General features: G+C 56.6%; 96 protein-coding genes and 3 tRNA genes (1 of these 99 only partly in view). 53 read left to right on the top strand and 46 right to left on the bottom strand.

Features of this window, described 5'->3' with window-relative positions; all coding sequences use genetic code 11:
- The 9 genes from M2Q46_RS07455 to M2Q46_RS07495 form a co-directional block, all read right to left on the bottom strand.
- A protein-coding gene (locus tag M2Q46_RS07455) for a type II secretion system F family protein (protein WP_060186403.1) crosses the window boundary here: on the bottom strand, window positions 1-715 show its 5' portion. 209 nt of this gene lie to the left of the window's left edge; 715 of the gene's 924 nt are visible here — the first part of the coding sequence; the start codon lies at window positions 713-715; its stop codon lies beyond the left edge, outside the window.
- Window positions 716-2,050: a CpaF family protein gene (locus tag M2Q46_RS07460; RefSeq protein ID WP_051316243.1), complete on the bottom strand. Its 1,335-nt coding sequence runs from the start codon at window positions 2,048-2,050 to the stop codon at window positions 716-718.
- A gap of 27 nt (window positions 2,051-2,077) precedes the next feature.
- Complete coding sequence (locus M2Q46_RS07465; protein WP_254498953.1) at window positions 2,078-3,355, bottom strand: pilus assembly protein CpaF; 1,278 nt, start codon at window positions 3,353-3,355, stop codon at window positions 2,078-2,080.
- A 17-nt stretch (window positions 3,356-3,372) separates the two neighbouring features.
- A complete protein-coding gene (locus M2Q46_RS07470) occupies window positions 3,373-4,707 on the bottom strand; it encodes a type II and III secretion system protein family protein (protein ID WP_009459514.1) in 1,335 nt (444 codons plus the stop codon).
- Window positions 4,708-4,791: 84 nt separating this feature from the next.
- Complete coding sequence (gene cpaB, locus M2Q46_RS07475; protein WP_239054522.1) at window positions 4,792-5,745, bottom strand: Flp pilus assembly protein CpaB; 954 nt, start codon at window positions 5,743-5,745, stop codon at window positions 4,792-4,794.
- Entirely contained in the window at window positions 5,745-6,233 is a 489-nt protein-coding gene (locus tag M2Q46_RS07480; RefSeq protein WP_035272108.1) for a TadE/TadG family type IV pilus assembly protein, read from the bottom strand. The genes cpaB and M2Q46_RS07480 overlap by 1 nt, the downstream gene beginning before the upstream one ends.
- Complete coding sequence (locus M2Q46_RS07485) at window positions 6,230-6,769, bottom strand: TadE family protein (protein WP_266107999.1); 540 nt, start codon at window positions 6,767-6,769, stop codon at window positions 6,230-6,232. The genes M2Q46_RS07480 and M2Q46_RS07485 overlap by 4 nt, the downstream gene beginning before the upstream one ends.
- Window positions 6,751-7,260, bottom strand: coding sequence for a prepilin peptidase (locus M2Q46_RS07490; protein ID WP_367997713.1), 510 nt, complete (start codon window positions 7,258-7,260; stop codon window positions 6,751-6,753). The genes M2Q46_RS07485 and M2Q46_RS07490 overlap by 19 nt, the downstream gene beginning before the upstream one ends.
- Before the next feature lie 94 nt (window positions 7,261-7,354).
- Entirely contained in the window at window positions 7,355-7,537 is a 183-nt protein-coding gene (locus M2Q46_RS07495) for a Flp family type IVb pilin (protein ID WP_021446907.1), read from the bottom strand.
- 683 nt (window positions 7,538-8,220) lie between these two features.
- Here M2Q46_RS07495 and M2Q46_RS07500 point away from each other — a divergent pair.
- The 8 genes from M2Q46_RS07500 to M2Q46_RS07535 all read left to right on the top strand — a co-directional run bounded on the left by M2Q46_RS07500 (window position 8,221) and on the right by M2Q46_RS07535 (window position 20,442).
- Complete coding sequence (locus tag M2Q46_RS07500) at window positions 8,221-9,972, top strand: ShlB/FhaC/HecB family hemolysin secretion/activation protein (protein ID WP_239054525.1); 1,752 nt, start codon at window positions 8,221-8,223, stop codon at window positions 9,970-9,972.
- A gap of 338 nt (window positions 9,973-10,310) precedes the next feature.
- Window positions 10,311-12,035: a collagen-like triple helix repeat-containing protein gene (locus tag M2Q46_RS07505; RefSeq protein WP_302356968.1), complete on the top strand. Its 1,725-nt coding sequence runs from the start codon at window positions 10,311-10,313 to the stop codon at window positions 12,033-12,035.
- The gene (locus M2Q46_RS07510; protein ID WP_226348979.1) at window positions 12,032-12,622 is read left to right on the top strand and encodes a MarR family winged helix-turn-helix transcriptional regulator; all 591 of its coding nucleotides are present in this window, start codon (window positions 12,032-12,034) and stop codon (window positions 12,620-12,622) included. Before M2Q46_RS07505 ends, M2Q46_RS07510 begins: the two co-directional genes overlap by 4 nt.
- 232 nt (window positions 12,623-12,854) lie before the next feature.
- Complete coding sequence (locus M2Q46_RS07515; protein ID WP_302356969.1) at window positions 12,855-14,909, top strand: collagen-like triple helix repeat-containing protein; 2,055 nt, start codon at window positions 12,855-12,857, stop codon at window positions 14,907-14,909.
- A 103-nt stretch (window positions 14,910-15,012) separates the two neighbouring features.
- Complete coding sequence (locus M2Q46_RS07520; RefSeq protein ID WP_302356970.1) at window positions 15,013-15,729, top strand: hypothetical protein; 717 nt, start codon at window positions 15,013-15,015, stop codon at window positions 15,727-15,729.
- Window positions 15,730-15,836: 107 nt separating this feature from the next.
- The gene (locus M2Q46_RS07525; protein WP_035272103.1) at window positions 15,837-16,889 is read left to right on the top strand and encodes a hypothetical protein; all 1,053 of its coding nucleotides are present in this window, start codon (window positions 15,837-15,839) and stop codon (window positions 16,887-16,889) included.
- A gap of 84 nt (window positions 16,890-16,973) precedes the next feature.
- A complete protein-coding gene (locus tag M2Q46_RS07530) occupies window positions 16,974-17,426 on the top strand; it encodes a MarR family winged helix-turn-helix transcriptional regulator (RefSeq protein ID WP_302356972.1) in 453 nt (150 codons plus the stop codon).
- A gap of 175 nt (window positions 17,427-17,601) precedes the next feature.
- Complete coding sequence (locus M2Q46_RS07535; RefSeq protein ID WP_251196855.1) at window positions 17,602-20,442, top strand: pitrilysin family protein; 2,841 nt, start codon at window positions 17,602-17,604, stop codon at window positions 20,440-20,442.
- A gap of 115 nt (window positions 20,443-20,557) precedes the next feature.
- Here the strand turns inward: M2Q46_RS07535 and dnaJ are convergent, their stop codons facing one another.
- The 5 genes from dnaJ to hrcA all read right to left on the bottom strand — a co-directional run bounded on the left by dnaJ (window position 20,558) and on the right by hrcA (window position 26,774).
- On the bottom strand, window positions 20,558-21,691 hold the full coding sequence (gene dnaJ / locus M2Q46_RS07540) for a molecular chaperone DnaJ (protein WP_009459542.1): 1,134 nt from the start codon (window positions 21,689-21,691) through the stop codon (window positions 20,558-20,560).
- Between the two features lie 102 nt (window positions 21,692-21,793).
- On the bottom strand, window positions 21,794-23,719 hold the full coding sequence (gene dnaK, locus M2Q46_RS07545) for a molecular chaperone DnaK (protein ID WP_009459544.1): 1,926 nt from the start codon (window positions 23,717-23,719) through the stop codon (window positions 21,794-21,796).
- Between the two features lie 185 nt (window positions 23,720-23,904).
- The gene (gene grpE / locus M2Q46_RS07550) at window positions 23,905-24,495 is read right to left on the bottom strand and encodes a nucleotide exchange factor GrpE (protein WP_009459546.1); all 591 of its coding nucleotides are present in this window, start codon (window positions 24,493-24,495) and stop codon (window positions 23,905-23,907) included.
- A 116-nt stretch (window positions 24,496-24,611) separates the two neighbouring features.
- A complete protein-coding gene (gene hemH / locus M2Q46_RS07555; RefSeq protein WP_035272097.1) occupies window positions 24,612-25,697 on the bottom strand; it encodes a ferrochelatase in 1,086 nt (361 codons plus the stop codon).
- A 63-nt stretch (window positions 25,698-25,760) separates the two neighbouring features.
- Complete coding sequence (gene hrcA / locus M2Q46_RS07560; protein WP_009459549.1) at window positions 25,761-26,774, bottom strand: heat-inducible transcriptional repressor HrcA; 1,014 nt, start codon at window positions 26,772-26,774, stop codon at window positions 25,761-25,763.
- Window positions 26,775-26,901: 127 nt separating this feature from the next.
- Between hrcA and M2Q46_RS07565 the strand changes: the two genes are divergently transcribed.
- On the top strand, window positions 26,902-27,801 hold the full coding sequence (locus M2Q46_RS07565) for an NAD kinase (RefSeq protein ID WP_009459550.1): 900 nt from the start codon (window positions 26,902-26,904) through the stop codon (window positions 27,799-27,801).
- A 6-nt stretch (window positions 27,802-27,807) separates the two neighbouring features.
- The gene (gene recN / locus M2Q46_RS07570; protein ID WP_247966569.1) at window positions 27,808-29,457 is read left to right on the top strand and encodes a DNA repair protein RecN; all 1,650 of its coding nucleotides are present in this window, start codon (window positions 27,808-27,810) and stop codon (window positions 29,455-29,457) included.
- A gap of 175 nt (window positions 29,458-29,632) precedes the next feature.
- Here recN and fur read toward each other — a convergent pair whose 3' ends face one another.
- Window positions 29,633-30,088 (bottom strand): ferric iron uptake transcriptional regulator, encoded by a 456-nt coding sequence (gene fur, locus M2Q46_RS07575; RefSeq protein WP_035272094.1) that lies wholly within the window; start codon window positions 30,086-30,088, stop codon window positions 29,633-29,635.
- Between the two features lie 146 nt (window positions 30,089-30,234).
- On the opposite strand from fur, the gene M2Q46_RS07580 reads away from it, so the two are divergent.
- The 3 genes from M2Q46_RS07580 (at window position 30,235) to M2Q46_RS07590 (ending at window position 32,814) form a co-directional block, all read left to right on the top strand.
- Window positions 30,235-30,702: an outer membrane protein assembly factor BamE gene (locus M2Q46_RS07580; protein ID WP_257112179.1), complete on the top strand. Its 468-nt coding sequence runs from the start codon at window positions 30,235-30,237 to the stop codon at window positions 30,700-30,702.
- A gap of 25 nt (window positions 30,703-30,727) precedes the next feature.
- Window positions 30,728-31,519, top strand: a complete 792-nt coding sequence (gene dapB / locus M2Q46_RS07585; RefSeq protein ID WP_026483245.1) for a 4-hydroxy-tetrahydrodipicolinate reductase — start codon at window positions 30,728-30,730, stop codon at window positions 31,517-31,519.
- 476 nt (window positions 31,520-31,995) lie between these two features.
- Window positions 31,996-32,814, top strand: coding sequence for a sterol desaturase family protein (locus M2Q46_RS07590; protein ID WP_009459555.1), 819 nt, complete (start codon window positions 31,996-31,998; stop codon window positions 32,812-32,814).
- Window positions 32,815-32,828: 14 nt separating this feature from the next.
- Here M2Q46_RS07590 and M2Q46_RS07595 read toward each other — a convergent pair whose 3' ends face one another.
- Window positions 32,829-33,551, bottom strand: a complete 723-nt coding sequence (locus M2Q46_RS07595; RefSeq protein WP_009459556.1) for a GntR family transcriptional regulator — start codon at window positions 33,549-33,551, stop codon at window positions 32,829-32,831.
- A gap of 136 nt (window positions 33,552-33,687) precedes the next feature.
- On the opposite strand from M2Q46_RS07595, the gene M2Q46_RS07600 reads away from it, so the two are divergent.
- The 3 genes from M2Q46_RS07600 to M2Q46_RS07610 all read left to right on the top strand — a co-directional run bounded on the left by M2Q46_RS07600 (window position 33,688) and on the right by M2Q46_RS07610 (window position 37,173).
- A complete protein-coding gene (locus M2Q46_RS07600) occupies window positions 33,688-34,413 on the top strand; it encodes an alpha/beta fold hydrolase (protein ID WP_302356974.1) in 726 nt (241 codons plus the stop codon).
- Window positions 34,410-35,657, top strand: coding sequence for an iron-containing alcohol dehydrogenase (locus M2Q46_RS07605; protein ID WP_302356975.1), 1,248 nt, complete (start codon window positions 34,410-34,412; stop codon window positions 35,655-35,657). The genes M2Q46_RS07600 and M2Q46_RS07605 overlap by 4 nt, the downstream gene beginning before the upstream one ends.
- A 154-nt stretch (window positions 35,658-35,811) precedes the next feature.
- Entirely contained in the window at window positions 35,812-37,173 is a 1,362-nt protein-coding gene (locus M2Q46_RS07610; RefSeq protein ID WP_021446915.1) for an MFS transporter, read from the top strand.
- Between the two features lie 100 nt (window positions 37,174-37,273).
- Here M2Q46_RS07610 and M2Q46_RS07615 read toward each other — a convergent pair whose 3' ends face one another.
- Window positions 37,274-38,563: a C4-dicarboxylate transporter DctA gene (locus M2Q46_RS07615; protein WP_088450611.1), complete on the bottom strand. Its 1,290-nt coding sequence runs from the start codon at window positions 38,561-38,563 to the stop codon at window positions 37,274-37,276.
- A 172-nt stretch (window positions 38,564-38,735) separates the two neighbouring features.
- Between M2Q46_RS07615 and M2Q46_RS07620 the strand changes: the two genes are divergently transcribed.
- On the top strand, window positions 38,736-39,407 hold the full coding sequence (locus M2Q46_RS07620) for a GntR family transcriptional regulator (RefSeq protein WP_251196863.1): 672 nt from the start codon (window positions 38,736-38,738) through the stop codon (window positions 39,405-39,407).
- Here M2Q46_RS07620 and murB read toward each other — a convergent pair.
- Entirely contained in the window at window positions 39,404-40,414 is a 1,011-nt protein-coding gene (gene murB, locus M2Q46_RS07625; RefSeq protein ID WP_302356976.1) for a UDP-N-acetylmuramate dehydrogenase, read from the bottom strand. The genes M2Q46_RS07620 and murB overlap by 4 nt on opposite strands.
- A gap of 315 nt (window positions 40,415-40,729) precedes the next feature.
- On the opposite strand from murB, the gene M2Q46_RS07630 reads away from it, so the two are divergent.
- From M2Q46_RS07630 to M2Q46_RS07645, 4 genes are all read left to right on the top strand, one after another.
- Window positions 40,730-40,805: transfer RNA gene (locus M2Q46_RS07630), tRNA-Gly, on the top strand.
- Between the two features lie 42 nt (window positions 40,806-40,847).
- Window positions 40,848-40,921: transfer RNA gene (locus M2Q46_RS07635), tRNA-Cys, on the top strand.
- A gap of 37 nt (window positions 40,922-40,958) precedes the next feature.
- Window positions 40,959-41,034: transfer RNA gene (locus tag M2Q46_RS07640), tRNA-Gly, on the top strand.
- A 438-nt stretch (window positions 41,035-41,472) separates the two neighbouring features.
- Window positions 41,473-43,440: a triacylglycerol lipase gene (locus M2Q46_RS07645; RefSeq protein WP_302356977.1), complete on the top strand. Its 1,968-nt coding sequence runs from the start codon at window positions 41,473-41,475 to the stop codon at window positions 43,438-43,440.
- Between the two features lie 51 nt (window positions 43,441-43,491).
- Here the strand turns inward: M2Q46_RS07645 and M2Q46_RS07650 are convergent, their stop codons facing one another.
- From M2Q46_RS07650 to M2Q46_RS07695, 10 genes are all read right to left on the bottom strand, one after another.
- A complete protein-coding gene (locus M2Q46_RS07650) occupies window positions 43,492-44,898 on the bottom strand; it encodes an efflux transporter outer membrane subunit (RefSeq protein ID WP_302356979.1) in 1,407 nt (468 codons plus the stop codon).
- Window positions 44,895-46,079: an HlyD family secretion protein gene (locus M2Q46_RS07655; protein WP_302356980.1), complete on the bottom strand. Its 1,185-nt coding sequence runs from the start codon at window positions 46,077-46,079 to the stop codon at window positions 44,895-44,897. Before M2Q46_RS07655 ends, M2Q46_RS07650 begins: the two co-directional genes overlap by 4 nt.
- Window positions 46,080-46,094: 15 nt before the next feature.
- Window positions 46,095-47,747 carry an MFS transporter gene (locus M2Q46_RS07660; RefSeq protein WP_302356981.1) on the bottom strand — a complete coding sequence of 551 codons (1,653 nt, stop codon included), beginning with the start codon at window positions 47,745-47,747 and terminating at the stop codon, window positions 46,095-46,097.
- Complete coding sequence (locus tag M2Q46_RS07665; RefSeq protein WP_080748065.1) at window positions 47,744-48,343, bottom strand: TetR/AcrR family transcriptional regulator; 600 nt, start codon at window positions 48,341-48,343, stop codon at window positions 47,744-47,746. Before M2Q46_RS07665 ends, M2Q46_RS07660 begins: the two co-directional genes overlap by 4 nt.
- A 220-nt stretch (window positions 48,344-48,563) precedes the next feature.
- Window positions 48,564-49,259, bottom strand: a complete 696-nt coding sequence (locus M2Q46_RS07670) for a hypothetical protein (protein WP_302356982.1) — start codon at window positions 49,257-49,259, stop codon at window positions 48,564-48,566.
- A 141-nt stretch (window positions 49,260-49,400) separates the two neighbouring features.
- A complete protein-coding gene (locus M2Q46_RS07675) occupies window positions 49,401-49,916 on the bottom strand; it encodes a DUF2165 family protein (RefSeq protein ID WP_083053211.1) in 516 nt (171 codons plus the stop codon).
- 13 nt (window positions 49,917-49,929) lie between these two features.
- The gene (locus tag M2Q46_RS07680; RefSeq protein ID WP_083053210.1) at window positions 49,930-50,610 is read right to left on the bottom strand and encodes an HAD family phosphatase; all 681 of its coding nucleotides are present in this window, start codon (window positions 50,608-50,610) and stop codon (window positions 49,930-49,932) included.
- Between the two features lie 70 nt (window positions 50,611-50,680).
- Window positions 50,681-51,592 (bottom strand): AfsA-related hotdog domain-containing protein, encoded by a 912-nt coding sequence (locus M2Q46_RS07685; protein ID WP_302356983.1) that lies wholly within the window; start codon window positions 51,590-51,592, stop codon window positions 50,681-50,683.
- A 25-nt stretch (window positions 51,593-51,617) separates the two neighbouring features.
- The gene (locus tag M2Q46_RS07690; RefSeq protein ID WP_302356984.1) at window positions 51,618-52,814 is read right to left on the bottom strand and encodes an MFS transporter; all 1,197 of its coding nucleotides are present in this window, start codon (window positions 52,812-52,814) and stop codon (window positions 51,618-51,620) included.
- A 62-nt stretch (window positions 52,815-52,876) separates the two neighbouring features.
- Entirely contained in the window at window positions 52,877-53,392 is a 516-nt protein-coding gene (locus M2Q46_RS07695; protein WP_083053207.1) for a MarR family winged helix-turn-helix transcriptional regulator, read from the bottom strand.
- Between the two features lie 168 nt (window positions 53,393-53,560).
- Here M2Q46_RS07695 and M2Q46_RS07700 point away from each other — a divergent pair, with 168 nt between their 5' ends.
- The gene (locus tag M2Q46_RS07700; protein ID WP_302356985.1) at window positions 53,561-54,085 is read left to right on the top strand and encodes a DinB family protein; all 525 of its coding nucleotides are present in this window, start codon (window positions 53,561-53,563) and stop codon (window positions 54,083-54,085) included.
- A 175-nt stretch (window positions 54,086-54,260) separates the two neighbouring features.
- Here M2Q46_RS07700 and M2Q46_RS07705 read toward each other — a convergent pair whose 3' ends face one another.
- From M2Q46_RS07705 to M2Q46_RS07715, 3 genes are all read right to left on the bottom strand, one after another.
- Window positions 54,261-56,459, bottom strand: a complete 2,199-nt coding sequence (locus M2Q46_RS07705; protein WP_302356986.1) for a TonB-dependent siderophore receptor — start codon at window positions 56,457-56,459, stop codon at window positions 54,261-54,263.
- Between the two features lie 106 nt (window positions 56,460-56,565).
- Window positions 56,566-57,741, bottom strand: a complete 1,176-nt coding sequence (locus M2Q46_RS07710) for a Bcr/CflA family efflux MFS transporter (RefSeq protein ID WP_203145856.1) — start codon at window positions 57,739-57,741, stop codon at window positions 56,566-56,568.
- Between the two features lie 147 nt (window positions 57,742-57,888).
- Window positions 57,889-58,833 carry a helix-turn-helix transcriptional regulator gene (locus M2Q46_RS07715; protein WP_302356988.1) on the bottom strand — a complete coding sequence of 315 codons (945 nt, stop codon included), beginning with the start codon at window positions 58,831-58,833 and terminating at the stop codon, window positions 57,889-57,891.
- A 266-nt stretch (window positions 58,834-59,099) separates the two neighbouring features.
- Between M2Q46_RS07715 and fdnG the strand changes: the two genes are divergently transcribed.
- From fdnG to M2Q46_RS07740, 5 genes are all read left to right on the top strand, one after another.
- Window positions 59,100-62,192 (top strand): formate dehydrogenase-N subunit alpha, encoded by a 3,093-nt coding sequence (fdnG, locus tag M2Q46_RS07720; RefSeq protein ID WP_302356989.1) that lies wholly within the window; start codon window positions 59,100-59,102, stop codon window positions 62,190-62,192.
- Complete coding sequence (fdxH, locus tag M2Q46_RS07725; protein ID WP_115633962.1) at window positions 62,189-63,103, top strand: formate dehydrogenase subunit beta; 915 nt, start codon at window positions 62,189-62,191, stop codon at window positions 63,101-63,103. Before fdnG ends, fdxH begins: the two co-directional genes overlap by 4 nt.
- Entirely contained in the window at window positions 63,087-63,740 is a 654-nt protein-coding gene (locus M2Q46_RS07730; RefSeq protein WP_203145569.1) for a formate dehydrogenase subunit gamma, read from the top strand. The genes fdxH and M2Q46_RS07730 overlap by 17 nt, the downstream gene beginning before the upstream one ends.
- Window positions 63,737-64,609 (top strand): formate dehydrogenase accessory protein FdhE, encoded by an 873-nt coding sequence (fdhE, locus tag M2Q46_RS07735; RefSeq protein ID WP_302356990.1) that lies wholly within the window; start codon window positions 63,737-63,739, stop codon window positions 64,607-64,609. The genes M2Q46_RS07730 and fdhE overlap by 4 nt, the downstream gene beginning before the upstream one ends.
- A gap of 305 nt (window positions 64,610-64,914) precedes the next feature.
- Entirely contained in the window at window positions 64,915-65,820 is a 906-nt protein-coding gene (locus M2Q46_RS07740) for an alpha/beta hydrolase (protein WP_257112197.1), read from the top strand.
- 51 nt (window positions 65,821-65,871) lie between these two features.
- Here the strand turns inward: M2Q46_RS07740 and M2Q46_RS07745 are convergent, their stop codons facing one another.
- The 10 genes from M2Q46_RS07745 to M2Q46_RS07790 form a co-directional block, all read right to left on the bottom strand.
- Window positions 65,872-67,623 carry a DUF4153 domain-containing protein gene (locus tag M2Q46_RS07745; protein ID WP_302356991.1) on the bottom strand — a complete coding sequence of 584 codons (1,752 nt, stop codon included), beginning with the start codon at window positions 67,621-67,623 and terminating at the stop codon, window positions 65,872-65,874.
- Between the two features lie 193 nt (window positions 67,624-67,816).
- A complete protein-coding gene (locus M2Q46_RS07750; protein ID WP_302356993.1) occupies window positions 67,817-68,512 on the bottom strand; it encodes an RES family NAD+ phosphorylase in 696 nt (231 codons plus the stop codon).
- Window positions 68,505-69,179 (bottom strand): hypothetical protein, encoded by a 675-nt coding sequence (locus M2Q46_RS07755; protein WP_250755964.1) that lies wholly within the window; start codon window positions 69,177-69,179, stop codon window positions 68,505-68,507. Before M2Q46_RS07755 ends, M2Q46_RS07750 begins: the two co-directional genes overlap by 8 nt.
- Before the next feature lie 319 nt (window positions 69,180-69,498).
- The gene (locus M2Q46_RS07760; protein WP_021446920.1) at window positions 69,499-70,653 is read right to left on the bottom strand and encodes an iron-containing alcohol dehydrogenase; all 1,155 of its coding nucleotides are present in this window, start codon (window positions 70,651-70,653) and stop codon (window positions 69,499-69,501) included.
- Between the two features lie 11 nt (window positions 70,654-70,664).
- Window positions 70,665-71,327, bottom strand: coding sequence for an ABC transporter ATP-binding protein (locus M2Q46_RS07765; RefSeq protein ID WP_009459228.1), 663 nt, complete (start codon window positions 71,325-71,327; stop codon window positions 70,665-70,667).
- On the bottom strand, window positions 71,317-72,066 hold the full coding sequence (locus tag M2Q46_RS07770) for an ABC transporter ATP-binding protein (RefSeq protein ID WP_009459230.1): 750 nt from the start codon (window positions 72,064-72,066) through the stop codon (window positions 71,317-71,319). Before M2Q46_RS07770 ends, M2Q46_RS07765 begins: the two co-directional genes overlap by 11 nt.
- Window positions 72,063-73,049, bottom strand: a complete 987-nt coding sequence (locus M2Q46_RS07775) for a branched-chain amino acid ABC transporter permease (protein ID WP_021446921.1) — start codon at window positions 73,047-73,049, stop codon at window positions 72,063-72,065. The genes M2Q46_RS07770 and M2Q46_RS07775 overlap by 4 nt, the downstream gene beginning before the upstream one ends.
- Window positions 73,046-73,942: a branched-chain amino acid ABC transporter permease gene (locus tag M2Q46_RS07780; RefSeq protein ID WP_035272061.1), complete on the bottom strand. Its 897-nt coding sequence runs from the start codon at window positions 73,940-73,942 to the stop codon at window positions 73,046-73,048. The genes M2Q46_RS07775 and M2Q46_RS07780 overlap by 4 nt, the downstream gene beginning before the upstream one ends.
- Before the next feature lie 173 nt (window positions 73,943-74,115).
- Complete coding sequence (locus tag M2Q46_RS07785) at window positions 74,116-75,414, bottom strand: ABC transporter substrate-binding protein (protein WP_302356994.1); 1,299 nt, start codon at window positions 75,412-75,414, stop codon at window positions 74,116-74,118.
- Between the two features lie 100 nt (window positions 75,415-75,514).
- Window positions 75,515-76,990: an NAD-dependent succinate-semialdehyde dehydrogenase gene (locus tag M2Q46_RS07790; protein WP_009459235.1), complete on the bottom strand. Its 1,476-nt coding sequence runs from the start codon at window positions 76,988-76,990 to the stop codon at window positions 75,515-75,517.
- A gap of 310 nt (window positions 76,991-77,300) precedes the next feature.
- Between M2Q46_RS07790 and M2Q46_RS07795 the strand changes: the two genes are divergently transcribed.
- The 3 genes from M2Q46_RS07795 (at window position 77,301) to M2Q46_RS07805 (ending at window position 80,584) form a co-directional block, all read left to right on the top strand.
- Window positions 77,301-78,089 carry an IclR family transcriptional regulator gene (locus M2Q46_RS07795; RefSeq protein ID WP_031232690.1) on the top strand — a complete coding sequence of 263 codons (789 nt, stop codon included), beginning with the start codon at window positions 77,301-77,303 and terminating at the stop codon, window positions 78,087-78,089.
- A gap of 349 nt (window positions 78,090-78,438) precedes the next feature.
- Window positions 78,439-79,827 (top strand): ATP-dependent RNA helicase DbpA, encoded by a 1,389-nt coding sequence (gene dbpA, locus M2Q46_RS07800; protein WP_302357052.1) that lies wholly within the window; start codon window positions 78,439-78,441, stop codon window positions 79,825-79,827.
- A gap of 310 nt (window positions 79,828-80,137) precedes the next feature.
- Window positions 80,138-80,584, top strand: a complete 447-nt coding sequence (locus M2Q46_RS07805) for an OsmC family protein (protein WP_203145565.1) — start codon at window positions 80,138-80,140, stop codon at window positions 80,582-80,584.
- 45 nt (window positions 80,585-80,629) lie between these two features.
- Here M2Q46_RS07805 and M2Q46_RS07810 read toward each other — a convergent pair whose 3' ends face one another.
- On the bottom strand, window positions 80,630-81,583 hold the full coding sequence (locus M2Q46_RS07810) for a LysR substrate-binding domain-containing protein (protein ID WP_009459251.1): 954 nt from the start codon (window positions 81,581-81,583) through the stop codon (window positions 80,630-80,632).
- 385 nt (window positions 81,584-81,968) lie between these two features.
- Between M2Q46_RS07810 and hcaE the strand changes: the two genes are divergently transcribed.
- The 12 genes from hcaE (at window position 81,969) to M2Q46_RS07870 (ending at window position 93,358) form a co-directional block, all read left to right on the top strand.
- Window positions 81,969-83,327, top strand: coding sequence for a 3-phenylpropionate/cinnamic acid dioxygenase subunit alpha (hcaE, locus tag M2Q46_RS07815; protein WP_009459253.1), 1,359 nt, complete (start codon window positions 81,969-81,971; stop codon window positions 83,325-83,327).
- The gene (gene hcaF, locus M2Q46_RS07820; RefSeq protein ID WP_009459254.1) at window positions 83,324-83,872 is read left to right on the top strand and encodes a 3-phenylpropionate/cinnamic acid dioxygenase subunit beta; all 549 of its coding nucleotides are present in this window, start codon (window positions 83,324-83,326) and stop codon (window positions 83,870-83,872) included. Before hcaE ends, hcaF begins: the two co-directional genes overlap by 4 nt.
- Window positions 83,873-83,900: 28 nt before the next feature.
- Window positions 83,901-84,221 (top strand): 3-phenylpropionate/cinnamic acid dioxygenase ferredoxin subunit, encoded by a 321-nt coding sequence (gene hcaC, locus M2Q46_RS07825; RefSeq protein WP_060186504.1) that lies wholly within the window; start codon window positions 83,901-83,903, stop codon window positions 84,219-84,221.
- Entirely contained in the window at window positions 84,218-85,033 is an 816-nt protein-coding gene (gene hcaB, locus M2Q46_RS07830) for a 3-phenylpropionate-dihydrodiol/cinnamic acid-dihydrodiol dehydrogenase (protein WP_060186371.1), read from the top strand. The genes hcaC and hcaB overlap by 4 nt, the downstream gene beginning before the upstream one ends.
- On the top strand, window positions 85,033-86,319 hold the full coding sequence (gene hcaD / locus M2Q46_RS07835; RefSeq protein ID WP_302356996.1) for a 3-phenylpropionate/cinnamic acid dioxygenase ferredoxin--NAD(+) reductase subunit: 1,287 nt from the start codon (window positions 85,033-85,035) through the stop codon (window positions 86,317-86,319). Before hcaB ends, hcaD begins: the two co-directional genes overlap by 1 nt.
- A 14-nt stretch (window positions 86,320-86,333) precedes the next feature.
- On the top strand, window positions 86,334-87,281 hold the full coding sequence (locus M2Q46_RS07840; protein WP_083053195.1) for a 3-carboxyethylcatechol 2,3-dioxygenase: 948 nt from the start codon (window positions 86,334-86,336) through the stop codon (window positions 87,279-87,281).
- 32 nt (window positions 87,282-87,313) lie between these two features.
- A complete protein-coding gene (locus M2Q46_RS07845) occupies window positions 87,314-88,168 on the top strand; it encodes an alpha/beta fold hydrolase (RefSeq protein WP_088450650.1) in 855 nt (284 codons plus the stop codon).
- A gap of 1 nt (window position 88,169) precedes the next feature.
- Entirely contained in the window at window positions 88,170-88,967 is a 798-nt protein-coding gene (gene mhpD / locus M2Q46_RS07850) for a 2-keto-4-pentenoate hydratase (protein ID WP_115633973.1), read from the top strand.
- Window positions 88,968-88,992: 25 nt separating this feature from the next.
- On the top strand, window positions 88,993-89,937 hold the full coding sequence (locus tag M2Q46_RS07855; protein ID WP_203145562.1) for an acetaldehyde dehydrogenase (acetylating): 945 nt from the start codon (window positions 88,993-88,995) through the stop codon (window positions 89,935-89,937).
- 17 nt (window positions 89,938-89,954) lie between these two features.
- On the top strand, window positions 89,955-90,989 hold the full coding sequence (gene dmpG, locus M2Q46_RS07860) for a 4-hydroxy-2-oxovalerate aldolase (RefSeq protein WP_031232697.1): 1,035 nt from the start codon (window positions 89,955-89,957) through the stop codon (window positions 90,987-90,989).
- 141 nt (window positions 90,990-91,130) lie between these two features.
- Window positions 91,131-92,375 (top strand): 3-(3-hydroxy-phenyl)propionate transporter MhpT, encoded by a 1,245-nt coding sequence (gene mhpT, locus M2Q46_RS07865; RefSeq protein ID WP_302356998.1) that lies wholly within the window; start codon window positions 91,131-91,133, stop codon window positions 92,373-92,375.
- A 362-nt stretch (window positions 92,376-92,737) separates the two neighbouring features.
- Entirely contained in the window at window positions 92,738-93,358 is a 621-nt protein-coding gene (locus M2Q46_RS07870) for a hypothetical protein (protein WP_302356999.1), read from the top strand.
- A 42-nt stretch (window positions 93,359-93,400) separates the two neighbouring features.
- On the opposite strand, the gene M2Q46_RS07875 is transcribed toward M2Q46_RS07870, so the two are convergent.
- Window positions 93,401-94,573 carry a fimbrial protein gene (locus M2Q46_RS07875; RefSeq protein WP_302357000.1) on the bottom strand — a complete coding sequence of 391 codons (1,173 nt, stop codon included), beginning with the start codon at window positions 94,571-94,573 and terminating at the stop codon, window positions 93,401-93,403.
- A 367-nt stretch (window positions 94,574-94,940) separates the two neighbouring features.
- Between M2Q46_RS07875 and M2Q46_RS07880 the strand changes: the two genes are divergently transcribed.
- The 6 genes from M2Q46_RS07880 to M2Q46_RS07905 all read left to right on the top strand — a co-directional run bounded on the left by M2Q46_RS07880 (window position 94,941) and on the right by M2Q46_RS07905 (window position 105,843).
- Window positions 94,941-95,504 (top strand): fimbrial protein, encoded by a 564-nt coding sequence (locus M2Q46_RS07880; protein ID WP_009459276.1) that lies wholly within the window; start codon window positions 94,941-94,943, stop codon window positions 95,502-95,504.
- A 67-nt stretch (window positions 95,505-95,571) separates the two neighbouring features.
- Window positions 95,572-96,327: a molecular chaperone gene (locus M2Q46_RS07885; RefSeq protein ID WP_302357001.1), complete on the top strand. Its 756-nt coding sequence runs from the start codon at window positions 95,572-95,574 to the stop codon at window positions 96,325-96,327.
- A gap of 129 nt (window positions 96,328-96,456) precedes the next feature.
- Window positions 96,457-99,132, top strand: coding sequence for a fimbria/pilus outer membrane usher protein (locus tag M2Q46_RS07890; protein WP_302357002.1), 2,676 nt, complete (start codon window positions 96,457-96,459; stop codon window positions 99,130-99,132).
- 26 nt (window positions 99,133-99,158) lie between these two features.
- On the top strand, window positions 99,159-101,921 hold the full coding sequence (locus tag M2Q46_RS07895; protein WP_302357003.1) for an ATP-binding protein: 2,763 nt from the start codon (window positions 99,159-99,161) through the stop codon (window positions 101,919-101,921).
- A 96-nt stretch (window positions 101,922-102,017) separates the two neighbouring features.
- Entirely contained in the window at window positions 102,018-105,161 is a 3,144-nt protein-coding gene (locus M2Q46_RS07900) for a hybrid sensor histidine kinase/response regulator (protein ID WP_302357004.1), read from the top strand.
- A gap of 22 nt (window positions 105,162-105,183) precedes the next feature.
- Complete coding sequence (locus M2Q46_RS07905) at window positions 105,184-105,843, top strand: response regulator (protein WP_035272032.1); 660 nt, start codon at window positions 105,184-105,186, stop codon at window positions 105,841-105,843.
- Between the two features lie 32 nt (window positions 105,844-105,875).
- Here the strand turns inward: M2Q46_RS07905 and M2Q46_RS07910 are convergent, their stop codons facing one another.
- On the bottom strand, window positions 105,876-106,874 hold the full coding sequence (locus M2Q46_RS07910) for an EAL domain-containing protein (protein ID WP_302357005.1): 999 nt from the start codon (window positions 106,872-106,874) through the stop codon (window positions 105,876-105,878).
- 159 nt (window positions 106,875-107,033) lie between these two features.
- On the bottom strand, window positions 107,034-108,152 hold the full coding sequence (locus M2Q46_RS07915; RefSeq protein WP_302357006.1) for a fimbrial protein: 1,119 nt from the start codon (window positions 108,150-108,152) through the stop codon (window positions 107,034-107,036).
- A gap of 402 nt (window positions 108,153-108,554) precedes the next feature.
- On the opposite strand from M2Q46_RS07915, the gene M2Q46_RS07920 reads away from it, so the two are divergent.
- Entirely contained in the window at window positions 108,555-108,737 is a 183-nt protein-coding gene (locus tag M2Q46_RS07920; protein ID WP_302357007.1) for a hypothetical protein, read from the top strand.
- Window positions 108,730-110,142 (top strand): Asp-tRNA(Asn)/Glu-tRNA(Gln) amidotransferase GatCAB subunit A, encoded by a 1,413-nt coding sequence (locus tag M2Q46_RS07925; RefSeq protein ID WP_060186357.1) that lies wholly within the window; start codon window positions 108,730-108,732, stop codon window positions 110,140-110,142. Before M2Q46_RS07920 ends, M2Q46_RS07925 begins: the two co-directional genes overlap by 8 nt.
- A 372-nt stretch (window positions 110,143-110,514) precedes the next feature.
- Here the strand turns inward: M2Q46_RS07925 and M2Q46_RS07930 are convergent, their stop codons facing one another.
- Window positions 110,515-111,861: a PLP-dependent aminotransferase family protein gene (locus tag M2Q46_RS07930; RefSeq protein WP_302357008.1), complete on the bottom strand. Its 1,347-nt coding sequence runs from the start codon at window positions 111,859-111,861 to the stop codon at window positions 110,515-110,517.
- A gap of 219 nt (window positions 111,862-112,080) precedes the next feature.
- Here M2Q46_RS07930 and M2Q46_RS07935 point away from each other — a divergent pair, with 219 nt between their 5' ends.
- From M2Q46_RS07935 to M2Q46_RS07945, 3 genes are all read left to right on the top strand, one after another.
- On the top strand, window positions 112,081-113,277 hold the full coding sequence (locus tag M2Q46_RS07935) for an MFS transporter (protein ID WP_302357009.1): 1,197 nt from the start codon (window positions 112,081-112,083) through the stop codon (window positions 113,275-113,277).
- Between the two features lie 327 nt (window positions 113,278-113,604).
- On the top strand, window positions 113,605-113,967 hold the full coding sequence (locus M2Q46_RS07940) for a hypothetical protein (protein ID WP_060186354.1): 363 nt from the start codon (window positions 113,605-113,607) through the stop codon (window positions 113,965-113,967).
- A complete protein-coding gene (locus M2Q46_RS07945; RefSeq protein ID WP_302357010.1) occupies window positions 113,964-115,223 on the top strand; it encodes an FKBP-type peptidyl-prolyl cis-trans isomerase N-terminal domain-containing protein in 1,260 nt (419 codons plus the stop codon). The genes M2Q46_RS07940 and M2Q46_RS07945 overlap by 4 nt, the downstream gene beginning before the upstream one ends.
- Window positions 115,224-115,343: the final 120 nt, after the last annotated feature.

Here is a 115,343-nt window from a genome sequence, read left to right on the forward strand (position 1 = left end):
CGCTGCGGGCGTTTTCCCGGTCTCGCATGAAGCCGGCCATACGTTCCATGGTCTGATCACTGCGACCGCCAAAACGCATTGCCACACTGATTACAGCGGCAACCAGAAAGAGCTCGTGCAAGCCGTGCTGACGCGAAACAGCACGCAAGGCTACGTCCAGATCCTGCCCGGAACGGTGCAGGGAATTTGCATCCTGCAATACCTGGCCCAGGGGTTGTGGCGTGTTGTCAGCCGCATTCAAAAAGGCCGCTCCCATGCTGTTGCCAATGGTGATCAAGCGCACCATCAGATCCAGAAAGTCCGGAATTTGAGAGACGATTTTGCGGTGTCGCTTATCGCTGCGAAACCACAAAAAGGTATAGGCGCCCAGTACGGTGGCAAGCAGCATGGCCCCACCTGCAACCGGCCCGACAAAAGCCAGCAACAAAGCAGGCGGCACCAGCGTGCCCAACAGAAGAATCAGATAAAAACGGCGTGAAGGCTGAATGCCGGTGCGCAGCATGAACTCCCGCCAGCCTTTGGGTGCTCCCAACCAGGCATCCTGCGTACTAGGCTGGGCTCGTACGCTACTTTGCACCGCCGGGCGCAAAGCCAGCTGCTGCTCGAGCACCTGTGCCGAACGCTGGGCCTGCTGACGCTGAGCACCCTTGGCCCAGAGCAGCACCGCGCCCAGCATCAGAATCACAGCCGCCAAAGCGATATACAAAGCCATCATTTAGCGTCTCCAATCCCAGAAACCACCGCCTTCTTTAGGCGTGTTGTCCTGAGCCTGAACCTGCTCATTAGCCAGTTGATCGCGGTACTGCATCAGCTTGCGGGTATGAGGATGAATGCCCAGGCTGACCCAGCGATCCTGCTCGGTGCCATCATCCAGCACATAGGATTCGTGGCGATACAGCTCTTGCATGGCAATCACACCATCGCCCATGCCGGTAATTTCCGTAATGGACAGCACCCGGCGCTTGCCATTGGGCAGGCGGCCAATCTGAATAATGAAGTCCAGCGCGCTGGCGATCTGTCTGCGCAAGCTGTCCTCGCTGCCCTGAAAGCCCGCAAACCCGGCCAGCATTTCTACGCGATATACACATTCGCGCGGCGAGTTGGCGTGGATCGTGGCCATGGAGCCTTCGTGACCAGTATTCATGGCTTGCAGCATGTCGATGACCTCGGCACCCCGCACTTCCCCCACGACCACCCGGTCCGGACGCATACGCAAGCTGTTGCGCAGGAGTTCGCGAATCGAGATTTCGCCGCTGCCGTCATACCCGGCCTGACGTGCTTCCAGGCGCACCACATGCGGGTGATTCAAGGCCAGTTCGGCGGTATCTTCCACCGTTACGACACGCTCGGTTTTGGGAATGTAAAAAGCCAGGGCATTGAGCAAGGACGTCTTGCCGGAGCTGGTCCCGCCAGAAATCAGAATATTGCAACGCGATTTCACTGCGGCTTGCAGCAGCCGGTCCACCGGCTCGTCAAACGCGCCCAAACGCATCAGATCTTCAGGCTTTAGCGGGTCCTTGCGGAACTTACGGATAGAGACCATGGGGCCATCCACCGCCAGGGGATGAATGACCACGTTCAGGCGGCCACCATCGGGCAAGCGGGCATCCACCATCGGAACCGACTCGTCCAGTCTGCGTCCCAACGGAGCCAGAATACGGCGCACGATACGCAGCACGTGCTGATCATCCGTAAACCCACTGGGCTCCTGGCCCAACACGCCACCGCGCGACACAAACAGCTTGTCGTAACCGTTGATCAGAATATCTTCAACCGCCGGGTCCTCCAGCAGGTCTTCCAAAGGCCCCAGGCCCGCCAGTTCGCGGGTCAGCGCCTGCACGATCTCGCGCACTTCCTGTTCGTTGACGGGCACCCGTTTCAACCGAACAAAGCTGGCCAATTCGATGCCAACAAAATCCTGTATGGCCTGCCGTGTCCAGCGACCAAACTCGGCTCCCAACTCTTCGATGCGAGCCAGCAAATGTTCATGGGCCTGTTCCCGGACCTGAATCAGGTCGGGACGCCCACCGAGCAATGAAGTATTGTTCATGCCTTACTTTTCCATGCTTGGGCCTGTTCAGCCCCCGAACCTGAATTTCAACCGTCCCAAAACCGTACTGACCTTGTTTTGTGACAGCCCCTGCCTGCGCCCCATCAAACCCGATGCCAAACTTTGCAAGGCACGGGTATAGGGGTCCTTCTCATCTACTTGCACCAGAATCTTGCCCAGACCGGCGCTGCGCATATGCCCAAGACGCCGATCCGGCAGCACGGCGGCCAACTCCAGATCAAAGCGCTCGGCAATGGCCTGCCCAGAAAAACCGTAAGCCGGATCAAACTGATTCACCACCAGACGCACATTGGCCAGCGCATCGAACTGCGCACGCAAGGCCATGAACTCGGCCAGAGACACCAGCGCCCCCATGCTTTGGTCTGTGACCACCAGCACCTCGTCCACCAGCGATTCCAGTTCCACCAGAAAACGCGGATTGGGAAAACCGCCAGCATCAATCACCAGGCAGCCCATGCGTTCACGCAAATAACTGCACAAACCCAGCGAATCTTCCAGACTGATTTGATTCAAGGTATTCACATCGGCGGGCAAAGACAGCAGGTTCAAGCCGCTGCTGTGTTGTGCCAGTGCCGAATGCAACATGGTGTCGTCCATTCGATGACGCTGTGATGCCGCCTGAATGAAGTCAAATTCCGAACCCAGGCCCATGTACAAGGCACAGTCCCCGGTAGGTGCTCCCAGATCCAGCAAACCGACTCGCTCGGACAGCGGCACCAGTTCAACCGGCAAGGGCTTGGCCGACGTCAAACCTCGTACTTCCTTGCCCATGCGGTTCATTTCTTGTTGCAAGAGCCAGGCCAGACTGCTGGCAGCGGTACTGCAACCGACACCAATACGCGCGCCCATCAACAGCACACTGCGAAAAGGCTTGTCCAGCAAAGGGCTGTGCTGGGTCTGACCCAGCTTTTCAATCAATACCTGCAACTGATGATGCAGATCTTCGTTCGTGTCCAGGTTCAGGAACTCGTTGGCACCCGCCCGCAAGGCATTGACGGGGCCTTGGGGCACGGATGCCCGCCCTACCGCCACACGCTGCACACTGGCATCGAGCCGCGCCAGACTGCGAACCAAACCTACTACCTGTCCGTTCTCTTCCCCATGCTGTCCATGAACAAAGTCAAAAAACACCAAAGGTTCCGCTTGCTTGGCCAGCTCCCGGCGCAAACTCTCGGTCGTGGGCTCAATCGCCCTTACCGTCAGGAGCCCGGCAGCTGCCGTGTTGATCATCACAGCCAGCTCGGGGTGCTCTGTACACAAGAGGTATTCCCGATATCGTTGCACGTCACCACTCCACGCGCTTAGCGCGAAAACCCTGGCATCTGCTCGTAACCATGGCGGCCCAGCAAGAAGTAGCCCCAGGCATTGGGTGCGTCATCCAGTTTTTCCTGACGACCACCCGGCAAGGCAATCGTGGCGCCTTTCTGGATAGGTTTGATCAGACGGGGAGTGACGACAATGACCAGTTCCAGCTCTTTCTGGCTGTACTGCACGTTGCGGAAAAAACTACCCAGAATCGGCAAATCCCCCAGGAAGGGAATCTTTTTGACGGCAGCGGCGGTTTGGCGCGACACCAGCCCGCTGATGATGTAGCTTTGGCCATCACCCAGCTCAATAGTTGTATCGGCTCGACGGGTACGCAAAGAAGGCATCACACCGCCACCGGGCATTTGCACCACATTCGAGTAATCCAGATCACTGGCTTCAGGGGCAACCTTCAGGGCAATACGTTCGGGAGACAGCACCGTTGGCGTTACCGTCAGACCGATCCCGAAAGGTTTGTACTCCACCGTCGTTGTTCCCAAACCGCCCGAACTGGGGATGGGAATTTCGCCACCGGACAAAAAGCTGGCGCTATGACCTGACATGGCCACCAAAGTCGGCTCGGCCAGCACACGGGCCAGGCCATTTTGCTCCAGCAGATTCAAGGTCGCACTGAAGTTGCTCGAGTTGTACCCCAGGCTCAAGCCACCCGTTAAAGCCTTGGGCAACAAGTTCACCCCGCCCGACCAGGGCTTGCCGCCAATGGCATTGGCACTCAGGCCAATGTCTTTCATGACTTCGCGGGAAACTTCCACCACTTTGACTTCCACCTGCACCATGCCACTGGTGCTGACCTCGGACAGGTCCAGCACCGGCGCATCCGGACCAGCGCCGGAGCGTGCGGCGGCCATGGCATCCTGGTGATCCAGCAAAGAGGGGCTGCTACCCGTAATCAAGGACTGCTGCCCGGCGCTGGACACCTGCGCCGACATGGGGCGACCCGCCTGTGCCAGTTGCTGTTGCACTTGACTGGTCACCTCAATCGTCCAGCGATCCGGATTCGTGCGACCAGGCATCCAGACACGCAAATCAGCCGTACCCGCGCGTTTGCCGATCAGGAGCACCTCGCCGCGCTGCCCGGCCGATGCAGACAGAATTTGCACATCCGCCACGCTTTCATCGCTGATCGCCACACGCTGCGGAACTTGCGACAAACGCAAAATATCCTGATCGTTGGCCACCAGACGTATCACCTTCTGACTGGCGCTGGTTTGGGCCGTTTGCGCCATCACCGGCACCGGTGCCAAACCCGACAAGCAGAGCGCATACCAGCACCCCAAACCCAGACCTGCTTTTTTGATTTTCTGTCTCATGTGTTTAATCCATGCTGCCTTGCGTCGCGTCCCGTCAGCCCTCACAGGCAGGCTGACCCGTCCCCACAACAAGCTCTGTATTGCTTAATACTGAATGACCTCTAAACGGCCCCCGCGAATAACTTCCGTGCGGCGTGGCGGCGCAGCATGCGGCTCTCCGCTGGCCCGGGCTCGTGCCTGCACCTGTTCTTTTTCGGTCTGGCTGATTGCAAATTCACGCAAGCCCAAACCGGCCATGGCACGGTTGTCCGGCAGTTTCAAGGCATCACGCTGATCCGCATCCAGACCAGCACGCGCGGGAATCAGACCCGCAAATTCAGGGAACAAGGAGGCGTCCGGCAAGCTCTCGTCCTTGGGAGCACGCAAGACCAGTTGCAGGCTGCCGCTACGGCTGGCCAGCAGGAGTTCGTTCACCGACTCCAGGGGGACGGCCAGCATGGCGTGGCGCGCCTGAGTCTCGGCACGATTCGTCGCATTGGCCTCTGCCGGATCTGGCCCGGACAGCGAAGCACCGCCATAGGCCAGCACGCGCACACGCGACATCAACAGGCGGGCCTGGGTGTCATTGACTTCGTTGCCGCTGTTAAAGGTAATGAAGATATCGACCAAATCGCCCGGCTCTACCCTGTGGCTGGCGCCAGTAATCACATCAATGGGAATGCTGACGGCGCGCTCACCCTCTTCCAGATAGCTGGCCAGACTTTTGGCGATGAAGCTGCTTAACACCGGCTGCCCTTGGCCCAAGTCAAAACGCAGGGTTTTCCCGCTCAAGGCTTCCAGCGTGTTGAAAGACTGGGCAGGGGCCGCAGGCCACTGCGCCAATTCCAGGGCATCAGCCTGCAAGGTTTCCCCCGCTTTCACATCCCGTTTGAGCACGACCACCGCCTGCAAGTTGGCTGCTGGCTCTACGCTTTGCGTGCTGAGCACAGGCTGGACCACCTCGGGTTTGGGCTTCATGCCCAGGTACAAGGCAAACGCAACCAATACGGCTGCGATCAGCAATAAAAGGACTGCCGCCCCCTTCATAATGCCGCTCATTAATGTGGTCTCCTGAGTACGAGTAGTGTCTTGGCGCTTAAGCTGCGCAATTGATCTGCCTGACCCTCTTCAGGCCTGAACAGATCCAGGGTTTGAGAAAGAATTCCGGGTTCAAGCTCCAGCTTCAGGGAAAGCTGGGCGCAGTCATACTGAGGCTCCGAGGCACAAGCCTGGGATTGAACATCCGCACTCAGGTCGCCAAACCAATGCAAGAACGCGTCGCTCTTGGCTTGGCCCCTGCCATAGTTCCTGGCCAGTTCCTGATTTATAAAAGGCGCGATCTCATCGGCGTTCTTGACCTGCATCGTCGCTTGGCGAGAAAGATCGCCGACCAGATGGTCCATTTTTTGCTTGGCCAGAAACAAGGAACTGAAGGTGATGATGCCGCTGAAGATCAACAACAGAATCCCCACCATCAAGGCAAACTCGATGGCAGCAACACCTTGCTGACGTTGTGCAGCAGAAAGGAAACAGGCGGCACGTGTCATGGCGTGTCTCCCGCTGTGCCCACTTCACCGGCAACCAGCAGATTGATCTGCGCATTGCCCTTTAACTGTTCGGGCACAACCAGCGCAAACAAGGTATCGGGAGCAAAACGAGGAATCAGGGGGGCTTGGAGGTAGTCGTACACAATCCCCACACGCAGCTCATCACTGAGCAAATCTGTGGTGATGCGCACATGCTCACTACCTACCCAAGTGCTTAGCCACTGCACCTGATCGGCGGCCACTTCCTTGGCCCGATTTACTCGTGCTTGCAGGCGATCCGGACTGAGCATGGGGCCACCCGGCCCTGCGCCTGGCTCAATCAAAGCAGCGCGGGCACCGGATTCGGCCGCAAAATTAAGAGACTGCTGCGCGGTCATGATCAGACCGAACGTCAGCAAGCCATACATGAAGAGAAACAACAATGGGAAAACGAATGCAAATTCCAGTGCGTAGGCTCCATATTGGTATTTTTTATCTACGCCACGCCGTTTTGCTAATTGGCCCTCTCGTGGGGGCTTTATTGATTTTGAATCCATACCCACCCCATTGTTGCAAGGGATAACCAGGCCCCTAAAGGCACACTACGCGCCTTGACGCGGGTTCCCGGCAAAGCAAATCCGTACTTACGTTCCAAGGATGGAATCAGCACCAATACCAAGGCATGCAAACCCGCCAGTACCGTGCCAAACAACACCACCATACCTGCTTCCTTCCACCCCAGGGCCAGGCCCAGCACGGCCATCAGCTTCACATCGGCCGCACCCATCAAACGCAATAACCAGATTGGATAAAACACGATCAAGGCGGCTGCAAAACCGATCAGGGAGTCCCCCCAGCCCGCCACCCATCCCCAGGGAAGGCCATAGGACACACTGACAAAAACCTTGTGCAACAGAACCGCCAAACCATAAAAAACTAATAAGGCATTAGGGATTTTCCGGAGCTTCAGATCGCTATAGATAATCTGAGCGGAAAAGAAAAGCAGAATAAAAATAAAGAAAAGCTTAATTAAAACGGGCATAAGCATCAGCCATTCAAGCTAAAAGATACAGCCAGACCTGAAGTGGCTGATGCACCATCAAAACGTCTTACTTAATCAAAACAAGAGTCCGTAAAAACTATTACGTGACGGACTTTGCACCACTGATCTTGTCAGATATCGTTGTAAAAAGAGCATCCAAATTCGTACCCAGCGCGGTCAAGACACCGATGATCGCCACAGCGATCAGCCCTGCGATCAGGCCGTACTCAATAGCCGTTGCACCGTCTTCATCGTTCCAGAATTGCTGAAGTTGAGTCTTCATGACTGTCCCCATTCAAAAAGAAAAAATTACCCTCAACAGCGAGGATTCAAGGCCCCTTGGGGCACAACACTTTGCCAACTTTGGCAACTTCCACTGCTAACTGTTATCAATTTTTGTATTTTTCAGTTGAAATCATCTTAAACCCATGTATGTATCTGTTTTTACTAGGGTTTACGTGTAACAAACATCAAATACACAAACGAATTCTAGCCCAAAGATACGAAAAACGCATGATTGTGTATTTACAACAGCCAATTTCCCATAGAAAAAGGCCAAAAAACAGCTAATTTGAAACCTTTACTTACCTGTATTGTGTCGAAGTTTGTTAATGTTACTGTTTTTATCATTTCAGAATGCAACAGAAAAACTGACCGGCTACTGCTGCAAGGCGTCTGCAAGCCAGCTTTAATTACTTGAAAGAAAGTAGCTTTTTTTCAATTTATTGCTGTTAGCAAGGGAAAACCCGCGCAGCCCCAACTAAGCATGAATACAGACATACAAGACTGTTTGCTAACGAGCTAAATCAGGGCTATTTTTTTTACGTTTCAAAATGTAATAGTTAAAGTTTTTTAAAGCACTAAGAGGAAATACCCTGCTTTCAAACAGCAAAAAGTGACAGCGAAGTTAAACTACGGCACAGTAGAAAAAAGCGCCCGATTTACAGCGAATAATGATTAATGAATATGAATCCCAAGCATCACTTGTCACTGGCCTTCCTTAGAAAAAAAAATCCCAGCCTGATTGTGAGCTTGGGATTATTTATGGGGCTGGCCGCTACTGGTTCAGTAAGTTGGGCGGACGCCCCCTTGCGGGGGAACCCGGTCGACTCTTTGCCGCCCATTAATGCACCGGCCCCCAGCACGCGTGCGCCATCTCTAAACATTCCGCCCGCTGCCGCCCAGACTCAATTGCAGCAGCAACTACAGCTGCAAGTGGTGGTGCGCAGCTTTGATGTCAGCGGCAGTCGCAGCATTCCTTTTGAACAGATCACCGCGATTCTGGAACCGCTGGCCGGTAAAACGCTTAGCATTGCCCAGCTGATCAACGAGGTGAACAAGATCACCGCCCTGTATCAGCAGCAGGGCTACCCCCTGTCTTTTGCCATCTTGCAACAACAGGACTTTGCACAAGGACACATCAAGGTCACGGTGGTGGAAGGCCATGTAGGCAGTGTTCGTATTGAAGGCGATCCAGGACGCAGCCAGGCTCGCATCGATCGTATCGCCAAAGCCATGGTGGATGAAAAGCCGCTTACCCAGCGCACGCTGGAGCGCACCATGAATCTGCTGCGCACCGTTCCGGGCCTGAAAATAGATCCCAAGCTGGACATGCCCGTACGTACTGATGGCGCCTCCGAGCTGGTCATCAATGCACAGCACAAATCTTTCAGCGCAAATGCCAGCGTGGCGGAAATGGGCTCCAGCAAACAGGCTCTGGTGCAGTTAAGCGCCAATAGCCTGACGCCTTTGGGCGAAGAGCTGAAGCTGACTGCCGCCATCCCCACCAGCTCTGAGGACGTGAAGTACGTCAGCGGCAACCTGACCATTCCCCTGACCGGTAATGGCTTGAATCTGGAGATTGATGGCTATCACTACCGTTCCAAGCCGCGTGATGAAGTTCTGGAAAGCCAGGGCTGGAACCGCAAGGTCATCAACGAACGTATCGGGGCGGCAATCAGCTATCCCTTTATTTTGAACAATCAACGCAGTCTGAAAGGCACGGCAGGTTTTTATGCCAGTCGCTCCCTGGACGACTACACCCACAAGACGCTGGACAATGTCTGGATCGAGAACACCACCGACGTACGCGCCCTGAAGGCTGAGTTGCGCTATACCGATGCCTCGCAGCGTCAATCTCGCGAGGTCAATCTGGGGGTGTACAAGGGTCTGGATGCCATGGGTGCCCGCAAGTCTCTGAACACCTACTTGCAACGTGATGCCGAGTCCGATCTGGACTTGGACTTCACCCGCTGGACCGCCTCTTTCAAGCAGAATCTGGCCTTGCCAGGGCAATTTGGCATGAGCTTTTCGGCCAGCGGCCAGTACAGCTCGAACGTCCTGCCAAACTCCGAACAGGTTTCTTTTGGTGCCTGGCGACATGGCTATGGCTATCCGCAAGGCGAGCTGGCTGGCGATAAAGGCATAGGCGCCACGCTGGAAATCAATCGACGCTTTACGAACTCCTCCACCTGGCTCAACAACATTCAACCCTATATTGCCTATGACTGGGCACGCGCCTGGTACAACCTGGAGCGACTGAACAGCTATAACAATCGACGCCTGCGTTCCGCTGCCATTGGTGTACGGCTGTCCAATAACAAACACTATCTGTTTGACATCAACGTCGCCAAACCGCTGGGCGATTTGCCGGTTAACTCCGACAAACGCAAAGTACGCTTGAACACCAACTTTCTGTTCTTCTACGACGGTTTTTAGCAGGCATCCTGCCGGTACCCTTACTGCCGATTTTTCCCCAAGGCCATCGCAAGATGGCCTTTTTTGTTTTCCATTTCGGCAGATTCCGGCCTCAGGTGTTACGAAAAACGTTACGTAACAGGAACGGAACACCCCACAAAAACAGCTCTAAACACGCTCACACCGACCCTGTTTTTTGATGAAATCCTGATCCACAAAAACCAGAAAAACTCACAACACATTGATTAACAACAATAAAAATAAAACACAACAACAAAAACAGAACTTGGCACGCTACTTGCTTCATGTCTATCAACAGCCCTTGAAGGGCGTGCTTACACTTCAAATCGGAGTCAGACATGAAAGCAAGGAATTCAGCAAGAAACGCCTCGGTACACCGCAACTTGCAACGTGCCGTTGTCGCTACATTGGTCATCAGCGCCGCCGTTCTGGCCGGTTGCTCCTCGCGCGGCGGTGTTCGCGACGGCCTGGATGTGTCGGTTCGCCCCCCTGTTGTTGACCCTAACCTGCCCAAGCCCGGTGACGGCGGTACCGGCGGTGGCGACAACGGCGGCGGCAATAACGGCGGAAACAACGGCGGTGGCAAGGACACTAGCCTGACCCAAAATGCACTGGGCAATCTGGGCCAGGCTGTCGACAACGTAGTGCCTTTGAACCTGAGCAAAACAGGCAATCAACTGGGCAAAACGCTGGATGGCGCGCTCAAACCCGTTACCAATATCGTGACGGATGCCACACGCACCGTCGGTGGTGTGACCGGACTGGGGCAGCCCGTCAACGGCTTGACTACTCAAGTCGGCGGTGTAGTGACCAATCTGGGCGATCAACTGGGCAAAACCGGCCTGCCCCTGAACCTGGGTGAGGGTGCGGGCGGTCTGCTGTCCCACTTGGGTCAAGCCGTGGGTTCGGTCGGCGGCTTGCTGGTCAACGATCCCAAGAACCCCAATCCACTGGGCAACACCTTGCACCACGCCACCAAAGGCATAGAAGTGCTGACCGGCTCCTTGCTGGGAGAAGGCAGCCTGCTGCATCCATTGACAGCGCAGCTAGGCCTGGGGGGTATCTTGCTGGCAGAGGGGGGAGAACCTGTCCTGCAGCCTGCACTGGGCAATATCGGACAAACCGTAGATAACATTCTGCCACTGGGGCTGAACCCGATTCTGGGTGATGTGGGCGGTGCCTTGGACAACACGGTAGCGCCTGTGGTTGCCACCGTCACCAATGTGACCCAACAAGTGGGAGATGGCCTGGGTGTTGGCCGACCCATCAACGCCTTGCTGGGTGGTGTTGGCAGCGCTTTAGGTAATGTGGGCAGCCAACTGGACAATGCAGCACCTCTGGGGCTGGGCGGTGTGGTAGGCCATTTGGGTCAGGCCGTCGCCTCGGTGGGTGGTGTACTGCACAAGACTGATACAAACACCAACCCCCTGGGTAATACCTTGAATCACGCCACCCAGGCCGTTGCCTCCCTGACGGGCGGACTGGGCGGTATCACAGGTGGAGAAGGTGGTGGCTTGCTGGCACCCGTTACCGGACTGTTAGGTGGTGTGGGTGGCGGCGATGGTGCTAGCGGTGGATTGCTGGCCCCTGTCACCAGCTTGGTCGGTGGACTAACTGGTGGCTTGGCTGGCGGCGACGGCGCGAGCGGCGGCTTGCTCTCCCCTGTCACCAATCTGGTCGGTGGATTAACTGGTGGCTTGAGTGGCGGTGACGGCGCGGCCGGCGGCCTGCTCTCTCCCGTCACCAATCTGGTGGGCGGTTTGACTGGTGGCCTGACGGGTGGTGATGCCTCCAACGGTGGCTTGCTGGCTCCTGTCACGGGTCTTTTGGGTGGCATCACAGGCAGTGTTTCGATCGGTGGTGGCGCAGCAGCAGAAGGTCAGGCTGGTGGTGGATTGCTGGCACCCGTTACCGGTTTGGTCGGTGGTCTCGTCGGTGGCCTGACAGGTGGCGTCAACGTACAGGCAAACGCTGGCGCAGCCGGCGGCGAACAAGCCAATGGTGGTTTGCTGTCCCCGGTAACTGGTCTGCTCGGTGGCTTGCTGGGAGGTGGCCTGAAATGATGAATAAAGTCATGAACCCGGTCAGTTTGCCAGTGAGCTTTCATCCTGGCGCCCAAGGCGCCGGGGCTCGCTCCAACTGGTCCTCACACAGCGATGAGCAAAGCATGTTGTCAGAAAAGATGTTGATGGATCTGGGCAAAATGCTGGGCCGTCAGTTCACCATCTACGCAGAAGCCCTGAAAGCCAGCTTGGCCGAAGAAGCGAATATCCCCTTGAATGATTTCAAAGCACTGGAATACATCATGGAATTCGATGCATTGCCTACAGGTCAGTTGGCTCATTTGATGGACTTGAGTGCCAGCGGTGTCAGCGCCCTGATCAACCGTCTGGAACACAGGGGCTACATTACCCGCGGCCGCCACCCCCTGGACAAGCGTGTGATTGCCTTGCATCCGGTAATGGACAAATGCCGTGAAGTCTTGGCTGTGAAGGAACGTGCTATCAACCAGGCGATCAACACGGCAGCGAATCAGAACCCTGCCCAGCTGATTGCCATGTACGACTTTCTGGTCGACAGCATGAGCACCTTCAGGCAAAACACCAAAGCCTGGCTGGATGCCAAGGCCCTGGTGCCACGAGCCTCCTGAGCACCCTGCTAAGCCCCTACGGAACCGCTGCTTGTCAGCGGTTCTTTTTTTGTTACGTAACACGTTCCGCCCAGCCCCTAAAACCCGTAACAAATAGCCCTCTTTTTTTCCTCTACTTCTCACCAAACCCAGCTTACATGCGGCTTGCAGGCAATCCAATAAATTGGCACGTGAATTGCTTAACTAGACTCAGGAAGCAAGCAAGTCCCCCGATCATTTATTGGAGCAAGCAATGCATAAAAATACAGACAGCAAGAAACCAGGCCTGCGCCTGACACTCCTGGCCACCCTGATGGCCAGCACTTTAGCGCTGACTGCCTGCGGCAGTTTATCCGGTGGTGGCAGTAGTGGCAGCGGTGGCGGCGGATCGGAAACCCCCACCAATCCAGGCCCAGGCACTGGTGGCGGCGACAACGGTGGTGGTGACAACGGCGGCGGTGACAACGGCGGCGGCGACAACGGCGGTGGTGACAACGGCGGTGGCGATAACGGCGGTGGCGATAACGGCGGCGGCGACAACGGTGGTGGTGACAACGGTGGTGGTGACAACGGCGGTGGCGACAACGGCGGCGGTGATAACGGCGGTGGCGATAACGGCGGCGGTGATAACGGCGGTGGCGACAACGGCGGCGGTGACAACGGCGGCGGTGACAACGGCGGCGGTGACAACGGCGGTGGCGATAACGGCGGTGGTGACAACGGCGGTGGCGATAACGGCGGTAATCCCCCCACGCGTACGCCGGGCCCACTGGAAACCACTCTGAATAATGTAGGTGAAGCCGTCGACAACGTCCTGCCAGTCGGCTTGCAAGATACCGGCGGCAAACTGGGCAAAACACTGGATACCGTAGTCGCTCCTGTCGTGGACACGGCAACAGGCCTGACTCAACAAATTGGTGGCGCAACCGGCTTGGGCCAACCCATCAATGGTCTGACACAGCAAGTTGGCGGCGTCGTCACCAACTTGGGCGAGCAATTGGGTAACAGCGGCCTGCCCCTGAATCTGGGCCAGGGTGTTGGAGGCTTGCTGAGCGGTCTGGGCAATGCCGTGGGTAGCGCAGGCGGCCTGCTTCACGCTGATGCAAACAATCCTAAGCCGCTGACAGCCGTACTGGGCCATGCAACCAGCGGTGTTGCTGCACTGACAGGCTCCCTGCTGGGTGAAGGCAGTCTGCTGTATCCCCTGACAGGACAATTGGGGCTGGGCGACTTGCTCAATGGTGCTGATGCTGCCCCTATCCTGGAACCTGCCTTGGCAAATGTAGGCCAGACAGTCGACAACATTTTGCCCATTGGCTTGAACCCCATCCTGGGCAATGTCGGCGAGACCCTGGACACCGTAGTCGCTCCTGTTGGTGCAACGGTCACTCATGTCACCCAACAAGTGGGTGACGGTCTGGGTGTTGGTCAGCCTATCAATGCTTTGCTGGGTGGCGTAGGCAGCGCCCTGAGCAATGTGGGCACGCAGATTGATGGCGCAACCCCTCTGGGTCTGGGCGGCACCGTTAACCACTTGGGTCAGGCTGTTGCCTCGGTCGGTGGCCTCTTGCATAAAACAGATACCAACACGAACCCGCTGGGCAACACCCTGAATCACGCCACACAAGCTGTCGCCTCCTTGACTGGCGGGCTGACAGGTAATGGGGAAGGCGGGCTGCTCTCGCCAGTAACCGGCTTGCTCGGCGGACTGACTGGCGGTTTGGGCGGTGGTGATGCTGGCAACGGTGGCTTGCTGGCCCCTGTGACCGGCCTGCTCGGTGGTTTGACGGGTGGTCTGGGTGGCGGCGACACAGCCAACGGTGGCTTGCTGTCTCCCGTGACGGGCCTGGTCGGTGGTTTGGTAGGCGGCCTGGGCGGCGGTGATGCAGCCAATGGCGGTTTGCTGGCGCCCGTGACGGGCCTGGTCGGTGGTTTGACTGGCGGCCTGGCAGGCGGTGATTCAGCCAATGGCGGTTTGCTGGCACCCGTGACAGGCCTGGTCGGTGGTTTGGTGGGCGGCCTGGGCGGCGGTGATGCGGCCAACGGCGGCCTGCTGGCTCCTGTCACGGGTCTGGTAGGTGGTTTGACTGGCGGCCTGGCAGGCGGTGACGCTGCCAATGGCGGCCTGCTAGCACCTGTGACCGGCCTGGTCGGCGGGCTCCTGGGCGGCGGTGCAACTGTTTCCGTAGATACCAGCGCCTCGGGCAGCGTCAACGCTGGTGGTGGAGCCGCTGCAGGCACCAACAATGGCGGCTTGCTGGCACCGGTAACCGGACTGCTCGGTGGACTGCTGGGCGGCCCTCGCTAAGCACGGGGGATGGGGCGTACACCGCCCTATTCCTTAACCCCAGGATCTCCCTCAGTTCTGCTTGAAATGGCTGAGCAATCCTGATCACTAGATGGAGTAAGTCATGACTAGAAAGACACGTTTTGCATCCAGCGGGATCATGTTGCTCAGCCTGACAGCCAGCCTGTTTTCGCTGACCGCGCAGGCCCAAGTTCTAGAAAGCAGTCTGGGCAACTTGGGAAGGGCGGTTGACAATCTTCTTCCCCTTGAACTGGAACCGACAACAACACTACTGGGTCAGGGCCTGGACAACTCCGTTCTAGACTACGTCCAATTCGAGGTGACGTTTGAAGTTTTGCACAATCAACTTCATTCCTGGCTCAAGCCGGGGCAGGTGTTAAGCCCCGCGCTCCAGTTGGCACATGAATCACTCGACTCTCTGGGTGACACAGTGGCTGCTACCGATTTTCCCTTGCAAGCAGGACAGGCTGCATCGGGACTGCTTCATGGCGTAGGCGATGCCGTTCTCAGTACAGGCGGCCTGCTCTACGACGTCCCTAATGAACCTAATCCCCTGACGTCCATATTGGGACATGCAACCAACGGAATTGCTGCGGCTACAGACGCTTTACTTCAAGGGAATACTCTTTTGTCTCCCTTGCCAACCTTATCACCCGACTCGGCCCCACGAACAAGCCTGAATACGGGAACCACCGATGGTCTGCTTGCCCCCGTCACGAATGTCCTTGTCGGTCTTAATGGAAATGGAGACACCAGCAATGGCGGCCTTCTGGCCCCCGTAACAGGGCTGCTCGGTGGTTTGCTGGCCCCCCCTCGCTGAACAAGACGGGCGAATGGGGCCTGCACCGCCCTCTTCCTGAATCCCAGGACTTCTCGCATCGCTACCTGAAATGGCTAAGCAATCCTGAACACTAGATGGAGTAAGTCATGATTACAAAGATACGCTTTGCATCCAGCAGGATTATTTTGCTCGCTATTACGACCAGCCTGCTTTCGCTGTCAGCCCAGGCCGACATACTTAGCCCCCAAGCCCCTGAGTCTCCCGCACAATTGGAGATTAAGGAAAGTCTTATCACATTCAAAAGCTCAGCTAGTCAGCCCGGAGCATTCCAAAAAACTCTAGGCGATCTTGCACTGACAGCCGACCAGCTCACGTCTTTTAAAACATACTATTTGGCAACCCATGCCGGTGAGGTATTGGATGAAGGAAGCATATTTCTTAATATGACTGTCGACGACTTAAGGAGACTTCGTGTCCTTGACGCTTCCACCCGCATGCGCGACGCCCTAGATCTCGGCTATCTCATATTAGAAGGCGGCAATAAAATTGCTATCACTCTTGAGGAAGGGCTAGCAATTTTCTTGGACACAGTGGAAAGTGCTGACCTGACGCCCATTGTCCGTGAAGGCTTAATCGCCAACTTGCGCCGTATTGCTCACAGTGCGGGCATCCAATTCAATGGTCCCCTCGTTACCGCTCCCGCTCCTATGCCGAATCAAGCGACAGACGGAACCCATGGGAAAGCAATTTCCCCCATCCAGAATACGGATATTTTGATGCCTCTTCTTGGCTCATTGAGCCCCGGAAACAATGGCAACAGCGGATTATTACCCCCTCTCGCTAATGCAGTCGATGGCTTAGGTCATGGAGCCGAGAGCCACGATGCTTTATTGGCTCCCATTACAAACTTAGTAAGCGAGGTGAGCACTGGGTTGAACGGCGATGCTATAGCCAATAATGGCTTATTAAGCCCTGTCACTAGTAGCCTAGTCAGCAGTTTAAGTGGTGGCCTAGCTGGAGGCGAGACAGCAAACCGTGGACTCTTGACTCCGGTGACTAACTTGGCCGCCGGTTTGGTCGGCGGTTTGCAAGGTGGAGTAAGCCCGGAACAAGGGGCAAAAGGAGGCACCACCAATAACGGCCTGCTGACCCCTGTCACGGGCCTGGTCAGCGGACTGCTGGGCGGCCCACCCCGCTAAGGACTTGTATATATGTCCGATAAGCGGCCCCTTACCAAGAACTGGATTGCCCCCTATCCTCAAGAGGAGGTTTTGTCAGGGCATATGCGAGGCGACATTGTTCGCATGATGGTGCGTCAGTTCGATGTCTATATGGAAGCCAACAAGCACGAACTGGCACAAGAAGCGGGCCTGAGCCTGAACGAATACAAGGCACTGGAATTTGTACTGGAGCTTAAACACTTGTCGCCGGGCAGGCTGGCTCAGCTCCTGCACCTTAGCCCTAGTGGCAACCACGCCCTGATTACCCGGCTGGAGCACGCTGGTTATCTGACTCGCAAGCCACACCCTCGCGATGGACGCATGACTTGCCTCTACCCCAATCAGGAACGATGTAAACGCCTGATCGCCAATATGGAACACGCTGCGCAGCACATTATCAAGGCCACTGCTCAGCACAATCCGGGCCAACTGGCCGCCTTGCACGAGTTTTTGACCGGCAGCATCGGCCATCTCCGTCATGATGCGCTGCACAGACTCAAGCGCAAACCTGACTGAAGATCAGGGACCGGTTTCTTGCTGTTTTGCCCACCAGTACCCCTGGTGGGCTTTTTTTCGATGGTGCAGGACATTTGCAAGAGAAGTCGCCTACCCAGCCAAACGGCCCCATGCTACAAAAGACACTGGTCGGCTTGGCTGGCTTTTTCATCGCTAAAACCGTAAGGATGTGTTCATGAAACTCTCTGTACTGATTGCCGCCCTGCGCCTGCGCCATCTTGCAGGGGCTGCGCTGCTGTCCACTTCGCTGGCAGCCTATGCCCTACCCGCAGGTCTGGCCCAAGGCCCCTCTGTCGAAGGCGTCACTCAATACACGCTGGACAATGGCTTGCGCCTTGTTCTGGCCCCAGACGATTCCAAACCTACGACCACCGTCAACATGACCTACCTGGTCGGCTCGCGGCACGAGAACTATGGGCAAACCGGCATGGCTCACCTTCTGGAGCATATGCTGTTTCGCGGCACCCCCACCCTGCGCAATGCGCTGGGAGAATTTTCCAAACGTGGCCTGGAAGCCAACGGCACCACCTCCAGCGACCGTACCAATTACTTTGCCAGCTTCGCCGCTGATCCCGAGACCCTGAAATGGTATCTGGACTGGCAAGCCGACGTGATGGTCAACGCTTTGATCGACAAGCAGGATCTGGAAGCGGAAATGCCCGTGGTGCGCAATGAAATGGAAAGCGGTGAAAACAGCCCTTTCCGTGTTCTGATGCAAAAGCTGACAGCCGCTGCGTACCAATGGCATAGCTACGGCAAGACCACGATTGGCGCCCGCTCCGACGTCGAAAACGTGGATATTGAACAACTGCGCAAGTTCTACCACGACTACTATCAGCCCGATAATGCGGTGCTGTTTGTGACCGGGCAGTTCGACACCGATCAGACTCTGGAGCACATTGCCAAGGCCTTTGGCTCCATACCAAAACCGACTCGCACGCTGCGCCCCGAATACACGGTTGAACCCGTGCAAGACGGTACCCGCACAGTCACCTTGCGCCGTCACGGTGGTGCGCCCCTGATCATGTCGCTGTACCACCTGCCCAGCGCTGCCAGCCCGGAATACATGGACTTGAGCCTGGGCATCAGCGCCTTGGGCGACACCCCCAGCGGACAGTTGTACAAGAATCTGGTCAACAAGAACCTGGCCACCAGCGTATTCAGCTTTGATTCCGAAAGCCACGATCCAGGCTACGCCCTGTTTGGTGCGGAGCTGAAACCTGATATGGATCAGCAAAAGGCCTTGAAGGTCATGAATGACACGCTGGAAGGCCTGGCCAAATCCCCGTTGAAAGATACGGACCTGGAGCGCATCCGCAGCCAGTGGATGACGGGCTGGACACAAACTTATGCCAACCCCTCCAGTCTGGCCAGCGCGTTATCCGAAGCCGCGGCCAGCGGCGACTGGCGTTTGTTTTTCCTGCAGCGCGACCGGGTCGAAGCTGCCAAGCTGCCCCAAGTTCAAAAGGCGCTGGAAACCTGGCTGGTCGCCAGCAACCGCAGCAATGGCTTGTACATCCCCACAGAAAAACCGCTGCGAGCTCCTGAAGCCAGCACCGTTGATGTGGCCAAGCTGGTCCAGGACTACACCGGCAAGGATGGCGGCAAAACGGTAGAAGCCTTTGATCCTAGCCCTGCCAACATCATGGCTCGCACCGATCTGCAGCCCTTGTCCTTGGATAAGGATCTGGGCGAAGTGAAAATGGCCCTGCTGCCCAAGGGAACTCGTGCGGAACGCGTGGAGGCTCGCTTGTCCTTCAAGTTTGGTTCACCTGATCAGCTCAAGAACCAGACCGCTACCGCTGCAGCCGTCGCCAGCCTGCTGAGCACCGGCACCAAGAAACTGAACCGCGAACAGATTTCTGATCAGTTCACCGCCATGCAAACCCAGTTCAGCACCAGCGGCTCCAATGGTCGCTTGTACCTGAGCTTGTCCTCCAACCGCGAGAACCTGCCCAAAGCCATTGCTCTGGCGCTGGACGTGCTGCGCAATGCAAACTTCCCCGAGGACGAGCTGAAGAAATATCAGCAAGCCGTGGTCACCGATCTGAAATCGGCCAGCACTGAACCTGCTGCTTTGGCCAGCCAAGCGATTGAACGCTACACCAACCCATGGCCCAAAGACGATATCCGCTACACGCCCAGCTTTGAAGAAGGCATAGAGCGAGTCCAGGCGATTAACATCAAACAGGTGCGGGATTTCCATCAAAAATTCTACGGTACGGGTGATGTCGCCTTTAGTGCCGTGGGTGACTTTGACAAGGACGAGGTTCGCAAGGCGTTGGCCGATGGTTTGAAAGGCTGGCGCAAAGCCCCGACCTACCAGCGTCCGGACGATCCACTGCAGACCGTGGCTCCCAAGGTCTTTGACATCAACACGCCGGACAAGGCAAATGCTTTCTATCTGGCGGACCTGGGCCTGAAACTGCAAGACAGCGATGCGGACTTCCCGGCTGTCTATCTGGCCAACTATTTGCTGGGCCTGTCTGAAACCTCGCGCTTGTGGAACCGTGTGCGCGTAGAGGATGGCTTGTCCTACAACGTACGCAGCCAGGTGGATGCGTCCAGCTATGAACCCAAGGGTTCGTGGACGGTCTATGCCATTCACGCTCCCAGCAATAGCGATAAGTTGAGCAAGACTATCGACGAGGTCCTGGCCCAAACACTGAAAGATGGCTTTAGCGAGCAAGAGGTCAAGGAAGGTGTGAATGCCTTGCTGAACTACCGCCGCTTGTCGCGCAGCCAGGACACCGTGGTCAGCAGTGCGTGGTTGAATTACCTGGATCTGGGCCGCAGCTTTGAATGGTCCGAGAAAATGGACCAGGATCTGCAAAAGCTCAATGCGGAGCAAGTCAATGCGGTTTTGCGCAAATACCTGAAACCCAAGGAAATGGTCGTAGCGATTGCCGCTGACCATGAGCGTCAAAAGCAAGGTGCCGCCACGCCAGCACCTGAAACCGCAGAACAGGCTCCGGTGACAGCGCCGGCTCCAGAGCCACTGGATGCCCAACCTTGATCAAGCCAGCAACCCCGCTTGCCTGAACGTTGAGCAGGCGTAAAAAAGCCCGGTACAAAAGTACCGGGCTTTTTACTTTCTACTTGGCGACTCCTTGCTGGAGCCCTGCCAGGATTCAGGAGAAGAAACCCTTCACCTTGTCCGTCCAGGATTCGCTTTTTGGCGAGTGCTTGACGCCACCATCGCTCAAGGCCTGTTCAAACTGACGCAGCAATTTCTTTTGCTCTTCGTTCAGACGTACAGGTGTCTCGATTTGAATGTGGCAGTACAAGTCACCGGGGTAGCTGGAACGCAAACCCTTGATACCCTTGCCACGCAAGCGGAAGGTCTTGCCCACTTGGGTGCCTTCAGGGATGGTGATTTCGCCACGCCCTGTCAAGGTAGGCACTTCCACCGTTCCGCCCAAGGCCGCCGTGGTAAAGGGGATGGTCAGTTCGCAATGCAGGTCCTCGCCATCACGCTGGAAAATACCGTGCGGCTTGATGCGGATTTCCACATACAAGTCACCGGCAGGACCACCGTTAACGCCAGGCTCACCATTGCCACTGGAGCGGATGCGCATGCCATCATCAATACCGGCTGGAATCTTGACCTGCAAAGTCTTGGTCTTCTTGACCTTGCCTTCGCCGTGACACACCACGCAGGGATCAGGAATTTCCTTGCCGCTACCGTGACAGGTCGGGCAGGTTTGCTGCATGCTGAAAATGCCCTGCTGCATACGGACCGCGCCACTACCTTGGCAAGTGCGACAAGTCTGTGCAGAGGTACCGGGCTTGGCACCCGAACCCGAGCAGGTTTCGCAGTTTTCCCAGCTTGGTACACGAATTTCAGTATCAAAACCGGCTGCTGCCTGCTCCAGGCTGATATCCAGCGAATAGCGCAAGTCCGCGCCACGGTAAACCTGAGGGCCACCGCCACGACGTCCGCCGCCACCACCAAAGATTTCGCCAAATATATCGCCAAAGGCGTCTGCAAATCCGGCCCCGCCCATGCCGCCACCCATACCGCCCATGCCGGCATTGGGATCGACTCCGGCATGACCATAGCGGTCATAGGCTTCGCGTTTCTGTTCGTCGGACAGGATCTCGTACGCTTCCTTGGCTTCCTTGAACTTTTCCTCGGCGTCCTTGCTATCCGGATTACGGTCAGGGTGGAACTTCATGGCCAGCTTGCGATACGCCTTGCGGATTTCATCCTGCGTCGCATTTTTGGCCACACCGAGAATTTCGTATAAATCGCGTTTTGCCATGTTTGATTAACGACGTCCAAACGCCGCTGTTTGAATAATAATGCCCGATCTCCAGCGTATGCCGCCAAAGATCGGGCCAGGGAACCTTATTCAGGCTCGCAATTACTGATCGCGTTTGACTTCTTTAAAGTCAGCGTCGACCACGTTCTCGTCGGCGGGCTGCTGGGCTGTGCCTTCAGCACCTTCTTGTGCTGCGGCTTGAGCCTGCATGTCGGCGTACATCTTCTCGCCCAGTTTCTGCGAGGCCACACCCAGTGCTTCCACCTTGGCGTCGATGGCTTCCTTATCGCCTTCTTTCAGAGTTTCCTCCAGATCAGCGATGGCCTTTTCGATGGCTTCTTTCTCTGCCGCTTCCAGCTTGTCGCCGTAGTCCGTCATGGACTTGCGGGTGGAGTGAATCAAAGCCTCGGCCTGGTTGCGTGCAACAGCCAGCTCAGCGATGCGGTGGTCTTCTGCTGCGTTGACCTCGGCATCTTTCACCATGCGCTCGATCTCCTCGTCGGACAAACCGGAGTTTGCCTTGATGGTGATCTTGTTCTCTTTGCCTGTGCCCTTGTCTTTGGCGGACACGTGCAAGATACCGTTGGCGTCGATGTCGAAGGTCACTTCAATCTGTGGCAGGCCACGTGCTGCTGGTGGAATGCCTTCCAGATTGAACTCGCCCAGAGCCTTGTTACCGGCAGCGATTTCACGCTCGCCCTGGAACACCTTGATGGTCACAGCAGGCTGGTTATCGTCAGCCGTGGAGAACACTTGCGAGTGACGCGTAGGAATCGTGGTGTTCTTCTGGATCATCTTGGTCATGACGCCACCCAGGGTTTCAATACCCAGGGACAGAGGAGTCACGTCCAGCAGCAAGACGTCGGTACGATCGCCGGACAACACGGAACCTTGAATGGCTGCACCAGCGGCAACAGCTTCGTCAGGGTTGATGTCTTTACGTGGGTCACGGCCAAAGAACTCTTTAACGCGCTCTTGCACCTTGGGCATACGGCTCATGCCGCCGACCAGGATCACGTCGTCGATTTCCGAAACCTTCACGCCCGCATCCTTGATGGCAACACGGCAAGGCTCGATCGTGCGTTCGATCAGGTCCTCGACCAGCGCTTCCAGCTTGGAGCGAGTGATCTTCAGGTTCAAGTGCTTGGGACCGGAAGCATCTGCCGTGATGTAAGGCAGGTTGATTTCGGTCTGCTGCGTGGACGACAGCTCGATCTTGGCTTTTTCAGCGGACTCTTTCAGGCGCTGCAAGGCCAGCACATCCTTGGACAGATCAACGCCGCTTTCTTTCTTGAACTCGTCGATGATGTAGTCGATGATGCGCTTGTCAAAGTCTTCACCGCCCAGGAAGGTGTCACCGTTGGTGGAGAGCACTTCAAATTGCTTCTCACCGTCGATGTCGGCGATTTCGATGATGGACACGTCAAACGTACCGCCACCCAAGTCGTACACAGCGATCTTGCGATCACCCTTGTCAGCCTTGTCCAGACCGAAAGCCAAAGCTGCGGCGGTAGGCTCGTTAATGATGCGCTTGACTTCCAGACCGGCAATGCGGCCTGCGTCCTTGGTTGCCTGACGCTGGCTGTCGTTAAAGTAAGCAGGCACGGTAATCACGGCCTCGGTTACTTCTTCGCCCAGGTAGTCTTCGGCGGTTTTCTTCATTTTGCGCAAGATGTCGGCGGACACTTGCTGAGGTGCCATCTTCTTGCCTTGAGCTTCCACCCACGCGTCGCCGTTGTCGGCGGCAGTGATGGTGTAAGGCACGTGCTCGATGTCTGTCTGAACTGCCTTTTCAGTGAACTTACGACCGATCAAGCGCTTGACAGCGAAGATAGTGTTGGTGGGGTTGGTGACCGCCTGGCGTTTGGCAGGAGCGCCAACCAGGATTTCGCCATCCTGCATGTAAGCCACGATGGAAGGGGTCGTACGACCGCCTTCGGCATTTTCGATAATACGAACCTGGTCGCCATCCAACACCGATACACAGCTATTGGTGGTTCCAAGGTCAATACCAATGATTTTGCCCATGATTTTTTACCTGACTAAAAGATTGATTGCGAAAGCAAATTATTTGATGAAATGCATATGGGGAACTCTGCGTGCATTTCAAGAGCAATGGCCTTATTTTTTTACTGTGCAAGCGGCTGATCCGAAAAAGCAGTCAAAAACGCCTTGATTCCGGACAGCCTGCGCGCACAGACAGGCTGGCTCTATTACTTGGGGGCCGACACCATCACCAAGGCGGGACGCAGCACGCGATCCGAAATGGTGTAGCCCTTTTGCAGCAACTGAGCCACTGCGCCTTCTTCAAACTCCGAAGGCACGGCCGAAATGGCTTGGTGCAGGTGCGGATCAAACTTGTCACCGGCTTGTGGAGCCACTTCTTTCAGGTTGTTGCGCTCAAAAGCCTTGTTCAGTTGACGCAAGGTAGTTTCCACGCCTTCTTTCCAGGCGTCCGTGCTTTGCTCGGTCTGGGCCAGAGCCGCTTCCAGGCTGTCACGCACGGGAATCAGGCTTTCAGCAAAGGACTCGGTGCCGAACTTGCGGGCTTTAGAGACATCATCCTCCGCACGGCGGCGAATGTTTTCCACTTCGGCCTTGGCACGCAGCAGCTGGTCGTAGTACTGCGACACTTTTTCCTGGGCCTGAGCCAACTCGGTGGCCAGATCAGCCGAACTTTCTTCGGGCTGCTGAGCCAAAATCTCTGGCTGCTCGTGCTCGGGGGTGCCCTGTTGTGCCTGTTCAGGCGTGTTTTCCGTCACTTCCCCGTCCAGAGGCTTATTGGGATCGGCATGTGTAGCCATTCGATGTATCTCCACTACAGAATTCGTTGATCGCATAAAAATGGGGGCATCTGCCCCCAGTTCAAGACCCGCCCGCATATTTTGCTGGCCAGCCCCTTGGAAAACGTCCAATACCGCTATCCGGCTGGCACCAGACGGCTGGGCAACCAGCCTCCCAGATGCTGCACGGCCAGCCGACCCAAGCCCTCAATCCATTGCGGATCGTCATTCAGGCAAGGTATGTAATGGAATTCGCGGCCACCTTCTTCCAGGAAAGCGTCGCGGCATTCCACCTGGATTTCTTCCAGCGTCTCCAGACAATCGGCCAGAAAACCGGGGCAGACGGCATCCACACGCCCCACGCCCTGCTTGCCCCATTCGCGCAAGGTGGGCTCGGTATAGGGTTCCAGCCAGCGCTGCGCACCAAAGCGACTTTGAAATGCCATATGCACTTCTACAGCAGGCTCATCCAGCGCCGCACGCAAGGCATCCGCCGTTTCACGGCAGTCACGGTAATAAGGGTCGCCCAGCTCCACGCAGCGGCGCGGCAAGCCGTGAAAGCTCAATAGCAGACGCTCTGGCTTGCCATGTTCATCCCAGTAGCGGCGTATCTGTGCCGCCAGCGGGCCAATGTAGTCCGGGTGCGTATGGTAACGCTTGAGGAAGCGCAGCTCAGGTTGATTGCGCTGTTTTCCAAGGTGCTCTGCCACGCAATCCACCGCCGTAGCCGTGGTGCTGGCTGCATACTGCGGATACAGGGGCAAGCTCAAGATTCGCTCGCAGCCCGCTGCTTTCAATTTATCCAGACCACTGGCAATGGACGGGTTGCCATAACGCATACCCAGCTCCACCTTCACATCATGGCCTTGCGATTGCAGCAGCTCTTGCAGGCCATCGGCCTGTGCCTGGCTGTAGACCAGCAAGGGCGCGCCTTGTGGCAACCAGATATCCTTGTAGCGCGGTGCCAGCTTGCTGGGGCGGCGAGGCAAGATGAACAGACGCAGAATAATCTGCCAGAGCGGCTGAGGGATTTCAATGACACGGGGATCTGACAGGAATTCACCCAGGTAGCGGCGAATGGACGCAGCATCGGGCTGGTCCGGCGTGCCCAGATTGACCAGCAAGATACCGATGGGCCCGGCCTCGCGTACCGGAGCCTGATCATTGAACATATCGGCGTCCTGAGCTTCGGGCAAATAAGGAGAAGCAAACAACTTGGGCATGATGATTAGTACGTTAGACAGCCAGATGGCCCTCAGCCCAACAGCAGGCCGAAGGTCCATCCCTTAACTGGCAGAGTGATGGCTCAAGGCATTGGACAATAGCCGGGCCGTAATGTCCACTATAGGAATCACACGATCATACGCCATCCGCGATGGCCCGATCACACCCAGCGTCCCCACGACCTTGCCATCCACGCCATACGGCGCGGTAATGACGGACACATCATCCAAAGGTAAAAGCTGCGAATCCCCACCGATATAAATTTGCACGCCATCGGCCTGACTGGAGACATCGAGCAAGTGCAGCAGATCGGTTTTCTTCTCGAACAAGGAAAACAGACGGCGCAAACGGTCCATGTCCGCCACCATCTCGGTCACGTTCAACAGCTTGCTTTCACCGGCGATGACCACAGCCTCTTCGCTATCGGGCTGATGGCTGCCCACATCCACCGCCTGTTGCATCAGACGCGAAATGTCCGCCTGCAAGGAGCTGAGTTCCTGCGACAAGGCCAGCTTGACCGACTCGAAGGACATGCCCGAGAAATGCTGATTGAAAAAGTTGCTGGCCTCGACCAGCTCCTGCTCCAGATAGTCGCGCGGGACAAACAGGATGCGGTTTTGCACATCACCATCCGGCGTGACGATAATCAGCAACACCCGTTTGTCAGACAGGCGAATAAATTCAATTTGCCTGAAGGTCTGGGCTTTTTTCGGCGCCAGCACCACACCGGCAAACTGCGACAGATTCGACAGCAAGGAAGCGGCAGAACTGACCGCCCGGTTGGGCTCGTCAAAAGGCAGGTACTGGCTAAGGTTGCGTGCATCGGGCCGCTCGAAACGCTCGGCAGCCAGGAGGCGATCCACAAACAGGCGATAGCCTTTGGGCGTAGGAATGCGCCCCGCCGAGGTGTGGGGGCTATGAATCAGGCCCAGGCCTTCCAGCTCGGCCATCACATTACGAATCGTAGCCGGGGAAAAATCAAAAATGGTCGATAAGGTACGGGACCCTACCGGCTGACCATCGGCGATGTAACGCTCGATCAGCACCTTCAACAAGGCATTTGCTCTGTCATCCATGTCGCGTACGTCACTTAAAAACACCAGCTCTGCATGATAAAGGGGAGAATCTTACAGCCAAGCCTAGAGTGGCAACTCTATAATCCACTGATCGCCATTATTTCATCAATCATAAGGTTTTCGCCCCATGCATTTCAAAACGGTTGCCATTGTTGGCAGATACCAGGACTCCGGCTTGGATGCGCCCATCCGATCGCTGGCTAAAACCCTGGTCAACACTGGTTGCTCGGTGCTGCTTGAGGCCACAACCGCCCAGAATGCCGGTATTACCGAATTCCCCATCGGCGATTATGCCCAAATTGGCGAGCGCGCCGATCTGGCTATCGTGATGGGCGGGGATGGCACCATGATAGGCGCTGCGCGCGAATTAGCCCACAGCAAGGTTCCCCTGATCGGGATCAACCACGGCCGCCTGGGCTTCATTACCGACATTCCCCTGGATGACGCCAACGACGCCTTGCTGCGCGTGCTGAAAGGCGAATACGACATTGAAGAGCGCTCCATGCTGGAAGGCCGCGTGGTGCGTGACGGGCAAGTGCTGTATTCGGGCGTGGCCCTGAACGATGTGGTCATCAACCGTGCCGGGCGCGGCGGCATGATCGAGCTGCGTGTCGAGCTTGACGGCGTATTCATGTACCGCCAGCGCTCCGACGGCCTGATCATCTCCACCCCCACGGGCTCCACGGCCTATGCGCTGGCGGCCAGTGGTCCCTTGCTGCACCCTTCCCTGAAGGCATTTTTGCTGGTCCCCGTTGCTCCGCAAACCCTGTCGCACCGCCCTATCGTGCTACCCGACACAGGCACCCTGAACTTGACCATTACGGCCCTGGGCCGGGTGGAATCGGGTGGCAGCGTGCACTTTGACATGCAAACCTGGTCGGACTGTCAGCAGGGAGACCGCATTGACGTGCGTCGCTCCCAGGACACCATTCGCTTTATCCATCCCAAGGGCTACAGCTTTTTTTCCACCCTGCGTCAGAAGCTGGGCTGGAATCACATCCCTTTGCCTAACGACGAAAACGAATAAACCCCTATGCTCCGTACCCTGCACGTTCGAGACTTTGTGATCGTGGATCAAGCCACGATTGATTTCGACTCCGGCTTCACGGTTTTTTCCGGAGAGACCGGCGCTGGTAAATCCATTCTGATTGACGCGCTCTCCCTGGTGCTGGGGGCACGCGGCGATGCCAAAGCCATCCGCGAGGGCTGTCCGCGCACTGAAGTCAGCGCGCACTTCGATTGTGAACAAGACATTCAAAGCTGGCTGCGCGAGCGTGACTTCGATGTCGCGGACGAGTTGATCTTGCGTCGACTGATCGACCAGCAAGGTCGCAACCGCAGCTACATCAATGGCAGCGCTGCAACCCTGACTCAGTTGCGCGAACTGGGTGAATTGCTGGTGGATATTCACGGTCAGCACGCTCATCAAAGCCTGATGAACCCTCAAAGCCAATACGATCTGCTCGACAGCCAAGGCGGCCATTTACCCCTGGCGCGCCAAGTGGCGCAGTCCTGGCAGCAATTGAGCCAGGCACGCAAAGCCGTCGAACAGGCCAGTCAAAGTGCTGAGCAGGGCAAACGAGAGCAGGAGCGTCTGGAGTGGCAGATCAACGAGCTGTCCAGCCTGAATCTGCGTGCTGGTGAATGGGACCAGTTGCAACAAGAACACACCCGCCTGTCCCATGCCCAGGCCTTGATTGACGGCAGTGCCTTGGCCCTGACAGCTCTGGATGGCGAGGAAACCTCGGTACAGCAACTGCTGGGCAAAGCAAGCCACGAAATGAGCGCCCTGCTGCGCCATGACCCAGGCCTGCAAGCGATTGTGGATGCCTTGGAGTCGGCACAAATTGCCGTCACCGAAGCAGCTTCGGACTTGAACAGTTATCTAAGCGATATGGAGCTGGACCCCGAGCGTCTGGCGCAGGCAGAAGAACGGGTTTCTGCCATTTTCAGTGCCGCACGCAAGCTGAAAGTGGAGCCCGAAGAACTGCCCAGCCTGCTGGAAACCTGGCAGGAACAGCTGGCACAGCTGCAACAGTCTTTTGATCTGGAAGCCTTGCAAGCCAAGGCTCAGCAGGCTGAAAAACAGTACCAGGAGCTAAGTAGCAAGCTAAGTGCCGCAAGACGCAAAACCAGTGTGCAACTGAGCAAACAAGTCAGCCAGGCGATGCAGTCCATGGCCATGCAAGGCGGTCGCTTCGAGGTCGCCCTGACCGCTTGCACACCTCAGGTTCACGGCGCAGAGCAGGTAGAGTTTCTGGTGGCTGGTCACGAAGGGGTAACACCACGTCCGCTGGCCAAGGTGGCCTCGGGTGGTGAGCTGGCCCGAATTTCCCTGGCACTGTCTGTTATCGCCAGCCAGGCAGCCCGCGTGCCTACCTTGATTTTTGACGAGGTGGATACGGGTGTCGGTGGCGCGGTGGCCGAAGTGGTGGGACGCTTGCTGCAAGAGTTGGGGGCACGTCATCAGGTCTTGTGTGTGACCCACCTGCCCCAAGTGGCCGCCTGCGGCAACCATCATTTGAAGGTCGAGAAAACGACCGAGCAAGGTCAGACCTTTTCCTCTATCCGTCCTTTGACGCAAGACGAACGCGTGGACGAAATCGCCCGCATGCTGGGTGGTCTGGAAATTACACAAACAACGCGTGAACATGCGCGGGAAATGCTGGCACGTCAGCGTTAAGCAATTTTGAAACGCAAGCTAAACCACCAGCGCCGAGGCAGCTGGTGGTTTTTTTGTATCCAATCGTGAGGCCCTGTGATCCGGATCTGATTGTTCTTTGAATTTTCAGGATGCCGCCCTGGCTATCCTGCCCCCAATCATCAGATCCCGCACCGACGGAACCTCTACAAAGGGATTAACTGCGCAAGGTAGGCTTGGCCTGCTTGCCTGCTTCCGAGCACTTGGGGCAAATGCCGTACAGCAGCATGGTATGGCTCTCCAGCACAAAACCGTGGTCTTTGGCGACCTGGTGCTGGCGGGCTTCGATATTGCTGTCGGTAAACTCTTCCACAACGCCACAATTGGTGCAGATCAGGTGATCGTGGTGATCGCCATCATTCAGTTCAAAGACGGCTTTGCCGCCGTCAAACTGGCTGCGCACCAAAATGCCGGCTTGCTCGAACTGGGTCAACACACGGTAGACCGTGGCCAAACCAATATCGACTTCTTCGGCAATAAGCAGGCGGTATACGTCTTCAGCGCTCAGGTGGCGTTGACCGTCCTGGTCGGAGCGGCGAAAAATATCCAGAATCTTCAGGCGCGGAAAAGTCGCCTTAAGCCCCATGTTCTTCAGTTCATTTTGATCGTTCATGGCTAAATTATCGCATCTTGATGGGGATGGATCTCAAGTCCGTCCTGGTTGAAAACCAGCTCGTCTTGAGGCGGTTCAATGCGCAATTCATGCGCTTTTTCCTAAACCCTTATATGATAACGATTTTATTCCTACTGGGGCATTTCGTGCAGAAGAAGGCCAATTCATTCACTCCTGTCATCCGCGCCATACTCGCAGCCAGCCTGGCTGCCGCCGCCCTGAGCGCCTGCGGATCCTCTAAATGGGGCTTCCCATACCGCGCCGACATTCAGCAGGGGAACTGGATCACTGCCGAGCAAGTGGCCCGCCTGCAATCGGGGATGACACGCGAACAGGTGCGTTACCTGCTGGGTTCGCCCACCTTGCAGGACATTTTCCACGCCGACCGTTGGGACTACCCTTACCTGAACAAGCCTGGCTACGGCAAGAGCGAGCAGCGCACCTTTACCGTCTGGTTTGAAGGCGACACTCTGGTTCGCTGGGAAGGCGACGAGCAACCTGACCGCCAGCCCTTCGAGCGCAGCGACACAGGCAAGAAACACACCCTGCCCCCCGCTGACGCCGACCAAGCCGCCCCAACACCCAGCGTGAGCGGCAACCAGCCCACGCTTTAAGCTTTACGTTAAGGACACTGGATACATGCGCATTGCCATTGCTGGCGCAGACGGCCGTATGGGCCGTATGCTGATTGAAGCTGTTTTGAACAGTACCGACCTGACACTGGCCGCGGCCTTGGACCACAGCGGCTCCAAAGCCATTGGTCAGGACGCAGGAGCCTTTCTGGGTAAAGACACAGGTATCAAAGTCACGGACGACCTGAACGCCCTGGCCCAGGCAGATTGCCTGATCGACTTCACCCGCCCTGAAGGCACCATGGCCCATCTGGATGCCTGCATGCAGCACGGCACCCGTCTGGTCATTGGCACTACCGGTTTTTCCGAAGCAGAGAAACAACAGATTCTGGCGGCTGGTCGCGAGATTGCCATTGTCTTCGCCCCGAACATGAGCGTAGGCGTCAATGCCACCCTGAAGTTGATTGAAATGGCGGCTGCCTTGCTGAACCAGGGCTACGACGCCGAGGTGTTTGAGGCCCACCACCGCAACAAGGTGGATGCGCCATCGGGGACAGCTCTAGCTATGGGCGAAGCCATTGCCAAAACCTGGGGTGAATCCCTGAACGATGTAGCCGACTGGGCCCGTCACGGCCACACCGGTGCCCGTCAGGATGGCCGCATTGGTTTCTCCGTCGTCCGTGGTGGCGACATTGTGGGCGACCACACCGTGTTTTTCTGCGGCGAAGGCGAGCGCATCGAAATCTCGCACCGCTCCAGCAGCCGTGCTGGCTATGCCAACGGCAGCCTGCGTGCAGCCCGTTTCCTGGGCGATAAAAACACTGGCCTGTACAACATGCAAGACGTGCTGGGCCTGTAAGCTCCTGACTTGCAAACCCTCTGATCAAAAGCCGGCTTTCGAGCCGGCTTTTTTTATCTCCGCTTAACAGAGCCTCCTCCTGTTGGCTACTTTCCGAAAGTGGCCACGCTGGATTGATCTGAGCAGCACCTATCCCTTTGCCTTTGCCTTTGTCCCTACTCTTTACCTTGCTTTGTCCTTCACTCGTCCTTTCCTCTCCTGCTCCAGCCTTGATCCAGTGTGTCCCGTCTTGTCCCTTCCCAACTCGCCTCATCACAAAAAAAGCAGCTCCAAGTTCGCCAGTAAAACGGCAAAACCAGCCCTGAACCCAGCCTGAAAAACTGCTCCACCAAACGCTGTGGCGGGTTCTCCCCTTAAGTCGCCCCCTTGTCACATTCCCTCCCCCCTGTTTTCCCTGCTTGACGCAGAAAAAAATATCACTAATATGTTAGTTGGATATTTAAAGAATAAACCTTTTCCCGCAGGAGACAACCGACATGATGAGCGAACGCCAACGCAAGTTCCGAGAGGACTACAAATCCAACATCAGCCCCGCCTACAACGGCATTGTTCACGTGGTAGTGACCTACATCGTGGGCTTGGCAGCGATTTACTACAGCATCACCCAGCTAGGCCCGGTAGGTTGGGAATGGCTGATTGTGATCCCCGTTTTTCTGGCGGGTAATTTTGTTGAATGGGCCATGCACCGTTATGTGATGCACCGACGCATCAACATCATTGGATTGCGGGAAATCTACGAACGCCACACCCGCCAGCACCACCAGTACTTCACCGACAACGAAGCCACGATTGATTCCAGCAAGGAGTTCCGGATTGTGTTTTTCCCCTGGCGCGTTCTGGCCACGTTGGGGGTAGGCGGCGGGATTCTGGGCTGGCTGGCCGCAACCATCATCAACCCCAATGCAGGCTATTTTGTATTCATGACCATGGTGGCGCAGTACCTGGTGTACGAGGCCTTTCACTACTGCTGTCATGTGCATGAGAACAGCTTTGTACGCAATATGCCCTTCATCAACACCATTCGCCGCCACCATACCGCCCACCACAATCAGGGCATCATGATGAAGTACAACATGAACCTGACGTTCCCGATCGCAGACTGGGCCATGGGCACTACGGATCTGCGTCGCGGTCTGCTTGGCCACCTGTTCAATGGCTATAGCGAAAAGCACGTCAAGGAAGAGCTCAAGCCCATTATTCGCCGTTTCCGTTTTGAAGATACCGGCGACACCACGGACGGCCCGGCCTTGAAAAAAGAAGAGGCCCACGCCCTGGAGCGTGGCCTGGCCAGCTAAGGCCCTGACTGTACTTACAAGCTGGAAATCAGGGTCGTGCGGGCGAGTTCTTCGATGTAGTCCATCAAGAGATCCAGGCTTTGACCGGCCTGGTCCATATCGCCCCCGGCAATGGACATCGCCAAGTTGGCATGCAGTCTGCCCATCTGCGTTAAATCCGGATTTTGCTGATAGTGGCAGAACCAGAAACGACGGGATAGCCCATGTGTCAGACGCATCGCTGCCTCGGCAAACTCATTGCGAGCCGCCTCGATTTCCAGCTCATTCAACCGTCGATCTGCCCGGATAAAACTGACTTCATCGTTCTGGGTGGCTGCTTCCAGGAAAGCATCATGCAAGCTCTTGAATTGCTCGCGTTGATCGCGTGTCGCCCGTTTGGCCGCACTACGGCAGATCAGACGCTCGATCTCCCGTCGCGTCTCGATCAGGCGCAGTTGCTTGGGCATGTCCAGCTCTGGAATCAACAGCCCACGCTGCGGCAAGACCAGCATCAAATGTTCGCGTGCCAGCCGTTGAATAGCCTCCCGAATCGGCGTGCGGCCAATCTCGAACATCTGGCTCAAGGTCAGCTCGGACACGATGCTGCCCGGCGGCAGCTTCAGGGTAATGATGGCTTCTTCCAAACGCTCATAAGCAATGTCTGTGAGCTTGGGCTTGGGTTCCGTCAAGGCCTTGATGTCCAGCACCTCATCTTGAGCCTGCCCTTTTCCCGCTACCTTCCGCTTGCTTGTAACCATGCTGACCCTGCCTTTAAAACGCAGCGTTTGCTGCTGACACCCAAACTCTGACGCCTGCTCTGGCCCTGCAAGTACAAGGCCGGAACTGGGCAACAGCCTCATATCTTAGTTGTATTTATCTACTCCAGGAAGCCACATGAGCATTGCCTGCGATTCAAAACCGACCACCATCATTGCCGTGCATGGGATTCAGGGCACCCATCGCAGCTGGCTGCCAGTGGTCAACGCCAGCTCGAATTTGATGTCCTGGCACACCCCGGACTTGCGAGGCCGAGGCGATGCCTTTCGTGGCTCCAGCCAGGAAGATTACGGGCTGGACGGCTTTGTGCAGGATCTACGCGCCAGCATTCAAGCCTTGCCTGAACACACGCCCTATGTCCTGGCAGGCTGGAGCCTGGGCGTCTCAGTGGTGCTGCAAACCTGTCTGACTTTACTGGACGAACAGGCCCCACTGCCTCAAGCCCTGCTGTTGTTATCGGGCACAGCCAGCCTGAACCGGACTCAATGGTTCAAGGCCCAGGACACCTCTGCCTTGCTGCAAGAAATTGCAGAACGGGAACAGCGCCTGGGCCTGCTGGAGGCCGCCGGTCATCAAGACGTGGCCTGGACCTGGCTGGCGAATCGGCATCACGACCTGTACGCGCAACTCCCCCGTATTTCCATCCCCTCTTTGATCATCCACGGCGAGCAGGATCAGGACTGTCCCATTGAACACGCCCACCGGTTGGCGCAGGCACTGCCACAAGCCACCTTGCACAGCCTGCCTGATGCGGGCCACAGCATTCTGGGCTCGCACACTGAACTGATCGCCTCATTGATAGACCCCTTCTGCTCTCTACACACCGCAAGGACTGCCGTATGAACACACACGTTTTCTTTTGCCCACCACCCCGCACCCTGATGGGACGCGGCTGCCGCCATGAACTACCTGCCTTGATTGCCCACCTGGGCTGGCGTCGCGGCTTATTGATTACCGACCGTTTTTTCACCATTCAAACCACCTGGGTTCAGGACCACATCGCCGCCTGTAGAGAACAGGGAATTGAACTTGTGGTTTTTGATGGGGGCGAGCCAGATCCTTCCACTACCTTATGTGATCAGGCCACGCTGCAAGTACGTGCCCACCTGGCCGATCACCCTATCGATTTCGTATTGGCGTTGGGCGGCGGCAGCAATATAGATCTGGCTAAAGCCCTGTGTCTGACCGTCCCCACCGGGGAGCCCATACGCACCTACAGCGGGACCTGGCCCGCCCACACCAAGCCCTTGCCCTTGATCGCCCTGCCCACCACCTCCGGCACGGGATCAGAAGCAACACCGGGAGCCATTCTGGTCGACCCCGACAATGCCACCAAAATTGCCGTCATGGGCAATGCGCTGCGCCCCGCCATTGCGGTCATCGACCCGGAACTCAGCGATAGCTGCCCACCCCGCGTCACTGCCGACGCCGGTATCGATGCCCTGACCCACGCGATTGAATCCTTTGTGACGCAGGATGCCAGCCTGTTTGATCGTGGTGGCAGCCCCGACCCTGGCTATAGTGGCCGATCCAGCCTGACCATGATGTTTGCACGCGAGTCCATACGCCTGTGCGGCCAATACATGCTGCGAGCCTATCGCGACGGCACCGACACTGAAGCCCGTGATGGCATGGCCAGCGCCAGCTACTATGCCGCCCTGTCCTACGGCACGGCAGGTCTGAATGCGGTGCACGGCCTTGCCTACGCACTGGCAGGTTTGACGCATCAATCTCACGGCACCACCAATGCCGTGCTGCTGCCCTACGTTCTGGACGAACTGCGTGAAACCCGCGCCTCGGAATTACTGGAAGTCGCCCAACTACTGGGCATGCCAACCGGCAAGCCGGAAGATACCTTACTGGCCCTGCCTGCCTATGTGCGGTCGCTGGTCGAGCAACTGGACATCCCCTCGGACCTGAGCCAATGCGGCGTACAGGAGCATCAGCTGGAGCGCCTGTTGAGCGACGCCCTGCAAGTGACTCGTCTTGCCAAAGCCTTCCCGGTTGCTGACTGCACCAGCGCCTATCAACGCATTATTCAACACGCTTTTGAGGGCTCTTTAGCCGGAGCACTGGCCCATAATTAATTAGCCAGCTAAGTACATACCATTACTTAATCTTAAAATAAACACCACTAGTATCCATGTAATATATCAGTAGAAGAAAAAAGGCCTGCCATGGCCTGACGGCAGGTCACCTATACATAAACCCGCCACAAGAGCGGACCTACAGGAGACACCTATGACAGCCGTATCCCCCAATGTGGCCAATCGCCTGGAGCGATTGCCCATGACACGCTATCAACGCATGCTGTTCGGTATTATCGCGACCGCCTGGTTCTTTGACTCCATGGACCTGGGCATCATGACTTTTGTTTTAGGTTCCATCAAAGCAGAAATGGGGCTCAGCACCGCGCAGGCGGGGATGCTGGCCAGCTCCAGCTTTTTAGGCATGTTTTTGGGTGCTGCCATTGCGGGCATGCTGGCAGACAAGTACGGGCGCAAACCTGTCTTTCAATGGAGCATGATTTTTTGGGGCGTAGGAAGCCTGGCCTGTGGCCTGTCCCAAAACGTCGAGCAGTTGATGGCGTTCCGGGTGCTGCTGGGGTTTGGCATGGGAATGGAATTTCCCATCGGCCTGGCCATGGTCTCGGAGATCGTGCCCGCTAAAAGTCGCGGTCGGTACATCGCGATTCTGGAAGGCTTCTGGCCGCTGGGCTTTATCAGCGCCGGGATTCTGACCTATCTGAGCCTGGACTATATAGGCTGGCGCGGGATCTTCATTGCCCTGTCTATCCCCGCCCTGTTTGTGTTTGTGATCCGCCGTTGGGTTCCTGAGTCCCCCCGCTGGCTGGAAGAAGCAGGCCACAACGACCGCGCCGAACAAGTCACCACGGCCTTCGAACATAAAGTCATTCAGGCCAACGGTGGTCAGGCCCTGCCCTCTCCCCTGCCTCCCACTCCTTGCGAGAAGTTAAAGCGTGGCGCGCTGTTTGCCCAGCTTTGGCAAGGCCAATACGCCCGCCGCACCTTGATGCTGTGGATGCTGTGGTTCTTCTCCTTGCTGGGCTACTACGGTCTGACTACCTGGCTGGGCGCACTGTTACAACAAGCCGGATATGAAGTCACCAAGTCCGTTACCTACACCATCTATATTTCCCTGGCCGGTATTCCAGGCTTCATCTTCTCGGCCTGGTTGCTGGAGAAATGGGGTCGCAAGGCAACCATGGTCTTGATGCTGTTCGGTAGCGCCGGCTGTGCCTTTATCTATGGCCACGTCGCCACCAGTCAGGCGCCTGTTGCTCAACTGATTGGCGCTGGTTTGTGCATGCAGTTCTTCATGTTTGGCATGTGGTCGGTTTTGTATGCCTACACCCCCGAGCTGTACCCCACACGGACACGCAGCACAGGCGCAGGTTTTGCCTCTTCCATTGGCCGACTGGGTTCCTTATTCGGACCGCTGCTGGTGGGCTTTATCCTGCCCTGGACCGGTCATGCAGGCGTTTTCACCTTGGGGGCTATTTCCTTCTCCATTGCTGCTTTGGTGGTGATCGCTCTGGGCGTGGAAACCAAGGGGCGTTCGCTGGAAGAAGTTTCAGCTTAATGCTCTGATTTAATTGATGATTAGTAGACTTAAGGCTCAATAAAAAACCCGTTTCAGCCGATTTGGCTGACACGGGTTTTAAGCTCATGAACGGCTCGGCTTAATTGCCATTACTGTCCTGGCTCAGATCAACGTGAACACGCCCATCCAAAACAGCATGAGCCCGCTCTCGGTCCACGTCACCTTCCCAGGCGCCCACCACCACGGTTCCTACGCAATTACCAATCAAGTTGGTCAAGGCCCGCGCCATACCCATGAACCAGTCAACGGACAAAACCAGCACCAGACCAATGGCCGGAATAGCAGGAACCGCACTCAAGGTCGCTGCCAGAATCACAATGGCAGACCCCGGCACACCGTGCGCCCCTTTGGAGGTCAACATGGAAATGGCCAAAATGGTCATCAAATCGATAAAGGACAAGGGGGTATTGGTTGCCTGTGCAATAAACACGGCGGCCAAGGTCAGGTAGATCGAAAAACCATCCAGGTTAAAGGAATAACCTGTTGGCACCACCAAACCTACAGTGGATTGCTTGATACCCATACGCTCGAGCTTGCGCATCACTTGGGGCAAGACTGCATCAGACGACGCTGTGCCCAGTACAACCAGCAATTCCTCGCGCAAATACTTCAACAGCTTGATGATGCTAAAGCCGGTCATGCGCAGGATCAGCCCCAAGACGCCCAGCACAAAAATGGCGCACGTCACATAAAACAGTACAACCAGCAGGCCCAGCTTGCCCAAGGTGCCAAGCCCGTATTCGCCAACCGTAAAAGCGACGGCTCCCAGCACGCCCAAGGGTGCCAAACGGACGATGAAACCAATAATTTTGAAGAACACATGGGACAGCGTCTCTACCGCCGATGCTACCGGACGGCCCCGCTCCCCCAGCAAGGCAACCGCCAAACCGAACAAAATTGCAATCAGCAGCACCTGCAAAATATCGCCTGACGCAAAGGCATCCACAAACGTCGTCGGAATAATCTTCATTAAAAACCCGACGGTATCTGTGCTTTGCTCCACTCGCGAGGTATATGCAGCCATGGCACTGGCGTCCAGGGTACTGGGGTCTACATTCATCCCATGCCCAGGCGTAAAGAAGTAGCCCAGCAAAATGCCCAAGGCCAAGGCAAAGGTGGTGACAACCTCAAAGTAAATCAGGGCCTTCACCCCAACACGCCCCACCTTCTTCAAATCGCTGCTGCCACAAATTCCGTGCACCACGACACAAAACACCAAGGGAGCCACGATCATTTTGATCAGCTTGATAAAACCATCACCAAAGGGTTTGAGCGAGGCGGCGAAATCCGGCCAGATCACACCCGCCAGGACTCCCAGTATCAAGGCCACAATGACCTGTCCAAACAAGGTTCTGTACAAAAAACGCATCGTTGTCTCCTGTTGTTTTGTAAGCGCTGCCGTGTCGCTACCAGCAATCCATCAATCTAAAATCTCATCTGACATGTCAGCATATATTCAATATGAAATACCGAATATAATTAAAATCGAATATGCACAAGCAGTCGTAAAAACCCCTACAAGTACAAACCGGAGACGCTAAATGAGTATTCCCTCCTCCTCTGATGACACTTTGCTGGCCACCCAGGCGTTTCAGGCATTTCGTCATTTATTGGCTACAGGGCAGGTACGCGCGGGGCAGATGGTGTCGATGGCGGAGCTGATGAAATTAAGCGACTTCCCTCTGGCCCCAGTGCGTGAAGCGGTCAAGCGCGCGGCGGCTGCCGGGCTGGTGTCCATCTTGCCCAAGCGGGGAGTGCTGGTTCTGGAGGCAACCACGGAAGCGCTGCGGGAATGCTTCCAGCTGCGCTGTGTCTTTGATCAGGAGGGGGCCAGGATACTGGCTGGCTGTGCCAAGCAGCCCGCATTGGAGAGCTTGCGGGACAAACACGAGAAGATTCTGGAGCAGGCACAAAGCGGCCTTGTTACCACCGCTTTGCAGATTCAGGCCATGGAAGTGGACTGGGCCTTACATCGCTATCTGGCTCAAGCACTACAGAACCGCTCGGCCATGACGATCTACGAAGAGAACTGTGATCGCATCAATGTGCTGCAGCACTCGCGCCGCCCATTACCCGAGCGCATTGTGCCCGCCATGAAGGAGCATTTACAGATTCTGGATACGCTACAGGCAGGAAACCCCGAAGCGGCCATGGAAGCCGTGCGCCACCATCTGGCACAAACTCTGCGATGGTGGGGCGCGGTCGATGTTTAATTGACAATAACGGGCTCTTGTTCCAACTCCACGCCGAAGCGTTCCCGAACAGAACCCCGAATCGCCTGGGCCAGGCGTTCAATATCATGCGCAGTTCCGCCACCATGATTCACCAGCACCAAAGCCTGGCGATCGTGCACGCCCACGGCACCATCACGCTTGCCTTTCCAGCCACACTGGTCAATCAACCAGCCCGCCGCTAGTTTGCATTGGCCCTGCCCAACTTCATAAGAAACCAGATTGGGCCATTGCTGCTTCAAGGCATCACGCTGCTCGGTCTGCACAAGGGGATTCTTGAAGAAACTGCCCGCATTACCCAAGACACGAGGGTCAGGCAATTTTTGACGACGAATCTCGCAGACTGCATCAAAAATGCTTTGCGGGTCTGGCTCACCCGCCAAATGAGCTTGCTTATTAAGATCGGGGTACTCCAGCACCGGCGTCCACTGACGCGGCAAGGCAAAGCGCACCGCCAGAATCAACCAGCTCCCGGCCGAGTCGTGCTTGAAGCGACTGTCTCTATAAGCAAAGCCACACTCGGCCGCAGACAGTTCCACCTCTTTGCCTTCTTTAAAGCTCCAGGCCAGCACGCTGTGCACCCGCTGCTCCAGCTCCAGCCCGTAAGCACCAATATTCTGAACCGGAGCGGCACCCACCGTGCCAGGTATCAAGGCCAGATTTTCCAGACCGGGCCAGCCTTGATTCAAACAATACTGCACAAAGTCATGCCAGCATTCACCCGCCTGCGCTTCCACGATATAGGCATCGTCCCGCTCCTGCAGTAAACCAATCCCTTTGCTTTCTACCTTGATCACCAGGGCATCAACTTGCTCGGCCAGCACCACATTGCTGCCACCGCCCAGCACAAAGATACGCTCCCCCTGCTCCACCAGCGCTTGCAAGGCAGGCAGCTGGGTAACATTGTCATACACCACCAGGTCGCGCGCGCGGCTGCCCAAACCCAAGGTATTAAAAGAGCTCAAATCCACATTACGCTGCCTGTCCACGGCCCTGTCCCACGATCAAAGAAAGCAGTAAGCATAGCTCGGACAGACAATTTTCCGGAAAAATTTACAGAATCTATTGACAAGCTTCTTTGCTGCAGTCTATAGTTACGTTCTTGCTTAGCGCAGCGTCGGTTTCGCAGCAAAAAGCAGTTTGAAGGCAGGCTAGTTCGTTAGGCAGTACTGATAAAAAGCTTAGGCAAAATATCAAAAACGCTTGACAAACAAAGATAGCCACTCTAAACTAGCTTTCTTTACTTAATAAGCAATAGCTAATAAGTAAAACGCTGAAAACAGATTCAATCTGCACAGCAAAATGCGGGAGTAGCTCAGTTGGTAGAGCGCAACCTTGCCAAGGTTGAGGTCGCGAGTTCGAGACTCGTCTCCCGCTCCAGATTCCTAAGGGAAGCCTAGGCTTCCCTTTTTAATCGACCACGGCGCAATGGCAGAGTGGTTATGCAGCGGATTGCAAATCCGTCTAGGTCGGTTCGATTCCGGCTTGCGCCTCCAGTAATTCTGGTCACAAGTCGGTAGTGCAGTAAAAAATGCGGGAGTAGCTCAGTTGGTAGAGCGCAACCTTGCCAAGGTTGAGGTCGCGAGTTCGAGACTCGTCTCCCGCTCCAAATTCAAAAAGCCCAAACTTCGGTTTGGGCTTTTTTCTTTTCTGCTGCAAGCAGGCGTATCAAGCGCTAAAACTAGAGCAAACCGACAGTTCCACCACGCGCTGATTTAGTCCCCCCTACCCGCATAAATCCAGATCCTCACCGAGAGCTAGCGCTATACATTACAGCGATGCCTGGAACGCTGCGCCTACGAACGCAGTGCCTCCATACAGACTGAATACACCAGCGACCTACCGCGCCCGCAGCAAAGAAAACCAAGCACGCTTTGCACAGCCCAGATCCGGCTACTGCCCGTACCAGGCCTTTAGGTTAATATCGCATTTCGCACACGGATACATTCCGCAAATCTGCCGATTTGACGCCGCTGGACAGCTGCTTGAGTCCGTATCACGGCACCAAGCTCCTCTAAACCCGTCAACGAACCCACTGTAGAACGTGATGGCCTTGATTAATCCTGTACGGAACACGCTGCTTGACCTGGCACCGGTACAAGCCGTCGCGACCAGCTTGAAGCGGCTTGTATCTGGCAAGCATAGGAGCGGGCTATACAAGGCTGGGGCCATCACAGTTCTGGCCATACTGCTGAGCGGCTGCGCCGGCGTCAAAATCGCTACTGTCAGCACCGAGGACTACATTGCCCAACGCCGTGGCGACATTCTTACCACTAATAAACTCAGCGCCTCCGCACGCGATACGCTGACCAGTCTGGCTATCGCGCCCGAGCAATGCGCTAAAGATATTCCCCACTGCTCTTCCAGGCTGACAGAGCTGTGGAATCTGGACACCGAGCAGCGCATGGCCACCTTGGCCGAGATCTGGACGCAAGAGGCCTTGCGCTTGCAAGGTCGGCGCAATGCCCGGCCAGACTTCTCGACCGAGCTGTTCGATGCCTATCTGCAAAGCGCCCGCTATGCCTACGCCTATCTGTTCTTCACGGATCGCAGGCCTGGAGACCGGGCATTTGAAGACCGCCAGACCCAGGTGCGTGACTACTACAACTACGCGGTGCAGCAAGCGACCATGCTGCTGTTTGCCAAGTATCACGACACCAGCTACGCCTTCCAGAAAACTATCGAGATTGGTCGGTGGCGTATTCGTGGTGATCTGTCCCAGGTACGCGATGCCACCGCCCCTCAGCCCCATGAGCTGATTCCGGCCTCCCAATTAACATTCCGCGGGGTGCGCAGCATTTATCGGCGCGACGGTTTTGGAGCCGAGATGGTGGTCGTGAACGAGTCAAAGGATGTCACGCCGAACAGCTTTCAAAGCACTTATAGCGAGCCGCCCTTCCAGGCAGTGACGGGGATTATTACTTTCCCCGGCGAAACCCTGTCCCAGGTTCTGCAAACTCGCGACGCCACCATTATTGGCTACGATCCGTACCAGCAAACCAGCGTCAAGCTGAAAGACGTGCAAGTGCCCTTGGCGGCCAATTACACCTCTGCCTACGGGCTATGGCTGGCGCGCTCGGACTTCTCGACCCAGGCTTTGCGCACCGTCCTGGGACGGGACGGTGGTATTGAATCCCCGCATGTGTTCCTGCTGCAACCCTATGACCCGAATCGCCGCGTCATCATCATGTTGCACGGCCTAGCCAGCAGCCCGGAAGCCTGGATTAACGTCGCCAATGAGGTGCTGGGCGATGAAGAATTACGGGATCGCTATCAGATCTGGCAGGTCTACTATCCGACCAACCTGCCCCTGCCCTACAACAATGCCGAAATTCGGAAAGCTCTGACGGAAACCTTCCGGCATTTTGATCCGGACAGGAAGGCCATTGCCTCAAACAATATCGTGGTGATCGGCCATAGCATGGGCGGTGTGCTGGGACGTTTGCTGGTGTCCTCGTCCGACAATCTGCTGGAAGACGCAGCCCGCGACCGTTATCAAATGGATGATGTCAGCATCGCCAAAATGAATCAGGAGTTTGGCAATGTGGTGCACTTCTCTCCCCTGCCCGGTGTGACGACAGCGATCTTTATTGCTGCGCCTCACAAGGGCACGCCGTTTGCAGGAAATCGTATTTCACGCTTGGCGGCAGCACTGATTACCTTGCCGGTTACGGTGGTGACTCAACTCAACAAACTTAGCCAGGTGGCGGTTGGCAACACGCCCGCCAAAGATGAGATGCTGATTCTGCCCAATGGCGTGGAAAGCCTGCGCGACAGCGATCCATTCATGCAGATTACCTCCAAAATGCCGATCTCCACGCAAGTGCGGTATCACAGCATTATCGCCAACGACACGCCCAAAAAAGATCTGCTGTATTCGGACGATGGGCTGGTGCCTTATCAAAGCTCTCATCTGCCCGGCGCGACGTCGGAGCTGGTGATTCCGTTCTCCCACAGTGTGCAGGAGACGCCCGAGGCAATTCTGGAAATTCGGCGGATTTTGCGGGAGCAGTAGCAGCAAAACACATGCTCCACCTGACAGGGCCCCTCTACCGACTCTTTCAAGTTACTCCCGCTTCATCGCCTTTTCATAATCCCAGCCGCCACCCAGCGCCTTGTACAGATCCACCATATTCTGCAACTGGTTTTCCCGCACGGCGATGACCTGGTTTTCTGCCTCGTACAGATTCCGCTGCGCATCTAGTTGTTCCAGATAAGACGCATAGCCAGCCTCATAGCGATTGCGGGCGTGTTCCAAAGAGCGCTTCAAGACGTCCCGACGCGCGGTCACGTGGCTTAACTCTTCCGCAAAACGACGCTGGCCCGCCAAGGCGTTTTCCACTTCGGAAAAGGCCGTCAAAACAACGCCGCGATACGCAAAGGCCGCCTCATCGCGCTGGGCTGTTGCAGAATCAAACTGCGCCTGCAAACGGCCACGGTCAAAAATTGGTGCCAGAATGCTGCCGCCCAAACTCCAGATCTTGGTCGGGTCATAACTCAAGGCGCTGACGTACAAAGCCCCTGCCCGTGCCGACAAGGAAACCTGCGGCAAAAAGGCAGCCCGGCTGGCTGCCATGGACGCGTCCTTGGAAGCCAAACCGAGCTCTGCTCGCGCAATATCAGGACGGCGGCGTAGCAGCTCGGACGGCAAGCCAGAGCCCGGTGCAGGCAGCTCTAAAGCCGACAAGGTGGAACTGGCGTTCTGTTCATAAGCCGCAGGCAACTCCCCGGACAAGAGGCGCAAAGCATTGTGATGACGGCTAATCACCAATTCCAGCTGTGGAATATGCTGCGCTACCGCTTCCAGCTCGGACTGGGCCTGGGTCAACTCCAGCTGGGAGATATAGCCCGCATCAAACTTTTCCTGCGCCAGGCGCAAGGCTTCTGTCCGGGAGGTAGAGGTGGCCTTGGCCTGCTGCAACTGTGCATCCAGACCCAGCAAGGCAATATAGGTACGTGCTGTCTCGGAGGCGACGCTCAAGGCAATGGCATCATAATCCGCCTGCGTAGCAGACAGTTTGAGTTCAGCCGCTTTAGCCTGCGAACTCAAGCGCCCCCATAGATCCAGCTCCCAATTCAATTGCAAGGCAGGTTGTACCGCACGGCTGATTGCCATACCGCCAGGCCCCAGGGCCCGCTCTGCATGCGCGCCGGTGTCAAAAGACAAGGAAGGGCCCAAGGACGAATCCGCCAGCTGCACGGCCGCCCTGGCCTGTTCGATGCGGGTAGCGGCACTCAAGATATCGTTATTGCGTGCCAAGGCAGCTTCCACAAGCGCACTCAAGCCGGGATCGTTAAAGGCTTTCCACCAGGCCGAATCGACCACAGTGCCTTCAGAGGATGCTCCTATCCACCCGGATGGCACGGTTACCTGCGCCTGCTCGGGTGCGACCCGGTAAGCAGGCATACAGCCGGACAACAGCGCCGCGCCACTTAAGATGGCCATGCCATACGTTCTTGCAGACAGGGTCATTGTTCATGCTCCTGTTTTGTTTGAACAGGCTTATCGGAAATATCCACCTTGGCAATCACGGACATGCCGGGTCGCAAACGCTCCATACCGGGCTGATCCGCATCGATAGCAATGCGTACCGGCAAGCGCTGAACAACCTTGGTGAAGTTGCCGCTGGCATTATCCGCGCGCAGCACAGAAAACTCGGAGCCCGTGGCCGGGGCAATACGCTCTACATGACCCTGAAACTCTGTGCCATCCAGACCATCAACGGTGAATCGGGCCAACTGCCCCACATGAATACCCGCCGTCTGCGTTTCCTTGAAGTTCGCCACTACCCAACGGGTATCCGGCACCAGAAACAGCAGTTGCGAACCTGCCGTCACATACTGCCCCTGACGCACAGACGCTTCGCTGACCTGACCGGCTGCAGGCGCGGTCACCACGGTGTTATCCATATCGATGCGAGCCAAACCCAAGGCGGCTTCAGCGGATTTCACCTTGGCCTGCAAGGTCGCCCGAGCCACCTCGGTGGACTTGATGGTTTCTTCGGCAATCGCAATGTTTGCCTTGGCTTGCAGCATATTGCCGCGCCCCAGCTCGGCAGTCGCTACAGCCTGATCTCGCTCTCGCACCGAGATCGAACCTTTGTTTGCCAATTCCCTGGCACGATTACGATCCGCCTCGGAGCGACGGGCTTCAGCCTGAGCCGACACCAAGGCCGCCTTGCGAGCATCCAGGCTGGCGCGGTTCTGTGCCTGGGCTTGGTCCAGATTCGCCAACTCAGCCAAAGCCGCATCCAGTTGAGCCTGCGCCTGATGCAGTTTTTCTTTATAAATGCGCTCATCAATGCGCACCAAAGGCTGGCCCGCCTGAACTCGCTCAAAGTCCTGCACCAATACCTCGGACACATAACCGCTTACCTGCGGTGCCAGCACCGTCATTTGCCCACGTACATAGGCGTTGTCGGTAGTGACGCGAGTGGTGTTGAACGGCCCCAGGTTCCAAGCCCACAAGATCAACAGCAAACCTCCCAACAATACAAAGGCCATCGCAATGACACTGCGTTTGCTGGGTTTGATGATCTTGGGCGGCAGAGAAGGTTCAGTAGTCGGACCCAGCTTGCCATCGTTATCCGAGTCTGTCGGCGCGGCAAGCTCACTATTGCGATCCTGATTTTCAGATGAAGTGTCTTGGCTCATAAATACGGACCAGGTTTAAGAATTCGAAGAAGTGCCAGCAGCGGCTTGCGCTCGTCTGGACTGAATTGCGGGGCCAGCGGCCAGCAACACGGGCCACAACAAAAAGCCCGTCGCCAGAATGCCAATCAACAGAAAAACATCGTTGTAAGCTCGAACGCTGGCCTCGCGGCGGGCAATCTGTGCCAACTGGGCCGTGCCCGTCGCCGCCCGCAACATGGGATCAGTCACCATTGGCCCCACCGCCTGTTGCTGCTGCTTCAGTCGATTAGCCACCAGGGGTTCAGCCACATTCACATGACTGACAATGGCGGCGTAATGATGCTGCTGTCTCTGCTGCTGAAAAGTGCTCAACGTGGCAGTGCCCATCAATCCGCCCAAAGTCTGAGTGACATTGAGCAGCACAATAAAAGTCACGATATGGTCGGGGCCATACTTGAAGGCTTGTTTGAAGCCAATCATCACCAAGGGCCCCATGAACATGCCCGCGCCAATGGACAGCACAAACTGGCTATAGAAAAAATCCTGCGGGCGGTCCAGGCTGGTACGCCCAAAATCCATGAAGCTGGACACGCCAATCAGCAAAATCGCGGCAAACACCTGTACCAGAATCGTCTTGGGCCCAAAGGTGATGGCGCTGAGCACAATGCCGCACACAATGCCCACAAACACCACCCAGAACAAAGGCTGCATCTGCTCCGAGCCCATGCCCAAACTGCGCAGCATATTGACCATGCCGTAGTTCTGCTCGGTCGTGATGAAGCGCAAAATCATGGCCCCGACGGCAAAGTAAATGGTGGAACCCTGCGCCAACCACCGCACTTTCAGCAAAGGATTGACGCGGTGATATTCCAGAAACGAGCAGACGGTAAACAGGAACAAGGACGCCATCGCCATCCAGGCCAGGCTTGTGTCGTTGAACCACCAGCGGATATAGCCTTGCGTCAAGAATGCGATCAGCAAACCGGCAGCCGGAGCAAACAAGGCAAAAGCCAGGAAGTCCAGTTTTTCAAACGCCTTGATCTGATAGCCGGGGGGCAACTTCAGCAGCACTACTGCCGCAAAGGAGCACAAGGCCATGCCCGCCTCAAAGCTATACAGGCCGTGCCAATTCCCCAGCTCTATCAAGGACGGCGACAGCACCCAGGCCAAGGGCGTCGCCATTTGCGTGATACTCACTCCCAGCACCAAAGCCTTACCTAGCAGGCGTCTGGGGAAAGCTTGCAGCATGTACAAGACGCCCAGGGTGCTAGCCGCCGCACCAGAAAACCCGCTGGCACCACGCAGAAAAATCAGCGATTCAGCACTATTAATGGATAAATGAAGCAAAGCCAGAACGGCATACAAACCCAGGCCTATCTCGGCAAACAGGCGCATGCCATATTGCTGCCTGAACTTGAACACCAGCAGATTGGCGGTGATATTGACCATGGCATAGGCTGCGGGCAACCAGGCTGCCTCGGAGGGCGTCAACCCCAGCTCCCCTTGCAGCGTCGGCAAATTCACCGACACCAGGGCATTACCCAAACCACCTGTCAAACCAACCAGAATCGCAACCAGACCATAAGCCACACGGATATGCGATTCATGATGAGGGGCCGATGGCGAGCCCGGCATGAAGGGCTTTTCATGCTCTTCCCAATGCGGGTGCGCCTTGATGTACTGACTCATTCAGGCTCCCAATCAGGAGCATTACGGTCCACCTGCAACAACACGCCTTCACACAAGAACTTCAGCGAGCGTTTTACGAACAGCAGCCTTTCCTTGTCCGTGCGCCCCCGCAAGCTGGCGGCCAGCATACCAATCAACAAGGGAATATCGGTGGGCTGCAACGCCGGGTTGCACTGCCCGGCAGCCTGCCCCATTGCCAAGGGTTCGCGCGCCAGATCAACCAAACGTGCGCGCACCCCCACAATGGTGGGGTGATTGGGATCAATCGCTTTCCAGTAATCGGACATGGGAGCCGACTCCAGCGCGAACCCTGCCAGCACCTGCATCAAGACCTTGAAATCCTGAGCATTGCCTTTGCGCTTGCTTGAAAAGCGTTCTTCAATCCGGTCTGCTGCCCGTATCAGCAGCGCCTCCATCAAGGCAGCCCGGTCTGGGAAATTGCGATAGAGCGTCGCCCGTCCTACCCCTGCCTGCGACACAACCTGATCCAAAGGGGCCGTGACACCACACTTGCTAAAGACCGTGTTAGCCGCATCCAGCAACAGTTCCCGGCGTTCCAAGGCATCAGAACGATTAGGTAAATTCCGGTTTTTCATTCCGAAATTATACGGACAGTTTTGTCCGCTTAAAAAGGCATCAAGCTAAAAAAGCTGTAAGAAACGATATTCCATATATGAAATAAAGCCTGCCAAGGCACGCAGGAAAAGTCCGGGGCTGGCTGTCTGCCTTTATTGCAAAAAAAAACGTACTCCGACGAAAAAGGCGTGACCGCAAGCAGTCGCGCCCTGTTCTATTCAGATCCCACCGCGCAGGCCCTTAGCCCACTTTGGAACCACTCGAACTCTCCTTGGGCTGCTTCTTCAGCCAGCTGTCATGCAGCCATTTTTCAGTTTGCCTATGCCCGGGAAAGGTAATCCATGTGATGTCACGTTCAAAGACCATAGGCTGCTCATCCGGGCCCACAATCACCCAGAACCACAGACGATCCTCCAGATTCCGAGCCTTCACCTTCATCCCGGTCAAGGTGACCGTCTCCATACGGCCATTACGCTCCACACGAATCGGCTCGTCATGCTTGTCGATCCAATGAATTTCCATGCGAGGCAACAAGTCAGGAGCATACTGCTGCAGGAACGCACGTGCGATTTCCTCACTGCGCTGGCTGTCTGGCAAAGGACGGCCCACCAGGTCCAGAGAGATATTGGCAAAACCTTTAAGGCGACCTGACGGCGCAATTACCGAACTAAAGTGCTCGCCTTCCAGACCAGCATTACGTCCGTCCTTGCGCTCATAGCGCGTCAACACAACGGCCTCACCATCCGCACTGACCTGACGGCTCATGACCTGGGCATGGGTTTCCGGAATAAAGGCATCAATAGAAGGGCTGGCAAGCGTGCTCATGGCATTCTCCGTATTGGAAAGGACATTCTGTTGAGCCTGAGCAGGAAAAACCCAAGCCGTTTGCATCATCAAAGCGGCAAGCAAGGATGGCAAAGAAAGATGGACTCGCATAAGGCGGACTCCTGTGAAAAGAAAGCATCGCGCTAAATAAAACGAACTTCATGGGCCCGTTCTCAAAATCAGCTTTCAAAAAAATGGCCAAGTTGTCCGGCTGGTAACTCAAGGCCGTAAAACCAAAACAGGTCTAAAGAGCTAGAGCGCTCGGCTTGGCTCTAGAGGTTGCGTCTGAACATAATTCAGAGCGCATAAGCCAATCACGATCAAGCTGAAGTGCACCATCTGGACTGGCCCTTGCTTGAGCCAATACCCAAACCACAGACCGCCACAGATGAAAAACAACCACAAAAAAACAAACAGGCTCAAAGCCAGTACTGCGCGATTGCGTGCACGTAAAAGAACACAGCCCTTTTGCACCCAGAAAGCCTTTGCATAAGAGAGGGCGGCCCACCACAGCAAGATGGCACAAGTCAGCTGGACCGCAGCCACCGCATATAACACTGCCGGGGCCCATTGCGCTGACCAAGCCCGCCACAACAAACCTGCACCCAGCAGCTCCTCCGCCATCACCAAATCCATAGAAAGCGTATGGCTCAGCAGTAAACGATTAGTCCCGGAGTCCGTGACATTGTTGATGACAGCAATCGACAACCACATAGCCAAGCCACCCAGGATCAGCAAACGACTAAACGCAATAAGACGTATCGACATAACCCCTACCTCATCACAAGGAATACTGATTCAAGATGGGCCAGCCACGCTCTTGTGCTATGCCCATCAAACTCGGGTTTCCTGCTATCACCCTCGGAAAACCGACAAGCTCCAGCATGGGCAGATCAGAAATGTGATCGCCGTACCCATAACAATCCGCAGCGCATCCTGCTTGATGATCCAGAAACTGTTGAACGGCTAGCCGCTTTCCTTCTCCAATGGTCTGTGTTCCCTTGATTTCACCGGTGTAATTGCCCGCAAGAATCTCCAACTGATTAGCCAGCACATAGCGCACGTCCAGATCTCGAGCCAGGGGCTGCAGAATCTCGCAACTGGAGCCAGATACAAACACAGGCTGAACGCCATTGCGCTGATGCTCCCGCAAAGCCTGGATGGCTGGCTGAATGTAGTAGTTCTCTTGCTGGCGCATTTGCTGATGCCAGTCTGCTATCGCTGCTTGTAAATCAGCTTGTCTGCAGCCCTTGAATACATGCCAGAACAAACGATTAATTTCGTCTCTGGATATGCCATCGGCAATCTGTCCACGCATTCGCCGCTCAGCCTCTTGACTAGCAGCCTCACCGCCCTCTTGTCCGAGCGTTTTGCACCAGTAGTAATTGCGAAAACTGAACATGCTTTTCATATTGATGAGAGTTTCATCAACATCAAAAAATGCAAATTGAATTGTTCCCATCCCCTGCCTTTCCTTAAGTGCGACCAGGACAAAATCCTGGTCGACGATCTTTCAAAAAACCGCAATCGATTTACAGCAAGGCTTGCTCTGGGCAAGGAGCCGTTGTCTGATTCGATAGAAAGGCAGAGACATCATCCGTGACATCGCTCTGGGCATTGAGCATGCCCAACTCATTGACATACTGCTGGACAACACTAGCGGCCAACTGGTTTTCCTTCTGAGTAATCAGCACATCATCAAAGACCGTGAACTTGACTTCCATACCTGCAACGACTGCACCGCCCTGATAAATATTCATGTCGGCATGAAACCAGACCCGATCCGCCCTGAGTTTTTTCTGTTCCAGAACGTGATAGCGGATTTGAGCGGGCAAAGGAAACGCAAACGCCTGAAACCGCATCGTCATCGTGTTGATCACAAAGTAGCGCTTGGGTGCTTGATAGTCTTCCAGGCAAAACCGCTCTGTTACCGCCAAAAACATCTGACGGCACGCCTCTGTCAGCACCATTCCCTGCACATGCTGTCCAGTCAGATGGTCCAGCATCAACTCGTTCTGATCATCCAGCATCAAGTCCGCAATAAAGCCACCATCTTGCGCAACTTCAGGTACAGAAATCAGAGTATTTTCCGGGCGATGCTTATGTACCAGGGGCTTGGCAGCCAGGCGCTTCCCTCGCCATGTGTGCCAATGCTTGAACTCCTGAAGCAGGCCTTTACTGATACCTACAAACCAGGCATGACTAACCTGCTCCTGACTCAAACCCTGGCCGGCGATCAACTGCCGGCCAGCCAACGGTCCGCGTTCAGGACACTCGTCATGCAACAGCTTCATCAGACGCTCATACAGCAATAAATTTTCATTCTGAGCAAAGCGGTCAAAGCCCTTCGGAACAACAATAAGTACTTCCATTTTTCTACTCTCCCTTAAAAATTCTTGACGCTGATGTTTTGCAAAGGCACTTATTAACTGAGCCCTTCTCATCTTTCCGTGATAGCTGTCTTTTTTCTTATTGCTTATTAACGAGCACCTCACTGCGCCTTAATCCACTAAGGGCATAGATCGCACACCCTGCCAGCAAACCAGCCAGCAATAAATACGTATCCTCCAAAGGCCAGGTCGCAGTCTGCTGAGCCACCCAAGGCCCCAGGCTTGCGCCGATGAACAGCACAAAGGTGTAGAGCGATACCGCCAAGCCTCGCACTGACAATTCACTTAGCCCGGCTACTCGAGCGATCAGGCTCGGCACACTGATACCAATCCCAGCTACAAAAATGAAGCTGGCTCCAAGCAGGCCCCAAGGATGGGCCTGCCCGGCTATCGCACTGAGCGCCAGGCCGGTGGCAGCACACACCAGACCAGCGCTCAGGACTCGCTGAGGCCCCAACCTGGGCATGACAAACGCCACCACCAAGGGCATCAAAAACGCAGGGGCAACCAGAGCGCGCGTCATCATGGGAGACAGGCCCAACTGCGTGAACTGCGCAGCAAGCTTGCTATCAAGCGTCATATAAAAGGCGACAAAGCACAGCAGCAGAAAGAAAGCCGGCACATAGACACGCAGCAATCCGGGATTGGCCAGCAGTCGGCCCACCGATCGATAATTGCGCAGAAAACCGTGCAGGCCCTGCAACTCCAGCTCATCTGCCGCTCTGCGCCATAAGCGCCATGCCGTCAGCATGAAAATGCCACTCAAGGGCAAGAAAGCCGCTCCTAAACTCCAACGCCCGGCAATCAAGCCACCATAGATTTGCCCCAGCAGGCCTGCCGACAAAAAGGCGGTACTCATCCAGGCAACACTCCACATCCTTTGTCGTGGACTACCCCGCTCTGCCAGATAGGCAATCGCCACCGGAGGAAATGACGAAGCTGCCAGCCCTTGACACAGCCGACCAACAACAATGGCGGCAGGTGATTGCACCACCGCCAGCAAAGCAGTCAGTCCGGCCAAAGCCAGCAAGCCGCCAACCATGACCTTGCAGCGCCCCAAGCGATCCGACAGCGGTCCAAAAATCAGAAAACCCAAGGCGTAGGCAAACCCAAAACTGCTGACCATGCCTGTTGCACCCACCCCGTAGGACTGCTCCAGGACGGCAAGCACCGGCAAAGGCAGATAAAGCAAAGAGACGACGGACAAGGCACAGATCACCATCAATGCCCGCAGGCCCGTACCTACAGATCCCTCTTCATGTGCGGATACATTCATCTTTAATGTTCCTGGCTGTTATACAGTAAGCTACATATCTGTTTAAAAAAAACGGCAGACAACTATCCGCCGTTTGTCTTGGGCAACACGCCTTCCTGCTTCATCTTGAACATCAATCGAATCAGCATCTCCCGCTCTGATTCATCGAAATGGCTCATCAGCTTGGCAACCCACACATAATGCGCTGGCAAGGCTTGGCCCAGCACCTGTGCCCCGTGCTCGGTCAATCGAACCACCCAGGCACGACGATCCTGTGGGTGCTGCTCCCGATCACACAGGCCTGCTGCTTCCATGCGATCAATAATGCGTGTCATGGTTTGTGAGGTCACCGAAACCCCGTCGGCCAGCACACCAATGCTCAAGCCCTCGGGATTGCGTTTCAGCAAGATCAGCACAAAGAACTGGGTCTGAGACAAACCGCTTGTCCGATCAAGATTGGCCTCAAACGCAGACAACATCTCGCTGGTGGCAGAAGCCCAGATCAACCAGGTATGCAAGCCATCCACATCCGGATTGCTGTACTCGGCTCCCAGCGTTACCAATGTGTCGTAACTGGGAAGGTCCTTGAGTTCAAACATCGCGTCACCAAATAATCACCATGGCTGAAATGTAGCTGACTACCTATCTGCAGGTCAAGCGCTTTGACATTGGGGCAAGTCAGGACAGGCAAAGACAAGATTCCGTCTTGCTCCTGCTGCCTGTTTGGAGAAATAATCACGATACTCCAGCCCCTGACACAGCCCTCCATGACACCCCAAACCGCCATCCGCATGGCATCCTACAACAACCAGATGAACCGCCGTCTTTACGATGCAGCGGCCAGTCTTTCAGCGCAGGACTTGCATCAGGAACGTGAGGCTTTCTTCGGTTCGCTGTTCAAGACCATGATGCACATTGCGGTGGGGGACACCGTCTGGCTGCACCGCTTTGCCGAGCATCCTGATGCTCACGCCTTGCGCGAGCAAATCGGCGTGTTTGCCAAGCCACATGCACTGGACCAGCAGTTGTTCGACACCTTGGCGGAACTGGATCAGTACCGTCACAAGCTGGACCGGATCATTATTGATTGGGCCGCCACGCTGACACCGGAGCAACTGGGCCAAACGCTACGCTACAGCAATATGGCGGGCCAGAGTATGGAGAAGGATTTTGCGCTTTTAGTGACGCACTTTTTTAATCACCAAACTCACCATCGCGGTCAGGCCAGCACCTTGTTGTATCAGGCAGGTGTCGATATCGGGGTGACTGATTTATTGGCTTTGGTGTCCTGAGTTTGTAGCCCGCAGGCCTCAAAGCAGACCGATAGCGCTGTTCTTGTAGCTCAAGGGCTACAAGATCTCGGTGTCCGAGATGCAGCAAGCAACCTGTCCGCTTCCAATAAAAAAGCCTGCTTGGCGATGACAAGCAGGCTTTTGAATCAGGCTCTACTGCCTGCACCTTTCCCTCTTAATATTGCGCCCGCAAGGACAGCATCACGTTCTGGGGCGCCCCATACCAGCCCTGGTTATAAAACCCGATCTGCGAGTAGTACTTCTTGTCGAACAGGTTATTCACGTTCAGCGTGGCGGACATGCGCTTGTTGAAGTCATAGCGCGCCATCAGGTTGACGATGGCATAGCTGCCCTGCTCTACCTTGACCACTTTACGGCCCGGTGCGGTCGCATCCTGGTACATGCGGTTTTGCCAGTCGATGCCGCCACCCACGGTCAGCCCTTGCCAATCGCCCTGCAAGCGATAGGTGGTGTAGAGCTTGAACAAAGTACGTGGCTTGCTGGTGTTGATGGGTTTGCCTTGTGCATCCTTGGCCGTGAAGGTCGTCAAGCTGCTGGCCAGGTTCCAACCGGGCATCAACTCCCCACCCAGCTCCAGCTCGATACCTTCTACCTTGGCTCCCGACACGGGGCGATAAGCGGGGGTATTGGGTGGCGCGCCGATCACGTTATTGCCAGTGGCTTCGGCCAGATTGTCCTGTCGGGTCTGGAACAAGGATACCGCCCCATTCAAGCGGCCATCCAGCCAGGCAGCTTTCAAGCCCAACTCGTAGCTCTTACCCGTGATGGGAGCCAGCAGATCACCCTGCTCATTGCGGGCATTCTGCGGTTTGAAGATTTCCGTATAGCTGGCGTAAGCCGTGTAGGTGTCGTCAAAGTCGTAGATCAGGCCGGCATAAGGGATAAACTCATTGCGATTGCGATACTGGCGTTTGGCACCAAAGTAGGTCTGGTCCGTCTCCCAGTTACTCAAGCGTCCCCCTACCATCAAGCGCAGATTATCCATCAAGGCAAAACGCCCCACGGCATAGGCACCAGACTGTCTGTTGCTCATGTCATCCGCCTGGGAGGGCTCGCCTGACCACACGGGCTCGGGCACGTGGCCCGGCTGATAAAAACTGCCCGCATCCGGCAAAGGTGCCAGGGCACGATACTGCGGGAAGGAGACGCGGTCCTGGGACACCATCCAGCCCACAGAGAACTCATGCTCTTTACCGAACAGCTCGAAGGGGCCGGACAAAGAGGCATTGAATGCCTTGCGACGCACATCCCCCTTGTAATAGGAATAGGAGTTAGCGGTACCCAAGCCGGTTTCCCGATCCGGGTAGCCGCCCCGGAAAATCTGTTTCATGGATGCATCGGTGTGCGACTGGTTATAAGTCAGGCGTAGCTTCAAGTCATTGGCAAACTGATGGCTCAAATCCAGAAAGCCCGTGGTGGTGTCATTCTCGATGCGCGACCAGTCCGTATTGTTGGAAACAGAGCGCTTGAAGTCTGTGCGCGAACCATCGCTATAGAACAGCGGAAAACCACTGCCAAAGCCATTGTTCGAGCTGGACTGATAGGCCACTCCACCGGTCAATTCCATGCCGGGCATCAGGTCAGCCGTAATCACGCCATACAAGGTGCGCGTCTTGGTGTCCTGCAAACTGGTGTAGCTGTTGGCCTTGCCATAAGCACCCACAATACGCCCACGAATGCGGCCATCTTCGGTAATGGGTGTGGAAACATCAGCATAGCCACGGGCAAAGTCCCAGCTGCCTACGTCCACGCCCCCCGATGCTGCAAAATCACGCAAGGGACGCTTGCGTACATAGTTGACCGAGGCCGAGGGGCTGCCCGCCCCCGTCATTAAACCTGTCGCACCGCGTACCACTTCAACCCGATCAAACACCACCAGATCCAGATTGCTTTCACCAAAAGCCCAGGGCGAGAGCACAGGCTGGGTCCAGCCATCAAACTGATAGTTATCGATACCAAAGCCACGCGAAGAAAAGGAATAACGGTTGGTATCGCTGCGCGTCACGGAAATACCCGGGGCGCTTTGCAGGGCATCGGCCGTTGTCTGCATACCGCGATCTTCCATCATCTGGCGGGTCACCACGCTGACCGACTGCGGTGTTTCACGAATGGACAATGACAAGCCCGTGGCTGTGCTCATGGCCTTGGTGGTATAGGACTGGCTGGTTTCGGTCACCCCCGGATCTCGATTGCCTTTAACCGTAATTGTGGACAGCTCCACGGGCGATTGATCAGGAGCTTTGTCCTGTGCCCAGGCCGGGCTGCCCGCGGCTGCCAGCAGCATGGCGGAGCGAGTAAGAGGTGTCAGCAAACGCACTCGCAGGCGAGCAGAGCTGGAAGAAACGGCAAACATGAAGGTGGATCTCAGCAAAGGTTTTAGATGCGAACAATTATCATCTTCATGTTTTAGAGCGATGTATTCACAAACGCAAAAACGCTATGCCAAACATCAGTCCTGCCTATGACACGGCCCGATCTGCACGCTTTTGCAGCCAGAGCCAAGCGACAAGACTGGCAACTACGGCCAACAGCATCGCGGCCGCCATGCGCACAGGCTGCCCGTAAACCCAAGGTACGCACCAGCCACTGACCAGGGAAAAGGTAGCCATCTGACAAAACCCCAGCAAGGAAGCCGCCAGCCCTGCGCGTGCGGGAACCTGCGCCAAGACCTGCATGGTCAACACCGGAAACAGCATGGCCAGCCCGGCGGCAAAGAATGCCGGCAACCCGACCGCCCACAGCAACGCGGGTTCTGCAGCACGTGCCAGGTAGGCGACATAGGCTAGGCAGCTCCCCAGCATCAAGCCATAGGCACAAGTAATCAGCTTGCGCGCTTCCCAAAGACGGGAGAGCTGAGCCGAGGCCAAGGCTCCCGCGCTGGCCCCAATCACCAAGGGCACGAACAAGGCCGCAAACGCGGTCTCGGGCAGCTTCAAGGTATGGGTAATGAAATCAGGCGCGGCACCAATCAAAAATGCCTGCGCACCGATCAACAAGCTCAAAGCCAGGCTCATCCCCATAAAAGGGATATTGCGCAACAAAAGCCATAGCTCGACCCGCAACTGCGACCAGACCAAAGGCTGACGTCTGGACGTCGGCAAGGTCTCTGGCAGGCGCAGCGCACACAAGCAAGCCGCCAGCGCGGCCAATACGGCCAGCATCCAGAACACCGAGCGCCAGCCCAGATGGGCGATCAACTGCCCGCCCACAATCGGCGCCAGCGCGGGCGAGACATTGAACACCAGCACGATATAAGAAAATGTGCGCTGCGCTTGCTGCCCCTGATAGCAATCACGCACCATGGCCTGCCCAATGACCAAGCCAGCTCCGGCGGACAAGCCCTGCAAGACACGGCCCGCCAACAAAAACGAGAAGCTGGGCGCCACAGCGGCCATCACAGAACCTGCCACATAAACCAGCAAGGAAACCAGCACCACTGGCTTGCGTCCCCAGGCATCGGAGAAGGTACCGTGCAAGAGCAACATGGCCGCATACGCAGACATATACACACCCAGGGTCTGCTGCACGCTGTGTGGCGGCACATTGAATTCCTGTTCCAGAGCGCTGAATGCAGGTAAATAGGCATCAATGGTGGCCGGTGCCACGCAGGCCAGCAGGCCCAACATCAAAACCATCAAGGGATACGGAGGAAGCAGGAAAGGCGGCACAGTCACATACAAAAAGAAGCGGCCCGCAAGGGGCTGGGTCTTTCAGCATGAGCGATGCATGCACCGTCGGGGAATGCGCAATGCTTGAAGAGCTTTGGGCAATGACGGGACAGCCTAGTTCAATTCGCTGGGTGAAATCCCATAGCGTTCACGGAATGCCGTAGCGAAGTTGGTGGCATGGCGATAGCCTACATAGTGCGCTGCCTGCTGTACGCTCCAGCCTTGCGCCAGATACTCTCGCGCCAGCTCCAGCCTGCGCTCACGCAGCCATCCAAATACCGAGCATTGATAGAGCGCCTGAAACTTCACCCGCAAGGTGCTGGGACTCATGCAGGCCAGTTTGGCCAGATCTGCCAAGGTGTGATCCTCGCCGGGGGAATGGTAGAGGCGCTCTTTGACACGTTCCAGCAATTGCCGGTCGCGCGCGGAGACGGGCGCATCGTTTTCTGTTTCTCGGCTCAGCCCATCCAGCGCATGAGCCAACACTTGCAGGCTGACACCCTCCAGCAGCAGATTGTGCAAGGTGCCCTGCCAGGGGCTGTCGATCAACTGATCGATCGCGGTCAACAAATGCGGGGGCACTACCCAGCGTTGCAGGCGTATCCGCGAGGAACCCATGACCTTGGCCAACGTCTCGCCCAAAGGCGAGTCCGCCAAACTGTCCGGCGTACTTAAGGTGATATTCAAGCCTCGCAGGCGCTGCCCAGCCGGATGGAGCCCTGTCATGGCCACCACATCCGAATGCGCAATGGTGGCCCCACTTTGAGCTGTCATGCTGACCGTATTCTGGCTGGCAAGCTGAGTCTGCGCTCGCCCCTGCAACATCACAATGGCCGAGAACTGCGGCGCGGCCAGCGACGTGGCTTCGTACTGGTGGTGAGTAATGATGTCCGAAAGCACCATCTTCATGCCAGGCCGAACCTGATATTCCTGCACCCGCCCTTCGGCAATACAAACCTGCTCCATGTCCTGCTTGGGACCAGAGTAATCCGACAAGCAATAGCGAAAACCCGTCGGACTACCGAGTCGGTCAAAGTCCGATACCGTAAATCTGATCATAGGAGTGTGGGAGCAAGCAGCCCGAGCCAGGCCCGCAAATAATTCTTGAATGGCGCGGATCGCGGGAAAAGGTGAAATAGGCCACATGAGAATAGCACACATTCTCAATTATATGGCGACTTCCACATTCCCCTTTATGCCACAACTATTGCCTTTTCAAGGACCTATATGCCAATAGCCGGGCACCCTATAAGCATGCTGCTATAATCCGCCCCGGCAATTAGTGATCCTTTTGCCGACACTTATTTTTGCAAGAAGAATCCTTCATGAATAACACCGTACCAAGTTTTGGTCGGCGTCAATTTCTCAAAATTCTTGGTGCTGGGGCAGCTGCGCTGTCAGCTACCGCGATGGGACTTTCGACAGCCGCCGCTCAAGTTCCTGCCGCCGTCCGGCCCTACAAACTGCTGCGCGCCAAAGAAACTCGCAATAACTGTACGTACTGTTCAGTCGGTTGCGGCATCCTCATGTACTCCATGGGCGATGGCTCCAAGAATGCGAAACCCCGTATCTTTCACATTGAAGGCGACCCGGATCACCCGGTCAGCCGTGGCTCGCTCTGCCCGAAAGGTGCAGGCCTGCTGGACATGATTCATTCCAAGAACCGGCTGCTGCACCCCGAATACCGGGCGCCCGGCTCCAAGGAATGGGTCAAGATCAGCTGGGAAGACGCCACGCGGCGCATTGCCCGCTTGCTGAAAGACGACCGCGACGCCAACTTCATTGCCAAAAACGAGAAAGGCCAGGTCGTGAACCGCTGGCTGTCTTCGGGCTTTCTGGCCTCCTCGGCAGCCTCCAACGAAACTGGCTTGCTGGACTTCAAGTTCACTCGCGCTTTGGGCATGCTGGGTATCGACTGCCAGGCGCGGCTCTGTCACGCCCCCACCGTCTCGGCCCTGGCCCCCAGCTTTGGGCGCGGTGCCATGACCAATCACTGGGTGGACATCAAGAACGCCAACGTGGTGATCGTGATGGGCGGCAACCCCGCCGAAGCCCACCCGGTCGGTTTCAAATGGGTGATTGAAGCCAAGGTCAAGAACAAGGCCAAGGTTATCGTGGTGGACCCACGCTTTAACCGTACGGCTGCGGTGGCAGACATCTTCTCGCCCATCCGCGCGGGCTCGGACACCGCCTTTTTGATGGGCATGGTGCGCTGGCTGCTGGAGAACGACAAGATTCAGCACGACTACGTGCGCTCCTACACCAATGCCTCCCTGATCGTGCGCGACGACTTTGCCTTTGAAGAAGGCCTGTTCTCCGGCTTCGATCCCAAAACCAAGGTCTACGACAAATCCTCCTGGACCTACGCGCGGGACGAAAACGGCGAGGTGATGCGCGACCACAGCATGACGCATCCGCGCTCCGTGCTGCAGTTGCTCAAGGCGCACGTAGACCGCTACACCCCCGAAGTGGTGGAGAACATTACCGGCGTCAAGCAAGCAGACTTCTTGCAGATTGCCGAAATCATTGGCTCCTGTTCGGCCAAGAACAAGACCCTGACCTGGCTGTATGCGCTGGGCTGGACGCACCACACGGGCGGTGCACAGATTATTCGTGGCGCCGCCATGATTCAGCTCTTGCTGGGCAATATCGGCATGGCTGGTGGCGGCGTGAACGCCTTGCGCGGTCACTCCAATATCCAGGGCTATACCGACCTGGGTCTGCTGTCCCTGCGTGTGCCAGGTTATATGAACCTGCCCTCAGACAACCAGCAAAGTCTGGCGCAATATCTGGAAGAAACCACGCCCAAGGATGTGTTGCCCGGTCAGGTGAACTACTGGAAGCACACACCCAAGTTCTTCATTTCCTTGCTGAAGAATCTGTACGGCAAGCACGCCACGCAAGCCAACGATTTTGCCTTTGACCTGCTGCCCAAATGGGACCGCAGCTACGACATGCTGGCCTACTTTGACATGATGTATGAAGGCAAGGTCAACGGTTACTTCGCCCAGGGCTTCAACCCGCTGGCCGCCATGCCGGACAAGAACAAGACCTCCAAGGCCTTGTCCAAGCTGAAGTTCCTGGTCATCGTGGATCCGCTGGTCACCGAGACCTCGAACTTCTGGCGCAACGAAGGCCAGTTCAACGACATCAAGACCGAAGAGGTCATGACGGAAGTGTTCCGTCTGCCCTCCAACTGTTTTGCCGAAGAAGACGGTTCCATTGTGAACTCGGGCCGCTGGTTGCAGTGGCACTATGCCGGGCAACAGCCGCCAGGCATTGCCCGCCATGACCCCAATATTCTGGGCGAAATCATGATGGAGCTGCGTCGCCTGTACGAAGAGGAAGGCGGTGCCTGTCCCGAGCAGGTCCTGAGCATGACCTGGGACGCCGATACCTATCACGACCCACACTTCCCGCATCCCGAAGAAGTGGCCAAAGAGGCCAACGGCTATGCGCTGGCTGACGTGTTCGACGACAACGGCAAGCAGATCCTGCGCAAGGGCCAGTTGCTGGACAACTTCGCGCAACTGCGCGATGACGGCACCACGCAAAGCTACTGCTGGGTATTTGCCGGCTCCTGGACGGAGAAAGGCAACCAGATGGCCAATCGGGACAATACCGATACGGGCCTGGGCAACACGCCTGGCTGGGCCTGGGCCTGGCCGGCCAACCGGCGCATTCTGTACAACCGTGCCTCCATGGATGAGATGGGCAATCCCTGGGATCCCCAACGTCAAATCCTGCATTGGGATGGCAAGCAATGGACCGGGGCCGATATTCCGGACTTCCCGGCCAACCTGCCTCCCGGTAGCCCTGCTGCCCCGTTCATCATGCTGCCCGAAGGTCTGGGCCGCCTGTTCTCGGAAAAAGGCATTAATGACGGTCCCTTCCCGGAGCATTACGAGCCGGTAGAAAGCCCGATTGCCAAGAACCCGCTGCACGAAAAGGTGACACACAACCCAACGGCACGGATTCTGTCCAATGATGCCGAGCGCATGGGCAACCGTCACGACTATCCGTATGTGGCCACCACCTACTCCATTACCGAGCTGTTCCGGCACTGGACCAAGCATTCCTATCTGAATGCCATGTTGCAGCCTGAACAGTTCGTGGAAATTGGCGAGCAATTGGCGGCGGAAAAGGACATTCGCCACGGCGACACCGTCAAAGTCACCACCAAGCGTGGCTACATCACAGCCAAGGCCGTGGTGACCAAGCGCATGCGGACCCTGACCGTTGCGGGTCAGGAAGTGCAGCAAATTGGTATCCCCTGCCATTGGGGCTTTGAAGGTGAAACCCGCAAGGGCTTTCTGGCCAATACCCTGGCCCCCGGCGTAGGCGATGCCAATACGCAAACACCGGAGTTCAAAGCCTTTCTGGTCAATGTCGAGAAAATGAAGGGAGCCACGGCATGAATTCGCAAAACATAGTGCGCCGTTCGGCCACCAACTCGGTCACGCCTGCGCCACAAGTGCGTGATCACCAGATGGAAGTCGCCAAACTGATTGACGTGTCCATCTGCATTGGCTGCAAGGCTTGCCAGGTCGCCTGCAATGAATGGAACGACTTGCGCGGCCAGGTCGAGGAAAACGTCGGCGTGTACGACAACCCCAGCGACCTGAGCCCCGACAGCTGGACCTTGATGCGCTTTACAGAGCACGAGGACGAAGCCGGCAAGCTGGAATGGCTGATACGCAAGGACGGCTGCATGCACTGCGAAGACCCCGGCTGTCTGAAAGCCTGCCCGGTTCCTGGTGCAATTGTTCAATACGCCAATGGCATTGTGGATTTCCAGTCCGATCTGTGTGTGGGCTGCGGTTACTGCGTGGCGGGCTGTCCTTTCGACGTACCGCGTATCTCCAAGAAGGACAACAAGGCCTACAAATGCACGCTGTGCTCGGACCGCGTCACCGTGGGCCAGGCACCCGCTTGCGCCAAAACCTGCCCCACCGGCGCAATTGCGTTTGGCTCCAAGCAGGAAATGAAAGATCTGGCCTTGAGCCGTATCGAGGACCTGAACGAGCGCGGTTATGAAAACGCTGGCCTCTACGACCCGCAAGGCGTAGGTGGTACCCACGTCATGTACGTGCTGCAACACGCGGACGATCCCCAGCGCTATGCCGGTCTGCCCAAAGACCCGCACATCAGCTCGGTGGTCGGTGGCTGGAAAGATGTGCTCAAACCCGCTGCAGCGGTGGCAGGCGCCGTGGCTGTCGCAGGGATGGCAGCACACTTTATTGGCGTAGGCCCGAACAGTGTTGACGAGGACCACGAGGACACAGAGGCAAAGGCATCTGAAGGAGGCGATCATGGCCAAGAAAAATAATCTTGTTCTGCGCACCAAATTCCCCGAAAGACTGTGCCACTGGGCAGTGGTGCTCTGCTTCTTTCTGGCCGCAACGTCAGGGCTGTCCTGGTTTTACCCTTCTTTTTCCTGGCTCAGTTCCTTCCTGGGCACACCGCAACTGGCCCGCGTCCTGCACCCTTTTCTAGGGATCGCGGTTTTCGTCGGCCTTTGCTATATGTTTGTGCGTTTTGTGAAGTACAACCTGCCGGCAAAAACCGACCTGATCTGGTTCCGTAATGTCAAAGGCGTGATCCTGAACAACGCCAAGCAACCTTTGCGTATCGGTAAATACAATGCCGGTCAGAAAGTGCTGTTCTGGCTGATCATGCTGTCCATCGTCACGCTGCTGGTATCGGGCCTGATCATGTGGCGCGCGTACTTTGCCGAGTTCTTCAGCATTCCCGTGCTGCGCCTGGCCATCCTGATCCACTCGGTCGCCGGAATTGGTTTGATCTTGCTGATTCTGGGCCATATCTATCTGGCGATCTGGGTGCGCGGCTCCATCACCGGCATGGTGACCGGCTATGTCTCCAAAGCCTGGATACGTCATCACCACGACCGCTGGCATGATGAATTGCAGGCTGCAAAAAAAGATGCGAAGGAAGGCAAGGCATGAACGAAATCCCTATCGTCCGCTCCGTGCCGTCGGAAGCCTCCACCCGGCATTTTGATCCCATCCTGCGGCCCGAACTGCACGAGCTGTACACCGCCCGCGCAGCCCGTCTGCGCGAGCTGGCTCAAGGCCATGAGCTTGAGGCCTATCTGCAGCTGGCTGCCGATATTGCTCAGGCACAGGCCCAGGTTTCGGAACAAGCCCAATCGGATGCCGATGCCGTCGATCCTGTTGCCATTGCTCGTCAGGGTGCCTGGACAGCGCATCTGGACTCCTTGCTGGAGCAGCTTGCTCACAGCGCCTCGCCCGCCATCAGCCCTCATCTGGATGCGCTGCGCGCCATGAACACCCAGGCACGTCGCGAGGCAGGCCTGGCCTTGGCACAAAACCAGTTCGACGCCGTCTCCCAGGCACTGGCTCCGTTTTTATGGGCCGCCTTGTCTCTGGAAGTTGCCCTGGCCGCACGAGCTCTTCCCTTGCCTGCAAACAGCAAGGAAGAGTCTGCCAGTTGTCCGGTTTGCGGTGGCGCCCCTGTTGCCAGCCTGATCCACAAAGGCACGCGCCAAGGCTTGCGCTACTTGCACTGCTCCCTGTGCGAGTGTGAATGGCATATGGTTCGTGCCAAGTGCACGAACTGCGCCGACGCCGGCGATCTGGACTATCTGAGCTTTGAAACGACCGAGGCGGTCGTCCGTGCAGAAAGCTGTGGTCACTGCCATAGCTATCTGAAAGTCATCTCACAGGAACGCGATGCGGCAGCAGAAAGCGTCGCCGATGACCTGGCCAGCCTGGTGCTGGACGATGCTGCGACCGGAGAAGGTTATGGTCGCACGGGCTTGAACCCCTTCGCCTTGCCCGATCAGGCCCTGTAAAGAAACGCCCGGACTGGCCCAATGCTGATCCGGGCTTTTTATATATCCGTTTCGCTACCCGCCTCACACTCTGTGCCAAGCACACTCCATACCCTCCCCTCGTGGCTGCACCATCACAAAAACTGGCAGCCAAGCCCTGATACCGATGTGCAAACTCCAAATAGCCAGCAATGGGTCATCGACAGCAGAGCATTAGCGCCCTCATCATATAGATACGATTTGTAGTCCGGATATTTGTTTTCTACCAGTCGGCACACCCTATAATCAAGAATGATTCCTGTTCAGCATTCTATATTCCGACCCTGATGAAGACCTCCCTGCCCCGCTTTCTGATCAGTGCTGCCACGCTCTGCCTGGCGTTCACACTTCCCTCCCACGCCCAGCAAACCCAGCGCCCCTGGAACGAGGCAGCCGGTCCCTCCATCGTGGACCAGCAACAAAGCCTGTACCGCTTCGAGACGCTGATCATGTCCTCGGAAGACGGCAAGCGGCACTACAAAATACAGATAGGCACCCCGAACCGCCCCGCCCCCGCACGCGGTCATCCGGTGATTTATATGGTGGATGGCAATGCCGCCATGGCCAGTATTGATGTGGACGACCTGAAAGCCATCAGCGCCTTGTCTGCCCCGGTCCTGGTTGCCATTGGCTACGACACCGAAGCGCGCCACGATGTGATTGCCCGCGCCTTCGACTACACGCCTCCCGTTACGGAAAACGGCGTCAGCAAACCTGTGGAAGTACGGGGCCGTTCAGGCGGCGGTGCAGATATTTTTCTGGACTATATAGAAACCCACATCAAGCCTGCCGTGGAAGAACGCGAGCCTATTGATCGCTCCCGCCAGACCCTGTGGGGCCACTCTTACGGCGGCCTGTTCGCCTTGCACACCCTGTTCACCCATCCTGATCTGTACCAGCGCTACGTGGCGGGCGATCCCTCCCTGTGGTGGTATGACGGGATTCTGGTCAAGACGGCTCAGGCTTTTGATACAACGCTGGCCAAGGACAAGCGCATTGCCATCATGGTGGGCGGGCAGCGCCGCAGTACCTCCATGAGCAATGCTGCGGCTCAATGGTCCGCACAGGATATGGCCAAGCATTTGCAGGATGCAGGGCTGAATGTCAGCTACGAGAACTTCAGCGACCTGAACCACGGGCAGATGCTGGCCGCCTCCTTGAAACCCGCCCTGCGAATTGCGGCCCAGCCGTGATGCCTTCGAACCAAAGGCATCACCACTGATCACTCTATCAGCGCCCTGCCCTCAAGGGCGCTGAGCTGCACCTATAAAGCCACCGTCCGGCAACTTCAAGACACTGAAAGGCGCGGGCTCAATGACCGCTCCCTTGGCGTGAATGCCATCAATGACGGCGCCCATATTATCCAGCGACAAACCGGGCGTGAAAGCGGTCGCCTTCTCCCATTCCCCATTAGCGGTCTGCACAAAGACAGCACCATTATTCATGGGGTTGTTGACCGACAGAACAATCGCTTCGTCTCCCGCTTCGCCCGGCAACAAATCCACAAATACCAGCAAGCAACCGGCGTGGTTACCCGGAGTTCGAGTCTCGCAAGCCTTGGCCAGATAGGCGATGTCCCAACCTGGATAGGTTTCGATAAAGGACTGACGTAAAGGATGGTCAGCCGGAGAGCTGGGCAAAGAGCCCAAGAGCATCTGCCGCGCCTTGTCCTCACCGATGTCCCAGACTTCGAGCTCTTGATCCGGCACAGCCTCCTCAGGCTTATCCTCGGACTTCCCGACCAGCAAGTTCTTCTCAACCACATAGTCCATGGCCCTCTGCCCTGGTAGCCCCCAATACATTCTCATTTCCGTATCCGGGAAGTCATCCGCGCTTAGCGTGCCGGCCTCCAGCCGGGCCACTTGCGAAGCCGCCGAGATCGCTTCGGGAGAGCCGATGCGAAGCAGCCAGATAATGGCCAGCACTATCAGGGCCAACGCCATCCCCACATTCGAACGGCGTACTCGCGCCATCCAGTGTTGAGGGTGGCAGGCAGCCCAGAAGTAACTCAAACCATAGCCCGCTGCCACCAGTGCTGCTGTCATGACCAGAACACGACTGGGGGTCCAACCATACTGAGCAACCCGCGCCCAAATCGCCCACAAGGCAACGCCTGCCAGCACGGGCATGACAAAACCCAGTAAACGGGCCGAGGCGCGCAATAAAGGGTTTGCGCTGGCATTCGTATCCTCGTCCGCAACAACAGAAGACACCAGAGTCGACGCCCCCAGAACAGCCGCCACGCACAGGGCGGCCAGTGGCAAGCCCTCACCCGTACGCCAGGGCAAGGCGACGATGAACACCACCATCACCACCAGCAAAACAGGGGTCAGCAAACGCAGCAGTTTCAGCAACAGAATGGGGGACAGATAGCCACCATCCGAGTCCGAGGCCAGAGCCAGACCGGCTCCCACCAAAGCACCAGACACCACAGCCGCAACCGTGGGTTCCAGCAGCACGTCCCCTAACAGGGTGATGCCGACAAAGCTGAGCAACATATGGCACGCCATCAGCACGCCCCAGGCCAGGCCGCAGAAGAACAATGCGACGGCCCAGGAACACACCATGGACCAACTCAGCTCGAACAGGCGACGGTAATCAGCCCAATCGCGTGGACGCTCTACCAGAATGGCAAGAAATGGCAGAGTAATAGTCGCCAGCAGCCCCATTGCCACCCACATCTGCGGGGCCCGCCAAAAAAGGGCGACCTCAGCATATCCCCCTTGCGCCTGCAAGATCAGCGCCGCGCTGGCCACTCCCAGCCCCAGGGACACCAGCAAGGCCTTGCGCACAACGACGTGCATCAGCAAGGTGAAAGACGCCACCCCAAAGATTCCTACGGCCAACAGCAAGGACACCCAGATATGCTCGCGCGGCGCAGGCGCCATCATCAAATTGCTGAAGGCCACCCATTCAAGCAGGCCCAGCAGGGCCCCGGCCAAACACAAGGTCAGCGTCCGCCGGTTTTGTAAGGAAGAAAATGAGATCGCAATCATGGTGAGTAAAAAGCAGTCGATTCAACAATGACAGCATATGGAAAGCACCATTGCTGACGACATCAGGCCATAAAAGGAAAGCCCAGACTATGCCCTGCAAAACTGGGCTAGTTTAGTACGGTGAAGAGCCGTCTCTCAGTACCGGATAGAGCCGCTCTTGTAAGCAGACGTTAGGCCTGAAGATATCGATTACTTAGGCACTACCTGGAACGATCAGCACCCCAATCCGTTCGGCCAGATCCAGCACGGCATCGTAGCTGGCCGGATCTTCGCTCAAGCTGTGCGATGGGCCCTGAGCTTTCAAGGCGCCTTTGACGATGCGATTCCCAAAGAGCATCACGGCTCGCGCCGAATCGTCCTGCCGGGACACCCAGCACAAGCCTTGGGCTTGAGGGCATTGCTGATAAATCGCGGCAGCCCACAGGCGGGTTGCCGGATATTGATCTTTCTCAGTGTCGATCAGTTGCTTGCGTGTCACACCCAGTTTCCTTAGCGGAACGCTGGCCAGATCCACTAACACCAAAGGCGCGTTCAGCAGCACGGTGGAATGCACCTGCCCCAACAGCTTTTTCTTGTCATAGCTTTTAAAGCCTGCGGCGTGCGGAACGTCATGAAAGACGGTCTCCATCATGGCGCAATCGCGGCTGGTGCCACCGTACAAGGTGGGAATCGGCTTGCCCTGTTCATCCTGAATCGGACTGAAACGGGCATTGCCCTGCGTGCCCGGATTGAACTGAGTCGCCAAATATTTATCTTGATGAACGCGATGCAGTAACTGCCCTTTGGGCCAGTCCATCAAGGTCAGGCGCAGCTCACCGTCCGGAACGGGGATTACCGTTACCCCCTCCACTGGGATGTGCTTTTTATCCAGAGCCGCAGGCTTAGCCATGAGCCACGGCTTGCACTTCGTCTTGCGCAGCGGCGATGACCTTTTCCGGCGCAGAAATCAACAAGTCCTGCGGGCGCTTACCACCCAAGAAGCTGTTGGTGGACATGAACCAGTAGGCCATGCCCCAGCTGTCTTTATGCCCGGCCAGAATGTCGACCACTTGCGCCAAGGGTTTGGCGGGACGAAAGCTGGTGTCCGGGTCCAGACCGTAGCCGGGGAAATAATCCACACCACCATGATTGATGGCAAAAATCTGCCCCTGCTTCTTCCACTTGTTGGGCTGGGCACTGGGATTGCGCGTGCTCAACCCTGCCAGTTGCGCCACTTCTGCGGCACTGAGCCAGTCCCCACTTTCCAGTACGGCCTTGCGGGCCTGTACCAGCATGGCAGCTTCTTTCAGCAAACGGGGCGATGGCGGCGTGCGCGGCACCAGCACTTCGGCCAGGCGCTCCAGCGACTCCTTGTCCTGACGCTCTTGCAAAACCTCGAACATGGACGAGGCTACATTGGTGAAGTTCTCTGCCAAAGCCTTGAAAGCGGCGGGTTTGATGTGATCGAAAGCCAGCACCAGCACTTGTTCTGCCTTGGATTTGCCCAAACTTACCTTAACCTCTTTGGGCGTACCCACCAGGGTCGAGACGCTGGGACTACTTACCAGGACGCTCATGGATAGACTCCTTGAAGGTTATTTATGATGATTAATAATAGCATAACCCTGATAACCCAAAAACCGACCTGTACAAGCAGGCAGCCTAGCCTCAGCTACGTCCTTATCGCTCGTTCTGACACGCATCAGGCAGACGCGGCACCGCTGCCCTGCCGCATAAAACGGAACTCGCGCCATCAAGAAGCTTAACTCCCCATTCCTATTTCTCTTCCCTATCTCTATTAGCGTCGTTGCAGCCCCCCATTGAGCAGACGAAAAAAAAACCTGAGCCGGCACAGCACCAGACTCAGGCAAAAAGGTTTCCGCTGTTAGCGGTCTATCAGAACGCGGCGCTGTAAATAGCGAATGCGTCGTCTTCAGTCACGTCGCGGGGGTTATTGCCCAGCAGACGGGTTTGTTTCATGGCTTCCTGGGCCATACGGCGCAGGTCGCTTTCCTTGATGCCGACTTCGCGCAATTGGCGCTCGATGCCGGTATCAATGGCGATCTGTTCCATAAAATTGATGAAGGCTTCGGTCTTGGAGGCTTCATCACCCTGGATGCCGGGGATCAGCACTTCCGCCAGTTCGGCATACAGCGGGGCTGCGGCCGGGGCGTTAAAGCGCAGAACGTGTGGCAGGACCAGCGAATTCGACAAGCCGTGTGGCACGTGGAAAATACCGCCGATCGGGTAAGCCAATGCGTGTACGGCACCCACGGGAGCGTTCGCAAAAGCCTGACCAGCCAGCGTGGCACCCAGCAGGATGTCCTGGCGAGCCTCGGCATCCTGGCCGTTGCGACAAACGTGCACCAGCTTGCTGCCAATCAGACGCAGGGCCTGTTTGGCCAGATTGTCCGAAAGCGGGTTTTTCAGAATACGGCTGGTGTAGGCCTCGATGGCGTGCACCATGGCGTCGATACCCGTCGCCGCAGTGATGCGCGGTGGCAAGCCCAATGTCAGTTGCGAGTCCAGAATGGCCAGATCAGCGTACAGCTCGGGCGCCACCACACCGGATTTGGTGGTTTCGCCGGTGGTCACGATGGAAATAGGCGTCACTTCCGAGCCTGTTCCCGCCGTGGTCGGGATCTGCACCAAGGGCAGGCGCGAGCCGCGCACATTATCAATGCCGTACATCTCTTGCAGGGGCTGGTCTGACGCCAGCAGGACGGCCAGCAATTTGGCCACGTCCATGGACGAACCGCCACCCAGGCCAACAACGATTTCCGTTTTGGCCTGGCGAGCGCGCTCGGTTGCCTGCAAAACAATGTGCTCTGGAGGATCGGCAATAACATCGTCAATCACTTGCACGGTCCAGCCGTTGGCTTTCAGATCAGCCAGGGCAGGATCCAGCAAGCCGCTTTCGTGCAGGAAACGGTCGGTCACCAGACAAACGCGCTCTTGCGAGTAGCGCTTGCGCAGGATCTGACCGAGCCGGGCAGCGGCTCCGCTTTCAACATAAATAGCGGGGGTGGTTCTGAACTCGAATGCCGACATGGGCTTTCTCCTTATGGTATGGCGGGCTGCGGTACTTCGATACGGCCGCGGTCCATCCGGTAGGTGTAATCAATCACATTGCCTGCGTGCTGCAAGTCAGCACCGGACAACAAGGCACTGAAGCCCTCTTTGCTCAACTCGCCCACCACTTCTGCAATACGCTTGGACAGCGCAGGAGCAACACCTTCAAAAGGCTCGTCCAGCAAAAGCAGCTTGTCAGCCGTCATCAAGGCTCGGCCAATGGCGACCAGCTTTTGTTGACCGCCCGACAATTGCAGGGCGCGGCGTGGGCCAAATACTTTCAACTCAGGAATGATGCGCCAGACGCGATCCAGACGCTCTTCAATGTCCTGAGATTTCAAGGCCCAGGCGGGCAGGCGGATGTTCTCTTCCACGCTCAGTTCGGGGATCAGTTTGCGATCCTCGGGGGCAAAGCCCATGCCCAAACTGGTGCGACGGTAAGCGGGCATCTTGGCCAGTTCCTGACCATCAAACATGACCGAGCCACTGTCCACAGCCAGCAAGCCCATCACCGTGCGCATCAGCGTGGTTTTACCCGCACCGTTACGACCGGCCAGACCCACGATCTGGCCTTGGCGCACTTGCAGGTTTACCTGGCGCAGGATGCTGGTGGGGCCAATACGTACATCCAAATTTTTGACATCAAGCAGCATTATCGGCCTCCTGTTTATTGCGTCCCACCGGCTCGCCGATGATGTATTCACGGACCTGCTCATGGGCCAGCACTTCGTCCGGAGTGCCGTTGGCCAAAATGGTGCCGTCGTAGAAAGCCAGCACGCGATCGCTGTAGCGACGCACGATTTCCATATCGTGCTCCACAAACAGAACCGTCACGCCAGCATCACGAACCACTTTCATGACACGGTCCATCACTTCAAATTTCTCGTCACTGGCCACACCACTGGTGGGCTCGTCCAGCAACAGCACTTTAGGCTGGGCCACCATGGCCAAAGCAATGTCCAGCAACTTGCGAATCCCTTCCGGCAAGGTGCCGGCCTGGGACTGGGCGAAGGCGCTCAGGCCGAAACGCTCCAGAATCGCACTGGCTTCGGACAAGGGCTGCTTGGCCACACCCAAGGCAATTTCCACGTTTTCCAAGGCGTTCAAGGAGGTGAACAGCTGAGGAATCTGGAAAGAACGGGCGATCCCCATGCGGGTCACTTCCCGGGGTGGCAAACCCGTGATCTCGCGACCGGCAAAAAAGATATTGCCGGAGTCCGGCTTCATGTAGCCGGTCAACATGTTCACGAAGGTGGTTTTACCTGCGCCATTGGTACCGATCAGGCCCGTAATGGTTTGCGCATGGATATCAACGGTCATATCGCGCGCAGCGTGGACAGCGCCAAACTGCTTGCACAAACCTTTAGCAGAAATCAAGGGTGACTGACTCATGAGCGGGCCCCTGTCGGTGAAGAAGAATCGTTGGAGGTAGCCGCTGCATTGCGACGGTTCAGAATACTGATCAGGCCACCGGGCAAGAACACAATCAGGGCCAACATGCTGACACCCATGACAATCTGCCAGGTGTTAGGAGCATATTGGTAAGCCAGTGTGCGGATCAGTTCCAGGCTCAGCGCACCCAGGAAAGGCGCGTAAGCGTTACGAGTACCGCCCAGCACAGCAATAAAGATGAACTCGCCCGAAGTGGTCCAGAATGCCAGTTCAGGGTCCACGTGACCGATGCTCAGCGAGGACAAGGCACCACCCAGACCAGCCAGAGCCGCCGCCAGCACATAGCTCAGGTGAATATTGCGGTAAGCCGAAGCACCCAGGTATTCAACGCGAATTTCATTGTCCTTGATGGCTGGTCCCAGACGACCGGCACGGCTGCGCAGGAAACCTTGCATGGCCCACAGCACAAAACCCACCAGCACCACGGTCAGGACGAACACGCCTGGACGCGAGAGGGTTTCAGCAAAGGCACCCCACATGAAGGAAGGCGCGTGCACGTTAAAGCCGTCACTGCCACCCAGGCTGGGGTTACGCACCAGCAAGCCGTACATGATCATGGACAGGGCCAGGCTCAGCATGGCGAAGAAAATATCGCGGTAGCGAGCCAGCAGAAAACCCAGAACCCAGGCCAGCAGCGCAGCGCAAGCAGCGGCAAATGGCAGCAGGATCACGGCTTCACGCCAGTCCAGGTAGTTCATGGCCATACCGACACCATAGGCGCCGATGCAGTAGTACAAGCCTTGACCAAAAGAGGCCAGGCCGGAGCGCAGCAAGAGCACCACGCCCAGGGCAACCAGGCCCTTGGCCAGCGCCACCGTGATCAGAAACTGCCAGGATGGCAGGCCAAAGCCCACAATCAGGGCGGCCACCGTAATGACCAGGGCAATCATGCCCTGCTTAAGCGTAATGTTGGTCTTGTTCATATCTTTCGGGCCTCGGCGGCAGCAAACAATCCTTTAGGACGGACGGCCAACACCAGTGCCATTACCGCGTAGATGGAGAAGAGTTCGATTTCAGGCCAGTAATGCACGGCAAAAGAGCGCACCAGGCCAACAATCACAGCGCCCAGAGCAGCACCAGGCAAGGAGCCCAGACCACCGATCACGACCACGGCGAAAGCCATCACGATGACTTCCACGCCCATGCCGGGAGCGACAGAGATGGTAGGAGCCGTCAGCGCACCACCCAGGGCGGCCAGCGTGGCACCAGCAATAAACGTCAGCAGGAAGTAACGTTGCACGTTAATGCCCATGGCCTGGCTGACTTCGCGGTCATGAATCACGGCCAGCAAGATGCGGCCTTGACGCGAATACTTCAGGAACAAGGTCAGGAACAGGCCAGCCAGAATGGCAGCCACAACAATCACAAAGCTGTAGGTGGGGTAGAACAGGTCGCCGAATTCGACGTTACCCAGCAAACCATAAGGTTCGGCGATCACATAAGGATCCACGCCCCAGACCAGCTTGACGGTATCTTCCAGGATCAGGAAGACCGCGTAGGTAATCAGCAAAGAGACAACAGGTTCTTCCTGGTAGAAGAAGCGCAGCAGGCCATATTCAATGACCAGCCCCAGCACCAGACCGGCAATAACTGCGGCCAGGATCAGCATCAAATAGCTGCCGTATGGGCTTTGATCGGTAGAGAGCCACTGCGTCACCATGGTGACAGCGGTATAGGCGCCAATGGTATAGAGGCTGCCGTGGGCCATGTTCAGGATCTTCATCACACCATAGATCAGCGTGAGTCCGACCGCGACCAGAAACAGCCAGGCGGCGTACATGATGCCATCTATTAGGGCAGCAGAAAGAAGAGACATAGTCGGTTTCTGTGGAAAGGGAATAAAAAATGCCACCACACCTTCGGTTCGCTTCTCCTTGTGGAAGAAGCTTTTACCTTGGCGTGGCCTAGCGGTAAAAACCGGACATGCAAAACAAGATCTTGCATGCCCGGATTTTCAGGGCAGCGTCCCTTGCGGGACACTTGCTCAACTTAGTGCTTCAAACCGCCCTTGATCCAGTCGATAGACTTCACGCCTTCGGGTGGAGTGACTTCTTCAGGTTTGAAGTGACGCAAGTCGGTGTAGCTGATCACGCCTTTATCGTTTTTCACCACGCCCAAGGTCGTACCTTGAACAGCCTGGTGGCCTTTACCCAAGGACATGGTCACGTCGCCCGATGGGCTCTCGAAGGTCAGGTGCTCGAATGCAGTAACCACTTGTTCGGTGGAAGGGGTTTTGCCTTCGTTGGCAGCCTGGGCTTTTTCGTAAGCCGCTTTCAGACCCAGCAGAGTTTGCGTCATCTTGTAGGACGGGTAGCTAGGATCTGCATTGAACTGTTCGCGGTAGCTGGCACGCAACCAACGGTTCAATTCATTGTCAGGAGCGAAAGCAGCGTGTGGGCCACGAGCACCGATGATGGTGCCGGTCGGGATCTGGTTATTGGCACGGTGTGTTGCCGTTTCACCGGCGGTCAGCACGGTCAGGGTGTTGCGGAACAGACCGCGTGGCAGAGCCTGCACCACGAAGCCTTCCAGATCACCACCCCAGAAGCTGGAGTGAATCACTTCAGGACGGGCAGCCATCAAGGACGAGATTTCGGCGTTGTACTGACCAGCGCCCAGCTTGGGCATTTGCGAGGTCTTGGCTTCTACACCGGGCTTGAGGGCTTGCAGTGTGCCTTCAAAGTCGTGCCAGGCGTCCTGACCCCAGGCGTAGTTCTGGTTGATACCGGCGTAGCTCTTCAACTCGGGGTTGCGCTCCAGCACAAAGCGGGCAGCAGCCACGTTGTCCATGGTGGCGTGGGCCACAGGACGAAAGACATACTGGTAGCTGGCATCTTCAAACAGGCGAGGTGTACCGCAGTCGAAAATCAACGTCAGTTTTTTCAGCTCTTCAGCAACGGGGGCCACGGCCAGGCAATCACCCGAGGAGATGTAGCCAACCACGATGTCCACGTTCTGTTGCTGAACCAGGTTGCGGTATTCGCTGACCTGTTTGGCGGTGCCGCCGTTCTCGTCAATGAAAACCAGTTCAATCGGTGCGCCACCCAGACCCTTGGTGTTGTAAGGGGCAGGTACTTTACCTTCATTCAATTGGGCAGCTGTCAGTTCAGCGGCATTTTTGGCTGGAACGCCAAAAGGACCGGAAGCGGCGCCGGACAAGAAAGTCACCACACCAATCTTGATGGGTTTGACATCATCAGCGTTGGCAGTCGTGCTGGCCATCAGGCCGGCGGTGGCCAGTGTCAGGGCCAAAGTCAATTTTCGTGGGGTTGCAGACAGGATAGACATAGCGTCTCCTTTATTTAGCTTATTGTGGGGTTCTGCTGATGGGGCGCTCTATATATAAGAGCGGCCCCCTTCGCTGCGCTGGGCGCGGGCATGTATCAACTTACAGCTGCTGGCACATGTATTTGATTTCCAGGTACTCGTCGATTCCGTAACGGGAGCCTTCGCGACCCAGACCGGATTGTTTGACGCCACCAAAGGGAGCCACTTCGTTGGAAATCAAACCGGTATTGACGCCAACCATGCCGTACTCCAGCGCTTCGCCCATGCGCCAGGCACGTGCGTTGTCGCGGGTGAACAGGTAGGCAGCAAGACCATATTCGGTGTCATTGGCCATCGCGATCGCTTCAGCTTCGTCTTTGAAGCGGAACAACGGCGCCACAGGGCCAAACAATTCTTCACGGGCCACGCGCATGGCCGGTGTTGCATCACCCAGCACGGTGGGCGAGAAGTAGGTACCGCCCAGAGGATGAGGCTGGCCACCTTGCAGAACGCTGGCGCCATTTTCAACGGCGTCATCAATCAATTCGCGCAAACGATTGACGGCTTTTTGCTCGATCAGCGGACCTTGCTCCACGCCCTCTTCCATACCGTTGCCCACTTTCAGGGCAGCAACCCGTTCGCTCAGGGCTTTGGCAAAGCGATCGTAAATACCGTCTTGCACCAGGAAGCGGTTGGCACACACACAAGTCTGACCGCTGTTGCGGTACTTGGAGGCCATGGCGCCTTCGATGGCGGCGTCCAGGTCCGCATCGTCAAACACGATGAATGGAGCATTACCACCCAGTTCCAGCGACAGACGCTTGATGGTTGGAGCACACTGCGCCATCAACAAACGACCCACTTCGGTGGAGCCGGTAAAGGACAGCTTGCGCACAATGGGGCTTTCCGTCAGAGCGGCGCCCACCACACGGGATTGACCGGTGACCAACTGGAACACACCAGCAGGGATACCCACGCGCTCGGCCAGTACGGCCAGCGCCAGGGCGGTCAGGGGAGTCAGGTCGGCAGGACGAACAATAATGCTGCAACCGGCGGCCAAAGCTGGCGCTACCTTGCGGGTAATCATGGCCGCAGGGAAGTTCCAGGGAGTGATGGCAGCGCACACACCGACAGGCTGCTTGACCACCACAATGCGTTTGTCCGCTTGAGGGTGGCCGACCACGTCGCCATATACACGCTTGGCTTCTTCGCTGAACCATTCCACAAAGGAAGCGGCGTACAGCACTTCACCACGAGCCTCGGCCCAGGGCTTGCCCTGTTCCATGGTCATGATGGTGGCCAGGTCGTCCGCGTTGGCAACCAGCGCATCGAACCAGGCGCGCAACAGCTTGGCACGCTCGTGCCCGCTACGTGCCTTCCACTCGCGCTGGGCCACTTCAGCATCGCTGATGACCGCTTCGATTTCCGCTGTGGCCAGGCTGGCGACATTGGCCAGGCACTCACCCGTAGCAGGATTAAGAACGGCGAAGGTATTGCCATCGCCTGCCGAGACCCAACCCTGAGCGGTCCAGGACTGATCTTTTGCCAGGCTGGGATCCTTCAGTTTGCTAATCAATGATGCCGCGATATTGTTCATTATGCTGAACCTGTTTCTCTTATAGTGAACTTGGTAGAATTATAGGAGCCGAAAAATCGCGACGTCAACGAATCGGCTTACGGGTTTACCCGTAGAACATCAGTCGCCGTATTTTTTGTTTTGGGGCATTTGAAGGCACAATGTAGAGTTGGCATCCCGACAGCAAATCTGGCCTAATTCAGGGCCTGTACGCCTGGTCTATGGGCTGATTGCCCTATGAGATGCTTCTGGCTGTGCTGACAGAACCCTGCCCCTGTTCCCAGAGTTCAGCCCTGTCCATCCGGGCTTATTGGACTTCCTGTGTGTCGTTATGGAGTTAGTCGTAGTGGAAGAGAAGAAACTGGTTCCGGCTGTAGTACGTGCAGTCACCGTACTGGACGAATTGGCGGCCTCGCCGGAGCCCCTGTCATTTACGGACCTGGTCAAACGCCTGGGTATGCCCAAAAGTTCCTTGTATGGTCTGTGCACCACCTTGCTGGATCTGCACCTGATCCGTAAGCTGGAAAATGGCAGTTTCACCCTGGGTACACACGTGATGGGCTGGGCCAATGCCTTCCTGTCTCAGCTGGATCTGACGCAGGAGTTTTTTGCCGCTTGGGACGATATGCGCGTCCTGCCTGAAGAGACCATCACCCTGTCCATTCTGGATGGCGAAGACGTGGTCTACATTGCCTGCCGTAACGGAACCCGCCCGCTGGGTTTCACCTTCCGTGCGGGGATGCGCTTGCCTGCGGTCTATACCGCTACCGGCAAAGCCATGCTCAGCACCTTGCCGGGATCGGAGCTGGAGCAGGCCTTGAATCACCCCTGGCCCGAACCGCTTACCGTGCATGGCCCGCGCAGCAAGGAAGACTTGATGGTGGAATTGAACGATGTGCAGCGCCTGGGATACTCCGTGGACGCCTGTGGCGTACGCGACGGTATGCACTGCTTTGGAGCTGCCGTGTTTGATTCCAATAACCGCGCTGCCGTGGCCGGAGTGGCCGTCAGCTTGCTGACCCAGGAAGCCGATGAAGCAGCCCAGCGCCGTGCCGGTGAAGCCATGCGCAAGCTGGCTAATCGCCTGTCAGAACGCCTGGGGGCGTCGCGCAAGGCATAAGCTTTTTCCAGCCTGCACAGCACGTTATAAAAACAAGGGGCGGCATCAGCAGCCCCTTTTTGTTTGAATTATTTCTTGATCCAGAAGGCGGTAGCGGCATCTACCCTGAAGTTTGTTTATAAAGCGCAGGCCTATGAACCCTGGCCTGGACTGTCACCCCCGCCAGGCCTTGCAAGAAAACCAGTAAATCGCAGGAGCCCCCTGCACTGCCTGCCCTGCTTGCTTGCTTGCTTGCTTGCTTGTCAACAGCCAACCATCTTCCCCGCCTTCTATTTCCCAGCGATCGGCCCGCAAACGGTAAACTGTCGCTAAATCCTTTATTTTGCAGTCCTTTTTGATGTCACCCATCGTGCCCCATACCTCTTTCAGTACCCTTCCCCTTCTGCCCGCCTTGCTTGAAACCCTGGATAGCCTGGGTTTTGAAAAAATGACGGCCATTCAGGAACAAAGCCTGCCCTTGATTCTGCAAGGCCGCGACCTGATCGCCCAAGCCAAGACCGGCAGCGGCAAAACCGCCGCGTTTGGCCTGGGTCTGTTGCAAACCCTCAACCCCAGCAAGCTGACTCCGCAAGCCCTGGTGATCTGCCCCACGCGCGAGCTGGCCGATCAGGTCACCACGGAACTGCGTCGTCTGGCCCGCCAGATTCCTAACGTGCGCATGCTGACTTTGTGCGGTGGTGTGCCTTCACGTCCGCAAACCGAAGCCTTGCGCAATGGTGCGCACGTGGTGGTGGGAACGCCGGGCCGTATTCAGGACCATCTGGAGCGCGGCAATCTGGACTTGTCCGCCCTGAAAACATTGGTCCTGGACGAAGCCGACCGCATGGTGGATATGGGCTTTCACGATGACATCGTGGCCATTGCCTCGCACTGCCCACCCCGCCGTCAAACCCTGCTGTTCTCCGCCACTTATCCGGAAAATATCCGCAAGCTCAGCGCCCGCTTTCTGAAAAACCCTGCAGAAGTCAAAGTGGAAGCGCTGCACGATGCCAGCCAGATCGAACAGATCTTTTATGAAGTTCACCCTGAGCAACGTCTATCTGCCGTGGTGACCCTGCTGGAGCACTTCCGCCCCGCCTCTACCCTGATTTTCTGCAACACCAAGATGCGTTGCCAGGAAGTGGTGGAAGAACTGCGATCCGAAGGCATCCAGGCCCTGGCTCTGACCGGCGACCTGGAACAACGTGATCGCGACGAGATTCTGGTGCAGTTCTCCAACCAGAGCTGTGCCGTGCTGGTCGCGACCGATGTGGCGTCACGCGGTTTGGACATTCAGAATCTGGGGGCCGTCATCAACGTAGACGTCACCAAAGACAGCGAAGTGCATATCCATCGCGTGGGTCGGGTCGGCCGGGGTGATCAGAAAGGCCTGGCCCTGAATCTGGTCTCGCGCAGCGAACAGCGCTGGGTGAAGTTGATCGAGGAGTTCCAGGGCAGCGAAGTGAAATGGAGCAATCTGAAAGGCTTGCGCCCTCAGTCCAAAGAGCCGCTGCGCGCACCCATGATGACGCTGGAAATTCAGGGTGGCAAAAAAGACAAGCTGCGCCCCGGCGACCTGCTTGGTGCCCTGACCCGCGATGTGGGCCTGAAAGGCGAGCAGGTTGGCAAGATTGCGATTACCGATGCCCGTTCCTACGTGGCGCTGGACCGCAAGATTGCACGTCAATACTTTGACCGAATTGCCAACGCCAACATCAAAGGCCGACGCTTTCGCATGCGCTTTGTAGAAGATAAATAAATAGGACAGCGACAGTCCCTGAACCAAGGACCGGCAACGCCAGCACCATAACCTATTGGAAGCAATAGCCAGTGCCGTTGCCGAGTCTGCAAGCAGCAGCTCGTGCCATACCAGGCAGTTATTAGCTTAGGCAGCTAATTTTCAAAATAAATGCCGCAGCCAAAAAAAATATATAAACTACCTTTCAAGCCCAAAAGCGCCGCACGCTCCCACCGGAGCACACTAAAGCACACCCATATCCAATTTTAAAAAAGAGACAGAAGCCTGGAATCATTAGCCAATTAACAAGCTATAAGCAAAAGGAACAGCCATGAGCATCCATGTTTTTTCTGCAACCGCAACGTTAATAGACCAACTAAAGATTGAATGCACTTCCAGGGATTTTTCCATTGTTCTGGATGAACCCGGCAAGAGAGATAATGGCAGCGGCGGGATGACTCCCCTGGAGGCGCTGCTTTCAGCAATTGGTGCCTGTAAATGCATTGCTGCAAAAAGCTTTGCAAAGAGTCAAAAAATTGACTTAATCGACATCAAAATCGAGATGGACGGTGAAATAGACACAGATGGCTTCTACGGGATCAATAAAGAGGCCAAAATGGGATTTCATAAAATTACGTGCAAATACTATATCCAGGCCAATAACAGTGATGAAGAAATAGAGGAATTCGTCAACTTCATTGAAAGAACCTGCCCAGTTCTGGACACAATAATAAATACACCTGAACTATCAAACGAGATCCACATTATCAAACAGTAAGATAGAGCCCGTAGTTTTGAAAAACGCCCTCGCCTGTATGTGCAACTACATACAGGCGATTTTGCTGGGAGCCAGTTTCAAATGACTGGCAGCCGAGGGGCCCGAACCGTGCCAGCGAGCCAGCTCCCGTATACGTTCAATCAGGCTGACCGCGGCCTCGCTCATGCAGCCTGTATCTCGTGGATAGGCCATCAATAATTCACAGCGCGGGCCGCCACCGATCAAGGGGCGCGACACCACATTCTTGGGCATGAAGTATTCCGCGTAGGTAGGCAGCAAGGTATAGCCCAGGCCAGCAGCGACCAGATTAATACTCATCAGGGGGTTGGCCGAGTTATAGGTGTGCTCGGGCACCACTTTATGATGAGCCAGATAGCGGGCCAGCACATCGTGCATGGAGCGGCCATAGGAGCGATCCACCGCAATCATGGGCAAGCGATTCAGGCGTGCCGGCGGGATCAGACTATAAGCCTCCAGGCTATGCCCCTGAGGTAGATACACTCGCAAGGGCTCATCCAGCACCACTTCGCTGAACACATTGGTGGCGCGCACCGGGCCGCGCATGAATCCCAGGTCCAGCTCGCCACGCGCCAGGGCTCCCTCCTGCTCATTGGAAGTCAGGCTGCGCAACACTACATCGACCTGAGGAAAGGCTGCACGAAAAGCGGGCAGCACTGCTGGAAAGATACGCACCTCGGCCGCGGGCACAAAGCCTATCGTCAGCACTTCCCGCGCCTGCGAGGCCGCCTTGCCGGCCCGCTGTACGGCCTCCTCCACCTTGTGCAGGATCTCGCGCGCGTCATCCAGAAAAATCACACCTGCTTCGGTCAATTCGACTTTACGGCGCGTGCGGTTCAGCAAGGGATAACCGATCTCTTCTTCCAGATTTCGGATCTGCTCGCTCAAGGAGGGTTGAGAGGTATACAGCCGCTCGGCAGCACGGGTGAAATTCAACTCTTCCGCGACTGCAACGAAGTAACGCAAGTGTCGCAACTCCAAGTTTGTCTCCTGTCAAATTGATCGTTCCCTGCCCGGAACGTACCCGCACAGCGTTGGACGAAGCCTGCTGTGAGGACCAAAACAAGCCTTTCTTTTAGGCACTATTGTCGCCGCTCCCACGCCCTGAAAAGCAGACCCAATCTTCAATGCTGCAGCGCAGCAATCATAGCTAGCGTAAACCCTAGGTGTCGCCAAAGCCGCATCAATACTGGCCTGAAACCGAAACCCACATGCAAGCAAGGGGTTTTAGAGGGACTTATCGGGTTTGCCGATCACCCGATCTAAAGCAAGTATTGGTCGGATTCATTTCAAGCTTCTACATTTTGCCGCTAGCGACAAAAACCTGTTTTGCAAAAGCACGCATTGCAATAGCGAGGAGCAAACGATGGGAATCAACCCTGAAAAAATCGAAGCCTTGGTCGATGCACGTAATGGACGCGTCACCCCCTCCATTTACACCGACCCGGATATTTATGAGCTGGAGCTGGAGCGCATCTTTGGCCGCACCTGGCTGTTCTTGTGCCACACCAGCCAGATTCCCAAAGCGGGAGACTTCTTCAATACCTATATGGGCGAGGACCCGATCATCGTGGTTCGTCAGAAAGACGGCTCGATCAAGGCCTTTCTGAACCAATGCCGACACCGCTCCATGCGCGTGTCTTATGCAGACTCAGGCAACACCAAAGCCTTTACCTGTCCTTACCACGGCTGGAGCTACGGCACCAACGGCGATCTGGTGGATGTACCGCTGGAGCCGCGCGCTTATCCGCAAGGCTTGTGCAAGGAAAAGTGGGGCCTGCAGGAAGTAACCCGCGTCAAAGTATACAAAGGCCTGGTCTTTGGCAATTGGGACGCCACAGCGCCTGATCTGGAAGAGTACATGGGCGACATTGCCTGGTACCTGGACGGTGTGCTGGACCGACGCGAAGGCGGCACTGAAATCATCGGTGGTGTTCAGAAATGGACCATCGAATGCAACTGGAAATTCCCCGCCGAACAGTTTGCCTCTGACCAGTATCACGCCCTGTTCTCGCACGCCTCTGCCGTGCAAGTGCTGGGCCAGAAACCCGGTGACGAGGACAAGGCTCTGGGCGCCGGACAAACCGCACGCCCGGTTTGGGAAACCGCCAAGGACGCCGTCCAGTACGGCCAGCGCGGCCATGGCAGTGGCTTCTTCTTTACCGAGCAGCCCGACGCCAACGTGTGGGTGGACGGTGAAGTCTCTCAGTACTTCCGCGACACCTATGCCGAAGCCCACGAACGCCTGGGTGAAGTCCGCGCCCTGCGCCTGGCCGGCCACAACAATATGTTCCCTACCCTGAGCTGGTTGAACGGCACCGCCACGCTGCGCGTCTGGCATCCCCGTGGCCCCAATCAGGTAGAAGTCTGGGCCTTTTGCATTGCCGATGCCGCCGCTCCCGACGATGTAAAAGCCGCCTTCGAGCGCAGCGCTACCCGCGCCTTCGGTCCCGCCGGTTTCCTGGAACAGGACGACTCCGAGAACTGGGCTGAAATCCAGAAAATCCTGCGTGGCAAACGCGCTCGCGGCACGCAACTGTGCATGGAAATGGGCTTGGGTAACGAAGGGCTGCGCAGCGATGGCGTACCCGGTGTGACCAATTACATCTTCTCCGAGACCGCCGCCCGTGGCCTGTACAAGTACTGGGCCGACCTGATGGTGTCCGAAACCTGGGATGAAGTACTGGAACGCAGCCGTGCCTACGAAGAGGAGCTGGTGAAATGAGCGCCGTCATTCAAGAGCCGACTCAAGCGGCCATCGTCGACATGCAGCTGCATCACGAGATTGCCGACTTTTTGTACCAGGAAGCCGAACTGCTGGATGACTGGCAGTTCCGTGACTGGCTGGACCTGCTGTCCGAGGATGTGCACTACCACATGCGCAGCACGACCAATGCGCAAACCCGCGATCGTCGGCGCAGTGTGCAGCCACCGAGCACCTGGATCTTCAACGACAACAAGTTCCAGCTGGAGCGCCGCGTTGCACGTCTGGAAACCGGCATGGCCTGGGCGGAAGAGCCACCCTCCCGCACCCGTCACTTTGTGAGCAATCTGCGTATCCGCCCAACGAGCGATGGCCAGGGCTACGAGATCCGCAGCAACTACATCCTGTACCGCGCTCAGAAAGAACGGGATGAGACCTGGTATGCCGGCAAACGCATTGATTGCGTGCGCCGCAGCGACAACCGCTTTGGTTGGGAGCTGTATGAACGCGAAATCGTTCTGGATCAGGTCGTCATTACCTCCCACAACTTAAGCGTTCTGTTCTGAACCCGCTTATTTTCCGATGTTGATTGATATGACCCGCATTACTGCATGTGAAACCGGTGCGCTGGCCGATGGCGAAGCACTGAAGATAGACACCCCCGAGCGCCAGATCGCCTTGTTCAATATCGCTGGCACCTTCTACGCCACGGACGACCGCTGTACCCACGGCAACGCGTCCATGTCCGAAGGCTATGTCGAGGACGACGGCACCGTGGAGTGCCCCTTGCACGCTGCCCGCTTCTGTCTGAAAACGGGCGCGGCACTGTGCCAGCCCGCCACGGAAGCGCTGCGTACCTATCCGGTCATCATCAGCGAAGGCATGGTCTATATCGATCTGGAGGCCCAGGCATGAAAGGCTGGCTTGAAAACGAAGTCGCACTGATCACCGGAGGCGGCTCCGGCCTGGGCCTGGCTCTGGTGGAACGCTTTTTGAAAGAAGGGGCCAAGGTGGCCGTGCTGGAACGTTCGGCAGAAAAATGCGCCCAGCTGGAGCAGCACTTTGAAGGCAAGGTGCTGGCCGTCCAGGGGGACGTGTGCAGCGCGGCCGACAATCAAAAAGCGGTCGCTGCCACAGTGGCCCGCTTTGGCAAGCTGGACTGCTTTATCGGCAATGCGGCTGTCTGGGATCACGGCGCACGCCTGATCAACACCAGCATGGAGCAATTGGACAAAGGCTTTGATGAGCTGTTTGCCATCAACGTCAAAGGCTATCTGCTTGGGGCCAAAGCGGCTGCCGCCGAGCTGGTGAAATCCTGCGGCAGCATGATCTTTACCTTGAGCAACTCCGCCTTCTACGCCGAAGGCGGTGGCCCTTTGTACACCGCCAGCAAGCACGCGGCGGTCGGTCTGATTCGTGAACTGGCATTCGAGCTGGCCCCCAAGGTACGCGTCAATGGCGTGGGCCCTTGCGGCATGAAAACCGATCTGCGCGGACCGCAGGCTTTGGGTCAGCAAGACACCCGCATCATGGACTCACGCTCGCCCGATGCAATCAAGGCCATCCTGCCCCTGCAGTTCTTCCCCGAACCGGAAGAATTTACCGGCCCCTTTGTGCTGCTGGCATCACGCCAGAACAACCAGACGCTGACCGGCGTCATGATCAATGCTGATGCGGGCCTGGGTATCCGGGGCATCCGCAATGTGGCTGGCGGTCTGGAGCTGTGATGCAAGCACCACATATCCTCATTATTGGAGCTGGGCAGGCCGGTACCACAGCAGCCGCCGAACTGCGCAGCCGTGGCTTTCAAGGCGCTATCACGCTGGTCGGTGATGAGCCTCATCTACCCTATGAGCGTCCACCGCTGTCCAAGGATGCCTTGCTCAACCCCGAACAGGCCCAACTGACACTGCACCCCGCAAGTTTCTACCAGGAACAGAATATCGATCTGAGACTGGGCGTACGTGCTGTGGCCATTGATGCTCAAGCTCGTCAGGTCAGCCTGTCCAATGGCGACAGCCTGCATTACGACTCGCTGCTGCTGGCCACCGGTGCGCAGGCCCGACGCCTGCCCGAACTGGATGCCTTGGGTTCTGTATCGCATGTGCTGCGCACCCTGGACGATGCCCATCGCATTCGCGCCCAGATCAAACCCGGTAGTCATGCACTGCTGGTAGGGGCTGGCGTGATTGGTCTGGAGCTGGCCTCCAGCCTGGTCGCCATGGGCGCAACTGTCGAGCTGATCGACCCGGCCACCCGCATCATGTCGCGCAATGCTCCCGAAGTCTTGAGCGATTACTTGCTCGGCGTCCATCAAGCGCGCGGCGTCCACGTTCATCTGGGCACCCATGTCGAGCATGCAAGCCTTGAAGCTGAACAAAAAATTGCTTTGACACTCAGCAACGGCAAGACGCTGCAGGGTGATCTGCTGATTTACGGCGTAGGCGTCACCATAGACACCCGCCTGGCTGACAGTGCCGGGCTAAATACCGAGCAAGGCGCCGTGGTCATTGATGAGCATGGCCGCAGTTCCTGCCCAGGCATTTATGCTGCCGGCGACACCACCGTTCAGATCGGACTGGATGGCCGCTGGCAGCGGCAGGAAACCTGGGAGAACGCCAACCGCCAGGCCGTGATGGCTGTGTGCCACATGCTAAACCAGGAACCCGCCCAAGCCACTCCCTCCTGGTTCTGGACCGACCAATGCGACCTGAACATTCAATTCGCCGGCGAGATGCAGGCGGCCCACTGGGTCCTGCGTGGCTCACTGGAGCAAACACCGTTCGTGCTGATCGGCCTGGACCCGGAAGGTGCCATCTGTGGCGCCATCACCGTCAACCAAGGTCGCGACATGCGTCCCTTGAAGGAATTGATTGAACAAAGAGCCATCTTGCCATTGGAGGTCTGGGCCGATACCACCCAGGCCCTGCGCAATCTGGCCAAACAGGGGGCGAGCCTTGCGCTTGCCGCACAAGCCGCGGCTCCATGCGTCGCGGCCCCTTCACACTCATAAAACAGGAGACCGGGATGCAGGCACATCTGGAGTGCTTATCGCACACCCCCTTGCTGGGTCATCACGACCCGGCACAGGCCGTGCTGGACGAAGTCTTTGCGGTACAAAAAGCCGCCCGCGAGCGCATTGCCGCCTTCAAACCGGATTTGATCGTGCTGTTCACGCCCGATCACTTCAATGGTTTTTTCTATAACGTCATGCCCAGCTTTTGTATCGGCACAGGTGCCCATGCGATTGGGGATTTTGGCAGTCTGGCCGGGCGCTTGAACGTGCCTTTTGAGCTGGCTACCGACTGCGCCACCCATGTCATCAATAGCGGTGTGGATGTGGCGATTTCACACGATATGCAGGTCGATCACGGTGCTGCCTATCCGCTGGAGCATCTGGTAGGCAGTCTGGATCAGTACCCGGTTATTCCGGTGTTCATCAACTCGGTAGCGGCCCCCCTGCCCACGTTCAAGCGTGCACGCCTGCTGGGTGAAGCCATCGGTCAATGGGCCCGTTCTACCGGAAAACGCGTGCTGTGGCTGGGTTCCGGCGGCCTGTCACATCAGCCCCCCGTGCCCGTTTACGCCGAAGCGCCCGAACCCGTGCGCCGCTCCCTGGATGGCGAAGGCTACACCCTGTCGCCCGAAGCCCGTGCCGCTCGCACCCAGCGCACGATTGATGCTGGCAAGGCTTTCACCCAGGACCCCTCGGTGCTGCATCCGCTCAACCCCGAATGGGACCAGAACTTTCTGGATCTGCTGCAAACGCAGCGCTATGCCCAGCTCGATGAGGTCGCCAACGACGAGGTCTCCGCTCTGGCAGGCCGCAGCGCCCACGAAGTCAAAACCTGGGTAGCCGCCTTTGCCGGGCTGTCGGCCTATGGCCCTTACGAAGCAGGCCATCGCTACTACCGCGAAATTCCCGAGTGGATTGCCGGTTTTGGCGGCTTGTCCGCCCATCCCAGCAAGAACTGAAATCCACCACAACAAAACATCAGGAGATTGTCATGAGTCTTAATGAAGCTGATTACAGCCGTTTCGCGACCGTGGTCGAGGAAGGCAAGGAACTGCGCATTCACTACAACGATCTGGGCCAGGGCGAACAGACCGTCGTCATGCTGCACGGCTCGGGCCCCGGTGCAACCGGTTGGGCCAACTTCAACCGCAATATCGAACCCCTGACCCAGGCTGGCTATCGCGTCTTGCTGATTGACTGCCCCGGCTGGGGCAAGAGCGACTCCATCGTCAACAGCGGTTCGCGCTCGGATTTGAATGCCCGTGTCGTCAAAAGCATCATCGACCAGTTGGGCATAGCCAAGATTCACATGCTGGGCAACTCCATGGGCGGACATAGCTCGGTGGCCTTTGCCCTGACCTGGCCCGAACGCGTGGCCAAACTGGTTCTGATGGGCGGCGGCACAGGTGGCATGAGCCTGTTCACCCCCATGCCCAGCGAAGGCATCAAGCTGCTGAACGGCCTGTACCGCGAACCTACGCTGGAAAACCTGAAGCGCTTTAACAATGTCTTTGTGTTCGATGCCAGCGTCCTGACCGAAGAACTGCTGCAAGCCCGTCTGAACAATATGCTCAGCCGCAAGGATCACCTGGAAAACTTCCTGAAATCCCTGGAAGCCAACCCGCGCCAGTTCCCCGATTTCAGCCCGCGCCTGCCCAGCATCACCGCCCCCACCCTGATCATCTGGGGACGTCAGGACCGTGTCGTTCCTTTTGACACCGGCCTGCGCTTGCTGGCGGGTATCCCGAACTCCGAGCTGCACGTCTACAACCAATGCGGCCACTGGGCGCAATGGGAACATGCCGAGAAGTTCAACCAGCTGGTGCTGGACTTCCTGGAGCGTTGAGATGAGCGAATCATCCATTGAACTGCTGGACACGCTGGCTGCTCGCCTGCGCCAGGCCGAACACAGCGGTCAGGCCATTGAGCCGATCCGCGCTCTGATCGGTGAAGACAATGCCCAGGCCGCCTACGACATCCAGCGTATCAATATTGCTCGTGGCGTAGCGCAGGGACGCCGCCTGACGGGCCGCAAGATCGGCCTGACCAACCCCAAAGTGCAAAAGCAGTTGGGCGTGGACCAGCCCGACTTCGGCGCCCTGTTTGCCGACATGGCCTATGGCGATGGCGACACCGTCCCCTTCGAACGTGTATTGCAGCCCAAGATCGAGGCCGAAATCGCCCTGATTCTGGAGCGCGACCTGCCCCACGCCGACACCAGCTTTGCGGATGTCGCCACCGCCGTAGGCTGGGTCATGCCTTCTTTGGAAATTGTGGGCAGCCGCATCGAAAACTGGGACATCCGCTTTGTCGATACCGTGGCCGACAACGCCTCCAGCGGCCTGTATGTGCTGGGCGGACCCGCTCGCCGCCTGGATGGTCTGGACCTGCGCGCCGCCCGCATGACTCTGCTGCGTAATGGCGAAGCGGCCTCCAGCGGCAGTGGTGCCGAGTGCCTGGGCCACCCCTTTAATGCAGCCGCCTGGCTGGCCCGCACCCTGGCCAAACTGGGTGATCCGCTCAAGGCCGGGGATGTCATTCTGACCGGCGCTCTGGGCCCCATGGCGCCGGTGGCCAGCGGCGATCACTTTGAAGCCGTGATCGAGGGCATAGGCTCGGTATCGGTCACCTTCAGCGCAGGCTAAGTCCTCTTTGTTCGGAGTAACACACATGACAAACCCCAAAATTGCCGTCGCCATTATTGGCTCGGGCAATATCGGCACCGACCTGATGATCAAGGTACTGCGCCAAAGCAAATACCTGAGCATGGGTGCCATGGTCGGTATCGACCCCAGCTCGGACGGCCTGGCCCGTGCGGCACGGCTGGGCGTGCCCACCACCCATGAAGGTATTGAAGGGCTGTTGAAGCTGCCCAACTTCCAGGACATTCGTATTGTGTTCGATGCCACCAGTGCTGGAGCCCATGCCCGCCACAATGCGCTGCTGCAAGAACACGGCATCAAGGTGATTGACCTGACGCCTGCCGCCATTGGCCCGTACACCGTGCCCGTGGTGAACCTGGAAGACAATCTGGACGCGCCCAACATCAATATGGTGACCTGCGGCGGACAGGCCACCGTGCCCATCATCGCGGCCATCTCGCAAGTCACCCCCGTGCACTATGCGGAAATCATTGCCTCCATCTCGTCCAAGTCGGCCGGTCCCGGCACGCGCGCCAATATTGACGAGTTCACGGAAACCACCAGCAAAGCCATGCAAGTGGTAGGCGGCGCACAGGTAGGCAAAGCCATTATTGTGCTGAACCCGGCCGAGCCCCCGCTCCTGATGCGCGACACCATCTACACCCTGACGGATCCGGGCAAAGAGGCTGAAATCGAGCAATCGGTTGAAGCTATGGCAGCCCAGGTTCAGGCCTACGTGCCCGGCTATCGCCTCAAGCAAAAAGTGCAATTTGACCTGATCCGGGAAGACCAGCCCATCAATGTGCCTGGTCTGGGCTTGCGCTCCGGTCTGAAAACGTCGGTCTTTATCGAGGTGGAAGGTGCGGCCCATTATCTGCCCGCTTACGCAGGCAATCTGGACATCATGACCAGCACCGCCCTGGCCTGTGCCGAGCGTCTGGCACAAACCCGCTTGCTGACGCAGGCCGCATGATTAGCAAGGACACGAACATGGCACACGATCCACAAAAAAAACTGTTTATTTCCGATGTGACCTTGCGCGACGGCAGCCACGCCGTGCGTCACCAGTACAGCGTGCAGAACGCCATCGACATTGCCCGTGCCCTGGACCAGGCCAAGGTGGACTCGATTGAAGTGGCCCACGGCGACGGGCTGTGCGGCTCCAGCTTCAACTACGGCTTTGGGGCGCACTCTGATCTGGAGTGGATCGAGGCAGTGGCCTCGGTCGTGCAGCACGCCAAGATTGCCACCTTGCTGCTGCCGGGCATTGGCACCATTCATGATCTGAAAGCCGCCTACGACGCCGGCGCACGCATCGTACGCGTTGCCACGCACTGTACGGAAGCGGACGTCAGCAAGCAGTACATCGAATACGCCCGCTCGCTGGGCATGGATGCCGCCGGCTTTTTGATGATGAGCCACATGACCAGTCCGCAGCATTTGGCCGAACAGGCCAAGCTGATGGAAAGCTACGGGGCGACCTGCTGCTATGTGGTGGACTCGGGCGGTGCCTTGAACATGAACGATGTGCGCGAACGCTTCCGGGCCTTCAAGGATGTACTCAAGCCTGAAACCCAGACCGGCATTCACGCCCACCACAACCTGTCCCTGGGCGTGGCCAACAGCATTGTGGCCGTTGAAGAAGGCTGCGACCGCATTGATGCCAGCCTGGCAGGCATGGGCGCAGGTGCCGGCAATGCACCGCTGGAAGTCTTTATTGCGGCTGCCGAGCGCATGGGCTGGAACCATGGCACCGATCTGTACACCCTGATGGATGCCGCCGACGACATTGTGCGCCCCCTGCAGGATCGCCCGGTCCGTGTAGACCGTGAAACCCTGGCCCTGGGTTACGCCGGTGTCTACAGCAGCTTCTTGCGCCACAGCGAAGCCGCAGCCAACAAGTACGGGCTGAAAGTCGTGGACATTCTGGTCGAACTGGGCAAACGCCGCATGGTGGGCGGACAGGAAGACATGATTGTGGACGTGGCCCTGGATTTGCTGCAGCGCCAAGGCGCCACAGCCTGATTCCGAGACTCTAAAAAAAGTTCTACCCCCGCTCACCACTATCTTGCCGCGCAGTGAGCGGGTTTCTGCACCCTGAATTCGGGGCGGGCAGGGGGCAGAAGCAACAAGAAAAACGTCCCGGTCAACCGAGGAGACATAGCAATGACACATACTCACGGCCGCAGACATGCGGTCATTACCGTGGCGATCTGCTTTCTGATCGCCGTTATCGAAGGCATGGACATCCAGGCCGCTGGTATTGCCGTGAAAGGCGTAGCAGCAGAGTTTGGTCTGGATAAAACCTACCAAGGTTATTTTCTAAGTGCAGGCATTCTGGGGCTGCTGCCCGGTTCGCTGATGGGCGGGCGCTGGGCCGATAAATACGGTCGCAAGGCCGTGCTGATTGCCTCGGTCGCCATCTTTGCCCTGTTTACCCTGTTCACTGCCTGGGTCAATAGCCTGGCCATCCTGTTGATGGTGCGCTTTCTGGCTGGAGCCGGTCTGGGCGCGGCCATGCCCAATCTGATTACGCTGGCTGCCGAATCCGTCAAACCAGAACACCGTGCCCGTGCAGTGGGCATGATGTATGCCGGCATGCCTGTTGGGGCCGCCATTCTGTCACTGGTCGCCGCCTCCAACTTTGGTGAAAACTGGAAAAACATCTTCTATCTGGGCGGCCTGCTCCCCCTGCTGGTTATTCCTGTCATGGTATGGTTCCTGCCCGAATCACGCGAGTTCCTGCAGGCTCGACAAAGCCCTGCTGTCGTTCAAGGGCGCTTCCAGGATCTGTTCAGCAATGGTCTGGCCACCCGCACCCTGCTCTTGTGGGTCAGCTATTTTTTCACGCTGATGGTGGTCTACCTGATGCTGAGCTGGCTTCCTTCCCTGTTCCAGGAACTGGGCTTTAGCCGCAAGCAAGGCAGCACAGCCCAATTCTGGTTCATGGTCAGCGCAACCGTGGGCACGGTCCTGTTGGGCTATCTGACCGACCGCTGGAAGAAGGCCCTGGTCATTACGCTGATGTACGGCGGTATTCTGGCTGGTTTGTTAAGCCTGAACGCCGCATCCGGCCTGACGCAGATGTATTGGGCCGCCGCACTGACAGGTGCGTTTGTGATTGGTTGCCAGGGCGTCTTGTATGCCTTTGGCGGTATTGTCTACCCTACTTCCGTACGTGCCACTGGCATCGGCACCGCTGCAGCCGTTGGCCGTATCGGCGCAACGCTGGGTCCAACCCTTGCAGGCATGTTGCTTAGCCAGGGGTATGGAGCCGCTGGCGTCATCAGCTCGGCAATTCCCTGCATTATTGTTTCAGCCTTGTGCATGCTGCTGGTAGTCCGTCAAATCAGTCAGGAGCAGGCAAGAGCATCCGGCAGCCCCGCCCTGCCAGCCGCTGGAAAAGCTTGAGAACAGAGCCAATTGCAGCGTGGAATCCAGCTGCAACCTGGATACCAACCCTCCTAGAGTCAGCCCTTGCACCAAGGGCTGCGTTCTACCTGGAGGACGCACCCCACACATACGTAGTTCCCCAAGCTTGAATTCGTCTTCAAGCTTGGGGGCTGCTCGGGGGGACTGCCCCCTTCTTCAGCGATTTCCGTCTGTGCAATCCACCTGGCCTCACTGGTGGCAATCCCCGACAAGAATGAAAACAAGAATAAAGAATGGCGGGATACAATGGCCGGCTGCTATTTGGCAGCCGAGATTTTTATAGCCAGGCTTGGCGCTGCAGCAGAAAACAACAAGGTGCCTGGCCCTGCACGGAAACACGGATGATGGACACAGTAATTCTTCTTCTGGTCGCCGCAATAGCCCTGCACTTTGTGCGGGCACGGTATCAACGCGGACGCATTATCTTGCTGGGTCGCCACTTGAGCAGCTTCCAGCTGGAACGCCATATGGAAACGCTGACGGAAGGCTATACCCGCGCGATTGGCGAACAGGCCCCCTCACGCCAACTGCAGGTGTTGGAGATGTTTGCCCAGACCGAAAACGCGGTAGCCACCCAGATTCAATCCCTGGCTGACCTTCTGCAAAAAGAACCAGCAGAAAACACCCGAGTAGGCATGCTGCCCTTTTGCGTGCCCTATGCCGAACGCATCATCCCCTCCATGACGCGCGACTTCCGCCAGCTATTGCAGATTCATGCTGCCGGGCTGCGTCATATGGTGGACAACCCCGAACAGCTGGACCCAAAAAGCCGGGCCTTTCATCTGTCCGCCGAGCTATACCTGTTTCAACACAGCTGCCACTGGTTCTGCAAATCCCGAACAGTGGCAGATGCACGCCTGCTGGCACGCCATAAGGTGACACATCAAAAGGTGCTGGAGTCCGTGTCCACCCAAACCCGCAATGCCTATTTACGCTGGCAGGAACCCGCCACCAGCAAATAAAAAAAGCGGAGCCCCTTGGCTCCGCTTTTTTCTTCCTGCGTATCAGGGATACACAATCACAAAAGTTGCAGCCGCTTCCAAAGGCCCCGGTCTGACATCTGATTCGGTTTTATTGGGAAGCCGTACATACTGAGCGGTAAAACCGGTAGACAGTACAGCACCATCCGTCAGAGCCGGCCCTACAGAAGGCGCATAACGCGACGGCACCCAGGAGCCTGAAGGCGCAGGACCAAAAGGCAGGGGGTCAGATTCACCGCGATGAAACAAACGTACCCCGACTGCCGGGTTGCTTGAGAGCAAATAATTTTTATTCGTTGCACTATCCCTGGTGTCGGTGAAATAGATATTCAGTTTGGTGTCTTTGGTACAACCCGTTCCCTCAATCAAGAAATGGGCTTGCCCTGACGCACCTGAAGAGCGACTTGCACCTGCAGGCACAATCTGACCGGGATCAACGGGTCCCAGAACCACATTTTGAGTCAAGGTACTGGTCGAGAACTTACAGCTGGGCAGAGCAGGTTTGGGCAACTCAGGCACTTGCACGGTGCCGGTCAAAGCCGCCATGGGGTCCACGAATCCATTAATACAAAGCTGTGCATTAGCCGTGCCCTTTTGATTGGCTGTCATAACAAGGACTTTATTGGCTTCAGTAAAGGTCAGTTTGCCGCCTTTATATACCTTGTCATCAATAACCACCAGTTCAAAACTGTAGAACTGGGCCAGCGTGTAACTGGCCGTTGTTCGCGCTCGTAGCACAGAAATCCACGGGCTACTGGAAATAATCGTTCCCTGCGGAGCACTTGGTCCGATTGGCGTCAAAGAGACAGTGGAGGCGTACCCCGCCCAGCGAACGACCAAACCCAACCCTGGCATCCCACTCAAGGGAACTGCTTGATAAGCGTTATCCGCTATCTGCCCGCTTGCATAGACATTCACTGTTTCGCCGTGAGCAAGGGGCAGGTAGTACTCAGCATAGGCAGACGTACGCCCTACAATATCGCCATTTTTAAAGACGGTGCCGCTAGGGGCCATGCTCCAGCTTGAGCGTGCCGTCAGGTCTCGGGACCTGAAACAGCTCGTTGACTGAGCCTGGACCTGGCCCATCCCGACAAGCAAGGCAATGGGCAGCATCAATGCTTTAGCCCACACGAATCGCTGGCGGGAAAACTCCTGTTTCCTGAATATACGGTTCCACATATCACGCATCTCATTCATCAAAATTCGTTTCCAACCCCTATCGGGGCCAATTAATGATGAAATTTTAAAAGCGCAGTCTATTCAATTATTTAAGATTATTCCTAGAGTTATTTTTCCGCTCTTAATTGATACTCAAACCCAATCAAGCTTAATCGTCAAGAATTGCAAACCAAGCAAACAAGCCACTTGACAGAACAAAACAATTAAAAAAAAACATTCTCAATTAATAGGACTGCATTTTAAGAATAGTCCTAAATCTTTTCCCCGATTGATTTCCTAAACTTCAATTGTGCCCAAACAGAGCACACTCCTGGGAACCTTAGAGCGCCCCAAGGCGTACAACAAGGTTGCTTCGTTTGTCCAACAATCGGAAGTCAAATCAATCATGAAAAAGATCCTTTTCGGCCTCACTATCCTTTCCGCTTTTGCTGCTGCCGGTGCTCAAGCCGAATCCACTATCGGTGCCCGCGGCAACATCAACTTTGTAGGCAGCATCAACGCTGACAGTTGCACCGTGCGTTCTCCTGGTGCTTCCAGCTCCGGTGCCAACATGCTGGTCGATATGGGCCCTGTGTCGGCCAAGACTCTGGGTACGGAAGCGACGCCCGCTACCTCCGCAGGCGGCATCACCTCGATCTCCAAGAACATCGATATGCAGATCGAATGTGCCACCGGCACCAAAGTTGAGCTGAAGCTGGCTCCTACCGCTACCTCCGGCAAGGGTATTGCTGTCACTGGCGGCGCCCAGAACGTGCAGATCATGCTGGTCAGCGACCAAACCATTCTGGACTTCACCAGCGGCACCGCCAAGCTGGAAGCTCCTTACGCTGACGGCGCCATCAACATTCCTCTGACCGCCTACTACACCCGCAAGGCCGGTGCTGAAGTTGCTGATGTTGTCGGTGGCCAAGCCAACGCGACCGTTGCCTACGAGCTGTCTTACGAATAAGACTGCCTGAACCTCTGGCGAAGGGTGATCCCTTTCGCCAGAACCAACCCCTCAAGGAGAATGAACCATGTCCATCTTAACTTTCAAGAAACTGGCTTTTGGATGTCTGGCCCTGAGCGCTGCGCTATTGAGCAACCAGGCTCAGGCATCCATCTCCTTGAGCGGTACCCGCCTGATCCTGCCCGAGAAGCAGCAAGAAGCGTCCATTGTGGTTCGCAACGACAATTCGCCCATCCTGGTTCAGTCCTGGCTGGAAACGAATACCGATCACGATCAAGCAGAACTCCCCTTTGCCATTACCCCTGCACTGGTCAAAGTTGCCCCTAACGGCCAGCAAGTGATGCGTGTGCTCTATGCCGGCGGTGACCAGGGCCTGCCTCGTGACCGCGAAACCGTGCTCTGGCTGAACATCCAGGAAATCCCGCAACAAAGTCCCGGTGACAATCAGCTGCAGATAGCCATTCGCCAACGCATCAAATTATTCTTCCGTCCTGACGGCTTGCCCGGTTCGGCCGCCCAGGCCCCTGCCGATTTGCAGTGGTCCGTGGTCAACGCTCAGGGCGCACCTATGCTGGAGATCCACAACCCCAGCGCTTACCACGTGTCCATGTCCACCCTGCGCACTGCCAAGGGCCAGGAAATGGAAGACCCCGGCATGATTGCCCCTGGCCAGACCCGTCGCTTGCCCTTGGGTCGCTCCGGCGCACAAGACACCTTGCAGTTTCGTGCGATCAGCGACTACGGCAGCGCCGATCCCTATGAAGTTCGCCTGAACGGCCAAAGCAGAGTTCAGGCCCGCGCCTTGAGCTCGGACACTCCGTAAGCCGGCGGCACGACCCGCCGCCCACTCCCCAAGTCTCACGTCTGACCCTTTCGGCTACTGGCACCCGGCCAGTAGCAGGAGCCCTTGCACGTCTTCAAATCGTCAATCACGCCCCCTGGGTGCAGAGTCATGTTCACAAAAAACCATCTGTTCTGCCATCGCATTCATCCCATCAGCCGCCAGCCACTGGCCGCGTTGCGGATTGCCTTGCTGCCCTGCATGGTATTTGCAGCTTGTGCTGCCCAGGCTCAGACGACCGCCTCCGTTACCGTGCCCGCTCCCGAAGAAAACAAGACAGAGCCCGTACAAGTTGCTGCTCTGGATAGCGGTGACTCCATGGCATTTAACATGGCCTTCCTGCAAGGCAACGCCTCCACCGCCGACTTGCGCACCCTGCTCTCGAGCAGCAACGTCGCTGAAGGCGTACAGCGCGTGGACCTGTACGTGAACCAGCAGCGTACCGGACGACGCGACATCACCTTCAAACGCAACCCGCGTACGGACGAAAACGAGCCCTGCTTTGACCAGGAGATGCTCGAGCAGATCGGGATTGATCTGAGCAAATTGCCCGCTCCCGTGTCGGCCGAGTCCACCTGCTTGCGTCTGCCCGAAATTGTGCCTGACGCCACGGTGGTCTACGAAAGTGCCCAATTGCGTCTGCTGCTGAGCATCCCGCAGATCTACCTGAGCCCCAGCAAACGCGGTTATGTTGATCCTTCTTTGTGGGACGAAGGCCAGACAGCTGCCTTTGTGAACTACGGTGTCAATGTACGCCGCGATCAAAGCAAAGGCATGTCCGCCACCAACCACCTGAGTGCAGACCTGCGCCTGGGTGTGAACATCGGCCCCTGGCGCATACGCAACAACTCCTACTACACCTCGGGCACCAATCGTTCCAGCTCCTTTACCAGCCAGAACACTTACGCCCAGCGCGATATCGTGTCCCTGAAAAGCCAGTTGCTGGCCGGGCAGACGTATACCCGCTCGCCCCTGTTTGACAGTGTGCGCTTTATGGGTGTGCAGATGCTCTCGGACGAGGCCATGCGCCCCGACAGCGAGCAGGGCTACGCGCCGGTTATCCGTGGCACGGCCGAAAGCAATGCCACGGTCGAAGTACGCCAGAACGGCTATGTGATCTACACCACCAACGTCGCCCCCGGTCCTTTCGCCATCAGTGACCTGGCGCCCTCAGGCTCGAACGGTGATCTGGAAATCACCATTATCGAAGCCGATGGTTCGCGTCGCATCTTGCGCCAGGCATTTTCTGCCCCGCCCTTGATGGTGCGTGAAGGCCGCCTGAGCTATGACATCGCCGCCGGTCAACTGCGCCTGAACGACGAAATGCAGGAGCGTCCCCACTTTGTCAGCGGCTCCATGCTGTATGGCGTCAGCGCCAACACCACCCTGGCCGCCGGGGTGCAGGTCTCCAAAGACTTCAATGCCTATTCCCTGGGGGTCGGCATGAACACCCAGTTGGGTGCGGTCTCGCTGGATGCGACCCGCTCCACCAGCCGTGTTCAGGGCCAGCAATCCCAGGGCACCAGCATGAACCTGCGTTACAACAAGTTCATCGAGGCTACCGGCTCGAACGTGTCCATCAATATGCGTCACGACTTGAGCCGTGGCTATCGCACCCTGTCCGATCACGTCACCGCCACAGAAGCACCAGCGCACTTGCGCCTGTACGGTCAACGTGACTCGCGCCAGCGCATCGATGCCAATATCAGCCAACCTGTAGGCGGTGGCAATCTGTACCTGAGCGCTTCCTACAACAAGAACTGGGAGAACAACTCCTCCAATAGTTTGTCGGTGGGCTACAGCAACCATATCGGCAAGGTGAACTACAACCTATCGTACACCCGTACCCGGAACCTGCAGTCTTCCTTTGGTCCTTCGCGCTCGCACGACAACGCGGTCATGCTGACTCTGAGCATTCCTCTGGGCAGCGGGCAAAATGCACCGCAAAGCTTCACCACGGTCAGCCACGACAATAGCGGCAATGCTGTCCAGGCCGGTGCCAGCGGCCTGCTGCCTACCGAGCGCGAGATCAGCTACGCCGTTGCTGGTGGCCGCAGTGCTGCCGGTGAAAGCAGCGCCTCGGTCAACGTAGGAACAGCAAGCTCTTTTGCCCGCATGAATGCCGGCTACTCCTATGGCAATCAACACAGCTCCGGCAACTTCTCGGCCAATGGTTCGATTGTGGCGCATAGCGGCGGGGTGAACCTGGGTCAGGCTCTGGGCGAGACCATCATGCTGGCCAAAGTAGAGCCGCCTGTAGCCGGGGTAGGCGTATCCAGCCACGCAGGTGTCAAGACCGGCTCGAACGGCTACGCCATCATCCCCAATGCCACCCCCTACCGCAGCAACCACGTCAGCCTGGATACACGCAACGCCCCGCGCAATGCCGAATTCGACAACGCCGTGCAGCAAATCGTCCCTACCCGCGGTGCGGTTGCCCTGGCTACTTTCAAAGCCGAAGTCGGTTACCGCGTACAGTTTGAATTGCGCGATGAGCAAGGTGCAGCGTTGCCCTTTGGCGCCATGGTGCGGGATGCCGCCGGCCAGCAACTGGGCATGACCGACCCGCGTGGCCGTATCCTGACCATGGTCTCCCCTGAACAAATGCGCGGCTATCTGGATATCAGCCGTAATGGTCAGCTGTGTCGCGCCCGCTACGAGCTGGCCGAACAAGCCGAAAGCCTGAACTATCAGTTGCTTCGCCTGAACTGTGTCACGCGTGAACCCGATCCCATGCTGCCCGGCGATCTGGCCAAACAAGGCGCAAGCCAGGACGGAACAGTATGAAGCCCGTTCAGCTAAGAGGCAGCCCCATGCGAGAGAACCTGCCCTGCATGCAGGTTCCTCGCTTTCCCAGCGTCTTGCTGGGTGCCTTGTCCTTAATCCTTATCCTGTGTGCCTCCTTGGGCACCGGGGCATATCTGTATGCATCGGCTACGCACCTGATTTCCGAGTATCGTCGGCAACTGAACGGTGCTGCCGACCACGCCCAATTATTTTTTGACCAGCGTGAGGTCCTGCTGCGCGCCGTGGCCGCAGCAGCGGTTTCTCCCGACACCGTGCAGCTCTCGTCCAATAGACAAAACCTGGAAACGCTCGACACCCCGAACAATGGCTCAGCCGATCACTACGTCTTTTTACTGACGCGCCGCCATTGGAATGCCATCCATCGCACAGGCACCTTGCGATACAGCGAGCTGGATCCTGCCCGAGACTACCGTCTGGAGCGCGACGGCCAGCGCCGGTTCTGGGAACCACAGGTGGATGCGCTAGCCACACGCCTGAACACCATCAATAAACAGCCTCACGCCCGGCAAGTTCCCGTGCTCTGGCTACACCAGGACAATGACTCTTTCTCGCAGTTGGTGGCTTACACCCCGATAGACAGAGAAAACCGTCAGGGAGCCTGGTTGGGTCTTGAACTGAACAATATCGACCGCGCCCTGACCTTGACGCCACCACCACCTGGCACGGAATACATTTTGTTCGATATACGCGGGCAAGCTGTTTTGTACAGCAGCTCCCCGCCTGATGCGTCCGAGTTGCGCTGGGTTCAGCAGGACTACTTTGGTTTTGACGGCAAAGGCTGGCCCAAACATATCATCCTGAGCAAATCCATTGGGACGGGCGGCCTGCGAGTACTCTACGCCCTGCCCACCAAACAGTTATTGCACGATGGCCGCAATGCCTTGATCACGGCCTTGCTGACCCTCACCGTCTTTACCACCGTTGTTCTGGTCGGCGCTTGCCTGATACGGAGGCGCTTGTTGCTGCCTGCGCGCCAGCAGCAACAAAGCCTGGTCGATAGCGTGTCCTTGAATCGCAAGCTGGTTGCCATGGCTCCTGTCGGCCTGGCCCTGGTCGACGCCCAAGGTGAAGTGGTTTTTCAAGAAAACCTGCAGGCACGCACCTGGATGCAAGGTGATGATCAATGGCGTACACGCTTACCCGGTGAGCATGAGCCCAGCACATGCACCGACGTTACCCTGAAGGACGGGCGCAGTGTACGTGTCCATGCCATCAGCTTGCATTACCGCGGACAGCCCGCGGCTCTGTGCTCCATTATTGACGTCACCGCTGAGAAAGCCGAAGAGGCTGCCCTGCGTCACTCCCGCCAACTGGCCGAGAACGCCAACATCGCCAAAACTCAATTCCTGACCACCATGAGTCATGAAATCCGCACGCCCCTGTACGGAATTCTAGGGACGCTGGAGCTCCTGTCTCTGTCCGAAAAGCAGCAACACCCGTCGCCCTATCTGGACACCTTGCGCCGCTCGGCCGAAACACTGTTCCGGGTAGTGGGTGAATCGCTGGACCTGTCTCGTATTGAAGCGGGGCACGTCACCCTGGAACCGCGCGAATTCTGTGCGCAGGAGCAGGTGGATGAAACTATTGCAGCGTTTGCTGCAACCGCACAAAACAAGGGCTTGCTACTGTATTCCATCACCCCTGTCAGGGCCCTGGTTCCCACTATTGGTGATCCCCTGAAGATTCGCCAGATTCTGAGCAACCTGATCAGCAATGCCATCAAGTTCACCACTTCTGGCCATGTAGTGCTGCGTCTGCATACTGAGCCCCAGCCGGGCAACCGCCTGTCACTGCGCTTTCAGATTACGGACTCCGGACAGGGCATCAGTGCAGAGGTTCTGCCCAAACTGTTCCTGCCCTATTTCAGCCTTAACGAAGGTGGTGCCAACAAGCAGCCTGGCACGGGTCTGGGCTTGCCCATTTGTCAGCGCCTGGCCAGCCTGATGGGCGGCTCTCTGTCTGTGGTCAGTGAACCGGGCCTGGGCACCAGTATCACGTTTGAAGTGATTCTGCCTGTGGCCTCCCCGCCCGGCACAGCTCCGGCTCCCGAGTCCCAATTGGCGTTCCGCCCCGTCTATGTGACTGGAGACATCCCGGAAATCGTTTCCAACGTCAGCAAATGGCTCCGTCATTGGGGTGCCTATGCCCTCCCCTACACCCGGCAAGTCGCCAAACCGGGGGCTGTGCTGGTGCATAGCTGGCCGTCTTTTGCCACCAGTACACCTGAGTGGACTGGCCGCCAGGTCATGGTTCAACCCAATACCCAGACCCAACCCCCTCAAGCCGATAATCCCGACTGCTTCTACACTGCCTCGACCGCCATGGAACACATCATGCAAGCGGTGCAGCAGGCTCAAGCGCTCGATTGCGCGCCTCAGCCGACCAAAGAGACATTAAAACCCTCCGTACGCCCCCAACGTGTACTGGTCGTGGACGACAACCCGGTTAACCGGCAAATTCTTCAGGAGCAATTGACTTTGCTGGGCTGCACGACTCATCTGGAAGCCAGCGGCGAAGCCGCCTTGACACTGGCAAACAAAGATCAATTTGATATTGTGTTTACAGACCTGTTCATGCCCGGCATGGACGGCTACTCTCTGGCCCGCGCCTTGCGTTCGGAAGGCTACCAGGGACGCATTATTGGCATTACCGCCAATGCCATTTTGGATAAAGACAAAGAATGGTCAGCCGCAGGCATGGATGCCCTGCTGATCAAACCTCTGCCCATGGCCGCCTTGCGCGATAGCCTGCAGCCTCCGACCCTCTAAACCAGCCCGACCAGCCACAAATGCTACGTCGCTACCGCGGCGCAGGGCGGTATGATACGGCAGGAATTGCCCAAATCGGCGACCTCACGGAGAACCATGGCCAACTCACCTTTTAATCGTATGACGCGGCGCTCGCGTGGACACACGCGACTATTGCTTAGCGTTATTCCTGTCTCCTTCGTTTTGCTGGGCGCTCTGGTCGTAGGCGGCCAGCATTTTTTCAGCCAGGAGCGCCATCGTCTGAAATCCGATTTCGCCGTGACGGTGGCCTATATCCACGAACAGGAACGATTTTTAGCGCAGCTCAAGGCAGATGCCGCCAAACTGCAAGCCGGGCCGGAGCCAGAACCTCCACCGGTAGAAAGCGGCCGTTCCGTGAGTATCTGGCGGCCAACAGCCAGCGTCTCGTTTTCCATGATTTGCGAACAGCACTGCCGCGCCCCCAAAGAGGCCTACGGAACCTTGGGGGCTGATCTGGCCGACAGCTTTGCGTCCTTTTGGGCCAGATCCTATTTTCCGTCCGGCTACCTGTTCCTGTTCCATCCCGACATGGAGGACAGCCTGAGCATTCCGGAGCTGGAATCCTCCCGCACAGATACGGTCCTGCCTATTGCGTCGCACAAAGAAGCACGCGACCACGTCCATCCCTGGAGCACGCCTTTACCCGGTCCACAAGCAGTGAAGTGGGTTTCCCTGCCCGACCACCCCTTGCATATGCTGGGCATCATCCCGATTGCCTTGCCCGGACTGCCCGTACCTGGTGCGGACCCGGCCCGATTCCAGGCCATGAGTCTGTTTGACAAAGGCAGGCTGCGGGAATTTTTCAATCAGTCCGAAGCGCCTGTCGGGTATCGATTCTGGCTGCACCATACCCAGCAAGGTTTGCTGATCGGTCAAAACGACTCCCCTGATTTGCAGCACGATGGTTTTAGCATCAGCTGGCGGGGCCTGGCCTTTCAAATGAGCGATCCCTCCGGCACGTGGACAGGGCGCTACCTGATCAGCCCCAGTCAGTTGCTGGACAGCACATGGGTGCCCCTGGGCACGGTCGTGTTTTTATTGCTGAGTTTGCTGGGCGGCATGGCTTATGCCCGCTGGTACGGGCGCCGTGTGGTGGAGCCAGCACGTCAGGCCCAACGTGCGCTGCTGGAAAGCCGGGACTTCAACCGCAGCATCATTGATACCTCGCCGGTAGCTCTGTGCGTGATCAGCAAAGAAAAGCGGCAGATTATTTTTGGCAATGCCCAGGCACTGGAATGGCTGGGGCTGGATGCGGGGGATGTATTACCTGAACAGGCACCGCTAGCCTTGGCCCTGAACACCTTGCAGCAACAGGGAGCGCAGGCCACCGAAGGCAAAGTAGATTTAGCAGATGGACGCAGCCTGCATTTGGCCTGCGCACCCAGCCGCTACCATGAGCAGGACGTTCTGCTGTGTGTGTTGATGGACCTGACGGCACAAGAAGAAATCCAGCGTGAACTGGAACGCGCGCGCGCGGCCGCCGATGAAGCGAGTACGGCCAAGTCCGCTTTCCTGGCCACGATGAGTCATGAGATTCGCACGCCTCTGTACGGCGTTTTGGGCTCCCTGGAGTTGCTGTCCATGACCGAATTAAATAGCCAGCAGCATCAACAGGTAGACCGAATTCAAGGTGCCTCGCGCCAGTTATTGCAGATCATCAGTGACATTCTGGATATCAGCCGGATTGAAGCGGGCCAGACCCATGTGCAGTCGGTGCCCCTGGACCCGATTGCTTTGGTCCAGGATTGCACCGCCACCTATACCGCCATGGCTCAGCAAAAAAACCTGCTGCTGTTTTGCCATATAGACCCGGATGTCCCGTCCTGCGTCCTGGGCGATCCTCTGCACATACGTCAGATTCTGAGCAATCTGATCAGCAATGCCGTCAAGTTCACTCAGGCAGGTCACATTATTGTGCGACTGCGTCTTGAGCAGATTGCCCAAGGAAAAGCCCAATTAATGTTTCAGGTGGCTGATAGTGGCGTGGGCATTGAGCACGAACGACAGGACAAGCTGTTTACCCCCTTTTATGTCGCCCATGCGGGCGAGCACACCATACGAGGAGCAGGCTTGGGCCTGTCCATCTGTGCCCGTCTGGCCGAACTGATGGACAGTCAGATTCAGTTAACCAGTGAACCAGGACTGGGCAGCAGTTTCTCCTTTACGCTGAATCTGGACATAGAGCCCAAAGAGGCCCAAACCCGCCCTGCCCCGAACCTGCATGGCATGAAGCTGCATGTGCGAACACCCCATGCCGAATTGTCCGAGTCGATCTGCAATTGGCTCATCCGCTGGAATGCCCAGGCACAAGCCCTGCTGCCCAGCGACTCTCTGACAGGCCAGGCCGAAGAGATCTTGCTGGATGTGATGATGCCCGGCAGCCAGCCGGTACCTCATTGGCTCGGCCCCTACCTCAGTGTCTCGGCACGCGATGGCAGTAGTACCTTGCCCGAGGCGGATGGCACCAGTCCCGAAAGCATCGCTCGTTCCCTGGAGCGCTGGCGGGCACAACAACATGCCACGCCGGCACAAATCCTGGAGTCCACGCCACCCGCCAAAACAGCGATCAAGCCCCCCAGCCGCCCAGGCCTGCATGTGCTGGTCGCTGAAGACAACCCGCTCAATCAGGCGACCTTGCGTGAACAGCTGGAGCGTTTGGGATATCAGGTAACCCTGGCTCAAGATGGCGAAGAGGCCTTGAGTCTATGGGATGACAACAACCATGATTTGCTGCTGACAGACGTCAATATGCCCAATATGACGGGCTACGAGTTGGCACGTCATCTGCGTGCACAAGGCATGAATGCACCCATCATTGGCATTACCGCCAACGCCATGCGCGACGAAGCCCAGCGCTGTACGCAAAGTGGCATGAACGCATGCCTGGTCAAGCCCATGAATCTGGCCACCCTGAGCAGTCTGCTGGAATCGTTAGCTACCTCACCTGTGCCCAAACGCTATCGGGATATTTTCCGCAGCACCATGAGCAAGGATTTACAGACCCTGGAACAAGCCCTGCATGAGCAAAACGCGGCGCAAAGCCAGGCCGTCCTGCATCGCATGGCTGGAGCTCTGGTGGTAATGGGTCTGCATGAAATCGCGGACAGAGTGAAAGAACTGGAACAGAATTTCAGGCAAAATACTCAACAAACTGAAACACAAGTTCATACAGCCGCTGCCGTGTGCCAGGCACTACGCGAGCTGATTGAACAAGTCTAGCAAAACAGGCAAGGAAACCCGAATGCCCGCCATTCAGAAACTGCGCGTCATCATTGCAGACGATCACCCATTGATTTTGATGGGGATACGCGAACTGCTGGGCCGCGATATCAACCTGAGCGTTGAGGCCGTAGCTGCCAGCCCCTCGGAGCTGGTCGAGCACCTGCAGAAAAACCAGCCCGATACCATCATTACCGACTACTCCATGCCCGGCGATGAGCAGTATGGCGACGGGATGCGCTTCATTTCTTATCTACGGCGCCACTTTCCCGACGTCAAACTGATTGTGCTGACCATGGTGTCCAACCCCATGATTATTTCTTCTTTGTACGATGCTGGCGTACAAGGAGTTGTCCTCAAACAGGACGAGCTCTCTGAAGTCCTGGTCGCCCTGCACTTGTTGCGCCAGGGCGTGAAGTACTACCCGGCCAATTTCAAGCAAGATACGCCCAAAGACGTGCTGACCAGCTCGGTACAGGAGCGCCTGGAGTCCCTGAGCCCCCGGGAATTTGAAGTCCTGCGCCTGTTTGCCATGGGAGACTCCATCAGCGCCATTGCTGAACAATTAAACCGCAGCATCAAGACTATCAGCGCTCAAAAAGCATCGGCCATGCGCAAACTGAACGTGCATAACAACCAGGACCTGATTGCGTTCTGTACCCAGAACAACCTGTTCTCCTGAATACGCACAAGGCAGGGCCGGGCATGCCTGATTCATGTCGCCCAACGCTGACGCATCCACATATCCAGCTCAAAGGCGGGTGTGGGTTTGGCGAACAAATAGCCTTGAGCATAATCACAGCCCATTTGTCGTAAGCAATCCAGATCCTCCTGCTGCTCTACTCCTTCGGCGGTAACACGCAGGCCACGCTGCTTGGCCACCCGGATCCAAGCTTGTACCTGTTCGCTTTGCTCGCGACTGTGCGCCAAGCCATACACACTTTGCCGGTCCAGTTTGAGTTCTGAAAACGGAGCTGACATCAAACGTTCGATTGAGCTGTAGGCCACCCCGGCATCATCTTGCGCCAGCCCAAAGCCCATCGCTACCAGGCGTGAAGCCCCTAAAAACAAGGCGCAGGGCGTCCGGGTGTTGGAGTTTTCCAGCAACTCCAACGTAATCTGGCTGGCCTGCCCCTGCTGTTCCTGTACACAGGCCATCAGACGATCTGGCAGGCTGACATCATCAAGCAAATGAGTGGGCAGGTTCACTGCAACAGGCACCGACAAACCCTGACGACGCCAATAGGCCTGCAAACCTAGAACTTCTTGCAACATATGCAAGAGCAAAGCCTCGTCCAGGCCATGCTCACTGAACCAGGGCAAAAACACATCGGGTGACAAGACACCCCATTGAGGGTGACGCCAGCGCGCCAGAGCCTCCAACGCAACCAACTGCTGGGACTGCACCGAGACCTTGGGCTGCAGCCACGCCTGAACCTGCTCCTTTCGCAAGGCATCGAGCAAAACGGCCCGCGTAATCAGCATCCCGCCCTGTTCAGGCTGAGCGCACCCGCTACGGCCCGAAAAGCCGTAAGGCCGGACCAGGCGGCTGCTCAAGGCCTTGCTGTCTACCGGAGCTGCGCTTGCTTTAGCAGAACGCCCGACAGCAGGGACAATGCGCCGGGGCATCCACAAGCCGGACTCCGAGCGAGGCTGACGAAGCAAGTTCATCACCATCGTAGGTGGCATGTGAGAAGTGGATGGTGCGAACATGAATGTCCCCGGCTAACAATGAACAGACTGGAATTTCCAGGCCAGAATCGATAACTGAGATCGTAAGATTTCCTGCGGGCTAATGGCCTAGGAATAGTCTGAAAACCCCAGCCCTTGCCAGTGCAGCCCGCTCTTTGTATGAGCGGTGCCCTCACAGGCCTAGTCATACATGAACGTGACCACGGCCTCGGCCTGCAAACTGCCTGGTGTTACCGTGCCGCTTTGCACATTGGGCAATTGCACATACTGGGCGGTGATAGGCAAATACATATCAGATAAAGAGCTGCTTGTTGGCCCTTCCACGACGGGGGGGCGGTCCGGCAAAGTAGAACCCACAGGGGCAGGACCAAACCCGATTGGCTGCTGGCTATCCCGGTGATACAGACGCACACCAACCGACGGATGAGAAGAGCGCAAATAATTCTTGGGCTCCGAACTGGCACGAGTATCGGTAAAAAAGGCCTTGATCGTGGTACCTGCCGGACAACCGCGGCCGACCAGCTCAAAGTTCTGTTCAGCGATCCTCCCCTCGCTGCGACTGCTGCCATATGCGGCCAACTGCGAGAGGGTGATGGGCGGCATGGACACCACCCGGTTCAGGTCCGCCGACGAACAGGTGGGCGCTGGTGGTTTGGGCATTTCGGGAATTCCACCCCCTTTTACCAAAGGCGCCATCAAATCAAGAATCCCATTAACGCAAATTGTGTTTCTGCCTGCTGAACTAGTCCGAGAAACAAAAGCAGTAACTGCCTGCTCATTAGTGACCTCAAGCTTTCCACCTTTATATTTTTCCGCGTCGATCACCACGATTTCGTATTTGAAATAATACGAAATCGTGTAACTTTTTGGGCCTTCTCCGGTCAACATCTTCCCCATATAAGAAACAGAAACCGGGGTTCCGTCAGGACGGACAGAGGACGCAGTAAACGCATAAAGACTATAAAATCCATTCCAGGAAACTCGTACTCCCACACCAGGTGTCTTGGGCATAGGAATAGCGTTATAGGGGTGATTACCACCGTTCACTCCCCCCGCATCCACACTGGCTTTACGCTCTTTTGACGAATAAAAGAATGTCGCGTTTGTCAATGCTGATGCTATTACCTGACCGTTATAGAATCCATTTCCATAAGGCTCGACTTTCCAGTCATATAAATTCAAATCCGTATTTCTTAGGCAATCCTCACTAGCTTGAGCAACAGCATTCACGGAAAAGCAGGTAAAAAAACCGGCTACCAGTATTGAACACAGCTTGCTTTTGCATTTTTTATTTCTCATGGGATTACCTTTTTTTAAATAGGCATGTAAAAAGACCCAGATATAATTTCACCCATTCATACCCCAACAAACCATAAGACTATTCCGATAGTGCTTTTTACCTACTGTCTGAATCTGTGAATCAAGCCGGCTAAAGCGCATAGATCAGAGGCCGGAAAGCTGCAAAATCGACCAGCTTTTCCCGTCCTCGACGCCCTCTGGTAAACCCCAGTATGTTTAGGCATCAATATTTTGTAGATTGAAAAAGCAGACATCTGAGTCTGCCAAAACACATGCATGCGCTGCCAACGTTGCCAGCGACATGCAGGCAATAAAGCCTCACTCCCTGTCACCAGGGGTGGGGCTTTTTTTGTGCGCGTCATTGGCGCATGCACGGTTTTGAAAACCATAAGGAGAGGACAAATGACTGTAAGTGTCAAAGACACCCTGGCTGCAAAAGGAATACACCCCAGTCCCGAACATCTGGCCAAGCTGGAGACCAAATGGCGCGAGATTCAAGCCATGAAGGGCACGCTGGAAGGTATTGCCATTGACGATGCCGACCTTGCTATCAAACACCTGGCCGGAGGGGATCACCATGAATAAGGAATTGCTTGAGCTAAGCGTCATTGAACTGGCGGACAAACTGCGCAACAAGACTGTTTCTCCTGTCGAAGTGACCGACAACCTACTGGCCTACATCGACAAGTCGAACCCACAGACCAACGCCTACATTTCCGTCACCGCCGAGCAGGCCAGAAAAAGTGCCAAGCAAGCCGAACAGGACATCATGGCCGGCAAGTACAAGGGCGTGTTCCATGGTGTGCCCCTGGCGCTGAAAGACAATATCTACTTTGCGAACGAGGTCACCACCATGGCCTCCAAGATTCACAAGGACTTTGTCTCCAAGGACGACGCCACCGTTGCCACCAAGCTGCGCGATGCCGGGGTAATCTTCACCGGCAAGCTGAACATGCACGAATATGCCTGGGGCATTGACAACAACAACCCGCACTTTGGTGCCGTGCATAACCCCTGGAACCCTGATCGCGTCCCCGGCGGTTCCAGCGGTGGCTCCGGCGCCGCCGTTGCCTCCCACAGCTCTTACAACACGCTGGGTACTGACACAGCCGGTTCCATTCGCATCCCGTCGGCCGCTTGCGGCATTGTGGGTCTGAAACCCACGCACGGACGCGTCAGTAAATTTGGCGTCTACCCACTGGCCTGGACCCTGGACCACGTTGGCCCCATGTCCAAAACCGTAGCGGACGCTGCCGCGATGCTGGAAGTGATTGCCGGTTTTGATCCCCGCGACCCGACCTGCGCCAATGTCCCTGTCGGCTCCTACCTGAGCGCTCTGAACGGCAACGTCAAAGGTCTGCGCATCGGCATCATCGAAGACTACTTCTTCAAGAACGTCGACTCGGGCATTGAAAAAGTCATTCGCGACCGCCTGGCCGACCTGGAAAAACAGGGCGCCAAGGTCATCCCCCTGAACGTGCCTGCCCTGCGCTACTCCGAATGGGCCGAGTTGGCCGTCAGCCTGACCGAGGCGGCGACCATCCACCACCAGGACTTGATCAAACGCCCAGAAGACTTTGGCGGTGACATTCGCTTCCTGTTTGAACTGGGCGAACTGTTCAGCGGCATCGACTACCTGCAAGCCCAGCAAGTACGCCGCGCCCTCAAACAGCAATTTACCGGCACCTTCAGCGACGTAGACGTCATCATCGCCCCCACCCTGCCTTGCCAGGTACCGGACATTGGCGTGGATACCGTCAACATCAACGGAAAAACGCTGGACTTCATCGACGAAGGCATCCGCTTTACCGGCCCCAGCAACCTGACCGGTCTGCCGGCCGTCACGGTGCCCGCCGGTATCTCCAACGGCATGCCCGTAGGCCTGCAAATCATCGGCCCTGCCTTTGAAGAAGCACGCATCCTGAACGTAGCCTACGCCGTAGAAGCGATGAAACCCCTGGCAGGACACCAACCCGTTCTGAAGCCTTAAGCCACCCCCGGCCCCACCTGTATGCATAGGCAGCCGGGGCCGGTTTTTTACACCACAAGCCAGAACTCCAATTTGGGATTCTGGCTTGCTCTTTATGTATTTCCCAAGCCCCTCAAGCCCGCCGCCCGACCAATCGGCGGGTCAGAGTCCTTGCCGCCGGCGAACCATTGCGTAGGGATGCAAGCGCCCTTCTGTTTGACGGGGACGCTTGTGGCTGGTCCGGGGGACCAGTCACCCCCGGAGTTAAGGGCGCGCCCGGAGCAATGGTTCGCCAAGGGCACCGGTGCGCAGCACCGGCAAGGGCTCAGCCGATTGGTCGGGCGGCGGGCTTGAGGGGCGCCTTGGCAAAAAAACCCAGATACTGACCAAGAATCAAGCTCCCACACTCACATCCAGACAATCAAACACCGCAGGCATCAAATGCGCCACATTCAATCGCGTCCTGTCCTTGAACTCCTTGCTGACGGCAAACGCACTTCCCGGCATCAGCAAGACCCCTTTGCTCTCCAACCGCTGAATAAAATCCGTCAAATCCGGCAGATCCGGATGCCGAATCCACAAGAACATTCCACCTTGCGCCTGCACCTCGAACTCCCAGCCGTATTCTTTCAGTACCTTTTGCGCAACTTGCTGATGCGTCATCAACTGGCGCTGAATCGCCTGCGTGTGCTTGGCATAAGTGCCATCGGCCAGAATCGTATTCACAAAACGCTCGCAAAACCCCGGTACGGCCACACTGGTCAACAATTTCAGACGCAGCAAGGACTCCATCAACTTCGGCCCACAAACCAGATAGCCGATACGCAAGGAAGCCGACAGCGACTTGGAGAAACTGCCTATATAGACCACATGCTCAAAATCCCCCAACCCCGCAAACGTCTGACGCACACCAGGGAAAAAATCCCCATACACATCATCTTCCACAATCAGAAAATCGTGTTCGGCTGCGCGCTTCAGCACTTCAAAAGCCACCTTGGGACTTAAACCCGCAGCAGTTGGATTATGAAACGTGCTATTGCAGAAAAAAGCCCGCACTTTGTGAGTCTGCAAAATACGATCCAGCACCGCCACGTCCGGCCCATCCGCCAGACGAGGCACCCCGACAGGTATCCCACCGCACAAACGAATCAGCTTGATCAAATTACTGCTGCAAGGCTCATCCACCAGAACATGATCCCCGGCGCGAATCACCGTGCGCGAGATCAGATCCAAGGCTTGCGTTGCTCCCAGGGTCGTCAAAATCTGCTGAGGGGAAACCTGGATCAAGGTCGATTGACGCAGCAAAAGGGACAACTGCTTGCGTAACGGCAGATACCCATGAATATCGCCATACTCCACCAAACCACTACGGCCAGATCGGGCCGTTTTGCGTATGGCCTTGGCCAGCATATCCGTATCCCGCCAAGGCAGGGGCAACCAACCACAGCCCAGCTTGCACTGCTCGGGCCTGGCCTGCAGCAGTTTAAACAAGGGATCCATCGGGGCTTCGGACGGCAGAATGGGTAGGTCCTCACTCAAACCAGACCAGCGGGCCACAAAATAACCGCGCCCTTGCAAGGCCTCCAGCATGCCCTCGCCCACCAGACGGGTGTACGCACTGACGACTGTGTGATGGCTCAAACCCTCCCTTGCCATCATCTTGCGAATAGAAGGTAACTGCTGCCCTACCGCCCACTCGCCCTGGAGGATGGCGTCCTTCAAACGCTCGTGAAAATCCATACCTGCCTGCTCCCCAAACACTGTTAGAAAAAATTAGCTAACAGTTTTCAGGATAGTACACCGACTGTTCGAGACAGGGGCCCCCGACAAGGCCAAAATCCCCACCAGCATGTGCAGGCGTGACCAGCATTTTCTCCTACACATACAGAATGCGTTGCATCACACTTCCGCTGTTCCTGACGGCACGATCAGCCTCAATATCCCTCACCACGTAGCACCATGACTGCCACCCACCTTCCTTACAGAACCTACCTTTACTTTCTGGCCCAATCCATCAACCTGACCACTGCCGTCATGTCTGTCACCATGGCTGCATTGGTAGGTGGCAGTTTGGCCCCCGAGCCCTGGTTATCCACCGTTCCCTACGGTTTTCAGTTCCTGTTTGTGATGCTCTTTACCCTGCCCGCCTCCAGATTGATGGCTGCCATAGGTCGCAAGAAATCCTTTCTGCTGGCAAGCCTGCCTTTGGCTGTATCGGGGGGGGTGGGATATTGGGCGATAGAAATGAAGCAGTTTTCCTGGCTGGTGGCCTCACACGCCCTGCTGGGAATCTATATTGCCTTTGCCAACTTCAATCGCTTTGCAGCCACGGACGGGCTGAACAACAGATTGAAACCACGCGCCATTTCATTAGTTGTGGCTGGCGGGGTAGTTGCCGCCGTGTCAGGCCCAATGCTGATACGGGGTTTGAAAAGCAGCAGCTTCGGACAGGAATTTGCCGCCTGCTATGCTGCCTTCACCGTTCTGGCTCTAGTGTCGCTGATGCTGAATCTGCTCATCAAAGAAGTAAAACCGAGTCATGGCGAGGCACTCGGGGAAAAAAGCCGTGGCCAGGCACTTGGACTGGTGCTGCATAACAAAACCCTGGCCATTGCCATCTGCATTGCGGCCATAGGTTACGGCATCATGAATCTGCTGATGATTCAAGCTTCAATGCATATGTCCCATCTTCATGTGCATTTCTCGGATATCAGCACCGCCATTCAATGGCATGTGCTGGCCATGTTTGCCCCCTCCTTTTTCACCGGCTTTCTGATTCAAAAATTTGGCCTGAAAACCATTGCCATCAGCGGCATCGTGCTCTTGCTGCTCAGCAGTCTGGCCAATATCGTGGCTCATACTTATACGGCGCTGAGCCTGTCCCTGTTAACGCTGGGGCTGGGATGGAACTTTACTTATGTCGGTGGCAGTGCCTTGCTGAGCAACTGCCTGGAAGGCAAGCCGCAAGCTATGGCGGTACAGGGCTTGAATGATCTGGGCGTCTCCATCTTTGCCACACTGGGTGCCTTTGCCCCTGCCTTCCTGTTCAGCTTTGCTGGCTGGAGCGGCACCAATATTCTGGCCGGACTTATCTGCCTGATGCTACTGCTTCTGTCGCTGATCTATATCCCGCCCCAAACATCAGGCAAGCCATAGATCCGGACCTTACCCACTGAACACGCTAGCGGGCTTTCAAGCCCGCCCCTGCACAATCACGGCTTCCTATGAAAAGCGGCAGGATTTTTGTACTCCTGTCGATAATCGCAAGCCGTGAAAATCAGATAGTTCTTAATTTTCTGCCCGCATCTGCATGGTCCAATTCCCGTGCAGCACAAGCCCAGACACTCTGATCACGCCACGCGAGGCTATCACTTACCACAGGCAGCGATGGCCTGCATGTCCCAACTTGGCTGCAACGCTCGAACTCAATGCTCGTCCCCTAAAAGAATCTGAATAAAGATAGTCGAACGTCTCGAGGTGTTTATGCGATTCGCTGTTCCCGGCGCGGCCATCCTGGTCGCTCTTTTTCTTTCTGCTTGCCAAGCTAGCGCCCCTGTTCGGCCCACCCCGGAATCCGCCGCGTCGGGCAAGGAAGACAAGTGCTATCAGGAATTCGCGGCGCTAAAAGAGCTGGACCCCGTCTCTTATGAGAAATATCGACAGCAAATGCAGACCATTGATGAGAACTTTGGCATCTACAAGGCCAATGCATCTCTGATTGATGAAAATGCGTCTGAAATCATGCTGACCGAAGTGAATAAAATGCTTTCCCTGGTTTGCATCCGGATCAACAACGCCGTCTATTCCAATATGGTCGATCGCGTTCAATCCCTGAACAAGCTATGAAAAAGTACTTCAATGCAGCCCTGTGCTGCACCTTGCTGATTTTCTATGAGGCCTCTCACTCGGTTGGAACAGGTTTACTGGACCGCCTGGCCCAGGAAAACATTATTGGCGACGGCCTAGCTCGCCCCCAACCCGCCTCAAATCCAGTAAAGCGAAATACCGTCCCCTCTTTCGCTGTCGATTCTGATCAGGACAACAGCCACGCCTTGCTCCGCAACGAACTGCATCAAGCCAATACTCAGTTGATCGCCTTGCAACAGCGCCTGTCGGATGCCGAAAACCTGAATAGCCAACTGCAACAACAACTCCAGCAGCTACAGGCAGAACCGGATGGGGCTCTGGTCCTGGCGCCCATTGCTATCGATCAGGAGCAGAACCAAGCACGGATCAAGGAATTGAGTCAGCGTCTGGAAGAGGAGCTGAATCAGAAACATGCTTTGGCATCAGAACTGGAAAGCCTGCAAAGAGACCGAAGCCTGGAGCTGTCTAATGGCCAGTCACAAGACAGCAGACTGGCTGCAAATGCGGCTGAAATCACCACCCTCAAAAAAGAAATTGATGATCTGAAGGAAACAAAACAGGACTTGCAGCACAGACTGGTCGCGCAGGCTCTTACTGCCAGCAAGGCCGAATCTGGCGGAGCCCCCAGGCGCATGATTGTGAATGATGCAGCCTCGTCAGATATCCGCCTTAGCTATGCCATCGGGGCCTGGTATGCGGACAGTGCGCCGCACGAGACACAGAAGCTGGCATCCATTGGCAAAACACTGGATTTGCAAGCCTTCTCACAAGGCTTCAGCGACAAGATCGATCAACGCCTGCAGCTGTCCTCCAGCATCATTTCTGTGGAGCTGGCCAACGTAGACAAGTTATTGGAGCAAGCCATGCTGTCCAAGAACGAAAAACAGGCCAAGTCTGTTCTTGCGGCGGCTGGAGCCGAAAAAGGCGCAATCAAAATGCCTGATGGTGTGGTCTACAAAATCTTGAGCAAGGGCAAGGCGCCCATGGTGACCGCTAGCAGCGACATTCTGTTTGAACTGGATGAGGAACTGGCCACAGGTGAGGTACTGGCGGCCAGAGAAACCAAAACCAGTCTCACCACGAACTTGCCGCCCCTATTCCAAGATATCGTCAAACAACTGGGTATTGGCGGTTCGGCAAGAATCCATATCCCTATCACCGAGGCTCATGCTGCTACTGGTGTGCTGCCGGGCTCGGTATCGATCACTACCATCAAAATTATTGGTGTGAAATAAGACTGGAATAGAAGTGCCCCATTCCTCCGCATCAAGGATCGAGCCGGATATCAGGTATCGGATGTCGGATGTCGGATGTCGGATGTCGGATGTCGGATGTCGGATGTCGGATGTCGGATG

Source organism: Alcaligenes sp. YSL9 (genome assembly GCF_030515105.1).
Classification (GTDB): Bacteria; Pseudomonadota; Gammaproteobacteria; order Burkholderiales; family Burkholderiaceae_B; genus Alcaligenes; species Alcaligenes phenolicus.

What these genes read in the sequence shown, in the direction of transcription:
- M2Q46_RS07650 (WP_302356979.1), bottom strand. Translation starts at nt 44,898, where the DNA reads ATGACCCTGTCTGCAAGAACGTATGGCATGGCCATCTTAAGTGGCGCG.
- M2Q46_RS07760 (WP_021446920.1), bottom strand. Translation starts at nt 70,653, where the DNA reads ATGTCGGCATTCGAGTTCAGAACCACCCCCGCTATTTATGTTGAAAGC.
- M2Q46_RS07940 (WP_060186354.1), top strand. Translation starts at nt 113,605, where the DNA reads ATGCGATTCGCTGTTCCCGGCGCGGCCATCCTGGTCGCTCTTTTTCTT.
- M2Q46_RS07600 (WP_302356974.1), top strand. Translation starts at nt 33,688, where the DNA reads ATGAGCATTGCCTGCGATTCAAAACCGACCACCATCATTGCCGTGCAT.
- M2Q46_RS07790 (WP_009459235.1), bottom strand. Translation starts at nt 76,990, where the DNA reads ATGAACAATATCGCGGCATCATTGATTAGCAAACTGAAGGATCCCAGC.
- M2Q46_RS07670 (WP_302356982.1), bottom strand. Translation starts at nt 49,259, where the DNA reads ATGCGAGTCCATCTTTCTTTGCCATCCTTGCTTGCCGCTTTGATGATG.
- hcaE (WP_009459253.1), top strand. Translation starts at nt 81,969, where the DNA reads ATGGGAATCAACCCTGAAAAAATCGAAGCCTTGGTCGATGCACGTAAT.
- hemH (WP_035272097.1), bottom strand. Translation starts at nt 25,697, where the DNA reads ATGCCCAAGTTGTTTGCTTCTCCTTATTTGCCCGAAGCTCAGGACGCC.
- M2Q46_RS07690 (WP_302356984.1), bottom strand. Translation starts at nt 52,814, where the DNA reads ATGAATGTATCCGCACATGAAGAGGGATCTGTAGGTACGGGCCTGCGG.
- M2Q46_RS07730 (WP_203145569.1), top strand. Translation starts at nt 63,087, where the DNA reads ATGGCCAAGAAAAATAATCTTGTTCTGCGCACCAAATTCCCCGAAAGA.
- M2Q46_RS07520 (WP_302356970.1), top strand. Translation starts at nt 15,013, where the DNA reads ATGACTAGAAAGACACGTTTTGCATCCAGCGGGATCATGTTGCTCAGC.
- M2Q46_RS07620 (WP_251196863.1), top strand. Translation starts at nt 38,736, where the DNA reads ATGAGTATTCCCTCCTCCTCTGATGACACTTTGCTGGCCACCCAGGCG.
- M2Q46_RS07485 (WP_266107999.1), bottom strand. Translation starts at nt 6,769, where the DNA reads ATGGATTCAAAATCAATAAAGCCCCCACGAGAGGGCCAATTAGCAAAA.
- mhpT (WP_302356998.1), top strand. Translation starts at nt 91,131, where the DNA reads ATGACACATACTCACGGCCGCAGACATGCGGTCATTACCGTGGCGATC.
- M2Q46_RS07695 (WP_083053207.1), bottom strand. Translation starts at nt 53,392, where the DNA reads ATGTTTGAACTCAAGGACCTTCCCAGTTACGACACATTGGTAACGCTG.
- grpE (WP_009459546.1), bottom strand. Translation starts at nt 24,495, where the DNA reads ATGGCTACACATGCCGATCCCAATAAGCCTCTGGACGGGGAAGTGACG.
- M2Q46_RS07715 (WP_302356988.1), bottom strand. Translation starts at nt 58,833, where the DNA reads ATGATCAGATTTACGGTATCGGACTTTGACCGACTCGGTAGTCCGACG.
- M2Q46_RS07915 (WP_302357006.1), bottom strand. Translation starts at nt 108,152, where the DNA reads ATGAGAAATAAAAAATGCAAAAGCAAGCTGTGTTCAATACTGGTAGCC.
- M2Q46_RS07605 (WP_302356975.1), top strand. Translation starts at nt 34,410, where the DNA reads ATGAACACACACGTTTTCTTTTGCCCACCACCCCGCACCCTGATGGGA.
- M2Q46_RS07710 (WP_203145856.1), bottom strand. Translation starts at nt 57,741, where the DNA reads ATGGTTTTGATGTTGGGCCTGCTGGCCTGCGTGGCACCGGCCACCATT.
- M2Q46_RS07480 (WP_035272108.1), bottom strand. Translation starts at nt 6,233, where the DNA reads ATGACACGTGCCGCCTGTTTCCTTTCTGCTGCACAACGTCAGCAAGGT.
- hcaB (WP_060186371.1), top strand. Translation starts at nt 84,218, where the DNA reads ATGAAAGGCTGGCTTGAAAACGAAGTCGCACTGATCACCGGAGGCGGC.
- M2Q46_RS07840 (WP_083053195.1), top strand. Translation starts at nt 86,334, where the DNA reads ATGCAGGCACATCTGGAGTGCTTATCGCACACCCCCTTGCTGGGTCAT.
- M2Q46_RS07870 (WP_302356999.1), top strand. Translation starts at nt 92,738, where the DNA reads ATGATGGACACAGTAATTCTTCTTCTGGTCGCCGCAATAGCCCTGCAC.
- M2Q46_RS07505 (WP_302356968.1), top strand. Translation starts at nt 10,311, where the DNA reads ATGAAAGCAAGGAATTCAGCAAGAAACGCCTCGGTACACCGCAACTTG.
- M2Q46_RS07755 (WP_250755964.1), bottom strand. Translation starts at nt 69,179, where the DNA reads ATGAGCGTCCTGGTAAGTAGTCCCAGCGTCTCGACCCTGGTGGGTACG.
- fdnG (WP_302356989.1), top strand. Translation starts at nt 59,100, where the DNA reads ATGAATAACACCGTACCAAGTTTTGGTCGGCGTCAATTTCTCAAAATT.
- M2Q46_RS07935 (WP_302357009.1), top strand. Translation starts at nt 112,081, where the DNA reads ATGACTGCCACCCACCTTCCTTACAGAACCTACCTTTACTTTCTGGCC.
- M2Q46_RS07945 (WP_302357010.1), top strand. Translation starts at nt 113,964, where the DNA reads ATGAAAAAGTACTTCAATGCAGCCCTGTGCTGCACCTTGCTGATTTTC.
- M2Q46_RS07665 (WP_080748065.1), bottom strand. Translation starts at nt 48,343, where the DNA reads ATGAAAAACCGGAATTTACCTAATCGTTCTGATGCCTTGGAACGCCGG.
- M2Q46_RS07890 (WP_302357002.1), top strand. Translation starts at nt 96,457, where the DNA reads ATGTTCACAAAAAACCATCTGTTCTGCCATCGCATTCATCCCATCAGC.
- M2Q46_RS07535 (WP_251196855.1), top strand. Translation starts at nt 17,602, where the DNA reads ATGAAACTCTCTGTACTGATTGCCGCCCTGCGCCTGCGCCATCTTGCA.
- M2Q46_RS07775 (WP_021446921.1), bottom strand. Translation starts at nt 73,049, where the DNA reads ATGAACAAGACCAACATTACGCTTAAGCAGGGCATGATTGCCCTGGTC.
- M2Q46_RS07595 (WP_009459556.1), bottom strand. Translation starts at nt 33,551, where the DNA reads ATGGTTACAAGCAAGCGGAAGGTAGCGGGAAAAGGGCAGGCTCAAGAT.
- M2Q46_RS07740 (WP_257112197.1), top strand. Translation starts at nt 64,915, where the DNA reads ATGAAGACCTCCCTGCCCCGCTTTCTGATCAGTGCTGCCACGCTCTGC.
- hcaC (WP_060186504.1), top strand. Translation starts at nt 83,901, where the DNA reads ATGACCCGCATTACTGCATGTGAAACCGGTGCGCTGGCCGATGGCGAA.
- M2Q46_RS07685 (WP_302356983.1), bottom strand. Translation starts at nt 51,592, where the DNA reads ATGAGAAGGGCTCAGTTAATAAGTGCCTTTGCAAAACATCAGCGTCAA.
- dnaJ (WP_009459542.1), bottom strand. Translation starts at nt 21,691, where the DNA reads ATGGCAAAACGCGATTTATACGAAATTCTCGGTGTGGCCAAAAATGCG.
- M2Q46_RS07765 (WP_009459228.1), bottom strand. Translation starts at nt 71,327, where the DNA reads ATGCTGCTTGATGTCAAAAATTTGGATGTACGTATTGGCCCCACCAGC.
- dnaK (WP_009459544.1), bottom strand. Translation starts at nt 23,719, where the DNA reads ATGGGCAAAATCATTGGTATTGACCTTGGAACCACCAATAGCTGTGTA.
- recN (WP_247966569.1), top strand. Translation starts at nt 27,808, where the DNA reads ATGCTCCGTACCCTGCACGTTCGAGACTTTGTGATCGTGGATCAAGCC.
- M2Q46_RS07745 (WP_302356991.1), bottom strand. Translation starts at nt 67,623, where the DNA reads ATGATTGCGATCTCATTTTCTTCCTTACAAAACCGGCGGACGCTGACC.
- M2Q46_RS07845 (WP_088450650.1), top strand. Translation starts at nt 87,314, where the DNA reads ATGAGTCTTAATGAAGCTGATTACAGCCGTTTCGCGACCGTGGTCGAG.
- M2Q46_RS07785 (WP_302356994.1), bottom strand. Translation starts at nt 75,414, where the DNA reads ATGTCTATCCTGTCTGCAACCCCACGAAAATTGACTTTGGCCCTGACA.
- M2Q46_RS07905 (WP_035272032.1), top strand. Translation starts at nt 105,184, where the DNA reads ATGCCCGCCATTCAGAAACTGCGCGTCATCATTGCAGACGATCACCCA.
- M2Q46_RS07750 (WP_302356993.1), bottom strand. Translation starts at nt 68,512, where the DNA reads ATGGCTAAGCCTGCGGCTCTGGATAAAAAGCACATCCCAGTGGAGGGG.
- M2Q46_RS07920 (WP_302357007.1), top strand. Translation starts at nt 108,555, where the DNA reads ATGACTGTAAGTGTCAAAGACACCCTGGCTGCAAAAGGAATACACCCC.
- M2Q46_RS07460 (WP_051316243.1), bottom strand. Translation starts at nt 2,050, where the DNA reads ATGAACAATACTTCATTGCTCGGTGGGCGTCCCGACCTGATTCAGGTC.
- fur (WP_035272094.1), bottom strand. Translation starts at nt 30,088, where the DNA reads ATGAACGATCAAAATGAACTGAAGAACATGGGGCTTAAGGCGACTTTT.
- M2Q46_RS07885 (WP_302357001.1), top strand. Translation starts at nt 95,572, where the DNA reads ATGTCCATCTTAACTTTCAAGAAACTGGCTTTTGGATGTCTGGCCCTG.
- M2Q46_RS07880 (WP_009459276.1), top strand. Translation starts at nt 94,941, where the DNA reads ATGAAAAAGATCCTTTTCGGCCTCACTATCCTTTCCGCTTTTGCTGCT.
- M2Q46_RS07805 (WP_203145565.1), top strand. Translation starts at nt 80,138, where the DNA reads ATGAGCATCCATGTTTTTTCTGCAACCGCAACGTTAATAGACCAACTA.
- M2Q46_RS07510 (WP_226348979.1), top strand. Translation starts at nt 12,032, where the DNA reads ATGATGAATAAAGTCATGAACCCGGTCAGTTTGCCAGTGAGCTTTCAT.
- cpaB (WP_239054522.1), bottom strand. Translation starts at nt 5,745, where the DNA reads ATGAGCGGCATTATGAAGGGGGCGGCAGTCCTTTTATTGCTGATCGCA.
- M2Q46_RS07470 (WP_009459514.1), bottom strand. Translation starts at nt 4,707, where the DNA reads ATGAGACAGAAAATCAAAAAAGCAGGTCTGGGTTTGGGGTGCTGGTAT.
- M2Q46_RS07855 (WP_203145562.1), top strand. Translation starts at nt 88,993, where the DNA reads ATGACAAACCCCAAAATTGCCGTCGCCATTATTGGCTCGGGCAATATC.
- hcaD (WP_302356996.1), top strand. Translation starts at nt 85,033, where the DNA reads ATGCAAGCACCACATATCCTCATTATTGGAGCTGGGCAGGCCGGTACC.
- M2Q46_RS07680 (WP_083053210.1), bottom strand. Translation starts at nt 50,610, where the DNA reads ATGGGAACAATTCAATTTGCATTTTTTGATGTTGATGAAACTCTCATC.
- dmpG (WP_031232697.1), top strand. Translation starts at nt 89,955, where the DNA reads ATGGCACACGATCCACAAAAAAAACTGTTTATTTCCGATGTGACCTTG.
- M2Q46_RS07610 (WP_021446915.1), top strand. Translation starts at nt 35,812, where the DNA reads ATGACAGCCGTATCCCCCAATGTGGCCAATCGCCTGGAGCGATTGCCC.
- fdxH (WP_115633962.1), top strand. Translation starts at nt 62,189, where the DNA reads ATGAATTCGCAAAACATAGTGCGCCGTTCGGCCACCAACTCGGTCACG.
- mhpD (WP_115633973.1), top strand. Translation starts at nt 88,170, where the DNA reads ATGAGCGAATCATCCATTGAACTGCTGGACACGCTGGCTGCTCGCCTG.
- M2Q46_RS07770 (WP_009459230.1), bottom strand. Translation starts at nt 72,066, where the DNA reads ATGAGTCAGTCACCCTTGATTTCTGCTAAAGGTTTGTGCAAGCAGTTT.
- M2Q46_RS07590 (WP_009459555.1), top strand. Translation starts at nt 31,996, where the DNA reads ATGATGAGCGAACGCCAACGCAAGTTCCGAGAGGACTACAAATCCAAC.
- M2Q46_RS07660 (WP_302356981.1), bottom strand. Translation starts at nt 47,747, where the DNA reads ATGAGTCAGTACATCAAGGCGCACCCGCATTGGGAAGAGCATGAAAAG.
- M2Q46_RS07795 (WP_031232690.1), top strand. Translation starts at nt 77,301, where the DNA reads ATGGAGTTAGTCGTAGTGGAAGAGAAGAAACTGGTTCCGGCTGTAGTA.
- dapB (WP_026483245.1), top strand. Translation starts at nt 30,728, where the DNA reads ATGCGCATTGCCATTGCTGGCGCAGACGGCCGTATGGGCCGTATGCTG.
- M2Q46_RS07925 (WP_060186357.1), top strand. Translation starts at nt 108,730, where the DNA reads ATGAATAAGGAATTGCTTGAGCTAAGCGTCATTGAACTGGCGGACAAA.
- M2Q46_RS07655 (WP_302356980.1), bottom strand. Translation starts at nt 46,079, where the DNA reads ATGAGCCAAGACACTTCATCTGAAAATCAGGATCGCAATAGTGAGCTT.
- hrcA (WP_009459549.1), bottom strand. Translation starts at nt 26,774, where the DNA reads ATGGATGACAGAGCAAATGCCTTGTTGAAGGTGCTGATCGAGCGTTAC.
- M2Q46_RS07875 (WP_302357000.1), bottom strand. Translation starts at nt 94,573, where the DNA reads ATGAATGAGATGCGTGATATGTGGAACCGTATATTCAGGAAACAGGAG.
- M2Q46_RS07490 (WP_367997713.1), bottom strand. Translation starts at nt 7,260, where the DNA reads ATGCTTATGCCCGTTTTAATTAAGCTTTTCTTTATTTTTATTCTGCTT.
- M2Q46_RS07900 (WP_302357004.1), top strand. Translation starts at nt 102,018, where the DNA reads ATGGCCAACTCACCTTTTAATCGTATGACGCGGCGCTCGCGTGGACAC.
- M2Q46_RS07700 (WP_302356985.1), top strand. Translation starts at nt 53,561, where the DNA reads ATGACACCCCAAACCGCCATCCGCATGGCATCCTACAACAACCAGATG.
- M2Q46_RS07530 (WP_302356972.1), top strand. Translation starts at nt 16,974, where the DNA reads ATGCGAGGCGACATTGTTCGCATGATGGTGCGTCAGTTCGATGTCTAT.
- M2Q46_RS07615 (WP_088450611.1), bottom strand. Translation starts at nt 38,563, where the DNA reads ATGCGTTTTTTGTACAGAACCTTGTTTGGACAGGTCATTGTGGCCTTG.
- M2Q46_RS07930 (WP_302357008.1), bottom strand. Translation starts at nt 111,861, where the DNA reads ATGGATTTTCACGAGCGTTTGAAGGACGCCATCCTCCAGGGCGAGTGG.
- hcaF (WP_009459254.1), top strand. Translation starts at nt 83,324, where the DNA reads ATGAGCGCCGTCATTCAAGAGCCGACTCAAGCGGCCATCGTCGACATG.
- M2Q46_RS07895 (WP_302357003.1), top strand. Translation starts at nt 99,159, where the DNA reads ATGCGAGAGAACCTGCCCTGCATGCAGGTTCCTCGCTTTCCCAGCGTC.
- M2Q46_RS07495 (WP_021446907.1), bottom strand. Translation starts at nt 7,537, where the DNA reads ATGAAGACTCAACTTCAGCAATTCTGGAACGATGAAGACGGTGCAACG.
- M2Q46_RS07705 (WP_302356986.1), bottom strand. Translation starts at nt 56,459, where the DNA reads ATGTTTGCCGTTTCTTCCAGCTCTGCTCGCCTGCGAGTGCGTTTGCTG.
- M2Q46_RS07500 (WP_239054525.1), top strand. Translation starts at nt 8,221, where the DNA reads ATGAATCCCAAGCATCACTTGTCACTGGCCTTCCTTAGAAAAAAAAAT.
- M2Q46_RS07675 (WP_083053211.1), bottom strand. Translation starts at nt 49,916, where the DNA reads ATGTCGATACGTCTTATTGCGTTTAGTCGTTTGCTGATCCTGGGTGGC.
- M2Q46_RS07515 (WP_302356969.1), top strand. Translation starts at nt 12,855, where the DNA reads ATGCATAAAAATACAGACAGCAAGAAACCAGGCCTGCGCCTGACACTC.
- M2Q46_RS07525 (WP_035272103.1), top strand. Translation starts at nt 15,837, where the DNA reads ATGATTACAAAGATACGCTTTGCATCCAGCAGGATTATTTTGCTCGCT.
- M2Q46_RS07565 (WP_009459550.1), top strand. Translation starts at nt 26,902, where the DNA reads ATGCATTTCAAAACGGTTGCCATTGTTGGCAGATACCAGGACTCCGGC.
- M2Q46_RS07645 (WP_302356977.1), top strand. Translation starts at nt 41,473, where the DNA reads ATGGCCTTGATTAATCCTGTACGGAACACGCTGCTTGACCTGGCACCG.
- M2Q46_RS07910 (WP_302357005.1), bottom strand. Translation starts at nt 106,874, where the DNA reads ATGTTCGCACCATCCACTTCTCACATGCCACCTACGATGGTGATGAAC.
- fdhE (WP_302356990.1), top strand. Translation starts at nt 63,737, where the DNA reads ATGAACGAAATCCCTATCGTCCGCTCCGTGCCGTCGGAAGCCTCCACC.
- M2Q46_RS07780 (WP_035272061.1), bottom strand. Translation starts at nt 73,942, where the DNA reads ATGTCTCTTCTTTCTGCTGCCCTAATAGATGGCATCATGTACGCCGCC.